Origin of the sequence: Pedobacter sp., from assembly GCF_037719805.1 — a bacterium.
Classification (GTDB): domain Bacteria; phylum Bacteroidota; class Bacteroidia; order Sphingobacteriales; family Sphingobacteriaceae; genus Pedobacter.
The window spans coordinates 519043-634385 of sequence record NZ_JBBJLZ010000005.1 but is presented as its reverse complement, the minus strand read 5'-3'; the positions used below and the strand labels follow the sequence as shown (position 1 = coordinate 634385).

General features: G+C 41.9%; 98 protein-coding genes and 1 riboswitch (2 of these 99 only partly in view). Of the genes, 52 read left to right on the top strand and 46 right to left on the bottom strand.

Annotated features, from left to right (window positions below; all coding sequences use genetic code 11):
- The 6 genes from WKF66_RS19190 to WKF66_RS19165 all read left to right on the top strand — a co-directional run.
- A protein-coding gene (locus WKF66_RS19190) for a nucleotide sugar dehydrogenase (RefSeq protein ID WP_489676107.1) crosses the window boundary here: on the top strand, positions 1 to 165 show its end. It extends 1233 nt beyond the left edge of the window; only the last 165 of its 1398 coding nucleotides appear in the window; the start codon falls outside the window, past its left edge; its stop codon occupies positions 163 to 165.
- 2 nt (positions 166 to 167) lie between these two features.
- A complete protein-coding gene (gene rfbB / locus WKF66_RS19185) occupies positions 168 to 1223 on the top strand; it encodes a dTDP-glucose 4,6-dehydratase (RefSeq protein WP_489676106.1) in 1056 nt (351 codons plus the stop codon).
- A 327-nt stretch (positions 1224 to 1550) separates the two neighbouring features.
- Positions 1551 to 2087, top strand: coding sequence for a dTDP-4-dehydrorhamnose 3,5-epimerase (rfbC, locus tag WKF66_RS19180; protein WP_489676105.1), 537 nt, complete (start codon positions 1551 to 1553; stop codon positions 2085 to 2087).
- Positions 2088 to 2221: 134 nt separating this feature from the next.
- Complete coding sequence (gene rfbD, locus WKF66_RS19175; protein WP_489676104.1) at positions 2222 to 3073, top strand: dTDP-4-dehydrorhamnose reductase; 852 nt, start codon at positions 2222 to 2224, stop codon at positions 3071 to 3073.
- 156 nt (positions 3074 to 3229) lie between these two features.
- Entirely contained in the window at positions 3230 to 4090 is an 861-nt protein-coding gene (gene rfbA / locus WKF66_RS19170; protein ID WP_489676103.1) for a glucose-1-phosphate thymidylyltransferase RfbA, read from the top strand.
- Between the two features lie 440 nt (positions 4091 to 4530).
- On the top strand, positions 4531 to 5001 hold the full coding sequence (locus WKF66_RS19165) for an FKBP-type peptidyl-prolyl cis-trans isomerase (protein ID WP_489676102.1): 471 nt from the start codon (positions 4531 to 4533) through the stop codon (positions 4999 to 5001).
- 22 nt (positions 5002 to 5023) lie between these two features.
- On the opposite strand, the gene WKF66_RS19160 is transcribed toward WKF66_RS19165, so the two are convergent.
- The 7 genes from WKF66_RS19160 to WKF66_RS19130 all read right to left on the bottom strand — a co-directional run bounded on the left by WKF66_RS19160 (position 5024) and on the right by WKF66_RS19130 (position 13607).
- On the bottom strand, positions 5024 to 5989 hold the full coding sequence (locus WKF66_RS19160) for a nucleoside-diphosphate sugar epimerase/dehydratase (protein ID WP_489676101.1): 966 nt from the start codon (positions 5987 to 5989) through the stop codon (positions 5024 to 5026).
- A gap of 10 nt (positions 5990 to 5999) precedes the next feature.
- The gene (locus WKF66_RS19155) at positions 6000 to 6968 is read right to left on the bottom strand and encodes a GDP-L-fucose synthase family protein (RefSeq protein WP_489676100.1); all 969 of its coding nucleotides are present in this window, start codon (positions 6966 to 6968) and stop codon (positions 6000 to 6002) included.
- A 5-nt stretch (positions 6969 to 6973) separates the two neighbouring features.
- Positions 6974 to 8296, bottom strand: a complete 1323-nt coding sequence (locus tag WKF66_RS19150; RefSeq protein ID WP_489676099.1) for a WcaI family glycosyltransferase — start codon at positions 8294 to 8296, stop codon at positions 6974 to 6976.
- Between the two features lie 20 nt (positions 8297 to 8316).
- The gene (gene rfbF, locus WKF66_RS19145; RefSeq protein WP_489676098.1) at positions 8317 to 9153 is read right to left on the bottom strand and encodes a glucose-1-phosphate cytidylyltransferase; all 837 of its coding nucleotides are present in this window, start codon (positions 9151 to 9153) and stop codon (positions 8317 to 8319) included.
- Entirely contained in the window at positions 9150 to 10388 is a 1239-nt protein-coding gene (locus WKF66_RS19140; RefSeq protein WP_489676097.1) for a glycosyltransferase, read from the bottom strand. Before WKF66_RS19140 ends, rfbF begins: the two co-directional genes overlap by 4 nt.
- A gap of 114 nt (positions 10389 to 10502) precedes the next feature.
- Entirely contained in the window at positions 10503 to 12860 is a 2358-nt protein-coding gene (locus WKF66_RS19135) for a GumC family protein (protein WP_489676096.1), read from the bottom strand.
- A 12-nt stretch (positions 12861 to 12872) separates the two neighbouring features.
- Positions 12873 to 13607, bottom strand: coding sequence for a polysaccharide biosynthesis/export family protein (locus WKF66_RS19130; protein WP_489676095.1), 735 nt, complete (start codon positions 13605 to 13607; stop codon positions 12873 to 12875).
- A 406-nt stretch (positions 13608 to 14013) separates the two neighbouring features.
- Between WKF66_RS19130 and WKF66_RS19125 the strand changes: the two genes are divergently transcribed.
- On the top strand, positions 14014 to 14559 hold the full coding sequence (locus WKF66_RS19125; protein WP_489676094.1) for a UpxY family transcription antiterminator: 546 nt from the start codon (positions 14014 to 14016) through the stop codon (positions 14557 to 14559).
- A 42-nt stretch (positions 14560 to 14601) separates the two neighbouring features.
- The gene (locus WKF66_RS19120) at positions 14602 to 14994 is read left to right on the top strand and encodes a helix-turn-helix domain-containing protein (protein WP_489676093.1); all 393 of its coding nucleotides are present in this window, start codon (positions 14602 to 14604) and stop codon (positions 14992 to 14994) included.
- Here WKF66_RS19120 and WKF66_RS19115 read toward each other — a convergent pair.
- Positions 14978 to 15253, bottom strand: a complete 276-nt coding sequence (locus WKF66_RS19115; protein ID WP_489676092.1) for a hypothetical protein — start codon at positions 15251 to 15253, stop codon at positions 14978 to 14980. The genes WKF66_RS19120 and WKF66_RS19115 overlap by 17 nt on opposite strands.
- A gap of 322 nt (positions 15254 to 15575) precedes the next feature.
- Between WKF66_RS19115 and WKF66_RS19110 the strand changes: the two genes are divergently transcribed.
- A complete protein-coding gene (locus tag WKF66_RS19110; RefSeq protein ID WP_489676091.1) occupies positions 15576 to 15923 on the top strand; it encodes a helix-turn-helix domain-containing protein in 348 nt (115 codons plus the stop codon).
- 44 nt (positions 15924 to 15967) lie between these two features.
- Here the strand turns inward: WKF66_RS19110 and WKF66_RS19105 are convergent, their stop codons facing one another.
- Entirely contained in the window at positions 15968 to 16429 is a 462-nt protein-coding gene (locus WKF66_RS19105; RefSeq protein ID WP_489676090.1) for a hypothetical protein, read from the bottom strand.
- 138 nt (positions 16430 to 16567) lie between these two features.
- Between WKF66_RS19105 and WKF66_RS19100 the strand changes: the two genes are divergently transcribed.
- A complete protein-coding gene (locus WKF66_RS19100) occupies positions 16568 to 17782 on the top strand; it encodes a hypothetical protein (RefSeq protein WP_489676089.1) in 1215 nt (404 codons plus the stop codon).
- Entirely contained in the window at positions 17779 to 18660 is an 882-nt protein-coding gene (locus WKF66_RS19095) for an EamA family transporter (protein ID WP_489676088.1), read from the top strand. The genes WKF66_RS19100 and WKF66_RS19095 overlap by 4 nt, the downstream gene beginning before the upstream one ends.
- Positions 18661 to 18662: 2 nt before the next feature.
- Here WKF66_RS19095 and WKF66_RS19090 read toward each other — a convergent pair whose 3' ends face one another.
- The 6 genes from WKF66_RS19090 to gmd form a co-directional block, all read right to left on the bottom strand.
- Positions 18663 to 19727 carry an OmpA family protein gene (locus WKF66_RS19090; RefSeq protein WP_489676087.1) on the bottom strand — a complete coding sequence of 355 codons (1065 nt, stop codon included), beginning with the start codon at positions 19725 to 19727 and terminating at the stop codon, positions 18663 to 18665.
- Between the two features lie 185 nt (positions 19728 to 19912).
- Entirely contained in the window at positions 19913 to 20977 is a 1065-nt protein-coding gene (locus WKF66_RS19085; RefSeq protein ID WP_489676086.1) for a hypothetical protein, read from the bottom strand.
- Between the two features lie 82 nt (positions 20978 to 21059).
- Complete coding sequence (locus WKF66_RS19080; RefSeq protein ID WP_489676159.1) at positions 21060 to 21485, bottom strand: BLUF domain-containing protein; 426 nt, start codon at positions 21483 to 21485, stop codon at positions 21060 to 21062.
- Positions 21486 to 21503: 18 nt separating this feature from the next.
- Positions 21504 to 22583, bottom strand: coding sequence for a mannose-1-phosphate guanylyltransferase (locus WKF66_RS19075; protein ID WP_489676085.1), 1080 nt, complete (start codon positions 22581 to 22583; stop codon positions 21504 to 21506).
- A 303-nt stretch (positions 22584 to 22886) separates the two neighbouring features.
- Complete coding sequence (gene fcl / locus WKF66_RS19070; protein ID WP_489676084.1) at positions 22887 to 23819, bottom strand: GDP-L-fucose synthase; 933 nt, start codon at positions 23817 to 23819, stop codon at positions 22887 to 22889.
- 3 nt (positions 23820 to 23822) lie between these two features.
- Entirely contained in the window at positions 23823 to 24935 is a 1113-nt protein-coding gene (gmd, locus tag WKF66_RS19065; protein ID WP_489676083.1) for a GDP-mannose 4,6-dehydratase, read from the bottom strand.
- A 227-nt stretch (positions 24936 to 25162) separates the two neighbouring features.
- Here gmd and WKF66_RS19060 point away from each other — a divergent pair, with 227 nt between their 5' ends.
- Complete coding sequence (locus WKF66_RS19060) at positions 25163 to 26554, top strand: undecaprenyl-phosphate glucose phosphotransferase (RefSeq protein WP_489676082.1); 1392 nt, start codon at positions 25163 to 25165, stop codon at positions 26552 to 26554.
- Here the strand turns inward: WKF66_RS19060 and WKF66_RS19055 are convergent, their stop codons facing one another.
- Complete coding sequence (locus WKF66_RS19055; RefSeq protein WP_489676081.1) at positions 26555 to 27253, bottom strand: ATP-binding protein; 699 nt, start codon at positions 27251 to 27253, stop codon at positions 26555 to 26557.
- Between the two features lie 168 nt (positions 27254 to 27421).
- On the opposite strand from WKF66_RS19055, the gene WKF66_RS19050 reads away from it, so the two are divergent.
- The 9 genes from WKF66_RS19050 to WKF66_RS19010 all read left to right on the top strand — a co-directional run bounded on the left by WKF66_RS19050 (position 27422) and on the right by WKF66_RS19010 (position 43828).
- A complete protein-coding gene (locus tag WKF66_RS19050; RefSeq protein ID WP_489676080.1) occupies positions 27422 to 32626 on the top strand; it encodes a PKD domain-containing protein in 5205 nt (1734 codons plus the stop codon).
- Positions 32627 to 32649: 23 nt separating this feature from the next.
- A complete protein-coding gene (locus tag WKF66_RS19045) occupies positions 32650 to 33648 on the top strand; it encodes a PorP/SprF family type IX secretion system membrane protein (protein WP_489676079.1) in 999 nt (332 codons plus the stop codon).
- Positions 33649 to 33721: 73 nt separating this feature from the next.
- Entirely contained in the window at positions 33722 to 34867 is a 1146-nt protein-coding gene (locus WKF66_RS19040; protein ID WP_489676078.1) for a glycoside hydrolase family 130 protein, read from the top strand.
- Positions 34868 to 34957: 90 nt separating this feature from the next.
- Positions 34958 to 35842 (top strand): sugar phosphate isomerase/epimerase family protein, encoded by an 885-nt coding sequence (locus WKF66_RS19035; protein WP_489676077.1) that lies wholly within the window; start codon positions 34958 to 34960, stop codon positions 35840 to 35842.
- Positions 35843 to 35846: 4 nt separating this feature from the next.
- Positions 35847 to 38522 (top strand): PQQ-dependent sugar dehydrogenase, encoded by a 2676-nt coding sequence (locus tag WKF66_RS19030; protein ID WP_489676076.1) that lies wholly within the window; start codon positions 35847 to 35849, stop codon positions 38520 to 38522.
- Positions 38523 to 38631: 109 nt separating this feature from the next.
- Positions 38632 to 40023 carry an undecaprenyl-phosphate glucose phosphotransferase gene (locus WKF66_RS19025; protein ID WP_489676075.1) on the top strand — a complete coding sequence of 464 codons (1392 nt, stop codon included), beginning with the start codon at positions 38632 to 38634 and terminating at the stop codon, positions 40021 to 40023.
- A 325-nt stretch (positions 40024 to 40348) separates the two neighbouring features.
- Entirely contained in the window at positions 40349 to 41050 is a 702-nt protein-coding gene (locus tag WKF66_RS19020; RefSeq protein ID WP_489676074.1) for a hypothetical protein, read from the top strand.
- 18 nt (positions 41051 to 41068) lie between these two features.
- Positions 41069 to 42697 (top strand): hypothetical protein, encoded by a 1629-nt coding sequence (locus tag WKF66_RS19015; RefSeq protein WP_489676073.1) that lies wholly within the window; start codon positions 41069 to 41071, stop codon positions 42695 to 42697.
- A gap of 195 nt (positions 42698 to 42892) precedes the next feature.
- Positions 42893 to 43828: a glycoside hydrolase family 26 protein gene (locus tag WKF66_RS19010; protein ID WP_489676072.1), complete on the top strand. Its 936-nt coding sequence runs from the start codon at positions 42893 to 42895 to the stop codon at positions 43826 to 43828.
- Positions 43829 to 43832: 4 nt separating this feature from the next.
- Here the strand turns inward: WKF66_RS19010 and WKF66_RS19005 are convergent, their stop codons facing one another.
- The gene (locus tag WKF66_RS19005; protein WP_489676071.1) at positions 43833 to 44699 is read right to left on the bottom strand and encodes an AraC family transcriptional regulator; all 867 of its coding nucleotides are present in this window, start codon (positions 44697 to 44699) and stop codon (positions 43833 to 43835) included.
- A 220-nt stretch (positions 44700 to 44919) separates the two neighbouring features.
- Here WKF66_RS19005 and WKF66_RS19000 point away from each other — a divergent pair, with 220 nt between their 5' ends.
- Entirely contained in the window at positions 44920 to 45831 is a 912-nt protein-coding gene (locus WKF66_RS19000; protein ID WP_489676070.1) for a nucleotidyltransferase family protein, read from the top strand.
- Between the two features lie 48 nt (positions 45832 to 45879).
- On the opposite strand, the gene dxs is transcribed toward WKF66_RS19000, so the two are convergent.
- The gene (gene dxs, locus WKF66_RS18995) at positions 45880 to 47808 is read right to left on the bottom strand and encodes a 1-deoxy-D-xylulose-5-phosphate synthase (protein ID WP_489676069.1); all 1929 of its coding nucleotides are present in this window, start codon (positions 47806 to 47808) and stop codon (positions 45880 to 45882) included.
- Positions 47809 to 47902: 94 nt separating this feature from the next.
- Between dxs and glyA the strand changes: the two genes are divergently transcribed.
- Together glyA and WKF66_RS18985 are read left to right on the top strand one after the other, a co-directional pair.
- Positions 47903 to 49174, top strand: coding sequence for a serine hydroxymethyltransferase (gene glyA / locus WKF66_RS18990; protein ID WP_489676068.1), 1272 nt, complete (start codon positions 47903 to 47905; stop codon positions 49172 to 49174).
- Between the two features lie 24 nt (positions 49175 to 49198).
- Entirely contained in the window at positions 49199 to 51964 is a 2766-nt protein-coding gene (locus tag WKF66_RS18985) for a PAS domain S-box protein (RefSeq protein WP_489676067.1), read from the top strand.
- Between the two features lie 255 nt (positions 51965 to 52219).
- Here WKF66_RS18985 and WKF66_RS18980 read toward each other — a convergent pair whose 3' ends face one another.
- The 6 genes from WKF66_RS18980 to WKF66_RS18955 form a co-directional block, all read right to left on the bottom strand.
- Positions 52220 to 53587, bottom strand: a complete 1368-nt coding sequence (locus tag WKF66_RS18980; RefSeq protein WP_489676066.1) for a hypothetical protein — start codon at positions 53585 to 53587, stop codon at positions 52220 to 52222.
- A 17-nt stretch (positions 53588 to 53604) separates the two neighbouring features.
- Positions 53605 to 54303, bottom strand: coding sequence for a ComF family protein (locus WKF66_RS18975; protein WP_489676065.1), 699 nt, complete (start codon positions 54301 to 54303; stop codon positions 53605 to 53607).
- A 32-nt stretch (positions 54304 to 54335) separates the two neighbouring features.
- Positions 54336 to 55385: a dual-specificity RNA methyltransferase RlmN gene (gene rlmN / locus WKF66_RS18970; RefSeq protein WP_489676064.1), complete on the bottom strand. Its 1050-nt coding sequence runs from the start codon at positions 55383 to 55385 to the stop codon at positions 54336 to 54338.
- Positions 55386 to 55412: 27 nt separating this feature from the next.
- Positions 55413 to 56516 carry a 23S rRNA pseudouridine(2604) synthase RluF gene (rluF, locus tag WKF66_RS18965; protein ID WP_489676063.1) on the bottom strand — a complete coding sequence of 368 codons (1104 nt, stop codon included), beginning with the start codon at positions 56514 to 56516 and terminating at the stop codon, positions 55413 to 55415.
- Between the two features lie 81 nt (positions 56517 to 56597).
- Positions 56598 to 57095, bottom strand: a complete 498-nt coding sequence (locus tag WKF66_RS18960) for a DinB family protein (protein ID WP_489676062.1) — start codon at positions 57093 to 57095, stop codon at positions 56598 to 56600.
- A 248-nt stretch (positions 57096 to 57343) separates the two neighbouring features.
- Positions 57344 to 58033 carry a helix-turn-helix transcriptional regulator gene (locus WKF66_RS18955; RefSeq protein WP_489676061.1) on the bottom strand — a complete coding sequence of 230 codons (690 nt, stop codon included), beginning with the start codon at positions 58031 to 58033 and terminating at the stop codon, positions 57344 to 57346.
- 129 nt (positions 58034 to 58162) lie between these two features.
- Between WKF66_RS18955 and WKF66_RS18950 the strand changes: the two genes are divergently transcribed.
- From WKF66_RS18950 to WKF66_RS18855, 20 genes are all read left to right on the top strand, one after another.
- Positions 58163 to 59341 carry an amidohydrolase family protein gene (locus tag WKF66_RS18950; RefSeq protein ID WP_489676060.1) on the top strand — a complete coding sequence of 393 codons (1179 nt, stop codon included), beginning with the start codon at positions 58163 to 58165 and terminating at the stop codon, positions 59339 to 59341.
- A 1-nt stretch (position 59342) separates the two neighbouring features.
- Entirely contained in the window at positions 59343 to 60287 is a 945-nt protein-coding gene (locus WKF66_RS18945) for an NAD(P)H-dependent flavin oxidoreductase (protein WP_489676059.1), read from the top strand.
- A 15-nt stretch (positions 60288 to 60302) separates the two neighbouring features.
- Positions 60303 to 60584: an acylphosphatase gene (locus WKF66_RS18940; protein WP_489676058.1), complete on the top strand. Its 282-nt coding sequence runs from the start codon at positions 60303 to 60305 to the stop codon at positions 60582 to 60584.
- 2 nt (positions 60585 to 60586) lie between these two features.
- A complete protein-coding gene (locus WKF66_RS18935) occupies positions 60587 to 62086 on the top strand; it encodes a lipopolysaccharide biosynthesis protein (protein WP_489676057.1) in 1500 nt (499 codons plus the stop codon).
- Positions 62087 to 62101: 15 nt separating this feature from the next.
- Complete coding sequence (gene dut, locus WKF66_RS18930; protein ID WP_489676056.1) at positions 62102 to 62533, top strand: dUTP diphosphatase; 432 nt, start codon at positions 62102 to 62104, stop codon at positions 62531 to 62533.
- A gap of 32 nt (positions 62534 to 62565) precedes the next feature.
- A complete protein-coding gene (locus WKF66_RS18925; protein ID WP_489676055.1) occupies positions 62566 to 63765 on the top strand; it encodes a tetratricopeptide repeat protein in 1200 nt (399 codons plus the stop codon).
- 16 nt (positions 63766 to 63781) lie between these two features.
- Positions 63782 to 64567, top strand: coding sequence for a lipoprotein insertase outer membrane protein LolB1 (gene lolB1 / locus WKF66_RS18920; RefSeq protein ID WP_489676054.1), 786 nt, complete (start codon positions 63782 to 63784; stop codon positions 64565 to 64567).
- A 19-nt stretch (positions 64568 to 64586) separates the two neighbouring features.
- The gene (locus tag WKF66_RS18915) at positions 64587 to 65846 is read left to right on the top strand and encodes a murein hydrolase activator EnvC family protein (RefSeq protein WP_489676053.1); all 1260 of its coding nucleotides are present in this window, start codon (positions 64587 to 64589) and stop codon (positions 65844 to 65846) included.
- 52 nt (positions 65847 to 65898) lie between these two features.
- On the top strand, positions 65899 to 66285 hold the full coding sequence (locus WKF66_RS18910; RefSeq protein WP_489676052.1) for a Sec-independent protein translocase subunit TatA/TatB: 387 nt from the start codon (positions 65899 to 65901) through the stop codon (positions 66283 to 66285).
- Positions 66286 to 66295: 10 nt separating this feature from the next.
- Entirely contained in the window at positions 66296 to 66505 is a 210-nt protein-coding gene (locus tag WKF66_RS18905) for a Sec-independent protein translocase subunit TatA/TatB (RefSeq protein WP_489676051.1), read from the top strand.
- 33 nt (positions 66506 to 66538) lie between these two features.
- Positions 66539 to 67969, top strand: coding sequence for an Asp-tRNA(Asn)/Glu-tRNA(Gln) amidotransferase subunit GatA (gene gatA / locus WKF66_RS18900; protein WP_489676050.1), 1431 nt, complete (start codon positions 66539 to 66541; stop codon positions 67967 to 67969).
- A 6-nt stretch (positions 67970 to 67975) separates the two neighbouring features.
- Positions 67976 to 69193 (top strand): lytic transglycosylase domain-containing protein, encoded by a 1218-nt coding sequence (locus tag WKF66_RS18895; RefSeq protein WP_489676049.1) that lies wholly within the window; start codon positions 67976 to 67978, stop codon positions 69191 to 69193.
- 113 nt (positions 69194 to 69306) lie between these two features.
- Complete coding sequence (locus WKF66_RS18890) at positions 69307 to 71622, top strand: NADP-dependent malic enzyme (RefSeq protein WP_489676048.1); 2316 nt, start codon at positions 69307 to 69309, stop codon at positions 71620 to 71622.
- A 6-nt stretch (positions 71623 to 71628) separates the two neighbouring features.
- Positions 71629 to 72213: a Holliday junction branch migration protein RuvA gene (gene ruvA / locus WKF66_RS18885; protein ID WP_489676047.1), complete on the top strand. Its 585-nt coding sequence runs from the start codon at positions 71629 to 71631 to the stop codon at positions 72211 to 72213.
- Positions 72214 to 72224: 11 nt separating this feature from the next.
- Entirely contained in the window at positions 72225 to 79415 is a 7191-nt protein-coding gene (sov, locus tag WKF66_RS18880) for a T9SS outer membrane translocon Sov/SprA (protein ID WP_489676046.1), read from the top strand.
- Between the two features lie 52 nt (positions 79416 to 79467).
- On the top strand, positions 79468 to 79848 hold the full coding sequence (gcvH, locus tag WKF66_RS18875; RefSeq protein ID WP_489676045.1) for a glycine cleavage system protein GcvH: 381 nt from the start codon (positions 79468 to 79470) through the stop codon (positions 79846 to 79848).
- A 4-nt stretch (positions 79849 to 79852) separates the two neighbouring features.
- Entirely contained in the window at positions 79853 to 80257 is a 405-nt protein-coding gene (locus WKF66_RS18870) for a VanZ family protein (protein WP_489676044.1), read from the top strand.
- Between the two features lie 186 nt (positions 80258 to 80443).
- Positions 80444 to 80659 (top strand): FeoA family protein, encoded by a 216-nt coding sequence (locus WKF66_RS18865; protein ID WP_489676043.1) that lies wholly within the window; start codon positions 80444 to 80446, stop codon positions 80657 to 80659.
- 3 nt (positions 80660 to 80662) lie between these two features.
- Complete coding sequence (gene feoB / locus WKF66_RS18860; protein WP_489676042.1) at positions 80663 to 82777, top strand: ferrous iron transport protein B; 2115 nt, start codon at positions 80663 to 80665, stop codon at positions 82775 to 82777.
- A 17-nt stretch (positions 82778 to 82794) separates the two neighbouring features.
- Complete coding sequence (locus WKF66_RS18855; protein WP_489676041.1) at positions 82795 to 83409, top strand: SprT-like domain-containing protein; 615 nt, start codon at positions 82795 to 82797, stop codon at positions 83407 to 83409.
- Here WKF66_RS18855 and WKF66_RS18850 read toward each other — a convergent pair.
- The 12 genes from WKF66_RS18850 to pdxA form a co-directional block, all read right to left on the bottom strand.
- Positions 83358 to 84164 (bottom strand): hypothetical protein, encoded by an 807-nt coding sequence (locus tag WKF66_RS18850; RefSeq protein WP_489676040.1) that lies wholly within the window; start codon positions 84162 to 84164, stop codon positions 83358 to 83360. The genes WKF66_RS18855 and WKF66_RS18850 overlap by 52 nt on opposite strands.
- A 103-nt stretch (positions 84165 to 84267) precedes the next feature.
- Positions 84268 to 85659 (bottom strand): LutB/LldF family L-lactate oxidation iron-sulfur protein, encoded by a 1392-nt coding sequence (locus WKF66_RS18845; protein ID WP_489676039.1) that lies wholly within the window; start codon positions 85657 to 85659, stop codon positions 84268 to 84270.
- Positions 85660 to 85780: 121 nt separating this feature from the next.
- A complete protein-coding gene (locus WKF66_RS18840) occupies positions 85781 to 87382 on the bottom strand; it encodes a M28 family peptidase (protein WP_489676038.1) in 1602 nt (533 codons plus the stop codon).
- Positions 87383 to 87397: 15 nt separating this feature from the next.
- Positions 87398 to 87841: a ribose 5-phosphate isomerase B gene (gene rpiB / locus WKF66_RS18835; RefSeq protein WP_489676037.1), complete on the bottom strand. Its 444-nt coding sequence runs from the start codon at positions 87839 to 87841 to the stop codon at positions 87398 to 87400.
- Positions 87842 to 87904: 63 nt separating this feature from the next.
- Positions 87905 to 88774, bottom strand: coding sequence for a twin-arginine translocase subunit TatC (tatC, locus tag WKF66_RS18830; RefSeq protein WP_489676036.1), 870 nt, complete (start codon positions 88772 to 88774; stop codon positions 87905 to 87907).
- Between the two features lie 80 nt (positions 88775 to 88854).
- On the bottom strand, positions 88855 to 90195 hold the full coding sequence (gene accC / locus WKF66_RS18825; protein WP_489676035.1) for an acetyl-CoA carboxylase biotin carboxylase subunit: 1341 nt from the start codon (positions 90193 to 90195) through the stop codon (positions 88855 to 88857).
- 167 nt (positions 90196 to 90362) lie between these two features.
- A complete protein-coding gene (gene accB, locus WKF66_RS18820; RefSeq protein WP_489676034.1) occupies positions 90363 to 90845 on the bottom strand; it encodes an acetyl-CoA carboxylase biotin carboxyl carrier protein in 483 nt (160 codons plus the stop codon).
- A 71-nt stretch (positions 90846 to 90916) separates the two neighbouring features.
- The gene (locus WKF66_RS18815) at positions 90917 to 91906 is read right to left on the bottom strand and encodes a beta-ketoacyl-ACP synthase III (RefSeq protein WP_489676033.1); all 990 of its coding nucleotides are present in this window, start codon (positions 91904 to 91906) and stop codon (positions 90917 to 90919) included.
- A gap of 6 nt (positions 91907 to 91912) precedes the next feature.
- Positions 91913 to 92854: a phosphate acyltransferase PlsX gene (gene plsX, locus WKF66_RS18810; RefSeq protein WP_489676032.1), complete on the bottom strand. Its 942-nt coding sequence runs from the start codon at positions 92852 to 92854 to the stop codon at positions 91913 to 91915.
- A gap of 95 nt (positions 92855 to 92949) precedes the next feature.
- Positions 92950 to 93141 carry a 50S ribosomal protein L32 gene (rpmF, locus tag WKF66_RS18805; protein WP_489676031.1) on the bottom strand — a complete coding sequence of 64 codons (192 nt, stop codon included), beginning with the start codon at positions 93139 to 93141 and terminating at the stop codon, positions 92950 to 92952.
- Between the two features lie 18 nt (positions 93142 to 93159).
- Complete coding sequence (locus tag WKF66_RS18800; protein WP_489676030.1) at positions 93160 to 93696, bottom strand: YceD family protein; 537 nt, start codon at positions 93694 to 93696, stop codon at positions 93160 to 93162.
- A 66-nt stretch (positions 93697 to 93762) separates the two neighbouring features.
- Complete coding sequence (pdxA, locus tag WKF66_RS18795) at positions 93763 to 94842, bottom strand: 4-hydroxythreonine-4-phosphate dehydrogenase PdxA (RefSeq protein ID WP_489676029.1); 1080 nt, start codon at positions 94840 to 94842, stop codon at positions 93763 to 93765.
- A gap of 99 nt (positions 94843 to 94941) precedes the next feature.
- Between pdxA and rsmA the strand changes: the two genes are divergently transcribed.
- The 4 genes from rsmA to WKF66_RS18775 all read left to right on the top strand — a co-directional run bounded on the left by rsmA (position 94942) and on the right by WKF66_RS18775 (position 97712).
- Entirely contained in the window at positions 94942 to 95727 is a 786-nt protein-coding gene (gene rsmA, locus WKF66_RS18790; protein ID WP_489676028.1) for a 16S rRNA (adenine(1518)-N(6)/adenine(1519)-N(6))-dimethyltransferase RsmA, read from the top strand.
- Between the two features lie 6 nt (positions 95728 to 95733).
- Positions 95734 to 96660: a 2-hydroxyacid dehydrogenase gene (locus WKF66_RS18785; RefSeq protein ID WP_489676027.1), complete on the top strand. Its 927-nt coding sequence runs from the start codon at positions 95734 to 95736 to the stop codon at positions 96658 to 96660.
- A 174-nt stretch (positions 96661 to 96834) separates the two neighbouring features.
- The gene (gene greA, locus WKF66_RS18780) at positions 96835 to 97308 is read left to right on the top strand and encodes a transcription elongation factor GreA (RefSeq protein WP_489676026.1); all 474 of its coding nucleotides are present in this window, start codon (positions 96835 to 96837) and stop codon (positions 97306 to 97308) included.
- Positions 97309 to 97319: 11 nt separating this feature from the next.
- Positions 97320 to 97712: an HIT family protein gene (locus WKF66_RS18775; protein ID WP_489676025.1), complete on the top strand. Its 393-nt coding sequence runs from the start codon at positions 97320 to 97322 to the stop codon at positions 97710 to 97712.
- Positions 97713 to 97724: 12 nt separating this feature from the next.
- Here the strand turns inward: WKF66_RS18775 and WKF66_RS18770 are convergent, their stop codons facing one another.
- From WKF66_RS18770 to rsgA, 3 genes are read right to left on the bottom strand one after another with little or no spacing between them, the layout of a single operon-like run.
- A complete protein-coding gene (locus WKF66_RS18770) occupies positions 97725 to 98051 on the bottom strand; it encodes a nucleotide pyrophosphohydrolase (protein WP_489676024.1) in 327 nt (108 codons plus the stop codon).
- Positions 98052 to 98056: 5 nt separating this feature from the next.
- Positions 98057 to 98509: a D-aminoacyl-tRNA deacylase gene (gene dtd / locus WKF66_RS18765; RefSeq protein ID WP_489676023.1), complete on the bottom strand. Its 453-nt coding sequence runs from the start codon at positions 98507 to 98509 to the stop codon at positions 98057 to 98059.
- A gap of 16 nt (positions 98510 to 98525) precedes the next feature.
- Complete coding sequence (rsgA, locus tag WKF66_RS18760; RefSeq protein WP_489676022.1) at positions 98526 to 99446, bottom strand: ribosome small subunit-dependent GTPase A; 921 nt, start codon at positions 99444 to 99446, stop codon at positions 98526 to 98528.
- A 263-nt stretch (positions 99447 to 99709) separates the two neighbouring features.
- Here rsgA and thrA point away from each other — a divergent pair, with 263 nt between their 5' ends.
- From thrA to thrC, 3 genes are read left to right on the top strand one after another with little or no spacing between them, the layout of a single operon-like run.
- Positions 99710 to 102157 (top strand): bifunctional aspartate kinase/homoserine dehydrogenase I, encoded by a 2448-nt coding sequence (thrA, locus tag WKF66_RS18755; RefSeq protein ID WP_489676021.1) that lies wholly within the window; start codon positions 99710 to 99712, stop codon positions 102155 to 102157.
- Position 102158: 1 nt separating this feature from the next.
- Positions 102159 to 103094 (top strand): homoserine kinase, encoded by a 936-nt coding sequence (locus WKF66_RS18750; RefSeq protein ID WP_489676020.1) that lies wholly within the window; start codon positions 102159 to 102161, stop codon positions 103092 to 103094.
- 14 nt (positions 103095 to 103108) lie between these two features.
- Positions 103109 to 104413 carry a threonine synthase gene (thrC, locus tag WKF66_RS18745; RefSeq protein WP_489676019.1) on the top strand — a complete coding sequence of 435 codons (1305 nt, stop codon included), beginning with the start codon at positions 103109 to 103111 and terminating at the stop codon, positions 104411 to 104413.
- Here thrC and WKF66_RS18740 read toward each other — a convergent pair.
- The 6 genes from WKF66_RS18740 to murQ all read right to left on the bottom strand — a co-directional run bounded on the left by WKF66_RS18740 (position 104388) and on the right by murQ (position 112140).
- The gene (locus WKF66_RS18740) at positions 104388 to 104837 is read right to left on the bottom strand and encodes an META domain-containing protein (RefSeq protein WP_489676018.1); all 450 of its coding nucleotides are present in this window, start codon (positions 104835 to 104837) and stop codon (positions 104388 to 104390) included. The genes thrC and WKF66_RS18740 overlap by 26 nt on opposite strands.
- Positions 104838 to 104888: 51 nt before the next feature.
- On the bottom strand, positions 104889 to 105845 hold the full coding sequence (locus WKF66_RS18735; protein WP_489676017.1) for a methylenetetrahydrofolate reductase: 957 nt from the start codon (positions 105843 to 105845) through the stop codon (positions 104889 to 104891).
- Between the two features lie 52 nt (positions 105846 to 105897).
- A complete protein-coding gene (gene metH / locus WKF66_RS18730) occupies positions 105898 to 109557 on the bottom strand; it encodes a methionine synthase (protein ID WP_489676016.1) in 3660 nt (1219 codons plus the stop codon).
- A gap of 140 nt (positions 109558 to 109697) precedes the next feature.
- A riboswitch (SAM riboswitch) is annotated at positions 109698 to 109805 on the bottom strand.
- Between the two features lie 147 nt (positions 109806 to 109952).
- On the bottom strand, positions 109953 to 110705 hold the full coding sequence (locus WKF66_RS18725) for a Bax inhibitor-1/YccA family protein (RefSeq protein ID WP_489676015.1): 753 nt from the start codon (positions 110703 to 110705) through the stop codon (positions 109953 to 109955).
- Between the two features lie 48 nt (positions 110706 to 110753).
- A complete protein-coding gene (locus tag WKF66_RS18720) occupies positions 110754 to 111323 on the bottom strand; it encodes a hypothetical protein (RefSeq protein WP_489676014.1) in 570 nt (189 codons plus the stop codon).
- Between the two features lie 4 nt (positions 111324 to 111327).
- A complete protein-coding gene (gene murQ, locus WKF66_RS18715) occupies positions 111328 to 112140 on the bottom strand; it encodes an N-acetylmuramic acid 6-phosphate etherase (protein WP_489676013.1) in 813 nt (270 codons plus the stop codon).
- A 241-nt stretch (positions 112141 to 112381) separates the two neighbouring features.
- Between murQ and WKF66_RS18710 the strand changes: the two genes are divergently transcribed.
- The gene (locus WKF66_RS18710) at positions 112382 to 113956 is read left to right on the top strand and encodes a S41 family peptidase (RefSeq protein ID WP_489676012.1); all 1575 of its coding nucleotides are present in this window, start codon (positions 112382 to 112384) and stop codon (positions 113954 to 113956) included.
- 350 nt (positions 113957 to 114306) lie between these two features.
- Here the strand turns inward: WKF66_RS18710 and der are convergent, their stop codons facing one another.
- A protein-coding gene (gene der / locus WKF66_RS18705; protein WP_489676011.1) for a ribosome biogenesis GTPase Der crosses the window boundary here: on the bottom strand, positions 114307 to 115343 show its 3' portion. The gene runs 265 nt beyond the window's last position; only the last 1037 of its 1302 coding nucleotides appear in the window; its start codon lies beyond the right edge, outside the window; it ends in the stop codon at positions 114307 to 114309.

Below are 115343 nucleotides of genomic sequence, written 5' to 3'. Positions count from 1 at the left end.
GCCATCGCAATTTTAACAGAGTGGGATGAGTTCAAAGGATATGATTGGCAGAGAATTTATGACAGTATGTTGAAGCCAGCCAAAATATTTGATGGACGTAATATTTTAGATGCCGATAAATTAAGAGCAATTGGATTTAAAGTGACTTCAATAGGCGTAAGGTAATTATGAAGAAAAAGGTTCTAATTACTGGTGGCGCCGGATTCATTGGTTCGCATGTAGTTCGCAGGTTTGTTACTAATTATCCTGATTACGATATTGTAAACTTAGACAAGCTTACCTATGCTGGTAACTTGGCAAATCTTACAGATATTGAAAATCAGCCTAATTACTCATTTGTTAAAGCTGACATCACTGATGCAGAGGAAATCAATCAACTTTTTAAAAAGGAGAACTTTGATGCAGTCGTTCATCTAGCTGCAGAGTCTCATGTAGACCGTTCCATTACTGACCCTACCGCATTTGTAATGACGAATGTAATTGGAACTGTAAACCTGCTTAATGCTGTCCGTGAGTATTGGAAAGGTGACTATGATAAAAAGCGTTTCTATCATGTGTCAACTGACGAAGTATACGGTGCTTTAGGCGAAACAGGTATGTTTACGGAATCAACAGCTTATGATCCACACAGTCCTTACTCTGCATCAAAAGCAAGCTCTGATCACTTTGTTCGTGCTTATCATGATACTTATGGTATCGATATCGTAATCTCTAATTGTTCGAACAATTATGGCTCACATCATTTTCCTGAGAAGTTGATTCCTCTTGCAATTAATAATATAAAAAATAATAAGCCCGTACCTGTTTATGGTAAAGGCGAGAATGTGCGTGACTGGTTATGGGTAGAAGACCACGCCCGCGCTATTGATGTTATATTTCATCAGGCTAAAGCCGGTGAAACCTACAACATCGGTGGTCATAATGAGTGGAAAAACATTGATTTGATCATGTTGCTTTGTGGTATCATGGACGAAAAACTGGCTCGTGAAGCTGGATCTTCCACAAAGCTGATTACCTATGTTACCGATCGTGCTGGTCATGATTTGCGCTATGCCATTGACTCCACCAAACTTCAGGAGAAGTTAGACTGGGTGCCAAGCTTACAGTTTGAAGAAGGTTTAGCTAAAACGGTTGATTGGTATTTAACTAACGAAGAATGGTTAAATAATGTAACTTCTGGAAACTATCAATCTTATTACGAGAATCAATACGCAGAAAGATAATTTTTGAAGACGACCATTCCTAAAAGGATTGGTCGTCTTCTACTATAATGGCTTTCTTGGCTTCGAAGTACAACCAGATCCAGAATGCAGTGTAAAAGGCGGCGAAAGTAAAAAGAAGGATTTCCATGTTTAGAGATGATTTGGTTAGTGATAATTCCGAGGATTCTAATGTAGAATTAATATTTAATTAAAACCAATAGTTGTTTAAAAAAATATTAGAATTTTATCTTTGCCAGGTTTAGGAATTTTATCCTTTAGAATTGAAGATCCAAACGGTCTTATACGCTTGGAAAATGAATAATTAAATTAAAAATACCTGCTAGGTTAATGAAAGTAACAGAAACTAAATTGAAAGGATGTTTTATAATTGAACCCACTGTCTTCAAAGATAGTAGAGGCTACTTCTTTGAAACATTCAATCAACCAAAATTTGAAGAGTTAACCGGTCAGTCCGGCCACTTTGTTCAAGACAATCAAAGTGCATCTACTTACGGCGTAATAAGAGGGTTACACTTTCAAAAAGGGGAATATGCTCAGGCGAAGCTGGTAAGAGTCATTGACGGTGCAGTGCTTGATGTAGCAGTAGACATCCGTGAAGGTTCTGAAACTTATGGTCAGTGGGTATCCCTGGAGCTTACAGCTGAAAATAACTTGCAGTTCTACATCCCACGAGGCTTTGCACATGGTTTCTCTGTTATTTCTGAGACAGCTGTGTTTGCTTACAAATGCGACAATAACTATAATAAGGCTTCTGAAGGTGGGATCGTTTATAATGATCCAAAGCTAGGAATTGATTGGGGAATACCAGCTGACAGGATGAGTTTGAGTGAAAAGGATGTGGCGCTACCGCAGTTGGAGGTTTAGACTAGGTTTGAGGTACCGGCCTGCGCCGGCATGACGGGGTGGGCTTCGCATGACGGGATTGACATCCGTCATCCTGAATTTATTTCAGGACCTCGCTACATAAATGAGAACATAACAATTACATAGATAAAGATTTGAAAACACTTGTACTTGGTGCATCGGGACAGTTAGGGCAGTGCCTGAAAGCTGTTGCCGCTAAAAGAAATATTGACTTCTTGGAGTTTCCTGACGAAAATGAGGGAAACATCCTTGATGTTCCTGGTTTGAAGAGTCTCTTTGAGAGGGTTGAACCGAAATACGTAATTAACTGTGCTGCTTACACTGCAGTAGATAAGGCAGAAGATGAGGTTGATTTGTGTAGAGCGGTTAACAAAACTGGTGCTTTAAACATCGCTTTGCTGTGTAAGGAGTTCAACGTTGTGTTAGTCCATGTATCTACCGACTTTGTTTTCGAAGGAGACATTGTTGAATTGCTAAATGAAGATGATCTTGCTGAGCCAATCAGTATATATGGTTTGACTAAACTTGAAGGTGAGGAAGACATCGTTGCCAACTTAACAGCACATTACATTTTACGTACCAGCTGGTTGTACTCCGAGTTTGCGAATAATTTCGTGAAAACAATGTTGAGGCTGGGGGCGGAGCGGGATGAGCTGGGTATAATCGCAGATCAGATTGGTACGCCCACTTATGCCATTGATTTAGCGGGAGCAATTCTTGATATTATTGACTCTGGTAAAACGGAGTACGGAATATATCACTATAGCAACGAGGGTGCTATATCCTGGTATGATTTCGCAAAAGCAATATTTGAAATTAGTGGAACCGAGGTTCAGGTCAATGCGATTCCAACATCGGCCTATCCAACGAAAGCGATAAGGCCTAAGTTTTCTGTAATGGATAAAAGCAAAATTAAAGGGGTGTTTGGAATAGAAGTTCCCTATTGGAGAGATAGTTTAGTAAAGTGTATAAAGGCGTTAAGCTAATACTGCCGTCATCATGATGACGGGTAACTTTTTTTACTATCGTCTTGCCGGCGGAGGCCGGTACCTCGGACTGGGCGGCATCGCTCTTTCGAGGTCCTGAAATAAATTCAGGATGACGGGTTAGAATAATGATGACAGATTAAAATATTTAAAAATATGAAAGGAATAATCTTAGCTGGTGGTAGTGGAACACGTTTGCACCCACTTACTTTGGTAATGAGTAAACAAATGATGCCGGTTTATGATAAGCCGATGATCTACTATCCACTATCTACTCTGATGCTTGCTGGTATCAATGAGATATTGATTATCTCTACTCCTCATGACTTGCCAAACTTTGAAAAGTTGTTAGGTGATGGTAGTAAGTTGGGTTGTAAGTTTTCTTATGCAGTACAAGCGGAGCCAAACGGACTAGCTCAGGCCTTCGTAATTGGTGCTGATTTCATCGGTGATGATAAGGTAGCTCTGGTTTTAGGAGACAATATCTTCCATGGTGACGGTATGTCCAAGCTGCTACAGGAAAGTTCTGATCCAGAAGGTGGCGTTGTATTCGCTTACCAGGTTTCTGATCCTGAACGCTATGGTGTGGTCGAATTTGATGAGCACAAGAATGCGATCTCTATCGAAGAAAAACCTATTGAGCCGAAATCTGACTACGCGGTTCCTGGATTGTATTTCTATGATAATACTGTAGTTGAGATCGCTAAAAATATTAAGGCATCTCCACGTGGAGAATACGAAATTACAGATGTAAATAAAGTTTACCTGGAACAAGGCAAACTGAAGGTGGGTGTGTTAAGCCGTGGAACTGCCTGGTTAGATACAGGTACGTTTAACTCCTTGATGCAAGCCGGACAATTTGTTCAGGTAATTGAAGAGCGTCAGGGCTTGAAAATCGGCTCAATTGAGGAAGTAGCTTACCGTATGGGTTTCATTGACGCAGAAGGTCTAAGAGCTGTGGCTACGCCTCTTATTAAGAGCGGGTATGGTCAATACCTTTTGAAGCTGATAAAATAATACACTTCCTCCTTAATTTAATTCAGGATCTCGCTCTAGTAGGGCCGGGGTCCTGAAATAAATTACCAATGACAGTTTACCCTATCCCCGTCCTTGCGGCGTAGGCCGCAACCTCGAACTGGGTGGCATCGCTATGCCGAGGTCCTGATACCGGCCTTCGCCGGCATGACGAATTCAGGAAGGACGGGCGTATAACCTGTCATTGCAGCTTCAATGGGTTTGCCAAATACTAAAATCTCAGGAGAACGTTTTGATTATAGGAGAATATTTTGATGATAGGGCTAAGGTTTTGCCAGGAATGTTTAATTTTTAGGACGCTTTTGAAGACAAAATTTATACCGAACTGACAAAAGCCTTAAAAATAGAGCTATAAGTTGTGTGATATAGCTTTTAGTTGTATTCCATTAAGCTATATTTGGTCATATAAAAATCACCATACCATGACCAAACAAACTACTCTTTACGCAATTGCCTTAGTGCTAATGTTTTCAACTGCTTGTAAAAAGTTTGAACAGGATGCGCCGTTACCAGATGAGGACGCAATGATCAGAAGTTATTTAAGTAGTAATAGTATAGACGCTACTAAAGATCAATCTGGAGTCTATTACCAGATTATAGAAGCAGGAGGGGGAGATCCGGTTGTATATACTTCAACGGTAACAGTGAACTATAAAGGATCGTTATTGAACGGTCAGCAGTTTGATAACGTAGCTAACAGGGAGATTTTGTTTATAAACGCAATGCAGGGATGGCAAGTTGGGATAAACAAGATTAGACCAGGAGGCCGCGTGAAGCTTTATGTACCTTCATCGCTTGGGTATGGTAAATATGTACCAAAACCAGAAGTACCAGCCAATTCAATTTTGATCTTTGATCTTGAATTGGTAAGCCAGAAGAAGGCTGTTAAATAGACTTCATAGCCCCGTATTGATGCTATTGCCTTGAATATGGGGTTACCGTATTGCCACCTTTGTAGGCGGTCTTTTTATTTTCCAACTTAGTCACAGTGGACAATGCCGGGAACAGCCATATAAATATCAGTAGAATAAGCAATGCACCGAACACGATATCAAATACTCGTTTCTTTAAGCCGTAGACCGGTTTTTCCAAGGCTGCATTTGATAAGGTAATCACCGGAAATTGATTGCCAATATAACTCATCGTATAGGGAGCCATTAAGGTATTACTGAGATCTGGTATGAACTTTAGACGTATGCAATTCCGGTCAGCTTCTTGAATAAGAGTGGTAACTTCTGAAATCCTGCTCATTGCCACAGCCACATAAATATCTGTTACGCCGAACTTCAAAGCCTCAGAGAAAATTTGGTTTAAATCAGTTGACAGCAAGCCGTCTTTATTTAAGTGCATACTTTCATCGTTGCCCAAAAATCCATAGAAGTCTAAGTTTCGCTGGTGCAAGAGATAGGAGGAGAATTTTACAGCTGTATCGTTTGAACCTAAAATCGCAACCTTTTTGGAGGCCTTATCTTTATCTAGGAAGATATGATGCAATTCGCTACCCAATAGGCGGCTCGTAAGAAATACGAAGGTAAAAGCAGCGTAAAATATTAAGATGAGCGTTATTGAAAAGTGGTTGACTCGCGAGAAAACGAGATAAATACAAAACATAACCGCATGAAGTAGTATACTTTTAAGCGTGAGGATGTAAAGCTGCTTCGATTTTTCAGCTCCGTTAACCGTATACAGTCTAACCATGGCTGAACTCAATAGCCAGATCAGGTTGCAAATGATTAAATAGTTCTTCCCTACTTCAGCAGGGAGACCGCCCATAAAACCAGTTAGATGGTAAAAGGTGATCAGATATAGCGTGAGTATGATCACATCAGTGACTGGTAAGATGTAGCCAATGATATAAACGTAACGTGTTTGAATTGCCATTTTGGTATTTTTAAGCGGTTTGCCAGTGGTTTATATTTTTCAGAAAATCTTGGTAAGATAGCTTGATGCCTTCGCTGATATGTGTTTTGTGTTTCCAGCCAATAGTATTTATCTTGCTTACGTCCAGTAGTTTTCTAGGTGTTCCGTCTGGTTTGGACGTGTCATATACGATATTTCCCTTAAAGCCGACTTCGGCTGCGATCAATTTTGCAAGATTACTTATGCTCAGGTCATGACCGGTGCCAATATTCAGTACGCCTTGCTCATTGTAGTTCTTCATAAGGAACACACAGGCTTCTGCAAGATCGTCTACATAAAGAAATTCACGTTGCGGGCTACCGGTTCCCCAGATAACCACGTTTTCTTCCCGGTTTACCAGAGCCTCATGAAATTTACGGATCATCGCAGGCAGAACATGGCTTTTCTCCAGGTCATAGTTATCATTAGGCCCATACAGGTTTGTAGGCATCACATTTATAAAGTTGCAGCCGTATTGGTTCCGGTAGGCTTCACACATTTTTATGCCCGCAATTTTAGCAATTGCATACGGTTCATTAGTGTACTCAAGCGAGCCTGTTAGTAGATATTCTTCTTTAATTGGCTGAGGCGCCTGCTTCGGGTAAATGCAGGAGGAAGCTAGGAAAAGCAATTTTCTAACCTTGTGAACTCTTGCGCACTCAATGACATTGATTTGGATCGTCAGGTTTTGAAAGATAAATTCGCCCCTGTATTTGTTGTTGGCCATGATGCCGCCAACTTTTGCAGCTGCCACAAACACATATTCCGGCTTCTCTTTCCGAAAGAATTCTTTCACAGCCTGCGGATCGCAAAGGTCAAGCTCTTTCGAGGAACGTAAAATCAAATTAGTGTATCCTAGCTTTTTAAGTTCCCTTGTAATTGCGGAACCGACCATTCCATTGTGACCCGCCACGTAAATACGGACGTTCAAGTCTTCCATTAAGTTTAGGTAGCGGTTCATAAGGTTTAGCTTGCCAAGGATGTTTGTTTCTGATGTTTAACAACCCCTTTAATATCTACCACTTTTATGGGATCTTCCTTAGAACTAAAGTCGCCAAGGTCAGCCATGAATTGTTTAAGGATGTTCGCTCTGCTTAGGTGTGTGAGCGCATAAGCTCTCGCATTTGTGGTCTCTGTACTGAAGTCTTCCTTACAGCAGCGGACAATTGCTTGCTTTAACAATTCTTCATTTTCACAGTCGATCACTACTGCCATTTTATGTTCGCTAATAGCGGTGTGAAGCGTTGTACCTTGTTGGGCAGTTACCAAGGCAAGACCGCCGGCTGACCAAATCGTGGTCAGCTTCGAGGGCATCATCAGGTCGCATGCACTTTTCTTTTGCAAGACCAAGTGCACATCGATCATATTTAAAAAGACATTAAAGGTTTCCAATGGCTGCAGATCCATAAAGTGCATATTAACAAGACCCTGCTCTGCCGCCATCTCCATTAGTCTCTGTCGGTAAGGACCGTTTCCGCAAATCACATACTTAATGTGTGCTTCGTTTTCGGTCTGTTTGGCAATCCGAATCAGGCTTTCCAATCCCTGCTTTTCACCAATGCTGCCTGAATAGCATACCACCTTATCATTAGGACTGAAGCCCCAGGTCTGTTTTAGGTGATCACGGTCTGGTAGCGGACTGAACAACTCCGTATCTACCCAGTTAGGGAAAAGAATGATATCCCTGTATATCTTGGCCTTTACTTTTTGAACCATTCCCACTGAGATGGTACTTAAATGGTCAGTATGATTTAAAATAAAGCGCTCCAGCTTGAACAGGAACCCGAAAATGTGTTTCGATTTGATAATCTCGAAATCTCGGGCTGCCTCAATTTGCATGTCATGAATATGATATACCAGTTCTCCTCCTTTGAAGAAACGATAGAAGAGGCCCAGAAAACCAATATGGAAAGGAGGAGCCATACAAATTATATAATCATGGCGTTTTTTGAACAAAAGCATGAAGATCACCAGGAAAGACGAAAGGAAAAAACTTGCATCGTGAAGGATCCGCCTAGCTCCGCTTGGGTTCGCAGGGACATAGATAGGGCACCTGAACACGTCAACGTTCCCACCTTTTGATCGCTCACGTTTATAAAACTTTCCACTATAGGGCTGCTGAACACTCCAGGTCGGGTAGTATGGAAATGTGGTTACTACCGTACACTCATTTCCGTTATCTGCCATCCAGTTGATCATCTCACCTGAGTACTTACCGATGCCAGTAAGCTCTGGTGAGAAATTGATCCCCACAAGTAAGATACGTTTTTTTGTTGTTTTGCTTTCCATGGTTAATAAGATATATTTGGTTAGTTTTTTAAAGCTTTTAAGTTGGCTGAAGGAGATAAGTTCTGATACTGATTTTTAATTACATGCTCGTGCCATGGCGCAGTGCCACTTTGCCAAAGCTTTTCAAGCACATTTTTGTCATTTAGTGTATCCATAGGCTTCCAGAAGCCCGTATGACGATAGGCAGAAAGTTGGCCCTCACCGGAAAGACCTTCAAGAGTTTCTTTTTCCCAAACATTTTCTTCGTCTTCGATGTAATCCAAGATCTCCGGCTCTAAAACGAAATAACCACCATTGGTCCATAGCAATTCTGAGCCGTTAAGTTTTTCTCGCATAGAATTGACTTTCGTTTCTTGCTCCTTTAGGTGGAACATACCTGAACGTCCGGTATGCTGAACAGCAATCAATGTAGCCATAAGGCCGGCTGAACGGTGGAAGCTAATCAAATCACGGATATTAACATCGCTTAAGGCATTCCCATAGGTCATGCAAAACGTTTGATCTCCTATATGATTTTTTATTTTTTTCAACTGGCCTCCGGTTGTACTATCTTGGCTTGTGTTTACCAAGGTCACATTCCATGGTTCTGTGAGGTTACTGTGCAGTTCCATAGTGTTGTCCCTTAGCCTAAAGGTGACGTCAGAATTATTGAGGTGATAATTTGCAAAGTACTCCCGGATCACATTACTCTTGTAGCCGCAGCAAATAATAAAATCGTTAATGCCGTAGCAGGAATAGGATTTCATGATGTGCCACAGCATAGGTTTTTCACCTATCTTGACCATAATTTTCGGAATAAGGGCACCGTCTTCACTGAAGGTGGTACCGGAGCCTTTGGCTATTATCACTGCTTTCATAGATTGTTGAGCGCATCAAGAATTTTAACTGACGTAGATTTCATAGAGAAATTGTGTTTATAAGCGTAAAGCGCATTTCTACCTATGGCTTGCTTTTGTTTATAGGATGCACGGATCCAGAAGTCAAGTAATTTTTCGGTTCCAGATAAAGTATCTGCAGACACATAGCATCCCCCAACTTCATTGATCTCCCGCCAGATATTTACCTGGTCTGAGATCAGTACCGGTTTTCCACAGGCTAAGGCCTCTACGACTGCAATACCGAAGTTTTCCTGGTGGCTGGGAAGGATGAAGGCATCACAGCCATAAAATGCACCCCATTTTGCCTCTCCGGCTAGCATGCCAGGAAATATGATCATTTGATGTAACTCTCTGTTGGCCTGTACAATTGCCTGCATTTGTTTGCCAAATGGAGTGTCCAGGCCAGGGCCGGCGATGACTAGTTTAGGGAGCAAACCTGCAAGAGGGATGTTCTCCACATTTTCTTCTGTTCGTTTAAGCACATTTAAATAGGCATTAATGAGTAGATCAACTCCCTTTTTCTCATCAATTCTGCTTATAAAAAGCAGGTAAGGTGCGTTATTTACCCCCGGACAGGCATTGTTAAATGCATCTTTCATGCTATCCAGAAATAATGGGGGAGGTTCTACTACCATTCCGACTACAGCTGCATTTCGAGGGTGATAAGGTTTAAACCCAGTGGTTGCTAAGGATAACTCCTCCTGACTAGTAAACAACAAAGCATCACTTTCGTTAACAAGACGCGATTCGATTAATTTCCAATAGACCTGGTTGCGGATTGCTTTCAATTTGCGCCCTGAAGCACGCTGAAAATAGGGGTCAAGCATACCATGTGGCATTACAAACAGCTTAGGTAAGCTGATTGCTGAAGATCCGGAAGCTAATGACGTAAGCGCCTGCCTTACCGCATAACCCGGGTATTGCCATAGACCGTGCATAATAACAACATCGAAATAGCTGAGGTTGGCTAGCAACCAATTACTAAGTCGGCTGTTGTAACGCCAGGGTCCAAGGCCATCGTTAAGGGCATGTATAACAATTTCTGAATCAACAAAGTGCGGAGCGTCATGACGGTCTAAACATACAATTTCGTTGTGAACACCAAAAGCGGCGATGCTGGTGATGATTGATTTTATAGCCTGGGAAACTCCTCCATATTTGGGATTCATTGATGAAACTACATGCAGGACTTTCATCGGTAAGTATTTTTTCATATTTCTGTATGCGGCAATTCTTGGAAGGTGATTTCGATATAAATACTTTCGATTTGATTAAGGGCGTTGTTCATGTCGAAACGGGTAGCATTTTTAAGGAAGTTTTAAGGTAATCTAAAACCTTTTGAAGAAGTTTTGCACACGGGTCTTCGCATCTGGAGTAGCCGGTCCTGAGTAATAGCTATAGTCATAGTTGTAACCATAACCGTATCGGTCATTTTCAAGTCCGTTAAAAATTAGTCTTAGATTTGGAAGGGCATTTTCATCTTCTAATTGCTTTATAAATTCTAATTCTTCTTTGCCTGTGTATCCCTGTCTAATCAGATACATAGTCATGTCACTCAAAGGAGCTAGGATCATTGCGTCTGTAACCAGTCGTAGCGGCGGGGAGTCAATAAGAATGTTGTCGTACTCGTCACGCAACGCCTCTATTAAATCAGCCATTCGCTGACTTTCTAGAAGCTCCGAGGGATTGTCAACTGCTCCGCCGGCGCGCATTGCAAAAAGATTGGGATGTTGGGAGGTCTGTTGAATCACTTGCTCCTTAGCAACTGTACCATTAAGCAGGTCTCCAAGTCCTGGTCCTGTGGTATCCAAATTAAATATTTGAGTGAGCTTCGGTTTTCTCAAGTCAAGTTCTAGTATGATGGTTTTTCTTCCTGACAAGGCAAGTGAAACGGCGATGTTACTGGAGACAAAACTCTTGCCTTCGCCAGAGATGCTTGAAGTGAAAAGAATAACTTTACCCCTTTCTTTATTATAAGTTATTTGGGATAAATTGGTACGTAAAGCCCTGAACTGTTCACCAATCGGAGAGGAGTTTCTAGAGTTGGCAATTACTATTGGTAACTGCCCTTGCTTATTTACGATCTCGCTAATGACCTGTACTCTAGTCGCTTTTTCAATCTCTTTGGTCGTTAAAACCTTATTTCTAAATGTTTCTCTTGCGAAGATAAACCCTGCTGGCAAGATTAGCCCAGCTATAATAGCAAAGCTGTAGATCATTGACTTTTTAGAAGGAAGCGGTCGAGAAAAAGCGGATTCCACAGTATGTACATCGGTTAGCGTCGAAGCATAGCTCATTGCCACTTCTTCCCTTTTTTGTAATAAAAAAAGATACAAGGTTTCTTTTGTGCCTTGCTGTCTTTTGATGCTGACATACTGTCTTTCCTGACCAGGAATGCTTCTGATCGATCCCTCAAGTTTATTGTTGACCCTGCTCAGCTGGCGGCGGGAGCTTAGTAAAGTTGATTTTATACTCTGAATGTTATTCTTTAGCGCCTGTTTGGTGCTTTTGATCTGTTCATCCAATGTGTTAAATATCGGGTTTCCTTGAGGAGTTATCGCTAACAACCTATCTTTTTGAAGCTGAAGTTTACTCAACTGACTAACCAAACTTACTAGTCCGGGATCAGTCATGCCAATGGTGGCAGGTACACTTTCGGAATTCTTTGAGTTCGCGTATTTTTCAATCTCACCGATGGCATTGATTTGCATGTCAATCTCCCCTAGACGCGTATCGTTCTCCTGTACATTTGACAGATAGTAAGAAGACTTTGAGGAGATATCAGTTAAGCCAATGCTACTTTTATATCCTTCAACATTTTTTTCTGCAGTGGTCAGTTCGCCGCTTAACAAAGCAAGACGTTGGTCGATAAAACGCAATGTGCTTTCTGTTTCCTTATTCTTTTCATTGATATTGAACTTCTTATAATCCTCTATCATTCGATTTAGTACCAGTTCACCGCGTTGAGGCACTTCATCTACTAGCCTAAGATCGATAATTGGTGCAGATTTATTGACTGCCGTACTAATTGCCGACTGATATCTAGTGATGACATCCTCCGGATTACTTAGGCGAAGCTTTAGTTCCTTGCCTATCCATTGTTTCTGGTTTGGTTGAAGGTCTAACTTCCAGCTACCAACGGCGGTATTAACTGTAGTGCCAAAATTTGCAGTGAAATTTCTACCCTCTCCTTCCCTGAAAGAGAAACGTTGAGGACTCAGAATAGTGACGGCATATTCTGTATAATGTCTGGAACTTGCAGGTTTTAAAAGTTTGAACTTTACTGGTGATGCATTGAACAGATCAACTTCTTTGAAGCGGCCGGGTTCAATATAGGACACCCAAAGATCTAGGTCATTCACGAGCTTGCCGATCATTGGTCTCGAGCGAAGAATTTCGATCTCACTTTCAATTAATTTCGGCTGTGAAGAGATGTTAAGTTGCTGTAGTGCAGCATCTTTTTCTGATGCCTGGCTTTTTTCATCTTTAATCGTGATTTTCGCAGTTACCTGATTTACAGTTTTTAAAGATTGACTGTAAAAATAGGCAACTCCCAGCGTAAGGCCAAGGCAGATCAAAAACACAGGCCAATGGTATAAATACCGCGCTATGATAGATCGGACGTTTTTTTCCTCCGCTTCCTCCGTAGGAGAATAGGGCAAATACATAGGTTTTTCAGATTTCATAGGGTTGAAATATTAAAGTAAAGTTGTAATTAGGACAACAATCACAGAGAGACTGGAGAGCACGAGACTGAAAGTACGGGTACCCCCGTCTAATCCGGCGTATTTTATTTTATCAGGCTGGACGTATATCATATCGTGATGCTTCAGGTAGAAATATGGTGAATTGAACAACTTAACCGAAGTAAGGTCTAGAGGTATAAATTCTCTTTGACCATTGGTTTCTCTTACCAATAAGATATTTTTACTCTGTGCGGTAATGTTAAGGTCACCCGCCATACTAAGCGCCTCAGTAACGGTTATGCGATCGCTTGTTACATTGTATACGTTAGGGCTTGCAACATCGCCCATCACTGATATTTTAAAGTTGTTCATATGAACAATTACCTCCGGGTTTTTAAGAAATGGTTTCAACTGACCTTGAATTTGCTCCTCAGCCGCTGCTGTAGTTTGGCCGCCAACTTTAACTTTACCCAGGAGTGGGAGCTTAATATTGCCATCTATGTCAACTGAGTAGCCGACTACTCTACCAAGAGAGTCATTGTAAGCCAGTGGATTAAGACTGGTTACGCTAATACTTAAAATATCTGATGGCTGAATGGTTATCGGCTGATAGTTGGTAATAGGTTCCGGTTTCCCATTAGAGTACTTAAGGTCTTGAAAATACTGGATCTTCTTGTAAGAGGTGCAGGATGTTAAGGTTAATACAAATAGGAGTACACATAACATTAAGCAATTGATGAATTTCATAGGTTTTTTTGTTTGAATGATAGAGCTTCGCCACTCCACTTACAGGTGGCTTATATAAAAATAAATGAGTTCAATTATCTATCTGAGACTAACTGTGATAGCTAATTATTCTGTAAAAGTAGGGGCGGAATTTTAAATGAAAGAACGTTTAAATCGTATGGGAAGTAGAACGTATAGTGGTGAGAATTCCTTGGGAAAGTGTGCAATTGTGTGAAAAACTGGGCATAAAAGTGCTTTAAAGGCACTTCTATCTGTGTGCACAGTCTTCATTTTTCGTATTCACAAAGGTGTTAGCTCTGTTATTAGCTAAACTTTACAAAATTTCACAAAGTGTTATACAACCATTTTAAACGTAACTATCGAACAATCAATTATTTCTACTTTCGTATCATAATTAAAGGCATCTATGAATAACATCTCTTTAACAAACCAAACTTCGTCTAAAAAATGGCGGGTTATCTATACCAGATCGAACTGGGAAAAGAAAGCAGATGAACTATTGAAACGTTCAGGATTCAATAGCTTTTGTCCGGTTGTGAAAACAAAGAAACAATGGGCCGATCGTAAGAAGATAGTGGAAGTGCCGTTGTTCAGTTCTTATCTATTTGTACAAGTCGACGGTGTCGAAGAGCAAAGGATCCTACAGATTGACGGAGTTATCGGTTATGTCCGCGACTTTGGAAGAGTAGCTGAAGTTTCGCCAGCTGAGATACTATTGATTAGAAATTCAGTTAGTCTTTACGAAGATATTGAATGTGTCAATATGAAGGGATTGAATAAAGGTGATAACGTTTGTTTTAACGATGGTGTATTGTTCAACCTTAAGGGAGAAGTTGTTGAGGTTAGGGGCAAACAGGTTGTGTTTGTAATGAAAGGATTAGACTGTGGTTTAATTGCGAAAGTAAAGGTGACGCCGAAGTCACTTAGTTTAACAGAAAGCGTATTTAATTAATTTTTAACTCTCTCCGATATCGGGGAATTATAAAGTGTTCATATGGAACTTCATCACGGTCAAACGATCGAAAGAATAATTAGAAGAAATGGTTTTAGTATTACGGAATTGGCGCGTCTAACAAACGTCAACCGTAGATCTGTGTACAACTGGTTTAACCAACGACACTTGAAACCTGAAATCATTTACAGGATAGGTGCGGTCATCAATCATGATCTATCTACAGTTTTTCCCAGTCTGTACCAGTACGATGAATTTATACAACAAGACTTCACGCCTAACCAGGAAGAGGCAGTTGCTCAGGAACCTTCCATTGAAGGTAATATCTGGAAAGATAAATATATTGAACTGCTGGAACGTCACAACCAACTGTTGTTGGCTCACTTCGAACGTAATGCTCCTACCAATGCCGATACGGTTAGCCCGCAGGGCTAACCAGTACTTTAAGAAGAAAGCCAAGTTCTCTCAAAAACTTTAACTGTGGACGAAGTTCCGCAACTTTAGTATTGTCTTTCGCAGAATCAATCAGTTGATCTGAGATAATTTGAGTCATAACGAGCATACTATCCCCGTCAGTGTCCATAAAGCGCTCACATTCTTTCCTAAAACTTTCATACTCCTTTAAATTAACTACGTAAGGTATTCCGTCAAGATTCAATACGGGTAGAAGAGTATCGACTGTTTCAATCATCATTTAGTTTATTTTATTTGTAAGTACCTACCTCACAGGGACAAATCTACATATCTGGACTTAGAAAAACAAGTTGTTTATCTTATTTCTGTTACATTCTAAACTTCCCTTAGGGTAGCCTCCCTGCGCTTGCTACCCTCATCACCTATTTTCTGGTTTCAAAATTGCAACTATTACTGTATTAGGGCTCTATAATACCAACGCGGAGCTTTAATGCCATTCTAATGTAGAGATTTTACCCGACATTTCTACATATTGTGAAAAAAGGGTGTGTTAATAATTAATATGACATAATTAATTTCATTGAACCACTGAATTTTAAGCTATGAATAATAAACATCACGGCCAATTAATAGAAAAGATTGTTAGACGTAACGGCCACTCGATCACTGACATTGCAAGGTTAACTCATGTTAACAGGCGCTCCGTATACAACTGGTTTAACCAGGCAAGGCTTAAACCACGTACGATCAGTTGTATAGGCGAAGCTATACAGTTCGATTTTACAGCGATGTTTCCTGAATTCAAGGAGGAAATGAGTAATAAGAAGCCGAAGCAAATTGAGCATGCCGCTGACCGTATTATGGACAGTGAAAGCTACCATTGGAAAGACAAGTATATAGAATTGCTGGAAAGACATGCAAAACTTCTTACTCAGGTAAGCGATAGGTAAATGATAGGTATTGGGCGGGTCAGTAAATCTGACCGCCCACTAGTTTAGTACAGATTACTTCCCCCATTCAGGGAAGATACAGAAGCAGTGTACTCTGGGAAACGATCTTCCAGATGCTGAAGCATGATCACGAACATCCCGTCAGCCAGTTCAGGAGGCGTGTTCAGTTCATAGCAATACTTAGCCTTAAGCTTCTCCGGATTACGAACGTCAACACGTGATTTTGCATCGGAGATGGTATTGCCCGCTCCATACGCAATGGCATAAAGCTCAGCTAACGTAAAGTTGTAAGCAATTAGTCTTTTCCAGTTTCCAAAAGTAGAAGGGGTGAGCTTGCTGACCGAAGGGTAACCCGCTTTGTAAGGAGCGAAGCCATACCTGCATTTTGTTGTTAATTCCGGACCACATTTAGGCTTTTTCTTTTGAGCAGTTACGTTGGAGGTAGGTGATAGTAGTACAAACAGGCCGAAGGCTCCCATAGCCATCAAGGTTTTTAGATTAGTCATTACAATTAAATAAGTGGTTTAATTTGTTGGTTTAAAAATTCTGGTTATGGGATGACCGTAATTAATGGATTCGAAAATACTTAGCTTAACTGGAATTATATTGTACAATTTTGTACATTTAGCACCTAGCCAATATTAATGCACTCAAATGCGATCTCCTATCTGGAAGAGCTTTCCTTTCTTGAACACCAACTTCAGCTTAAATTTGGAAAGCGCATCATTACTTACAACGATTGTCACACACTTTCTCAGGATGTTTTTAAGAAAACTGGTAGCCTGATTAGTAGTCAGACCTTTCGACGCTTCTTCAAATTGATCAAATCCACGGGTTGCATTTCACGCTCCACAGCCGACATACTCAGTATTTATTGCGGATACTCAAATTTTGGTCAGCTTGTAAATCAACAGCTGGACTTAACTCAGCCAAGCACCGGTTATCAGGAAGCCGAAATCTATAAGGCCTTTTTTGAAGTGGAGGTTCCGGCAATTGCCAAAGGAGAGTTCAACGCAGTTTATTCAAATGCCATTAGTGGAATTCTTAAACGTGTGTTTAGCGATAAGTATTTGTATGACATGTTGATCCCCATGATTTCCGAAAACCCTACAGCGCATAACTATTTCTTTGAGCATTTCCCATATATCAGCGGGTTGGGGAAAGGATTTGGGCAAGGATATACGCTGTACTTAAAGTATAAGAAGGATCCGGAAGCGCAGGTATTTGGCAATGCGATGTTATTTCTATCTGCTTTACTTCAACGCGACTATCCAACCGCAAAGATGTATCACAATGTGATCTGTACAATAGACCTGGCTTTAATTAAGCATCCATTTGTAATTGCCCGTTATCTTGGAACTAAAATTCTAAATCAACATATCAACGGCGAGGCAGATGCTAAACAACAGTGTATTGAATTGGTGATCGCCAGACTTAAGGCTGCAGAAAGCGTCAACCAGCATGGCTTTCATTCTTTCGACATTGAATTCGAGCTGGCAATAGCAGAGTACCTGAGTTTAGCTGGATGCTTTGATCTGGTTATTGACATTCTTCTTCCGGTTTATGAGAAGAAACATTTAATCACCGATGGGATGGATAAAGGCTTTTGGCTGATGCCAATGAAAATTATGCTGATTCGGGCATTTGCTTATACAAACAGGTTTACAGAAGCGAACGAACTTATCCCATTGGTTGGAGAAATAAATTGGCTGGTTGAAGACTATTTCAATATTCAGTTATTGGATGCAAAGATAAGGATGGTGACCGATGCTACAGAGCAAGCGGCCATTGGTAGCGACCTCACTAGACCTCTGTTTAAAACAGGATTTAGCTATTTCGAACCTATAGCAGGAGAATGAAGTATATAGTCGTGTTGATCTACGTTTTCAGTTTTGGTGTAGCAGACTGTCTCTGGGTAAATGTGAATAAGAAAAATCATGAACTGGTTTCTATGTTAGGAAGAAGTCTGGTTACAACTTCGCTTTTCGTTGGCCTTTTGTTGTTCTTATATGGCTTTGGACTTGGAGACGCCAGTACTTTTACGATCAGTGATTTTAGTTTAGCGGTCGGCCTGAGCATTGTTTGTTATGGCGGACAATACTTTTATGTGAAGTCGCTCAAACACTGTCCTGTTTCCGTTTCTATTACATTGGTAAGTATTTTTACCTTCCTGATTTCCGTGATGGTTTCTATAGTCGTTTATCATGAGGTTCCGCAAATTAATGCGATTGCCTTGATGCTGCTGACTTTAGCAGGTGTAGCATTGATAGTTGAGAAGTCTAACTGGAGGGCCTTTCGAACTTTTAAGATAGGAATGCTTTATATTTTGCTGGCTTCGATTTGCTGGGGTTTGGGTTACAGTTTCCTGAAGTTTCCGATAGGCGCATTTGGGGTGGTTAATTTTTCACTGTTGCTGGAAAGCACCATTTTGTTCATGAATTTCTTGTTGTTTGTTGTAGCCGGGTTGAAGATTCAATTCATCGGCGCTGCTTTCCAGCACAGCGGAAAGTATTTGATCGCTTTGGGAACTTTGATCTTTCTAGGAACAGTATTTAACTCTTTGTCTTACCGCTATTTTGGCGTAGCAACACTTAACATTGTAGGAAAAGTAGGGATAGTTGTACCAATAGCATACGCGCTGCTGTTTTTAAATGAATCAATTAGTAAGAAACAAGGGCTGGGTATTTTTCTAGTGCTATCGGGCGCAGCGGCAGTTTCTTATTACTCCAATTTCTAATGTTACTTTTTGACAAGTTCTACCCTTCTGTTTTTGGCCATGTTGGCTTCACTATCATTCGCTACTAGAGGGCGCTCAGCACCGTAGCCTGCGGCTGTAAGCCTGCCTGCGGTAACACCTCTGCTGGTTAATGATTTTAAAATGGTGCTTGCACGTTCGGTTGATAGTTTTTTATTGGCAACAGCTGAACCTGCATTATCCGTATGACCTTCGATTGCGATCTTTAGATCGGCATTGTTCTGCATTAATGTTAGGATTTCATCTACTACTTTCTGCCCCTCCGGTTTCAAATTTGACTTGTCCGTATCGAAGTTAATGTTTAGTATGGCTTTACCATTGGCATCAATATCTTTTTTCATTTGTGCTGCTGTGGGTGCTTTGATTGTCTGCTCGAATGCTGCTAACTCTACAACTGCAATTTCACCACTAGCCGAATTTGAAAAGATCTGAAACATAATCCTGGCGTTTGCGTGATTCAGCGCATAAAATCTGACTGGCTCATTGTAAGGATCGCCGACAATGTGATTATAGATGGCCATATCGTCATCCTTGTTAAGGAATTCCTTTTGCGCATTATTGATTTGAAGCTTGCCTAATAATTTCGCACCGATACTGCTGAGGTATTTATCTACACTGCTGTCAAATTTATACTGGTTCCAATCAGCGTCTTCTACCCTCATTCTAAACTTCAATTTAGCCACTTTCCCTTCGGCATTATAAAATGAGCTTCCGTTGTAAATAATAAGCTTATTGAAGTCTTTAATTTCAGAGTAGCCTGTTTTGGATTCATTCCATCCCCCCTTATCCGAAATGAAATACCCTTCAGGCGCAGTAATATATGGGAATTCACCAACTTGAGAAGATGATTGTGGAACTGCATTCCAATCAAATTCTTTAAATTCTTCTTTTGAAGTAGTTGTAGCCTGTTCTTCTGTAGGTGGAGCAACTGTTACCAATGAATCTGAGTCGCTAGCCTCTTTTTTATCAGAAGAAGATCCGCAGCCGGTAATTGCTGCTGTCAACGTTATTGCAATTAACAGTTTTTGAAAAGGAGTATTCGTCATCATTGAGAAATTATGTTTCTTAAAGTAACAAAATCTAAACGATTAGCGCAAGGGGCTAAATTAGTAACAATCATTGCGGCGTATGCCGTTACCAATTATACTTCCGTCACTGGGCGGAGGACGCTACCAATTTTACTTCCGTCATTGCGGCGTAGGCCGCAACCCCTGGACTAGTCATAAAAATCTTTCTACACCGAGGTACCGGCTTTCGCCGGCATGACGGGGGAGGCCGTTTTTGGCTTAAACGTCCTGCTCGAAGACACCAAAAAGCCTGTAGTCAAAATTATTGCAATCGCGAAGCCACACGCTGCGGATGTCTGGTATTTGCCTGTAGTGCTTAATGCGAACAGAAATACATTACTCAAAACCAGGTAAACGATTGTGTTCTCTCCAATCAAGTTTAAATACCTGGATAAGAAGTTATCTTTAATCGTTTTAGACACCAACAAGTAAACGTAAATAAAGAAGAAGGAGCCCACTATCCAAAATGGACTGGGCGGAAATCTTGATGGCATTTCATGAAACAAAATTCTGTAAGCCGCCAATAGAAACAGCCCCACCATGGTAATTCCAAGCATTATCCAGGAGAACCTAATGCCGCTTTTTTTGAACCAGAGGCCCATTAGGAAGAAAATAAGGTAATGTAGAATCGGAAAATAGCTGCTGCGTGGCGACCCAAGTAACAGTCCAATATAATAATCTGCAAAGACCTTTTTTCCACCGATTTCGATAGTCGGGTAGTAATTGCCGTAGTGGATAGAAGAGAGTAACAGTAATATGATACAAGTGATTATAACGTTCGTGCCTGTCAAAGTTAGCTTTGTGAGTACCGGTCGTAGACCAAAATATAAGCCTGTCATAATGAAAAATGCAAGCAGGAATTCCGAGTAGGGAGAAGGATTGATCAACAGTGCAATTGATAACATCCGATAAACTGTAGCATCATGATCTATTAAAACGGCCCAGGATGCTGCACTGATAAAGTAGGCAAATAAGGTAGTTTTCATCTTGCTTACTGCAAACATAATTGAAACCTCTTTAGTACTGTAAGCTGCCTGGTAGATGTAACCAAATGAAAACATAAAGCCTGAGAACGTAATCAGATTTATATACACAGAGAAGTATTTTCCCAAGCCACCCACATTGGTTAAAAGCTGTATAGCATGTGCAAAGATCATCCCGATGACCAGGAAGGCTTTAAAGTAGTTTTGGCTGAGGTCTCTATCTTTATTTTTTTGAGCAATAGCGTCCATGTACCAGATGAATATTTGTGTGAAGGCAGTTTAGCAATTATAGGCGTTTGTGCAGACAACAATAAAAAGGCTTAAGTGTTGCTTAAGTTGTAATGTAGAAGTGTTTCATGAAGTCAAGCAGCATATTATTGTGTACGCTGCCGTCATCAGCCAATGCTTCAGGATCCATTTCAAAGTATGCCTGCATTTCATGGTTTGTGTTCAGATTAATTCTTTCTAAGCCCATTTCCCAGGATGCAAAGTGCCGGTTCGTAATAGCTCCTTGCTTGATTACAGTAACGTACATGTGACGTTGATCTTGTCGGATGCGGTTGAAAATACCTAGAACCTCCTCTTCAGGTCCTTCCAGCACCTGAATAAAACGGCACAAATTCATTCCTTTAAGCTCACCCTCTACGTAGGCTAAACAGCCGGTTAGATGATGCGGCTTATTCCAGTTTGTCGATTCTAATAAAATTTCATCAAGTTGTTCGGGAGACATAGCTTCTGAAGCTATGCTCATATACATTAAGAGGTATAACATTGACTAAATAAAGCTATCACCAAACTTTTTGCTCATTTGTTTCACCACTTCTTTGATCTCTTGTTCGTCGCTTTTCGGATAGATCAACAAGGCATTGCCTTCATCCACAACAATAAAATTATCAAGTCCACGGATCACGGCCAACTTGTCTTTGCTGATATGAACAATGCTGTTGGTGGTGCCGGTTATATTGATCTGCTCTGCAGCAATAACGTTGTTGTTTTCATCTTTTGGCGCTGCTTCATACAATGATGCCCAGGTTCCAAGATCAGACCATCCAAATTCCGCCGGAATGGTATAGACGTTATCTGCCTGTTCCATAATTGCATAATCAATTGAAATGTTCGGGGAGTTTGGGTAGTGTTCGTCAATAAAAGCTCTTTCTTCCAGTGTGTTATAAACGCTTTCGTTTTTGGAGAATAACGTATAAATTTCTTCAGAATGTGTTTGTAATGCTTTAATGATGGAGCCAACTTTCCAGATGAAGATCCCTGCATTCCACACATAATTGCCTTCTGCTAAAAACTCTTTAGCTTTTTCTAGTGAAGGCTTTTCTTTAAACTGAGCTACTTTATGAACACCTGCTTCTTCTGCACTTTCGTATTGAATGTAGCCATATCCGGTATCGGGTCGGGTAGGAGCGATACCTAAGGTCACCAATGCTTCATATTTTTCTGTATAAGCAAGTGCCTGGTTAATTTTTGTCAGGAATACATCTTCGTATAAGATGAAGTGATCTGAAGGCGCAACAACGATATTAGCTTCAGGATTCAATCCTTTTAATTTAAATGAAGCGTATGCGATACAAGGTGCGGTGTTGTTTCTGCTAGGCTCACAGATTAACTGTGCATTGCTGATGCCATCCAGCTGGTTAAGGATGATGTCTTCGTATTGGCTATTGGTTACGATAAAGATGTTCTCTGCCGGGCATAACTTTAAGAATCTTTCGTAGGTAAGTTGAAGCAATGATTTGCCGATGCCTAGAATGTCGAGAAATTGTTTTGGGAAATGATTGCGGCTTTTTGGCCAGAAGCGGCTGCCAACGCCGCCTGCCATTATGAGTACATAGTTATTGTTATTCATCCAATTGGGTATAAAGTAATTGTTTAAACACAAACATATTAATTTAGCTTGTAAAACCTAGAAAATGTTTGTGTTAATCATTGGTAAGGGTTTAGTGCGCGTGTCATTGAGCGGTGGGGGGAGCAAGGACCGCTGCGCCCGTCCGTCATTGCGGCGTAGGCCGCAACCTCGGCCTGCAAAGTTTAACGTTCTCTTCCGAGGTACTGAAACAAGTTCAGGATGACGGCGGAGTGGATAGGGTGGCATTGCCATGCCGAGGTCCTGAAATAAATTCAGGATGACGGGTGCGATCAAGACTGGAGGTTAACCCCAGTCCTGGTCTTTTACATCTGCTACTACCTTTGCAATGCCTTCTTCAAGGGAAACCTTCGCTTTCCATCCTTGTGCGGTCAGTTTGCTTACGTCCATTAGCTTTCTTGGCGTTCCATCTGGTTTGCTGGTATCAGTCAGGATTTCACCTTCATAACCTACGGTTTTTGCAACCATTTGTGCGAGTTCCAGAATAGAAACATCAGTTCCTACACCTACGTTAACCAGTCCTGCTTCATCATAAGTTTCCATCAAATAGAAACAAGCATCAGCAAGGTCGTCAACATAAAGGAACTCCCTCTTTGGTGTTCCGGTTCCCCAAATGGTTACATTTGACGCACCTTTTTTCTTTGCTGTAATGACCTTCCTGATCAAAGCAGGGAGCACATGCGAATTATTTAAATCGTAGTTGTCGTTCGGACCATACAGGTTTGTAGGCATCACTGAAATAAAGTTGCATCCAAACTGAGCACGGTAAGCATCACAAAGTTTGATTCCCGCGATTTTAGCAATCGCATAAGGCTCATTTGTAGGCTCCAGTTCACCAGTTAACAGGTAATCTTCTTTCAGTGGCTGGGGAGCCAGCTTTGGGTAAATGCAAGATGAACCCAGGAACATCAGCTTTGTAACCTCGTTCTGATAGGCAGAATGGATAACATTGTTCTGAATCATCAGGTTTTCATAAAGGAAATCTCCTCTATAGATGTTATTCGCTAAAATACCACCGACCTTCGCAGCCGCCAGAAATACATAATCTGGTTTTTCTGTCTGAAAGAACTCTGCAACTGCTGCTTGATTGCGCAGGTCGACTTCTTTAGAGGAACGGGTAATGATATTTGTATAACCTTCGTTTTTTAGTTTTCTTACGATAGCAGAGCCAACCATTCCGTTGTGCCCTGCTACGTATATCTTTGCTTTCTTATCCATTAATTATTCAAACTGGTTCTTCACGGCGTAACCCGCAGCCTTTAACATCTTTTCCTTCTTGAAGTATTCTACGTCCGAATTCATCATATCATTTACTAAACCGGCTAAGTCATATTTAGGTTTCCAGTTTAGTTTTTCTTTACATTTTGTTGGATCACCGATCAAAAGTTCTACTTCTGTTGGACGGAAGTACTTTTTATCTACAGCTACAACTTCTTTGCCAATTTCTACCTGGAATTCTGGATTGCTGCAAGAAACAACCTTAGCCCTTTCTTCAGCACCTTCTCCGTAAAACTCTAATGCGATACCTACTTCTAAGAACGCCATTTTGATGAAATCACGAACGGTAGTAGTTACACCTGTTGCGATAACAAAATCTTCAGGTTTGTCTTGTTGAAGGATCAACCACATCGCCTCTACATAATCTTTCGCATGTCCCCAGTCTCTTCTTGCATCCAGGTTACCCAAATACAATTTTTCCTGTAATCCTAAAGCGATCTTTGCTGTTCCCCTGGTGATCTTTCTTGTCACGAATGTTTCTCCACGTAATGGACTTTCATGATTGAAAAGGATACCATTACAAGCGAACATGCCATAAGCTTCACGGTAGTTTACCGTGATCCAGTAGGCATACATTTTAGCTACTGCATAAGGTGAGCGAGGGTAGAAAGGGGTGGTTTCTGATTGTGGAACTGCTTGTACCAAACCATAAAGTTCAGAAGTGGAAGCCTGATAGACTTTTGTTTTTTCAATTAAACCTAAAATACGAATTGCTTCTAAAATTCTTAATGTTCCGATACCATCTGCGTTAGCGGTATATTCAGGAGTTTCAAAACTTACCTGCACATGGCTCATCGCACCAAGGTTGTAAATCTCATCTGGTTGAACCAGTTGAATAATTCTGATCAGGTTGGTAGAGTCACTTAAATCGCCATAATGCAAAACGAATTTTACATTACTTTCATGAGGATCCTGATAAAGATGGTCGATTCTATCTGTGTTAAATAAAGAGCTACGGCGCTTAATGCCGTGCACCTCGTAACCTTTTTTTAATAGTAAATCTGCAAGATAGGCTCCGTCTTGACCAGTAATACCTGTAATAAGCGCTTTTTTCATCAATAGATATATTTAAATGTACGGCTGCAAAGATATTTATTTCTACTTAGAAAACCACTTTACACAGTAATACGCTTTTAGTGACAATATTTACTCACTTTATCTCATAAAAGCTTAAATCTGCCAAGAAAACTGCCTAAGTAGCTGCATCGGCCTGACATCACTTATACAATATTTTTTTTTGGAAATATTCCTTAATAGATTAATACTATATTTGACATAGACATATGCAAACGCGCTATTTATACCTACTGAAATACATACTTCCTATAACGGATCTCCTGATGTTGAACCTGGTTTACTGGGCCTCCTATCACATGACTGGTTATATGGGAAAGTGGGTATCTTATCCCATGTTCCAGCAATATGCCGTTGTTTGTAATTTGCTCTGGTTGTTTAATGCCTTGTTCTTCGGACTCTATTCAGAGTTTAGCGCCCGAAAGCTCGAACGTATCTACAGGGGCACCTGGCGAAGCATTCTCGCGCATTTTATATTGTTTTCTCTTTACCTTCTATATGAGCGTGATGCGGACTTCTCCCGAACCTTCATCCTGATCTTCTATTTTATCCTGACTTTTGCCTTCGCCATTAACCGGTTCTTAGGTACTGTCCTGCAATTTTTAGTTTTAAATAAACTAAATGCCAGTACAAAAGTGGCCGTGATGGGTATGAATCCTACCGGACGGAAGTTAGCAGAGTATTTTAAAAAGCAAAGAAACATCAGCTTTTATGGCTTTATCGGAAATAACGATAACGGTTATAATTACCAGACCGGTTTACTTTCTGAAGTTGCAGTTGCGGAAATGGAAGCAGCGGCTACTTACGGCGTCAAGGAAATGTATGTTTCTGTACCACCTGAACGGATGGGCAAAATTCACATCCTGGTTCGTGAAGCGGATAAGTACTGTTTACGTATAAAATTGGTTCCTGATATTGCCGGTTCCCTGGCTGTACCTTATACCATCGACTATCTGGGTAAAGAATTCCCCGTAATTAAATTACGTCACGAGCCGCTTGAAATCATCGCTAATCGCTTTAAGAAGCGCGCATTCGATGTGATTTTTAGTCTGCTGGTAATTGTCTTTCTCTTAAGCTGGCTGTTTCCGATCATTGCCTTGATCATTAAATTCCAAAGTAAAGGTCCGGTTCTGTTCAAACAGCAACGTAGCGGTCGTAATGATGAGCCTTTTTGGTGTTATAAGTTCAGAAGTATGCGCATCAACGGTGCCAGTGATAAGGTCCAGGCTACAAAAGGAGACAGTCGCATCTTTCCGTTCGGCCAATTTATGCGTAAGACCAGTATTGATGAGCTGCCTCAGTTTTTTAATGTGCTGTTTGGTGAAATGAGTGTTGTTGGTCCGAGGCCACATATGCTTAGCCATACAGAAGAGTATAAAGCGCTGATCAATCAGTTTATGGTGCGACACTTTACAAAGCCTGGCATTACCGGTTGGGCACAGGTTAATGGCTTCCGTGGCGAAACCAAGGAGGAAGGCGCTATGGAAGGACGTGTTCGTTTGGACATCTGGTATCTCGAAAACTGGAGCGGCAACCTGGATGTGAAGATCGTGTTCATGACAGTGATCAACGTGATGCGCGGCGAGCGCAATGCGTATTAATTAAATTCCTATGCTTTTCCAGCCTAATACGTTATATTTTGTTCTTTGCTGATTGTCTTCGCCGCCATAAATAAGTGTTTTTCGAACCTTGGATTCAGCCGCCAGCAATTCAAACTTATCCAATTGCTTGAAAAGTGATGCGCTAATCGTTTGTGTGGCTTTTATCTCGAAAATGTCAAATCCTGCCGCTGTGTTTGTTATCAGGTCCACCTCATTCTGATTGCTATCCTGCCAAAAATAATAGTTGTTGTGTAGGTACTTGTGGTGGTTCTGCTTTATGTATTCGGCAATGATCATGTTTTCAAAAATATGCCCCTTTAGTCGGTTGGCCTCCATCTCTTCTACGCTTCTGATGCCAAGCAAGTAGTTAAGCAATCCTGTGTCGTAAAAATAAATCTTCGGCCTTTTAACCAATCGTTTATTGAAATTTTCATGATAAGGCTGGAGCTGAAATATCAGGTAGCTGGTCTCGAGAATACTTAGCCAGGACTTTGCTGTGGGCTGTGAAATGTCACTTTCGTTGGCCAGAGCATTCAGATTTAGCAACTGTCCCGCCCTGCCAGCACATCCGCTTAAAAATTTACGAAACTGATTTAAATCTCTTACGTTAAGCAAGGAGGTCACATCTTTCTCTACATAGGTCTGGATATAGTTTGTATAGAATATAAAGGGATCAATTGCTCTATTTTGAAATTGCATAGATTCTATTTTGAATTACATAGATTCTATTTTGAAATTGCATAGGTTCTATTTTGAAGTTGCATGGTTTTTATCACTTTTTACTGAGCAAAATACAACTATTAGGAATACTGTTTTTCCCTTATTGGGGATTAAATTCCCTATTTTAGACCTTATATCTGTCTCACTATGACAAAACGTCTACCTCTATTAACATTACTGTTATTATTTTTTGCTATGCCACTAACTTATGGTCAGGGCTTGAGTATAACAGCTGTTGATCCAGGACCCTATACTCCCGGCTCCTCCATCGCCGCAATATTTTCTATTCCCGCCGCTACTAACACGCGTCCGGATAATCAATTTCGACTTTTCCTGTCAGATGCATCTGGGAATTTTACGGCTACGCAACCTATAGGAACATTCACCGGTTTATACAGCACTTTCGTCAATGGAACTATTCCCGCAGGAACGCCTGCCGGCACTGGATATAAACTAAGGATTGTCGCAACTAACCCAACAGTAACGAGTACTGAATCTGCTGCATTTGAAATCAAAGCCGGTGCTGCCGTTGTTGCTAAACTTTACAATAAAAACCTAATAAGTCCTTCAGCTCCCGAGCTTTTTGGCTTTTGCTCTGGCAGGGCAAACTTCAATTTCAACCTTGAAAACCAATCTACAGCAGGAGCTATAGTTTCCGCAACAGTTAAAAATGAACTTACCGGAGCAACTACAGTCTTGAATTATAACGTACCTGCAAAAACTTTCCAGGCTCAGCAAGCGCATTATACAGTCATTGCTAAAGCGGTAAATGGAGGTACAGTTGGGACTAAAGCTTATATGATTGTCAATAACCGCCCGCTGACCGCCTTCGGTACCTCAGGTAAAACAGACGTTTGCCTGGGCGATGAAGCGCTTTCTTTTAATGTTATAGTCAACGGAAATGAAGGCATTGGCACCAATTATCCGGGTACCATGTATAAAGTAGATTGGGGCGACAATACCGACTACCTATATACGCTGAAAGATATTATAGCTGATAATAACGAAGTTAGACATAGTTATACAAGAGATGCCTGCGGAAACAGGATCAGTCTTGGAAGTTCAACGATATATAATGCATTCGGAATCAGCATCTCCGCTCAGAATCTATACTGCGGTGAAGTAGGCACGCCAATCTCCACTTATGCAAGGGTAAGTTTAAGGCCAACCAACAGGTTTAATGTTCCAAAAATACTTTGCAGCAATACGCCCTCAAATTTCGTGAACAGCTCCACGCTAGGTACCAATCCGGATTCAGATGGTCCAGAATGCCAGCCGAACAAAGCAACTTACACCTGGTATGTTGACGGTGAAGTAGTGCCAGATGCTATCGATAAGCCACTTTCCTATAATCTGAATTACCAGTTTACCCCTGGTACCCACACGGTCACACTGGAATCTACCAGCAGCGCCGCTTGTCCGCCAGCCCCTGTTACCACTACCGTCTGTATCCAGGCACCTGCGAAACCTTCATTCACGGTACAAGGTGTGAGTACTCCCCTTACCATTTGCAACACGACCACAGTCACTCCTGTAAATACTTCGGTAGTTGATGAGAATGCCAGTTGCGGAATCAATACTTATACCTGGTCTATCTTACCTGCCACTTATAGCTTGCTAGCCGGCTCAGGCTTAAACTCTGCAACACCTCCTCAGATCAGGTTTAATGCAGCGGGTGTCTATAAAATTAAGCTGACCATTAACGCAGAGAAGTGCGGTGCAGCCTCGACTCCTGAACAGACGGTAATGGTTACTACTCAGCCTATGGCGGTCTTATCAGCTGATGTGGTACTTTGCAGTTACGGAACCTACGATTTCAATGGTACTAATGGAATCACGAAGACTTCCCTTACAGGTACGCCTGATGCTGTTATGGTCGCAGATACCTATACCTGGGAAGTTACTGGAGGAGCTTTCGATTTCTTGAATGGCACCAACCTGCACAGCAAATTCCCCAGGATTCAATTTAAAGAGTTTAAAGTTTACACGATCATAGTAACCCATAAGAATAGTTGCGGTACTGTTACGGATTCGCAGGTTATGGACTTCCGGACCGCCCCGGTTGTGGAAGCTGGCACCTATGCAAACATATGTTATGACGCCAACGTGCAATTGGCGGCCTCCTCTGTAGGCGGCTATACACCACGATGGGAGGGAGGTGGTGGGAGATTTATCCCCGACCGCAAGACTGCCAACGCCGTATATGAGCCTACACTTGCCGAGCGCAATTCGGGTCATGTGGATCTGAGATGGCAGATTACGACTACACTTGCTCCTCCCTGCAATGAGGTTTTTGATGTTGCTTCGATAAATATAAGCCCTCGAAACCTAATGACCAGCCCAGCTACCCGTGTAGTTTGTTCGGGAGATGCGGTTAGTTATACAAACATAAGTAGCATAGCGGGAAGTACCTTCAGCTGGACGGCGACACAATCTGGCGGCATTAACGGGGTTAACGCCACAGGATCCGGAGTTACTATTAACGATGTGTTGGTTAATACCAATCCTATCGCCAATGGTACCGTAACCTATCGCATTACGCCATCATCAGCCGGATGTATTGGAGAGCCTTTTGACCTGGTCGTTACTTTAACACCTAAGCCGGTGATTACCGCGAACGCCGCGAAGCTTTCCATCTGTTCCGGTGAATCTACAGCTATTACTATAAGTTCAAACCTGCCTGCTTCTTACAACGTTAAATATGTGTATACCGCGACTGCATCTGTCGGCTCAATCTCTGGTTACAGTTCCAATCCAGGTACGCCAGCAACCCTTTCCGAAATTAACGATGTACTAGAAAACAGTGGCCCGATAGCCGGGACGGTTACTTATAGCATCACTCCAATTTCTGCGACCGGTTGTCCGGGTAATGCAGCAACCTTGGTGATCACTGTAAATCCACTTGGTACCATTGCTAGTGCGGGAGCTGATGAGGCGATTTGCAGCAACATTGCCTATCCGCTGGAAGCGAACATTCCTGAAGGTACATCCACAGGAAAATGGACTTTGGTTAGCGGACCGGCAGTCGTTTTTACGGACGACACTAAATACAATACTACTGTTTCCGGCTTGGAAGGCGGTCAGAATTATACTTTCCGTTGGACGATAAGTACGCCTGCAGGATGTGCAACGTTTGATGATGTAATTATCACTAACCTACCACAGCTTGGGGACATTAATATAGCTGCTTCAACGGCTCCGGTTTGCATGGGTCAGGAAGTCACCATTACCGGAGAAACGCCCACAGGTGGCGATGGCAAGTATTCTTATACCTGGGAAAGCAGCCTGGATGATGGCAAGACCTGGACGCTGATGCCCGGGGAGATTGGTAAGAACTTGGTCGTAAACGTGAACGCGACTACCCTTTATCATAGGATTACAAGGGGTGGAATTTGTGTGCTGGTCAGTAACCCTGTTAAAATTGTGGTGCTCGATCCTTTGGGAAACAACATCATCAATAGCAATCAAAGTATTTGTCTGGAAGCGACTGTCGAAACATTAGCAGGTAGCACACCGACAGGTGGTGATGGTGTTTATCAGTACCGCTGGCAAATGAGTTTAGATGGAAAATCCTGGTCGGACCTGGCAGGTGCTGTTGCTGAAACGTACACACCACCTCCCTTAACGGTTACCACGTTATACCGTCGTGTAGTCACAACTAGTGTTTGCACCGGTTACGCTGAACTTTTGAGCAATGAGATCACTATTACTGTGAAACCTTTTGCTAAAGCAGAATATGTATTCCAGCTGGCGAGAGCTTGTGCACCGTTTGCTATAGATGCCTTCAATATTAAAGCAGTTTCATACCCGGATAGAAATGGCACTTATACCTGGTACGTTCAATCCGGTACCGATGCAGAGGTAATGCTTGGAACGGGAATCAATTTCCCCGGATATATTATCGGTACTGACAATACCACTGTTCGGATCAGATTGGTAGTGACCAGCAGCCTCGGTTGTACTTTGGATGAAACTGTACATACCTTCAGCACCGCTTCAAATGTAAGGGCAGCATTTACACAAGATAAGACTACTGGCTGCGGACCTGTAGCGGTGAGTTTCCAAAATACTTCCAATATCCGCGATGGCGTCACCTTTAAATGGAATTTCGGAAATGGACAAACCTCTGATGCCGCTGACCCTGGTCTGGTTAACTTTCTGCAGGATCCAAGAGGTGGAGAGAAGATCTATAACGTCAGCCTGGATGCAACGAACGAATGTGGGGTGAGTGTGACTTATAAATCCACTGTAACGGTGCGGACCACGCCTGTTTCTATTTTTTCACCTGGGAGTACGGTTGGCTGTTCTCCCTTACCGGTCACTTTTGTCAATACTTCCCCTGCTTCGGCAACGAACATTTATACTTATGACTTCGGAGATGGCAGCGCTCCTCAATCTTTCAATGATAAGCAGGATGTGATACACACTTATAGTGCGGTTGGCGTTACCAAATCTTTTACGGTAAGGATGACGGTGAAAAATGAGTGTGGAACGCATACGAGCGAACATATCATCAGTATTGCGCCTAATAATATATTTGCTGAGCTTGTTGTAGCTGCTAAAGACAAGCAAGGCTGTGCTCCGCTGGTTGTGCCATTTGAAAATAACAGCGCCGAAGCGATATCCTACGTTTATGATTGGGGAGATGGCAGCTCTCAAACTTCCACAACGGCGCCGGAACAGGTATCACATACCTTTACAAAACCGGGAACCTATGTAGTGAAGTTGACTGCAATGAACAATTGTGCAAGTGTTACTACGACCGAAACCATTACGGTGTTTGAGCAACCCACTACTCAATTTACAGTAGATCAGCCGAAGGCTTATCCTGGCTTAACCTTAAAATATACCAATCAGACCCTTGGTGCCATCAGGTACTTATGGGACTTTGCAGATGGGACGACGTCAACAGAAGAGAATCCCGTCCATGCGTTTAGTACACTGGGAATTTTCAAAGTGAAATTGACGGCATTCAATGTAGGCGGTTGTTCGACTAGCTATGTGATTGATCAAATCATTGAGGGAGAACCCGGTTCATTGTTTGTCCCTAATGCATTCATCCCGGGAAGCGATAATCTGGAATTCAGGGAGTTCAAAGCGAAAGGAACTGGCATTCAAAGCTGGAGGATGAGCGTTTTCGACAAATGGGGTGCGGTACTTTGGGAGACGACAATGTTAGATGATGGTAAACCTGTAGAAGGTTGGGATGGTACTTATCGCGGTCAGCGAATGCCGCAAGGGGTATATGTTTGGAAAATTGACCTCCAGCTAAGGAATGGAACAGAGTGGAAGGGCATTAGCCTGAAGTCTGGGGCGCCAAAGCGGACGGGAACTATAAATTTGATTAGGTGATGGTGAAAGCGCGGTGTTTAATTTTGTTATTAAGTTTTTTGTGGATAAGCGGGAAAGCTCAGGATCATGTTTACTCCCAGTTTTACAATGCCCCCTTGTATCTTAACCCCGCGTTGACGGGCCAGTTCGAGGGCGACATTCGAATGAACATGATCTATCGAAATCAATGGTCGGGCTTAGGCGGTGATTTCTCCTATTTGAGTGCTTCTGTGGATTTGAACATTCCGCATTTCGGCGGAGGTGTTGGTCTGCAGTTTACGCGCAGCAGTGAAGGCATTTCTTATTTAAGAAAGAACAATATTGCAGGGACGTATTCTTACAGCGTAGGTGACGATGATTTCGTGACTTCTTTCGGGATACATGCTGGATTTACTAACAGGCAGATTGATTTAGACAAGTTGGTGTTTTCGGATCAGATTGATGCAAGCACTGGGTTTATACCTGGAAGCAGCACTTCTGCGCAGCTACCTGATATATCTAATCGCTTCTACTTTGATGCGGGAACGGGTATCAACATGGTATTCCGGAACTTTATGGCAGGGGCTTCTGTTTATCATATTAATAAGCCTGATGAAAGTTTTACAGAGGTACAGGCTAAATTGCCTATGCGATTTGTTGGCTATGCGAGTATGAAAATTGCGTTACTTTCACAGTACAGCTACTACGAAGATGATGGCATGTACATGATCCCGTCTGTAGTGTATCAGCAACAGGGTGCCTCGCAGGCAGTTAGTCTGGGAGCCCAGTTTAAGTACAGAAGCGTAAATATGGGGTTGTGGTATCGAACCAGTGCTCAGAATATTCCCAATGCTTTGGTCGTGTCGTTCATCTTTGATATTTTCAATAATAACAAGAACGGAGAAAAGCTCAGGTTGGGTATCAGTCATGACGCCACCACTTCAAAGATCAACTATACCAATACAAGCGGGAGCACAGAGGCGAGTGTTGGCTATGAGAAGTATTTTCCGGGTAGCTCAGGATACAACAAATTCAATGGCTTGAGGTGTTATGATTTTTATTAAGCCTTCTTTTTGCATTTTGAGTTACATATTGCTATGTTTATAGTGTATTTAGTACACTATTGAACCAAATGTAATGATTTACCCAAAACTGTTTATCTATATAATCACGGCGGCTGCAGCGTCTGCATTAAGTTTTCAGGAGGCTCCAAAGCCCATTGATAAACTGCCAGTTTGGGCCTTGGGACCATTTGTTCGTCCTGCGAATGTAAATCCGGTCATCTCACCGGTGTCGACCACAAGTTTCTATGATCCAATGCAAAAGAAAAGCCTGGGTTGGGAGAGTAATGATACGTTTAATCCGGCAGCAACTGTAAAAGACGGAAAAATCTATGTGTTGTATCGTGCAGAAGACAAATCCGGCGTAGCCATTGGCCATCGTACCTCCCGTATTGGATTAGCGGAAAGTACAAATGGTACGGTAATGAAAAGGCGTAAAATTCCTGTATTGTACCCGGGTGATGATGATCAACAGGAATTCGAGTGGACTGGTGGCTGTGAAGATCCTCGCGTGGCCGTTACTGAAGACGGCACCTACTTAGTTCTATATACACAATGGAATAAGAAAACGCCGAGACTAGGTTCTGCAACATCGAAAGATCTGATTACCTGGAAGAAACATGGCCCTATATTTCAGGATGCTTACACTGGTAAATTTCATAACATCGCCTCCAAATCTGCATCCGTACTAACGGTTTTGAAAAATGGTAAATTGGTCATCACCAAGCACAAAGGCAAATACTGGCTGTACTGGGGAGAGAGACATGTTTACGCCGCAACATCGGATAATTTGGTGGATTGGGCTCCAGTTGTTAATGCGGATAGCAGTTTGAAAGAGCTCGCTTCACCTAGAAAGGGTTTTTTCGATAGTGACCTCACAGAGTGTGGTCCGCCGGCTGTGTTAACTTCTAAAGGAATTGTACTGCTTTACAACGGCAAGAACCTTGCATCAACTGGCAGAGATTTAAATTACACGGCCAACTCTTACTGCGCAGGACAAATGCTTTTCAGCGCTGAAGATCCTGCGAAATACATTACGAGGCTGGACAAACCGTTTATGGTGCCGACTGAAAGCTTTGAGAAAAGTGGGCAGTATCCAGCTGGAACAGTTTTTATTGAAGGGCTCGTTTATTTCAAGAAGAAATACATGCTTTATTATGGGTGCGCAGACTCAAGAGTCGCTGTTGCGTTTTATGATCCTTTAAAAAGGACAACGAAATAAAATAGCTGGAAAAACGTGTATATTCAATATCTTACCTCCCTCAATCAGCTATGTTAGGTCTAATCAAAAATTAAAAATTAACACAACATTATGAAATCCGTTAAATTAAGAACTATTACTAAATTAAGCGTTGTACTGCTGGTTGCGCTGGGATTTGCTGCTTGTAAAAGCATGAATTCAGGTACTAAAAGCAGTTCGGCAAAACATCCTGAAACTAAGCTGGGATGGAAATTAGGCTCACAGGCCTACACTTTTAACCGCTTTACATTTTTTGATGCCATTAGAAAAATAGACAGCTGTGATCTGCGTTATGTAGAAGCTTTCCCTGGTCAGACGATTGGTGGTGGAATAGCTGGCAAAATGGGACCTGATATGGATGCAGCAACCAGGAAAGCTGTTTTAGATAAACTGAAAACGATGAATGTGAAGATGGTTGCTTTCGGTGTAACCGGAGCAGGGTCTGAAGCAGACTGGGTCAAGTTATTTGAATTCGCAAAAGAAATGGGGATTGAAACCATCACTTCAGAGCCGGAGGAGAAGTTCATTCCTTTCATTTCTACCTTATGTGATAAATACCAGATCAACCTTGCTTTACACAATCACCCAAATCCATCGCATTACTGGAGCCCTGAAGTTGTCTTAAATGCAATTAAAGGACAGAGTAAACGTATTGGCGCATGTGCTGATATTGGTCACTGGGTACGTTCAGGTTTGGATCCTATTGCCTGTTTGAAATCATTAGATGGCCATGTATTGCATTCGCACATGAAGGATTTACATGAAAAAGGAAAAGGTGGTCATGATGTACATTGGGGAGAAGGTGTTTCTGATATTCCTGGTGTCATTGCTGAACTGAAAAGACAAAACTTTAAAGGAGCGATCTCCGCAGAATACGAGTACAATTGGGACAATAACAAAGGCGATGTAGCTGCCAGCGTTGTGAACTTCAGAAGTATCATTGAAAAACAAAATTAAGAATATGAGCAAGTGGAATTCTTTGAAACTATGGCCTGCTGCCTGCATGCTTTTGGTTTCAGGAAGTGCAGCGGTTGCGCAGACGACTGCAAAGCCTGATGAAAACAGGTTTACAAAAGTCGTTTTGCAGCAGAAATTAGAGGAGCCGATCCAGTTCCAGATTTTAGCGGGAGGTAAGGTCTTATATGCAGAGCGCAAGGGTAAGATGAAGGTATATGATCCTGCAACCAGCAAGCTGGAAGTCATTGCAGAATTCTCTGTGAGCAGGGAATATGTAAGCAAGACCGGTCAGCGTGATGAAGGTGAGGATGGTTTGCAGGGGATGATCCTTGATCCGGATTTTGCTAAGAATCATTTCATGTATGTATACTATTCTCCGAAGGATGTGTCGGTGAACAGGTTATCCCGTTTCGTTTGGAACGGTGGAAAGCTGGACATGAAGACGGAAAAAAAAGTGATGGATGTCGTTGTTCAGCGTGAAGAGTGCTGCCACGTAGGTGGCGGAATGTTGTTTGATAAGGATAAGAACCTGTTGTTAAGCACGGGTGACAATACCTTTTCGCGGTCCTCTGACGGCTTTACACCGATTGATGAGCGTCCGGGAGAAGGTCCAAGAGATGCACAAAAGTCTTCTGGTAATACCAACGATTTAAGGGGTAAGATCTTAAGGATCCACCCTGAAGCGGATGGTAGTTATACAATTCCTGAAGGAAACCTGTTTCCTAAAGGCACGCCTAAGACCAGACCGGAGATATATACGATGGGTAATAGGAATCCATGGAGACTTACCATCGACAGCAAAACCAACTGGTTGTTCTGGGGTGAAGTTGGTCCGGATGGTTCCAACTCTTCTGAGCTTCGCGGTCCGCGTTCATATGACGAATTCAACATTGCTAAAAGGGCAGGTAATTATGGCTGGCCATACTTTAACGGTAAGGAAGCGTACCGCTATTATAATTTTGCGACTAAAGAGTCGGGTGCATGGTGGGACCCTTTAAAGCCGGTTAACAATTCACCTAATAATACCGGATTAAATACTTTGCCGCCTACTGTAGATCCTTTTATCTGGTATCCATATGCGGTTAGTGAGGAGTTTCCTGAACTAGGCAGCGGTGGTAGAAGTGCTGTTGGCGGACCGATCTTCCATCAAAGCGATTTCCAAGGAGTTAAAGGAGCGTTTCCAACCTACTATGAGGGCAAATGGCTGATCACAGACTGGGTACGTGGCTGGATTATGTCAGTAACCTTTGACCAGGACGGTAAATATGTTTCCATGGAGCGTTTTCTTCCAAACCTGACCTTGCACGGCGCAATTGATATGAAGTTCGGACCAGACGGTAGTTTATATGTGCTGGAATATGGTAATGGTTATTTTAAGGATCTGCCAGAGGCGGAGTTGATTAAGATCGAGTACAATGGCGGAAATCGCAAGCCCTCTGTTCAGGTATCGGCGAATAAGGTTGCGGGTGCGTTACCGATGACTGTTCAACTTTCTTCAAAAGGTACTAATGATGCGGACGGGGATGTATTGAAGTATGATTGGAAGATCACTAAAGCTGGTGTTTTGAAACAAAGCAGCAACAAAGTGAGTCCGCTGATTACTTTGGCCGCTGCGGGTGTATATAAAGCTACGCTTACGGTGACCGACCCGTCGGGAGCTAAGAACAGTAAATCTGTGGAAATTATTGCAGGTAATGCGGTACCGGAAGTGAAGTTTGCTTTTACAAAGGGCAACTCTAGTTTTTATTTCCCTGGAAGTACTATCGCCTATGCGGTGAGTGTTGCGGATAAGGAAGATGGCAGCCTGGCGAATAAAAAGATACTGCCTGCTGCGGTTTCTGTGTCGATCAATTACTTATCTGAAGGTTATGATATGACGGTTGTAGCTCAAAAGCAGAATAGCTTTGATGCTTCTGCACAATATGAGGTTGCAAAAGGAATGATAAAGAAAAGTGATTGTAATGCTTGTCACATGCTGGAAGGCAAATCTTTAGGTCCATCGTTTACTGCGGTAGCTGCAAAATATAAAGGCAATGCTAAGGCTCAGGACTGGCTGGTTAAGAAGATCGCCAATGGTGGATCAGGCGTATGGGGCGATGCGATGATGCCTGCGCATACAAGTATGCCGGCTGCTGAGCTGAACACCATTGTTAAGTACATCTTAAGCTTGAGCGATAAAAAGCAAGTTCAAAAAAGTTTACCGGTGAACGGAACCTACACGACAAACGTACAACCGGGATCCCCAAACAAAGGAAGCTTTATCTTCAGAGCGGCTTATCAGGATAAGGGCTCCGGTCTTGTCCCACGCCAAACCGGAGAACAGGTGTTGGTATTGCGTAACCCGACGGTGTTGGTCAACAATACGGACCGGAACAGTGGGATTGAATTTAATGGAGACAGGACAATCGCTACTGCTAAGACAGACGGCTCTTATTTGATGCTGAATAACATTGATCTTACTGGTATCAAGAAGATACAGTTGTCTTCTGATAAAGGCGAAAAGGGAACCGCAGAAGTTCGACTGGGTTCTGTTGACGGACAAGTCATTGGAAAGGCAACCGTTGGCGATAATGCGGATGGTGTTGCTGACTTAACCGCAACAACTGGTCGGAAGGACGTGTATATCGTGTTCCGGAAGCCCGGTATTAAAGTCAGGGACCTGACTGTATTAAACAATTAGAATTTCAAAGGGTGCTCAAAAGGCACCCTTTTTGCTAAATCATGGTGCTGGCTTTTTCGTTTGAGTTTAAAAAGCTACATTTGGTCACGTTCTAATAACAAGATTTGCCATGCAAACCCGATACTTATACCTGCTCAGATATATCCTTCCGGTTACAGATGTGCTGATGCTCAATTTCATTTACTTTCTCTCCTATTACGTTACAAATTATCTCGGAAAGTTCGTCTCTTATGAATTGTTACAGCACTATGTGGTGGTTTGTAACCTGATTTGGCTTTTTAATGCGCTACTTTTTGGACTTTACACAGAATATGGTGCCAGAAAAGTAGAAAGAATTTACCGGGGAACACTGCGAAGCATTTTTGTTCATTTTATTCTCTTCTCGTTATATCTTCTTTTTCTACGTGACAACGAGTTCTCCCGTACATTTCTTGTCGTGTTTTACGGCTTATTGAGTGTGTCCTTCGTTTTGAACAGATTTATAGGAACAGTTGTACAATTCCTTCTGGTTAACAAATTCCATGTTACCAAGAAGATTGCCGTAATGGGCAACAATTCAACGGGCAGGCGAATAGCGGAGTATCTTAAAACACAGCCGAACGTTGATTTTTATGGCTTTATAGCTGACCATCCTGGTGTATATAGTCTAGATAACACGATAGAAACAGATCTTGCGGTTGCTGAGATGGAGTTGGCTGTTCAAAATGGCGTAGAAGATATGTATGTTTCCGTAGCACCGGAAAAGATGTCCTCTATTCATGAACTGGTACATGAGGCTGACAAGTATCTTTTAAGATTAAAATTTATCCCTGATATCGCCGGCACTTTGGCGGCGCCATATACCATCAATTATATGGGAGGAGAATTCCCTATTATTACTTTGAGAAATGAGCCTCTGGAGATAATGGGAAACCGCTTTAAGAAGCGGGCGTTCGATATTGCATTCAGTGTACTTGTTATTGTCTTTATATTAAGTTGGTTGTATCCAATCATTGCGATTCTGATTAAACTGCAAAGTAAGGGGCCAGTGCTCTTTAAACAACAGCGAAGTGGTAGAAATGATGAGCCCTTTTGGTGCTACAAATTCCGGAGCATGCGTTTAAACAATGCAAGTAATAACAAGCAGGCGACTAAGGACGATGATCGAATCACACCGATTGGCCGATTCCTTCGAAAAACCAGCATGGATGAGCTTCCTCAATTCTTTAATGTGTTATGGGGCAGCATGAGTGTTGTTGGTCCGCGACCACACATGTTGAGTCATACGGAAGAGTATAAGGCAATCATAAGTCAGTTTATGGTGCGTCACTTTATGAAGCCTGGTATTACCGGCTGGGCTCAGGTCAATGGTTTTCGCGGCGAGACCAAGGAGGATGGCGCTATGGAGAAGCGCGTAGAGCACGATATCTACTACCTGGAGAACTGGACAGGCATGCTTGATGTCAAGATTATCTTTATGACGATCATCAATGTTTTCCGCGGAGAAGATAACGCCTATTAATTATTAGCAGCTCCGTTCTGGAGATTCGGCGAAACTTTAGTAGTGATTGGAATAATTATTGCTAATGATTGCGGCAGACGCTTAGCGTTTGAAAACTTGCTATATCCCTATTTTTTAATTCCATGTTAAATTTCTTTAAAACCAAGTTATTGCGCAACACAACGGCTGTTAACCTAATATGTTGTTCAAGCTTATTAAATTATTGATATTTCTTTAGGATAATATTCCTATAATGTTTAGCTTAGCGCTCAAATTCAGCCAGTTAGATTAAATCGAATTCTAATGAGTTGTATTAATTATAAATAACCTCTCTAATCCATCATTTATGAAAAAAACAACTACAATTTTAAGTCTTTGTCTCCTTTTAGCATTCTTTACACAGGTAAAAGGACAAAGCGCTGCTACAACTTACGGTACTATCCCTAGCAAAGTTACTTTAAGCGCAACTATCGCTACTCAAGGCGTTGGTTTAGATGTAAAATTTTCGCCTACTCCTCAATTTGGCGTTCGCGTTGGGGCAAGTATACTACCAATAAGCGGCGGAGGTGTATATAAAGTACGCTCTGAACCTACTGATGTTGACTTTGATGTAAACTTCGCAAATGCTCACTTGATGTTTGACTGGCATCCCTTTCTTAAAGAATCTGGACTTTCCCGTAAAGTAGTTGTAACTGCAGGTGCTGGTTACTTCTGGGAAGCGAAAGGTGATGTGGTAGTTAGCTACCGTGGCACTTACAAGTATGGTGATATTTTAATTCCGAGCACAGATCTTGGTCAGCTATACGGATCAGTGGAATGGAAAAAAGTTGCTCCTTATCTTGGATTTGGTTTTGAGAATGCATTCCCGGCAAAGAAGTTTAATGTTGGATTTGCTTTGGGTGCTTATTACCTGGGTGAGCCTGATGCTACTTTAACTGGAACCAATTACTTATCACAAAACACAAGCAATTCACAACAACTACAGAAAAACATGTCTTACTACCGTTTCATGCCGGTATTACAGGTTAATCTGAATTTTGGACTTTAATCTACTTAACAAATTTTTATGAAAAACTTTACTAAATTATCAAGCTTCCTGTTGGTTGTGGCATTCCTTTTAAACGGTTGCCGTAACCCTGCGTATGAAGTGAACGTGTTGTTCGATGCGCAAGTGATTACTTACAAAGCTGGCTTACAGCTTACTGACGCCAATGGCGCTGCGCTACCTGGTAACATTGACGTAACTGTAACTGGTGCTGATGCAGGTAGTATCTATGACTTTTCTGGAACTAAAAAGATCTACGCACCAAACGGAGTAGTTACTTTGGGTGTTCATCCAAAAGAAATTCCAACTGCTTCAAAAACACTTACATTTAACGTGATTGTGAAGATCCCTGGATACGAAGAGAAAAACATCCCAATGACCATTGCGGTTGGCCAGTTCACTCAGGATATCAAAGGAATTACAATGGTTAAAACTACTGTTCCTACGCCTTATACTTCGGTAGTGGTGAAAGACTTTCCTTTAGGTGCTGGTGGAGCAACAACGACTACAAGCACGTTTTCTACACCTTCAACAACTGCTGTTCCTCAAACAACTGCAATTAGCATTCCAGCAGGTACAACTTTTAAAGATGCCAGTGGTAATGTTTTGACTGGTGGTGCGCTTACTGCTCAGGCAATCAATTTTGACGCAAGTGATCCTGCTCTGGTTTCGTTATTCCCAGGTGGTGACTTAAGTGCTCCAAATGTGGTCGATAAAGATGGAACAGTTGGTGAGGCTTTCTTCTCACCTGCAGGTTTTACTGACATTACCATGTATGTTGGCGGTGTTGAAGTTAAACAATTCAGTACTCCAATTAACGTATCTATTCAAGTAGATCCTACTTTCAAATTAGACGGATCTGCTACAGCGATTAAAGCTGGTGATATGCTATCGGTATATAGTTATCAGGTATCAACTGGTCAGTTCAAATATGAAACTGATGTTGCTGTAGTTGTTGACGGAAGTGGCAAATTGGCCGTTCCTTTTACAACTAATCACTTGACTAAGTTTATTGTGGGTCAGGTTTTCTCTAAAAGAAAGTGTAAAGCTCCTCAAATTACTTTCATTGCACCTTGGTTGGGAACAAACAGTACTGTAGTAAGTATTGAAGTTCTCACTTTAGATGGATCGAGACGCGTGGCTATCAACGAATCTCAGCAAATATTCAATGGCACAATCATATCACTTGATAAACTTCCTCCTTTTGCAGTGAGCTATATTATTAAGCAAGGAACTACTGTTATTGCTGCCGGTAATATGACTGATCCATGTGCAGGTGCGGCATTATCGGTAACGCTTCCGAGCCCAGCTACACCTGTTGATTTGGTAACGCTGTTATTAAACGTGAAATGTCCTCAGGCCCAGATCACTGTTCCAAACTTTGATCTTTATTACAAAGCTGTTGGTGCTCCGGATTCTCAGTATGTTTTACTAGGAACTGTAGTTAAAGGATCCATTAAAACTACTTTATTGAAAGTTGGAACCAGCTATGACTTCAGAGCTTATTGGGGAAATACAGTTAAAACCGTTGGTAACAGACCTATCACAACAGCTGATATGTCCATTACTGTTGGTGAAAATGATTTCTTAGGTACTAAGAGCCCACAATACAACAAGTCTCTATTGATCGAAGCTTGTAAAGGCATCTAATTTTTAGCTTAATATATACCAAGTCCCGTTGAGTTCGCTCAGCGGGACTTTTTGATTTGTGGCTTCCTTCCAAGTTCTGTAAGAAAAACAATAAATTGCACAAGCTGATTTTTTAAGTTCTCAGCTTTATCTCCTATGACCAAATGTAAGCTGCCTTCTCAATCCAGGCATTGTACTGTTCTCCTAATAACTTTGATGCTGGCTTTTACAGCGAGCAGTCAGCCGAAGATTTCTCCTTTAAAAGTGCTTTCCCGAATTTCTGGTAAGCAAAGCCTGTTTGGAATTCACAACAGAGAGCCTAACCGGAAGCCTGCTGCCTGGACCGAGGAAGTTTTTAAACAAACCGGGAAGTATCCCGCGTTATGGAGTGGTGACTTTCTTTTCCAGCAGGATAACATCGCCAACAGGCAAAGCATGATTGATGAGGCTATAAGGCAAGCTGGTAAAGGTGCGATCATCAACATCATGTGGCATGCTTGCAATCCTACATTGGTCCAGCCTTGTGGCTGGGATAAGAACGGAGTGCTTAGTAAGTTGACTGATGCGCAATGGGCGGAGCTGATAAAAGACGGTACAGTCATAAACAGCCGCTGGAAGGGAATGATGGACGAGGTTGCTGCTTATCTTCAACAACTAAAAGATAGAAAGATAATGGTGCTATTTCGACCACTTCATGAGATGAATCAACCTGTTTTCTGGTGGGGTGGTAGACCTGGTGCTTTAGGTACGCGGAAACTGTACCAGCTTACTCATGATTATTTTGTAAAAAAGCGTGGGTTAACGAACCTCATCTGGGTTTGGGACATTCAAGATTTTCCGACGCTGGCAGAAGATGCCATAGCTTATAATCCAGGAAATAAGTACTGGGACGTCGCCGCCCTGGATATCTACGACGATAAAACAGGTTTCAGTAGGGAGAAATATGATGTCATGGTCAAGGCAGGAGCCGGAAAGCCCATTGCGATAGGGGAGTGTCAAAAGCTTCCATCTTCAGAATTGTTAAAGGCCCAACCTAAATGGACGTTTTTCATGGGCTGGTCGGAGCTAACTTTTAAATTCAATACCAGAGAAGAGATTACCACGCTAATCAAGGCAGATAATGTAATTAGCCTTGACGAAATGACTAGATAGTCACCTAAACAAACAGTCTTTTCTCCTTGTAATTTTCCCTGAATTCTTTAGGTGTACAGCCGTTCTTGCTTTTAAAAGTACGGTTGAAATTTGCTAGATTGTTGAAGCCGCATTTAGAGGCGATGTCTGAAATAGGTTCCTGCGTATCTATCAGCATTCTGGTAACATGGCGCAGTCTGATCTCATTAAGGCTATCAATGAACGTGTAGCCGGTGCGAGTCTTAATAAAACGGCTGAATGATGCATCGGGCATGCCAGCAAGCTTGGCTACTTCATTGAGTGAAACTTCCACGCTGTAATGGGCATTCATGTAATCAATTACTTTCTCAATTCGTCTGCTATAACTATTAGAATCCTCTTTAACCATAGGGTTTGATAAGATTTTGTAGCCGGAGGAGATCGAAAGGTCATGCAGAATAGACAAGAATTCCAGAAGAGCCGCAAAGCCATCTTGATCACTCAGCTTCAATAGTCTTGGTGAGATCCGCTCAATCGTCTCCTTGGGGAAAAGTATGCCCTTTTTTGACTGCTCAAGTAGATTTCCTATGGACAAAAGCTGGTTGCGTTTCAAGAGCTTCTCCTCGAACAGGTCCTTATGAAATTGCAGGGTAACTTCTCTGATGTCAGTGCTTTTGCATTTGTGGTTAGACCAGCCATGGGCCAGGTTTGATCCCAGAAGGACCAGTTCCAGGTTCTCTATGTCGCCCGTATGGTCGCCGATCGTTCGTTTTGCTCCGCCACCATTTATGATCAGATTAAGCTCCAGACTTTCATGATGATGAAGCGGGACTTCTACTTTTTTGCTTACCCTTGGAAATATAGTAAAGCAGTCGTGTTCGGTAAGTGGAGTGATTTCACGTATCAGGTTCATTGTTCAAAAAAGCTTATTGACCATTTCAATGGTGCCAACAGCACATTGTAAATACTTGCTATTGCTTTAGAAGCTGCAATCTAAGGAAAATAAGAGAGCTTCCTCTTCTTGAAGCTTGTTGTTAAAAAACAAGAGAACGTTCCTGTTGTTTATCTTTTAAGTGCTATCATATGTCCACAAAACCACATATATTTAGCGTGTTAACCTAAATCTCATAAAAATGGCAGGAATAAAGCCCTCATTAGTAATTTTAGCAGCCGGTATGGCTAGTCGTTATGGTGGAAACAAACAAACGGAATCGTTTGGCCCATCCGGAGAGACTATAATGGAATATTCAATTTATGATGCCATTAAAGCTGGTTTCGGTAAAGTGATTTTCATCATCAGAGAAGAATTCGCAGAATCTTTCAAAGCAGCCATTGAGCCTAAGCTCCAAGGTAAAATTACGTTGGACTACGTTTACCAGAGTCTTGATAAGTTTAGTGGAGGCAGAGAAATTCCTGCTGACAGAGCTAAACCCTTCGGTACCCAACATGCGCTTTTGTGTACAAAAGAAGCTTTAGACGGACCATTTGCAGTGATCAACGCTGATGATTTTTATGGTTATGAAGCATTTCAATTAGCTTATGACTTTTTATCCAATAACGCGGAAGACGGGAAATATGCCAGCCTTGGCTATGAGCTCAGGAATACTTTAAGCGACAATGGTTCTGTCACCAGAGGCGAAATCAGTGTGAACGCAGAAGGTAACATCACCGGAATTATTGAGCGTAAAGAGATCTTTAAACAAGATGGTAAAGCGATCACCAAGCAAGGCGAAGAAGAGAAAGAATTGCCACTTGACACGAAAGTGAGTATGAACTTTTTCTGTTTCACCCCTGCGTTTGTGAACTGGAGTGAAGCTGAATATTACAAGTTCCTCGATACCAATTTAAATACAGATCTAAAAGCAGAGTTTCTTATTCCTGAGGTAGTTGATACGTTGATCAACTCTGGTACTGGAGTTGTGAAGATGATTCCAACTAAAGCAAAATGGTTTGGGGTAACTTTTAAAGAAGATGCTCCAGTAGTTAAAGATGCATTACAAAAACTTACGCACGAAGGTACTTATCCGGGCAATCTTTGGGCATAAACAGAATATTGATTGCGCAGGGATAGTCGAAAGATTATCCCTGTTTTTTTATGATGCCAAAATCTTCGTTGTTCTGCTAACCGCTGTTTTGCGTACAGTATTGATAATTGCATTCGTGTCATAGTTGCACAAGGCCCAAAGTTCTGCCTGCTCACCATGTTCTATAAAATCGTCAGGGATACCCAATCTGATCACTTGAACCTTGTAGTTATGGTCTGCCATAAACTCTAATACAGCGCTCCCCATTCCGCCCTGCAGGCAACCATCTTCTACCGTGACAACAGTTTTATAGCGTTTGCATACATCGTGCAATAAAGCTTCATCTAATGGCTTAACAAAGCGTAAGTCGTAATGTGCTGGGTGAATGCCCTCACTGTTCAGTTCCTTGCAGGCTTGAACAGCAAAATTACCTACATTACCAATGGTTAAAATAGCTACGTCTTCTCCATCACAGATCTTGCGTCCTTTTCCAACTTCAATTGTTTTGAAAGAACGTTTCCAATCGGTCATCATCCCGTGGCCTCTTGGGTAGCGAATAACAAAGGGGCCCATGTTGTCTTGCTGTGCAGTGTACATTAGATTGCGCAGCTCTTCTTCATTCATAGGCGCAGAGACGATCATGTTAGGTATGCAACGCATATAGGCAAGATCATAGGCACCGTGGTGCGTTGCACCGTCAGCGCCGGCCAATCCAGCACGATCCAGACAAAAGACTACATTCAAGTTTTGAATGGCAACATCATGGATCACCTGATCATAAGCCCTTTGCATAAAGCTGGAGTAGATGTTACAGAAAGGCACAAGCCCCTGTGTTGCTAGTCCTGCAGAAAATGTAACTGCATGTTGTTCAGCTATTCCTACGTCAAATGAACGTGAAGGCATGGCTTTCATCATGATGTTCATAGAAGAGCCTGAAGGCATAGCAGGAGTAATCCCTACAATCTTCTGATTCTCTTCGGCAAGCTCAACCAAGGTATGTCCAAATACATCCTGGTATCTTGGAGGCTTAGGCTTGTCGCTTAGCGATTTCTTAATTTCTCCGGTAATTTTATCGAACAAACCTGGCGCATGCCATTTCGTTTGATCTTTTTCTGCCAGTGCAAATCCTTTTCCTTTTACAGTTACGCAATGCAAGAGTTTAGGTCCAGGTATATCCTTCAATTCTTTAATGATTTGGGCCAGTCTGACCACATCGTGTCCATCAACCGGGCCGAAATATCTAAAGTTTAAGGCTTCAAAAAGGTTGCTTTGTTTTAGTAAAGTACCCTTTATGCTTTTTTCAATCTTCTTAACGAATTTATGTGCATTCGGACCAAGTTCTGAAAGTTTAATCAGTACGCTTGAAATGTCGTCCCTAAAACGGTTGTATGATTTAGAGATCGTAATGCTGGTCAAATACTCCTTCAAAGCACCAACATTTGGGTCGATCGACATACAGTTGTCATTCAAGATCACCAGAAGGTTGGAGTCCTCAATGCCCGAGTGATTTAGTCCTTCGAAAGCAAGTCCGGCTGTCATCGCTCCATCACCGATCACAGCCACATGCTGACGGTCTACTTCTCCTTTGATATGAGAGGCAACTGCCATTCCTAGTGCCGCAGATATGGAAGTGGAAGAGTGGCCAACACCAAAAGTGTCGTATTCACTTTCACTGATTTTTGGGAAACCACTAATACCGTTAAGGATTCTGTTGGTATGAAAAACCGACTTGCGGCCGGTAAGTATTTTGTGTCCATAAGCCTGATGGCCAACGTCCCAAACTAACCTGTCGTACGGTGTATTTAAGGCATAATGCAACGCTACCGTTAGCTCAACTACCCCAAGGCTGGCCCCGAAATGACCTCCATTTACACTTACCACATCAATGATATACTGGCGCAATTCCTGGCTTATCTGCTCCAGGTCTTCTTCTTTGTACTGCTTAAGATCAGCAGGGAAATTGATGTTAGGTAAAAATGGACCGGTAAGTTCTTCCATGTAGGCTTTTTGTCGAGTAGAACCACAAAGTAAGCTATTTTGTTATTAAATTAAGAAGGAAAATCATTAATTTTACAAAAATATACTTCACTAAATGACTAGAGATACTTTAATTTTTGATTTGATTGACAGGGAATTGGACCGTCAGGAAAACGGTCTGGAACTCATCGCTTCAGAAAACTTTGTAAGTAAGCAGGTAATGGAAGCTGCGGGTTCTTGCTTGACCAATAAATATGCTGAAGGGCTTCCAGGTAAAAGATATTATGGCGGTTGTCAGATAGTCGATGAAGTAGAAACTATCGCAATTGAACGTGCAAAAAAGTTATTTAATGCGGCCTGGGTAAATGTGCAGCCACACTCTGGCGCGCAGGCAAATGCAGCAGTGATGCTAGCTGTTATCCAGCCTGGTGATAAGATCCTGGGCTTTGACCTTTCTCATGGCGGTCACCTAACGCATGGTTCACCCGTTAACTTTTCTGGAAAATTATATCATCCGTTATTCTACGGAGTTAAAAAAGAAGATGGCCTCATCGACTACGCGAAATTAGAGGAGCTTGCGCTTGCGGAAAAACCTAAACTAATCATTTGTGGTGCCTCTGCTTATTCCAGAGAATGGGATTACGCCTTTATCAGAAGTGTTGCTGATAAGATCGGCGCACTAGTATTAGCAGATATTTCACATCCTGCTGGTATGATTGCCCGCGGTTTGTTAGCTGATCCGCTTCCACATTGTCATATTGTAACTACAACAACACATAAAACACTAAGAGGTCCCCGTGGTGGTATGATCATGATGGGTCAGGACTTTGAGAACCCATTCGGACTAAAGACCCCAAAAGGGGAAGTTAGAATGATGTCATCTGTATTGGATATGGCTGTCTTCCCGGGAACACAGGGTGGTCCTTTAGAGCACATCATTGCAGCAAAAGCGATCGCTTTTGGCGAAGCTTTAAGTGATGAATACCTGACCTATATCACTCAGGTTAAGGCCAATGCACAGGCAATGGCCAAAGCTTTTATGGCTAAGGGTTATGGAATCATCTCTGGAGGAACAGATAACCATTTGATGCTGATAGACTTACGTAATAAAAATATAACTGGCAAAGTCGCTGAACAAGCGCTGGAAAAAGCCGATATTACTGTCAACAAAAACATGGTTCCTTTTGATGATAAGAGCCCATTTGTTACATCAGGTATTCGTGTAGGTACCGCTGCGATTACAACCAGAGGTTTCAAAGAAGCACAAATGCAAGAGATTGTAGATCTGATTGACCAGGTGATTACAAATCCTGAAGATGAGGGTAACTTAAAGCAAGTTAAGGAACAGGTCATTGCATTGGTTAGCAAATTTCCATTATACAAGTAGGCATAAGCGCCCATAAAGCAGTTAATGTTATCTAAAAGCAGGAATAATTCATCAGCCAACGAAGAAGATCGCGTTGAAGCACTACGTCAGTATGATATATTAGATACTCCTGAAGAAGCCGCATTTAATAATATCGCTAAGCTGGCTGCCTTGGTTTGTAATGTGCCCAACGCAATGATCTCTATGGTTGATGAAGACCGGCTCTTTATCAAATCCATTGTCGGTGGGGTTAGTCATACGCATCCACGAGATGTTTCTTTCAGCCACTTTACCATCCAGTCCGACGAGATAATGGAGGTGAAAGATGCCCTGCTTGACGAGCGGTTCGCAAACTATTCAAGCGTTTTGGCTGCGCCTTTTGTGCGTTTTTATGCCGGTGCACCGCTTATTGATGAGCATGGTTTCAAGCTGGGTGTCATCGGAGTTTATGATAGTAAGCCGGGATCTTTAACCGCTGAGCAGAAAGAAGGGCTGAAAATACTTGGCAGAGAAATTATAACTCACCTTACGCTTCGTAAAAAAAGTATTGACCTTGCAGCAAAAACTACTCGTTTTGAAGATTTGCTCAACCTCTCTACGGTTTCTCCTGAGATACATTGTATCCTGGATAGCACGGGAAAAATCCTTTTTGTTAATGATGCCGTGACAACTATCCTCGAGTACTCGGCAGAGGAGGCTACAGGTTTAAGTATGTGGAGTTTTTGCTACGGCGAAGATCAATCCAGATTGCTCTCTGTAATTGAAAAGGGCCTCAGGAATAATCTTAAAGAGTTTACGGTTGACTTCAGAATTGTTAGCAAAACTGGTGTGATCAGGTGGCTGAGCTGGAATATGGTCGCCAAGAATTGTCGCTGGTATACCTATGGCCGCGACATTACAGAAAGTAAAAGGGTGGAAAGTGAGTTGATGAAACTGTCTTTTGTCGCTAGTAAGGTAGACAACGCAGTGGTGATCAGTGATGCGAATAACCACGTCACCTGGGTAAATGCTGCTTTTGAAAAAATTACTGGTTATACGGTCGACGACCTTAAAGGGAAACGCCTCGGTGACTTAATTATTGGTCCCCAAACAGACCTCGACGTTCTTGCAAAAGCAAGGGAAAGGATCCGTCTGCACCAGTCATTTACTGTCGACCTACTTTCCTACCGTAAAGACAAAACTCCAATCTGGTTATCTATCTACAATACAGTGGTGTTGAACGATGAAGGGGAGGTTGATATGGAGGTAGAAATCATCATCGATATCACGAAGAAGAAGAGGGCCGAAGAGGAGGTGCAACTGCTATCCCTCGTGGCAAGTAAAACGGATACCGGCGTTAACATGTCCGATCGGGAAGGTAACACAACCTGGGTAAATCAGAGTTTGGAGAAGCTGATCGGCTATACGCTTGCTGAAATTCAAGGGAAAAGACTTGGAGATATTATCGCGAATGAAGAAAGTCAGTTGGACTTGATTGCAGAATCAAGGAACAAGGCTCAAAACAATGAATCTTATAGTATTGAGGTTAAGGCCTATACCAAAGGTGGCAAGTCAATTTGGCTATCTGTAGCCAATACGCCTGTTGTCGACGAGAAGGGGCAGGTGATCAGGCAGATCGATTTAATCACCGACATCACTCAGCGCAAGCAAGTGGAGCGGGAATTGGTAGAATCAAAGGAGAAGGCTCTGCAATTGAGCGAAGCCAAGGAAATGTTCCTATCTGTGATGAGTCATGAGATCAGAACGCCCCTGAACGCGGTGATCGGAATGACCCATCTGTTGCTGGATAACGACCCCAAGGTATCTCAGATTGATGACCTGAACATTTTGAAATTCTCTGCAGAGAATCTTTTGAACATCATAAACGACATTCTTGATTTCACGAAAATAGAAACTGGTCACCTGCTGCTGGAATCTGTGCCTATGGACATTAAATCCCTGGCTACAGACATCATTAGCTCCATGCAGGTGACGGCTTCCAAGAGGGGCAACCAACTGAAGCTTCATAGCCGCGGCGTTCCCGAATTAATCTTGGGAGACAAAACCAGACTATATCAGATACTGATGAACCTTTTGGGTAATGCCCTCAAGTTTACCAGTCAGGGTGACGTCAGTCTACATATCGAACTGGCTCAGGAGAATGATGCTACTGCGCAAATACTTTTTAAAGTAAGCGATACTGGGATAGGAATTCCCGAAGACAAACTTTCCTACATCTTTGAAACCTTTACACAAGCGAAGACCGACATTGCCCGGAAATACGGAGGCACCGGCTTGGGTCTGGCGATTACCAAGAAGCTTCTGAAGCTTTATAAATCAGACATTACGGTTGAGAGTGTAGAAGGAAAAGGAACTACTTTCTCTTTCATTATTGCATTTGACAAGTTGTCTGCAGATTTCAATGCGGTACAGGCTGGTCGGTCGACTTCTTCGTTTGCAGGTAAGTCCATACTGGTGGTAGACGACAATGAGATCAATATCCTCATTGCAAACAGGATCTTAAGTAAGATGGGCTTTGTACTGGAGTTTGCAAGCAGTGGCCATGAGGCAATTGAAAAGGTGATGAAAACGCAATTTGACCTGATCTTTATGGATGTCAAGATGCCCGGGATCGACGGCTATGAAACTACCAGCATCATCAGAGAGTTGGATGGCGACTATTTCAAAAAGGTTCCTATTATTGCCTTAACGGCCTCGACACTTCAAGACGATCATGAGAAATTTGAAGCCTCGGGGATGAACGGACATGTGCTAAAACCCTTTAAGCCTGATGAAATTAAAGAGGTAATCTATCAGCAACTCTCGAAATAACCGTGATTTTAGTGCAATAAAAAAGGGCCAATAAATCATTTGCATGAAATTATCGACCCCTAAATTAACGCTCTCGGAATCAAAGGAACGAAATTAATCTCAATATTCAAACAATTAAAAGTTTTTTATCTGTAAAAGCAAAGGGCCGATACCTCAATGAAGAAATATCGACCCTTACCATCTAAATTAACGCTCTCATCAATATAAACGACATTACTTCACATATGTTGCAGGAGATATTTCTTTTTCGATCTATTACTCGTAACAACCTGGTGTTGAAGGTAATGTTCTGTAGACATTTAGCATATCGTTCTTCAGATAGGAGGTAAAGAAGGGGTCTGAACTTAAATTTGCCCCCTTTTTTATAGCAGGGCTTCCCGGCTGTAGTCGGAAATTACCAGTAATGGGATCTACAAACTTAGGATCAGTACCGAGGAAATTCAGATTACTATAGGTCTGTAAGCTTGTTTTGATAAGATTATGGGTAATATTGGTGGTCACTAACGCCGATGTTTTCTTTTCTATTTGAAGTTCCTCCGGCAGAACTCCCCAAATAATATTGTTCACCAGTTCAATAGTAAGATCTGAGTAGGACAGATGGGAATAGTCACTGAAATATATCGCTGGAGTTCGTCTGGAAAACTCGTTGTTGTAGCCCGCGAACGTGTTATGCTTCAAGTTATATTGACCCCCACCAACGCCATATATTAGAAACTGCCCGCTGTTGTAAAACAGGTTGTTGAAACCGCTCAAACTAGTTCCATAGCCAACAAAGCTTGCTACAGTCATGTTTTTGATCACGCTGTTCACCAGTAATAGTTTTGTGCTTCCATCGGATGCTAATGAATCTGCGGTAACACCGATCACGGCGTTCTTGATGGTAGCGTGTTCGATTTTATTGTTCACGCTACTCGCAAAGAACCGGATTCCCAACCATTGTCCCGCCTCGTTTTCATAGTAGTTCTCCAGGCGGTCGCTGGAGAACGTAGCCGGATCGTACTCAGTCCCATTAACGCGAAGCGTACCTTTTACGTTCATTACTGAACCCCCGTGAAAGTAGACTTTTGTGCCTCCTGAGATGTTTAAAGTTGTGCCCGCAGCTACAGTGACTGATTTGTTTACAATGTAAGGTAGGCTGCCTTCCCAAGTCGTATTTGAGGTGATCGTTTCTTCATTGATAAATATCGCGTTCTGCCCATAAGCGATCAGAGCGATTGATTGGGCGTTGCCATTGGTATTGAACATTACCGAATCTTCCACTATAAAAGGCTGGTTTACATTGCTTGGATTGATAGTCGCCTTTACATAAATACTTATAGAATCTTTCCCGCCAATCTCAATATTACTCTTTTCGTTAGCAGGAACCCCGTTAATGATCAGACTGAAAAAGGAATTTTTACCGCCACCTAATCTGATATTGCTGATGTTAACCGCTTTTTGATGCGCATTAAAAACTTTAATGCGCCTGTTCACAGAGCCTATTGCCGTAAAGACGGTGTCGAATAAAACGGTGTCGCTGGAAAAAGACAGTCTGACATCTCTGGATGTTGTGATTTCATCATTCTTGCGGCAGGCCGAAAATGCTAAAATGCAAACCGCTAGAAACGAAACCATTAATCTCATAAACAAACTTAGAGTACTTAGTCGGCAAAAGCAACTGCCGCAATGCTTAAATTTCCGATTCCTGCATTCCACAATTCAATGCCGCAAGCTTCGATTGTTGCGCCGGTAGTGATCACATCGTCGACCAGTAAAATATGCTTCCCTGTCAGCTCATGAGCTGCAATAACTGTAAATACCTTGCTCATATTTTCATTTCTTGAAAGCCTGCCTTTATGCGTTTGAGTAGCCGTTTCTTTCACCTTCACTAATGCGTTCTGGTTAACGGGACAGCCCAATACCTGAGCAATGCCTTCAGCGATGCATAAGGTTTGGTTGTAGCCTCTCTGGCGGAGTTTTCTCTTATGCATAGGCACCGGGATGATCAGGTCGATTTCCTTGTACTGCTCAGATAACAGCAGTTTGTCAGCGATCATTATTCCGAGAAGCTGACCTAATTCTTTCTTTCCTTTATATTTCAACTGATGAAGCATACTTTGTACACTGGAGCCTTTTTTGAAATGTAGCAGCGACATTGCGGCGTCAAACTGAATTCTTGCCCAAAACTGCTTGGCCACCCGGTTCTCCGGATTCAAATGATCATCTGTATAAGGGATTTCAAACAGGCAGGAAGTGCAGATACTGGATTCTCCGTAGTAAATCGGCCTTAAACAGCCGCCACAAAGATTGGGGTATAGTAAACCAACAAAGTCTTGAAACAGGCGATTCAACGGATGCATCCGTCAAGCTCTACTTAAAAATAATAGGAGTGTTAGTTTTGCTCCTTCACAGCGAGCTGACCACAAGCGGCATCAATGTCTTTGCCTCGACTTCTCCGGATGTTTGTATTCACACCCTGTCCTTTCAAATAGGCAGAGAAGGCATCGATTTTATCGCCTTCTGCATTGATGAAGTCAGCAAACTGGATGGGATTATACTCGATCAGGTTAACCTTGCAAGGGATGTGCTTGCAAAATTTAGCAAGATCTATTGCATCTTCGATCTCATCGTTGAAATTGTTAAATACAATGTATTCGTAGGTAACCGGATTCTTAGTTTTAGAGTAGTAGTATTTCAATGCTTCCTCCAGAGATTTTAAAGAATTTGCCTCGTTAATCGGCATGATCTCGTTTCTCTTCTTATCGTTGGCAGCATGTAAAGAAAGTGCGAGGTTAAACTTAGCGCCATCATCACCCAACTTCTTGATCATTTTAGCAATCCCTGCAGTTGATACCGTAATTCTTTTGTAAGACATGTTTAAGCCATCCGGTGCGGTGATCCGCTCGATGGACTTCATCACATTGGCATAGTTCAACAGCGGTTCACCCATTCCCATGTACACAATATTGGTGAGGGGCACTTTGTAATTAAGCTTTGCCTGCTGATCGATCAATACCACCTGATCATAGATTTCATCTGCATTAAGATTCCTCTTGCGATCCATATAGCCCGTTGCACAGAACTTACAAGTAAGACTACAACCTACCTGAGAGCTCACACAAGCCGTCATACGGTCTTCCAAAGGGATTAAAACACCCTCTACAATGTTGCCGTCATATAAGCGAAAAGCATTCTTAATCGTATGGTCGTTGCTGAATTGAGATTTGTTGACTTCCACAACATTGATGGCATATTGCTCATCTAGTTTAGCTCTTAAGTCTTTTGATAAATTACTCATTTCTTCAAATGAGCGGGCAGATTTTTCCCAGAGCCATTGGTACACTTGTTTAGCCCGGTAAGAAGGTTCCTTCATCCCAACGAAGTGTTGTTGCAGCTGCGGTAAATCTAGCGCACGTATATCAATTTTCTTTGTAGCAAGCATTTAAACGCAAAGATACCAAAAAAAGTTCTAACGTTTAGGACTTCTTGTTTTTGCTCCCGGTGCACCAGATCTTCCATTGCCGGGTTTAACCGGTCTTTTACTAGGGCCGCCCGTCTTGTTCCAATCTGAGGTTCCCGTTGCTGATTTTGAGCTACCCGATGATGCGGATCTTGCACCGGCAGCAGGTTTAGGACCAGCTTTACCTTTTCCACCAACTGGTCTGTCTGCTCTGCTTACAGATGCTGATGACCTTCCCGAAGATGCACCTCTACTAGATCCAGCAGCGCTTTTAAAGCCGGGAGTCCTGCTTGAAGCCCGTTTAGGCGTAATGTTTTCCATCAGATCCTCTTCAAACTTAGAGGGCTTCACTTTCTTAACCACTCTTTTAGGAGCTGCAGATGCACCCTCTAATGAGCTGGACTTAGCCACCATGTTATAAATATCGGTTTGCTCTTCAGGAGTAAGCTCTCTCCATTCGCCAACAGGAATCCCTTTCACACTTACGTTCATAATCCGGACACGTTCCAGCTTGGTCACCTCAAAGCCGAAATGCTCACACATCCTTCTTATTTGTCGGTTTAAGCCCTGAATTAATGTGATTTTGAAGCTGAAATTGCCTTCTTTAACCACTTTGCATTTCTTAGTCATCACACCAAGCACAGGAACACCTTTAGCCATACCGGCAACAAAAGCATCTGTGAGTGGCTTGCTAACAGTCACCACGTACTCTTTTTCATGGTTATTTCCCGCACGGAGTATCTTGTTAACCAAATCGCCATTATTAGTCAGAAAGATCAGTCCCTGAGAATCTTTATCTAAACGACCGATGGGAAATACTCTTTCGCTATGGTTGACATGGTCTACTATGTTGCTTTTTACACCCGCTTCAGTAGTACTGGTGATCCCAACTGGTTTATTGTAAGCAATAAGTACAGTGTTTTCTGCAGCTTGTGGTTCGATAGTCTGACCATTCACTGTCACTATATCCCCGAAAATTACTTTGTCGCCAACTTTTGCCTTCTTCCCATTAATGTATACGTTCCCCTGCTCTATGTATCTGTCTGCCGCTCTTCGCGAACACAGACCGCTCTCACTAATGTATTTATTTAATCGGATGTCAGACTCAGCCATGGTATGGGGTATAATTGAAATATTTTACAAAGAAACCAATTATACCCCAATAAATTATCAAAATGTTTTAAGGGGATGTAGTTAGAAGGTCGGCTCGTCGGCACTTGGTCCATAACTTCCCGGTATCGGAATATTTAGCAACCTGAGATATACTCCTAATTGTGCCCTGTGATGAATCGTTTGGCTAATGCTCATTCGGATGACTTCTGCCTTGGACCTTGTACTGTAGATCTGGTCTGCATTTCTCATCGTCCAGGGCTCATTAAGTACAATCTCGTTTTTATCGACAAGTACAGTTCGGGCATCTCTTAGGTTGTTTTCAAAATACACAAGTAGTTCCTCAACTTTGAAGATTTCTGTGGGCTGATAGCTATTGTCTGCAAAATCCAGTTCGTCCGTATCAATTGCCATTGCTATCCATGATGGTAGTTCCGCTACATGTGTGGCTAGTCTCTTAAGCGTCATGCTCTTTGGATGTGGCTGCCAGTCGAATTTTTCAACGGGTACGCGTTCCAACATTTTACGGGTAGTAAGCGCTTCTTCTTCTGCTTCAGTTAAAAAGATCTGGATTCTGTTCATATTTTTTAAATTATAGCACAAAGAAAATGGTAGCGACTGACAACCCTATGGCAGCGTGATTTATTATTTCCAGATATTCTTCATGAGCATGACTTGGGATGGGTTCGAGAACTGGTTTGGGTGACGCCGCCGTGATTATAACATGATTACACGGTGAGGCCGCCTTTTCTCTAGCAAAAGGCGGCCTCACCGTGGCTTCACTGTGGCCTCATGGCGGCCTCACTTAAAGCAGAACCCGAGCCAAAGTACTAATAGTTCACTGGTAAGAACTTCATGTAATCACTAAGTTTCATATGGTCGGCCTTTCGAAAGGGCGTCTCTAAGCATCTGATCGTTTCTATTCTGGAAACACGGAAATCCCGGTATTCAAAGCGCAGGTGGCACCACGCGATCAGGTGCCAGTTGAATGCATAAAATATCAATCCGATAGGTTCAACTTCACGCTTACTATTCTCTGCGCTCTGTGCGATATAGATGATTTCTATAATGCTTTGAGACGATATAGACGTTTGTAAAATTGACAGATGCTCAAACTCATTCTTCATCGAATCGTGAAGTTGCACCTTAATGTTATCATTTAATAGCTCCAATACCTCTTTTTGAGATGTCTTCAATACCGATTTTACTTTGTTTAAAGCAGTTGTATAATGCTTTTGGATGGACTTATCCGTAAAACCTGAGACAACCCGCTCCATGATCAGCAAGGCGTTTGCTTCTTCGGTATTGAAAGAAACCGGTGGTAAAAAATAGCCTTGTACAATAAAATAGCCTTTCGGCTGCTCAAAACTTATAGGGATCCCTTGCTCTGATAAAGCTTTAATATCCCGGTACACTGTCCTGGTGCTAATCTCAAATTGTTCAGATATTTTTTCTGCAGTAATATACTTCCTGGTTTGCAGTAAGACTAAGATTCCAAAAAGGCGGTCGATGCGGTTCATTATAGAAAAAAATGTCTTTGAGAAATTACGCTCAGGTTTCAGTGTTGCTTTACAAATGTATTTATTTACACGGGAATAGGTCACTCAACAAACGTTGTTTTTTTTGGATGAAATACCTTTTCTTTGTATATGGTTTCATACATATCCGCCACCTTAGTTTATACTATCATTGGTCCGCCAATAGAAAATGGTGTTCTTGGTCTGGATGCTGATGGGACAATTATCGAGATCTTAACCGCCGTTGAAGCCAGCTTAAGGCCTGATATCGACATCAAGTATTACGAGGGGGCTATCGTTCCAGGTTTTATAAATACACATTGCCATCTTGAGCTATCAAACCTGAAAGGCCTGATTACAAAGCATAAGGGGCTGCCTGCTTTTGTGCAGGAAGTTATAAAACTTAGGGTCGCAGATGAATACGCGCTAGACAGCGCTATGTTGCGGGCAGACAGGGAAATGTTTGACTGCGGAGTAGTGGCTGTCGCGGATATTTCGAACCAGATTGCCTCGCAAACCACAAAGCTGGATAGTCTGATTTACTACCATACATTTGTGGAAACGATTGGATTTAACCCGGAAACGGCTAGTGCTATTATGGAACGGGCAGTGTCCTTACAGAATGATTTTAAACCTTTACCAGCTACATTGACCCCACATGCGCCTTACTCGGTTTCGGCTCCACTGTTTAACGCCTTGAAAGAAACTGCAGAAGAGGAGGATGCCATCGTTAGTATACACAATCAAGAATCCTTGGATGAGAATGCGTTCTTTATAGAAAAGAAAGGTGGGTTTTTGGACCTATATGCTATGCTTGGCTTAGATATAGAATTCTTCAAGCCATCGGGTAAGACTTCCATTCAAACCTACCTGCCCTTACTTTCGAACGCGCAACGTACACTTTTAGTGCACAGCACATATACTTCTAAAGCGGATGTTACATTTGCTAAGGGCATACACAAGCAGCTTTACTGGTGCCTATGCCCTAAGGCGAATCTCTATATTGAAAACAAGTTGCCTGACGTCTCTATGTTAATGGAAGCTGGAGCCAAGATTACCCTGGGCACAGACAGCCTGGCAAGTAACGATACCTTGAGTGTCTTTGAAGAAATGTTGACACTTCAGAAGAACTTTGAGATTGATGCGGCTGAACTGTTGAAGTGGGGAACATGGAATGGTGCTGAATATATGGGCATTCAAGATCGTTTCGGGAGCCTGGAAGTTGGTAAAAGACCTGGGATCAATCTATTAAGTTATAAAGAAAAAGATGGAAAGATTAGCTTAGTGGATTTCATCAGAAGATTGTTTTAAAATGAATGACATCACCAGACTTTTCGGCATTCAATATCCCATTATTCAAGCTGGCATGGTTTGGTGTAGCGGCTGGAAGTTAGCAGCTGCGGTTTCTAATGCCGGAGGGTTGGGCATTATTGGCGCAGGATCAATGTCGCCGGATATTTTGCGGCACCATATTCAGAAGTGTAAGGCGGCGACATCATTGCCCTTCGCTGTAAATCTTCCTTTACTTTATTCGAAGGTCGAAGAAGTTATTGGCATCATTGAGGAGGAAAAAGTCGGCATTGTTTTTACCTCTGCAGGCAATCCGGCGCTATGGACGAGCAGACTCAAATCTCAGGGGATTGTCGTTGTTCACGTAGTAGCGAATACTAAGTTCGCACTTAAGGCTGCGGAAAGTGGTGTAGACGCCATAGTAGCAGAAGGATTTGAAGCCGGCGGCCACAATGGAAGGGAGGAAACCACCACCATGTGTCTGATACCAATGATCAGGGATGTAGTGAATATCCCAGTTATTGCAGCGGGTGGAATTGGCGGTGGAAGAGCCATGCTAGCAGCAATGGCATTGGGCGCTGATGCGGTACAAATTGGCTCTGCTTTCGCGGTTGCGGAAGAATCGTCTGCACATCGGTATTTCAAAGAAAGCATTTTAACAGCAGCAGAAGGCGATACCAAGCTGAGGTTGAAAAAACTGGTTCCGGTAAGGTTATTAAAGAATAACTTTTCTGATGCTGTTGCGCAGGCTGAAGCGAATGGATCTTCGACTGAAGAGTTAATGAAACTTTTGGGAAGGTCAAGAGCAAAATTAGGTATGTTTGAAGGAGATCTCGAAGAAGGAGAATTAGAAATTGGACAGGTTTCAGCAATGCTGACCGCAATCAAGCCTGCCGCTCAGATCTTAAATGCGATTTGGGAGGAGTTTTTGATGGAAAAAGATCGTTTAGGACGTATGACCTGGTAAGCAGGAAATAATTATATGATGAACAAAAAGCATTTTAACATAAAAATAACCGGTAAGGTACAAGGAGTAACATTTAGGGAGACGACCAAATATGTTGCTGATCAGTCAGGCATAAAGGGTTTAGTTAGAAATGAAAAAGATGGGTCAGTTTACATCGAAGCTGAGGGCGAAGATTGGATCCTGGATTCTTTTTTAGAATGGTGCAATGAAGGGCCAGATCGGGCGAAAATAGAAAGTTGTACAGCAGAGGAAGGCGCACTCAGGAACTTTCAGGATTTTGTAGTTATGAAAAAGTAAGGATGTCTGTATTAAAAAAATTCGTTGGTCAGACAGCTATATATGGAATAAGCACAGTTCTTTCCCGCTTGCTTGGTTTTATTTTAACGCCATTCTATACGAATGCCTATACCAAGGTGACTTATGGTGTACTCACTAAGATGTTCGCTTATGCTTCCCTAATTAATGCTGTTTTGGCTTTCGGTATGGAGAGCACGTTCTTTAGGTATTTGAACAAGCACGAGGATAAAAAGCAGGAAGTGTACAACAACTCATTTATTTCCATTGCTTTTGTAGCTACGCTATTTCTATTAACGGGTTTTGTTTTTACAGATGCCATAGCCAAATATCTGGCCGCCGACCCGGCGCAATTTGCAGATTACCGTTTATACGTGCGGTACTTTCTTGGTATCCTATATGTTGATGCCATATGTGTAATTCCTTTTGCTAAGCTTAGAGCAGAGGAAAAAACCTTCAAGTACAGCCTCCTTAAATTTTTAAATATAGGCACCTTTGTTGCACTAAACTTAACCTTTATATTGCTTATACCTGCCATTCTTAAGCATGACTGGCCCTTGGCTGGATGGTTCGAAAGCTGGTATAAAGTAAAATGGGTAGGGTATGTATTCGTGTCCAATTTGGCAGCCAGCACATTAACTTTAATCTTGCTGCTTCCAGAGTTTTCCCAGGTTCAATTAAAGTTTGACAAAGTATTATTTGCCAAAATGTTTTCTTATTCCTGGCCGGTACTGGTGGCTAATCTTTCCTTTATTGTGAATGAGAACCTTGATAAGATTGCTTTAAGTGAGTTACTTCCTAAATCCATTGCAGATGGAGAAGTTGGTATTTATGGAGCGGTGTGTAAAATTGCAGTGTTTATGAGTATTTTTATAACTGCCTTCAGAATAGGTGCTGAACCGTTCTTTTTTAGTTATGCAAAAAATGCAAATGCGAAGAAAACCTATGCTACCATTCTCTACTATTTTGTCATTGCGCTCGCGTTACTGTTTGTAGCACTGGTAGCTAATATCGAGATCCTAAAATGGTTTATCAGCAGGGATAAAACGCATGTGGCAGAATATTGGGCTGGCTTGCCAGCGGTACCTTATCTTTTATTCGGATATGTTTGCCTTGGAATTTATATGAACCTATCGATATGGTATCGGTTGTCTGATCAAACCAGATATGGGCTTTACATCTCTCTTGCTGGTGCGCTGATTACTATTTCACTCAATTTTTTATTGATCCCAAGATATAGTTACATGGGATCTGCATGGGTATCGATGCTAGCTTATTTTGTGATGATGGTTATTTCTTATGTGCTTGGTCAGAAACATTATCCGATCCCCTATGACTTGAAGCGAATTGTTATTTATCTGATCGTTTCTGTCGTGTTGGTCATCCTTTCTTTTTGGGTATTCCAAAGGAATATTTATATTGGGAATGCCTTGTTAATTGCTTTTATAGCTGGCGTCTTCTTCTTTGAAAAGAATCAGCTGAGGGCATTGTTGTTAAAAAAATAGTGTTGAGTTTAAGTTATGAATGTTAAAATAATAAATAAGTCTACGCATGCTTTGCCGCAGTATGAGACTGCTCATGCAGCAGGAATGGATATGCGTGCTTTTCTGGAAACTGAGATTACAATTAAACCTTTGCAACGTGTTTTAGTTCCAACTGGTTTACACATAGAGTTGCCTGTTGGTTTTGAAGCTCAGATTCGCCCCAGAAGTGGTTTGGCTTATAAGCATGGGATTAGTATTGTTAACTCTCCGGGGACGATTGATGCGGATTACCGGGGGGAAATTAAGGTCTTGCTGGTCAATTTATCTGACGTAGATTTTATAGTGAACGACGGAGACCGGATTGCGCAGATGGTGATTGCTAAGCATGAGACCATTGGTTGGGAAGAAGTCGATAGTTTAAGTGATACCGCACGTGGAGCCGGAGGATACGGTCACACGGGTAAGTAAGCGTTTAGCAGCATGGTATTTGTTTGATAGAAATGATGAAAAGGGGTTTGTTACTATTTTTAGGATGTTGCTTTGCTGTGCCTGCGTTTGCTCAAGTTAATGTGCTGCTCCAAACTAAGCTGAACGCAAGGCTGGATACTGCGATTGTAAAATCCCTTTTCTTTGCAGGCATACAAGATAAGCTGAGTGAGAATTATGTAAAGGCTGCGGAGAGTTTCAATAAGATTTTAGTCATCGACCCGAATAATGCTGCCGTTTACTTTGAGTTGGCGACAGTGAACTACCGTCAGAACAAAATGCAGGAGGCGGAGCTCGCAATCAAGCGGGCCACGGAATTAGAAAGCAACAATGTTTGGTACTGGAAGTTTTTGGTGGAAATGTATAAGCGTAAGGGCGATATGAATGCACTGATCACGGTGTTCAATGAACTGATCCGACTGGATCCTGGTAATGATTCGTATTTCTATGACAGGTCCAATGCCTGGTTGCTTGCTGATAAACCGGAAGAAGCGGCTAAAGGATATGATGAACTGGAGAAGAAGTTCGGGTCTTCGGAAGAACTTACGGCAGCGAGGCAGCGGATGACTGGCAAAACAAATGGCGAAGGTAAGCGATTGTCTAAAGGTGATGCCCTGGACGAATTAAAGAAAGCAAAAGCATTAGAGCCGGACAATTTTGAGGTAGATCTGGCACTCGCTGATGCTTATAAGTCACAGAAAAATAGTGTGGAGGCTAATGCTGCTTTGCAAAAAGCTTTTGCAAATCCGGCGATGCCTGCTGAAGAGAAAATTAAGATCATTATGATGCTGTTTACGGGGACTAAGAACGTTCAACGCATGAATGATGCGAGAGGCCTGGCGGAGATTGCGGTTAAGACCCATCCAGATGTAGCTGCGGTAAAAGGAGTTTACGCAGAGGTTTTATATCAGCAGGGAGATTTGCAAGGTGCTTTAAAAGAATTTCAGGGAGTACTGCAGCTCACTGAGCAATTGTATAAAGTATGGGAGCAAACTTTAAATATTCAGATTAAGCTCAATGCATTTAAAGATGCGATCCAGACGGCGGATCAAGCTTTGGCATTGTATCCGAACCAGGGCATTCTATATTATTACCGGGCACTTGCTTACAAGGGCAACGGACAACGAGCAGAGGCCTTGGTGCAAATTAAGGCGGCTTTGCAATTAGATACAGAAAACGCCGTTTATAAGGAACTATACGAGGGATTGAAATAGTAAGAATTTTATGAGGATGATGGGTAAGAGTAAGTGGATAGTAGTGTTGGCTGTTATGGGTTTAAGCGCCTGTAAGTCAAAGAAGGCGGTAGTTGCTCCTGCAGGGACTCCTGCTCCAGTGGTGGAAGTGACCAGCAACAAAGCTGAGAATATAAAGCTTTTGAAAGCGAAAGATATTACGTTCAATACGCTGGCGATAAAAGCCAAAGCGAACCTGGACTTCGCAGGGAATAAGAACGGCGTTACGATGAACATCAGAATGGAGCGCGATAAGCAGATTTGGGTGAGTATCACAGCCGTTATTGGTATTGAGGTAGCAAGGGCCGTGATTACGCCAGATAGCATTAAGGTAAGAAACAATTTGCAAAGCACTTATTTGAAGAAGCCTTTTAATTATGCGTACAAGTACACCAGCAAGAACGTGAATTTCAAGATGCTGCAGGCTATTTTCGCTGGTAACACGATACCTAGTTTTACTACTGAGCTTTCAGATATCAGACAGCAGAACGGAGCATGGACCATTAGTGGGGAAGAAGGAACGTTGGCTTTTAGGGTATTGTTTAATGAGATCATGAAGGTTAGTGAAAATAACCTGAATGATTTAAAGAGTGGCCAGGCTTTAAAGGTGGCTTATGGGGCTTACCAACAGGCAAATGATGGTTTGTTCCCTTCCAGCTTAACTATTAATTCAATGGCAGGAACAAAAAGGGTTAATTTGCAGCTGGACTATACTAAAGTAGACCGGAATATTCCCCTGGATTTTCCTTTTAGTGTACCTAAGAACTATGAACTTGTAAACTGATTATATACTTTTACAATTGATGAAGCTATCTAAATTACTGTTACTTCTTTTTATCATCTTCTTTGCCACTGGTGCAATGGCACAAAGCAGCGCAGAGTTGAAAAGGAAAAAAGAAGCATTACAACGTGAGATTGATCTGTTGCAGAAGAATGCCAATATCGCTGCAAGCAGTAAAAAGCTTACCCTAGGTCAAATCAATTCTCTTAATGCCAAGATCCGGTTGATGCAGAGTAAGATCGGCGTGATTAACTCGGAGATGAAGAATCTTGACAATCAGATTCACGAGAACACGAACACGGTGCATACGTTGAAAGAGCAACTGGAACAGCTGCGAAAAGAATACGCAAGCATGATCAGGTTTGCCCAGCGCAACAGGAATGCCTATGATAAGATGATGTTTATTTTTGCAGCCAGTGATTTCAATCAGGCATACAAGCGCATCACTTATCTGCAACAATTTAGCAACTATAGAAGGAAGCAGTCTGACTACATTACAGGCAAAGAGAAGGATCTAAGTTATAAGATCGTGATTTTGGACAAGAATTTAAGACAGAAAAGCAGCTTGTTACAGGAGCAAGAGAACGAAAGAACTAAGCTTGGCAGAAGTAAAACTGAACAGGCGAAAGTTTTGAATAGGTTTAGCAGGGAAGAGCGTCAGTATAAGAAAGACATTGCTGCCAGAAGAAAGGTGCAGGTTCAATTAGATCGGAGTATTCGCTCTGCAATTGCACGGGAAATTGAGATTGAGCGTAAGAAGGCGGAAGCTGAGGAGCGCCTGGCAGCTGCAAATGCAAATGCAACGCCCGGAAGCAAGCCTGTTGCGGCAGCAAAATCAAGAACCAACGCTGGTTATTTGAATGCTACACCAGAGGCCGCTAAGTTATCCAATGCATTTGAAAGCAATCGTGGATCGCTGCCATGGCCAGTTGCTGCGGGCTCTATTACGGAACGGTTTGGTAACCATATGGAGGGCCAGGCTTCGTACACTAACGATGGTGTCAACATTGAAACCGCTGAAGGTGCTACCGTTCGTGCGGTATTTAATGGTAAAGTTACTACGATAAGAAACCAGTTCGGTAAATATTTCGTATTGATTAAACATGGGGAGTACTTTACAGTATACCAGAACTTAAAATCGGTGAGTGTTTCTCAAGGTGACGAGGTGACCACCAAACAGAATATAGGAACGGTCGCAGATAATGAGGGGACACCTCAGTTGCAGTTTCAGGTGAGACGGGGAATGAACGCGCAGAATCCTGAAGGCTGGATTGCCAAGTAAAATAGTTAGTATTTAATAGTTATATTTGCAGTAGTAATTTAAAGAACAAGCGATGTATAGTGGAACATTAGTTGAATTCCTGAACATGGGCGGAGGTGAGATCATGCTCATCTTGGTAGCGGTACTCTTGTTATTCGGGGGTAAAAAGCTGCCGGAACTTGCAAGAGGACTGGGTAAAGGAATACGGGATTTTAAGGATGCCTCTGAGGGTGTAAAAAGAGAAATTCACAGGAATATAAACTCGTCTGGCATCGTTGATGAAGTGGATTCTATCATGAATGATAACAATACCTCCAGCAGATACCATCCGACTGAGCCAACAATAAGTGAGACCGCTGCACCTGCAAAGGGAGGCATCAGTTTCGAAAAAAGCGAAGCAATTGCTCAGAATGCTCCAACAGAGAACAGTAGAATTGAAACTGATAAAACTAACCTTTAACTAAAATATCATGTTAAACACAACAATATTAGCCATGTTAGGTGGCATGGAAATCGCGGTTATTCTTGTAATTGTGCTTTTGCTTTTCGGTGGTAGAAAAATCCCTGAATTGATGAAAGGCCTTGGTAAAGGCATCAAAGAATTTAAAGATGGTAAAGATGGTATCGATGAAAATGACCCATTAGAACGCAAGCGTACTGATGCAAACAAACCGCTGTAGGTTTTCATGATTACATTTTAAACTATTGTATCCTTGAATTTGAAGAAGTATAACTCCCTTAGAGAGATACAAACGCTTATCGGGCAGAAAACTCTTACGCTGCCTGACTTATTAGACTACTATTTTAAGCAAATAGAAGAACATGAACACCTCAATGCTTTCAATGAGGTGTTTTTTCTTTCTGCGACGGAGCAGGCAAAGGAAGTCCAGGTTAAGATCGATAATGGTACGGCTGGTAAGCTGGCAGGTATGGTCATTGGCTTAAAAGACAATATTTGTTATAAGGATCATCAGGTCACTGCTTCCTCCAAAATGCTGGAGGGTTTTATATCTCCTTACTCAGCGACAGTTACCGAGAGACTTATAAAGGAAGATGCCGTTATTATCGGGCGACTTAATTGTGACGAGTTTGCAATGGGCGGATCTAATGAGACTTCATACTATGGTCCGGTAAAGAATGCCGCTGATCAAACTAAAGTTTCCGGGGGTTCATCAGGAGGTTCTGCAGTAGCAGTGCAGGCTGATTTATGTCTTTCTGCTTTAGGAACCGATACTGGGGGCTCTGTAAGGCAACCGGCTGCTTTTTGCGGCTGTATAGGATTAAAGCCTACTTATGGAAGAATTTCCAGATATGGGGTTATTGCTTATGCCTCTTCCTTTGATCAGGTGGGAACCATCACTTCTTCGGTAAGTGATGCAGCTTTACTGATGGAAGTATTGGCCGGAGCTGACGAGTACGACAGTACGGTATCCAGGAGGACTGTTCCCCAGTATTCTGCTGGCTTAAAAGAGACTTCGAAGAAAAGGATAGCTGTGTTGAAGGAGACGCTGGAAAGCGATGCATTAGATCCGGAAGTTAAGTCGTCGGTCTTAGAAGCCATTGAGTCTTTTAAAAAAGATGGACATAGTGTAGATTTCGTTTCTTTTGATTTGCTGGACTATCTGGTGCCTGCGTATTATGTACTTACTACAGCTGAAGCTTCCTCCAATTTGTCACGTTATGACGGCGTGCATTACGGTCACCGTAATACAGACGCTACCAATCTGAATGAATTGTATAAGAAGTCACGTGCTGAGGGTTTTGGTGAGGAAGTTAAGAAAAGGATTCTCTTGGGCACCTTTGTGTTAAGCGCAGGGTATTACGACGCTTACTATGCCAAAGCGCAGCAGGTGAGGCGTCTCATCAGAGAAAGAATTGAAGCGATGCTGTCTGACTATGATGTAATCATTACGCCAGTTGCACCTACGCCGGCTTTTACGATCGGAGAGAATATGTCTGATCCGCTAGTGATGTATCTCGCGGACATTTATACGGTGTTGGCCTCTCTAACAGGAATCCCAGCGATAGCTATACCTCTAGGCAATAATGATAACGGTTTGCCGTTAAGTATGCAATTGATGGCCAAGCACTTCGGTGAGGAAGAACTTTTTTCACTGTCCTATGCCTTTTTAAAAGAATTTTAAATGCCTATGAAAATAAAAGTACATTTCTTATCGTATTGCATTTTAGCTTTCAGTGCCTTTCCTGTAGCTGCACAACAATTCCCATTAGTGATTACTGATACCACCGCACTGCCTCTGATTTCTGAAGTTCCGCAGTTTGTTAATTATAACTTCAGTTATAAAACGAGGCTGGACTCGATTCAGAAGACAGTACCTCTCGCTTATAACGAGTTTGTACAAAAGTACATTGACGTTTATAGCGTTAGAAAAGACATGATGGGCAAGATGCTCGGCCTATCGGAATACTATTTTCCAATCTTTGAAAAGGCCCTGCAGAGCTATAATATTCCAAATGAAATCAAATACCTTCCAATTATAGAGTCTTCCATGAACCCCCATGCGGTTTCACGTGTTGGTGCTACTGGCTTGTGGCAATTTATGTTTGGCACTGCAAAAGGATATGGATTGCATATTGATAATTATGTTGATGAGCGTAAAGATCCTATTCAAGCCAGCTATGCCGCGGCTGCATACTTTAGGGATGCATATGAAGAACTTGGCGACTGGGTATTGGCTATTGCCGCGTATAACTGCGGAATGGGTAGTGTAAAGCGGGCTATGGCAAAGGCTGATTCAAGAGATTTTTGGGAGATCAGACGTTTTCTGCCGACAGAAACAAGAAACTATGTTCCAGCTTTTATAGCTGCGATTTATGTAATGAGTTGCCCTGATAAACATCAGATCACTTCACAAAGATCTGCTTTTCTTAAAAACACAGATACCATTCAGGTCAACCGCGTAATTTCTCTTGCAACGGTTGCCATTGCGATGAACTTAGACGAGAATGAATTATTTGGGCTAAATCCCTCCTATAAAAAGAAGATCGTTAACGGTTCCGTAGCGCTTCCTAAAAGGATCATTCTGCCTAAAGTCAGCCTTGCAGATTTTGCTTCGTTATACGATGTGCTGAATAAAGAAGGTCAGGCCCCTGAAATGGAAGTCGTCCTGGCTGCTAATGATAGTTTCAAGACTTCAAAAGCTAAAGCCAAGGCCAAAAGCCTGTTTTTTTACCATAAAGTTTCATCTGGGCAGAGCCTTGGTGTAATCGCTAACAAGTATCATGTAGAGGTTCAGGATCTTAAGGTTTGGAATAAGCTAAAAGGCTCAGGTATTGTGCCTGGTCAAAAACTGAAGGTCTATAATTCGTCTGACGAAAAGGGTGCTTCGAGGCCATTACGTGGCTAATCATCTTGGTCAGTATCGAGTTCTGTAGTTTATAATGCTGTAGCCAGGTTCTCTTTTTTTATTTTAAGCGTCGATAAAAGAATTGTAACTTTGGCCTTACAATTGACCACTTTATGAGTAAAATTAACAGAAAGCAAGACGCGTTAGACTACCACTCTCAAGGCCGCCCGGGAAAGATTCAGGTTATCCCAACGAAACCAACGAACTCGCAGAGAGATCTTGCTCTAGCCTATTCACCAGGTGTAGCTGAACCTTGTTTAAGGATAGCTGAAAACAAAGAAGATGTTTATAAATATACTGCAAAAGGCAATCTTGTAGCTGTTATTAGTAACGGAAGTGCAGTATTGGGCCTTGGAGACATAGGTCCTGAAGCAGGGAAGCCTGTGATGGAAGGTAAAGGTCTGTTGTTTAAGATATTTGCTGATATTGATGTGTTTGATTTGGAATTGGACACAAAGAATGTAGATGACTTTGTTAAGATCGTTAAGGCGTTAGAGCCGACTTTCGGCGGAGTGAATTTGGAAGATATCAAGGCGCCGGAATGTTTTGAGATTGAGCGTCGCTTAAAGGAAGAGATGAACATTCCAGTGATGCACGATGACCAGCATGGAACGGCTATTATTTCTGCAGCAGCTTTGTTAAATGCCTGTGAATTACAAAAGAAGAAACTTGATAAGATTAAGATAGTAGTGAATGGCGCAGGTGCGGCGGCAATCTCGTGTACGAGGTTGTACGTTTTCTTAGGTGCTAAAAAAGAAAATATTGTGATGTGCGACAGATCAGGAGTGATCAGAGCTACACGTCCGAACCTGGACGACATCAAAGCTGAGTTTGCTACTTCAAGAGAACTGAATACCTTGGAAGAGGCGATGGTAGACTCAGACGTATTTATTGGGTTGTCATCAGCAGATTGTGTTACTCAGGATATGTTGAAGTCTATGGCTAAGAATCCTATCGTATTTGCTATGGCGAATCCTAATCCGGAGATCGCATACGAGTTGGCAATCAGTGCCCGTAAAGATATCATTATGGCTACCGGTCGTTCTGATTATCCAAACCAGGTGAACAACGTTCTTGGTTTTCCTTATATTTTCAGGGGAGCATTAGATGTAAGAGCGACAGCAATCAACGAAGAGATGAAAGTTGCCGCTGTAAAGGCTATTGCTGAATTGGCTAAAAAATCTGTTCCTGAAGCTGTGAACATGGCTTACAATGAGAAGAACATTAAGTTTGGCAGGGAATATATTATTCCAAAGCCAATGGATATTCGTTTAATGACAAATGTATCTACTGCTGTCGCGAAGGCAGCAATTGATTCAGGTGTTGCGCGGAAGATCATTACTGATTGGGACGCTTATGAAGAAGAATTAAAAGGAAGATTAGGTGGTGATGATGCGATTATGCGCGCGATTACCAACAAGGCTAAATCAGATCCTAAATGTGTAGTTTTTGCCGAGGCAGACAATTACAAGATACTAAAAGCTGCTCAGATCGTTAAAGACGAGAATATCGCGATTCCTATCTTATTGGGCAATAAAGCAGTAATCAAACGCATCATTGAAGATAACGCTCTTGAACTTGATGGTGTAGAAATCATTGATCCTTTTGAAGAGTTAGAACGGACAAGCAGATATGCCAAGTCGCTATTCAAGAAAAGGCAACGAAGAGGCATCACTTCATTGGAGGCGACAAAATTATTGCGTGATAGAAACTACTTTGGTGCTTCAATGGTAGAATTTGGTGAAGCAGACGCAATGATCTCCGGTTTGACTAAAGATTATGCGACCACCATTAAACCGGCGCTACAAGTTATAGGAACCGAAGAAGGCGTAAATCGTGTGGCAGGTATGTACATGATGATGACTAAGAAAGGTCCTGTATTCTTTGGAGACACCACTGTGAATGTGGATCCAACAGCGGAGGAATTGGTAGATCTGACTTTATTGCTGGAGCGTGCGGTAAGTAAATTCAACATCAATCCCCGTATAGCGTTGCTTTCCTATTCTAATTTTGGCTCTAACGTGGGCATTATTCCTGAAAAGGTAAGAAAAGCGGTAAAGATCCTTCATGAGAAGCATCCTGATATTGTGGTTGATGGAGAAATGCAAGGAAACTTTGCGATTAACGCGGATCTATTAAAGGATAATTTTCCGTTTAGTCGTCTGGTTGGTGCTCCAGCAAATACATTAATTTTCCCTAATTTAGAATCGGGAAATATCGCTTATAAGCTTTTACAAGAGCTGGGAGAAGCTGAAGCTGTAGGACCTATTTTATTGGGCTTGAAAAAACCTGTTCACATTGTGCAGTTGGGAAGTTCTGTCAGAGAGATTGTAAATATGGTAACCATTGCGGTGCTGGACGTACAGGGCAAGGAACAGGAAGCGCTTTTAAAAGGGAGCGGACCATTAAAGAAAATAGTTAAGAAATAAACAAAAATGTACGAATATATTGATGGTAAGCTAACGTTCAAATGCCCTGCTTACATCGTTGTTGAAGCTGGTGGAGTGGGCTATCACCTTAACATATCATTAAATACGTACAGTATACTTGCCGATGCTGAAAGGTGTAAGATCTACACCTGGCTGCATGTTAAAGAAGATGGACATACCTTATATGGGTTTGCAGATGAAGGAGAGAGGAGGCTTTTCCTTCATCTGATCTCCGTATCAGGGATTGGAGCAAATACCGCCAGAATGATGTTGTCTTCTATCACACCTAATGAGATACAAACAGCCATTGTTAATGCCGATTTGACCCTCATACAACGCATAAAAGGTATTGGCGCTAAGTCTGCACAAAGGCTTGTACTGGAATTACAAGATAAGTTGAAGAAAGAAGGATCTGGATCACTGATGTCAGCTCCACTGAATAATACGGTCAAGGAAGAGGCACTATCTGCTTTAATGATGCTTGGCTTTGCTAAGCCAGCTTCCGAGAAAGCGCTTGATAACGCTGTCAAAACTGGTGGTACGGAATTGTCTGTTGAGCAAATGATAAAATTAGCCTTGAAGAACTTATAAACTGATAGACTTTGAAGAAACTTCTAACGCTTATTCTTCTCTTAATCGTCTGCTTCCAGGTACAAAATGCTTTTTCACAAGTTACAGCTCCGGGTAAGACCACTGATACAACCACCAATAACTTCAGTTTAAGAGAAAAACAGCGTTTAGGGATCAAGCCTTTAACAAATTCGTTTAGTCCGCTACCATCCAATGTTACGCGAGAAATTGAGTTTGATGCGGTCAACAAGAGATATGTGATTCGTCAGCTGGTTGGCGGCAGACAAATTGCGTTTCCGCAGTACCTCAGTATTGAGGAGTATCAACGATTGGTTAATAGTGAAATCAAAAGGGAGAACTGGCGAACACTTTCTAATCAGGAAGTAGAGGAGGTTAGAAGAACCGGGATCATACCAAGTTTAAGGGTTAACAGTAAAGCATTCGAGCGTCTTTTTGGTGGAACAACTATTGACATTCAGCCCAGGGGAGAAGCAGAGCTTACCTTTCTAGGACGAGTTAACAAGAATGAGAACCCGCTGTTTAATGAGCGTCAGCGTGTTCAGGGTAACTTTGACTTCAATCAAAGAATCCAGATGGACGTTATTGGTAACATTGGTACCAAGCTTAAGATCAATATGAACTATAATACCGAGGCTCAATTCGATTTTGAGAACCAGGTAAAGCTTGATTATACCGGGGGTGAAGATGACATCATTAAAAAGATAGAAGCTGGTAACGTTAGTCTGCCTTTAAATACTACCCTGATCACTGGAACACAAGCTTTGTTTGGGATTAAAACCCAGCTTCAGTTTGGAAAGCTTAATGTGAATACTGTTTTTACGCAACAGAAGTCGCAGTCGCGGGAGATTCAAATAAATAATGGTGCACAGCAAAACGAGTTCCGAATAGGTGCTGATAATTATGAGGCCAATAAGCATTATTTTTTGGCTCAATACTTCAGGAATAACTACAACCGGGCTTTATCAAACCCTCCTACGATTACATCAGGCATCATAATTACTAAAATAGAAGTTTGGATCACCAACAAAGCAGGTAATACACAAGACTCGAGGGATGTCTTAGGGTTTATCGATTTAGGAGAGAATAATCCATACAACACCGCACAACTTAGTGGGGCTGGTTATTCGGGCTTACCCTCCGGCTTCACCAGCCCGTTGTTTCCGCGAGCGTCCAACAACCTATTAGAGAGAATACCCGCTGGAGCAAGGCAGACAAATTCTAACGACGTCATTTCTTTTTTTCAAGCGAGCGGTGGTACAGACAACTTTGCGAAACTTACCTACGCAAGGAAGCTCTCTGACCGGGAGTATACATTCCATCCCAAGCTCGGATACATCTCATTAAACAATGCCTTAAATACTGATGAAGTATTGACGGTTGCCTATCGCTACACCTACAATGGGGTCGAATATCAAGTAGGGGAGTTCTCCACGGATATCCCCTTTGACCAGGCCGCTCCAAGAGTGCTTTTTACTAAGCTATTAAAGAACGAGACGACTAAGACCAATCTTCCTACCTGGGATCTAATGATGAAAAACATCTATAACATTGGAGGTTATCAAATTAGTCCGCAGAACTTTAAACTGGATATTTTTAGGATAGACGAAAGTTCTGGCATCGATCGGCCAGTGATCACCGAAGGAGCTAAACTGGATCAGTTTAACAAGCCTTTGAAGGATAAGCTTTGGTTACAAGTCGTGGGCCTGGATCGCTTAAATCAACAGGACGAACTCAAACCCGATGGAATCTTTGATTTTGAGACGGATAACGATCCCTTCAGTGCGAATAACAACAGGAACGGGGCGGCCTCATTTTCAAATAATGGCGGACAAACTAATACCAGCAATTCGACTGCTGTGGTGTTAACCAATACAAAAAACGGATACATTACTATTGATCCTGCCACGGGTAGGGTAATATTTCCCTTACTTGAGCCTTTCGGAGCTGATCTGGCTTCACAGTTTCTCCCCTCGGAGCAGCCATTTATAGATAAATATACTTATCCTGCGCTCTACGATTCCACAAAGGTAATTGCACAACAGTTATTTACCAGACAAAACAGATATGTGATCAAAGGTAATTACCAGTCTGATATTTCATCCGAGTTTAGTTTGAACTCGATTAATGTACCTGAGGGTTCTGTGAAGGTGTTTTCAGGAACAATACCGTTACAGGAAGGTGTAGATTATACCGTCGATTATCAGGGCGGTCGGGTTAGAATATTAAATTCAGGTCTGTTGATTTCTGGTCAGCCGATCCGGATATCTACAGAAAGCAATGAACTTTTTGGGTTACAACAGCGGTCGCTTTTCGGAACACGCCTGGACTACAAGGTTAATAATAAACTTAATCTGGGAGGAACTTTCATGAGTCTTTCAGAGAAGCCTCTGACCCCGAAAGTCAACCTGGGCGAAGAACCAATCTCTAACACCATTTGGGGGATGGATTTGAACTACAGCTCCGCGTCGAGGTTCTTAACCAAGTGGGTAGACAAGTTGCCTTTTCTATCGACCAAAGCTCCGTCTACGATCACCTTTTCTAGCGAGTTTGCGAAGTTGGTGCCTGGTCACCCTAAAGCGCTTGATATTGGTGGCTCGACAGGTGGTGTGAGTTATCTGGACGATTTCGAAGCATCGCGTTCTATTATTGATTTAAAAAGTGCAATCGCCTGGCAACTTTCTGGAACACCTCAAATGTTTCCGGAGTCTCAACTCATTAACGATCTGGCCTACGGTTATAACAGAGCACAAATTGCATTCTATAACATCGATCCTACATTTTACAATAGATCTGCAAGCAACCTGCCTGCAAGTTTGAGGGGGAATAGAAGCGAGTTGTCGAACCATTATGTAAGAGAGATCATTGAACAAGAGGTCTTCCCTTTTAAAGAAACGAGCACCGGACAAGCGGTTACTTTGCCAACTTTGGATCTTGCCTTTTATCCTACACTAAGAGGACCATATAACTTTACGCCCAATGGCTTTAGTCAGAATGGTATGCTCGCGAACCCACGATCGAGATGGGGTGGATTGTTCAGGAGGATGGAGACGAACGACTTTGAAGCGAATAACATTGAGTTTATCGAACTATGGGTAATGGACCCATATATTTACAAGCCAAATTCTGCAGGTGGGGACCTGTATTTTAATTTAGGAAACATTTCTGAAGATATATTAAGAGACGGTCGTAAATCCCTTGAAAACGGGTTGCCGGCAAACGGAGATCCTACGAAATTTGATGAAACGACCTGGGGCCGGGTGCCAAAGTTGCAACCGGTGGTTCAGGCTTTTGATAATGATCCTGCCGCCAGAAGAGTACAAGATGTAGGTCTGGACGGTTTATCGAACGCAGATGAGAAAACTAAGTTTGCGGCTTTGATCAATCAGATTAAGTCTCAGCTCAATCCTGATGCGGCTGCAGCACTGGAAAATGACCCGTCTTCTGACGACTACTCTTACTACCGAAGCACTGCATTGGATCGGTCAAACTCCGGTATTTTAAAGAGATACCAGCGGTATAACGGTCCGGAAGGTAATTCTAAAACGCCACAGCAATCGCAGGAAGATTTTGGTGTTGAGAATTCGGCCTCTACTTCCTTGCCTGACGGAGAAGACATCAACAGGGACAACAACATGACTCAAAGTGATGAGTATTATCAGTACAAAGTTTCTATGCGGCCTGCAGATCTGATGATCGGTCAAAATTTTGTGACGGACAAAATCACCTCGCAAGTCAAATTGGCTAATGGAACGACTCAGCCAGTAACCTGGTATCAACTGAGAATACCTTTGGCGCAGTACCAGCAAAAAGTAGGTAATATTCAGGATTTTAAATCGATCCGCTTTATCAGAATGTTCATGACTAATTTTGCTGATACTTCTATTCTTCGATTTGGAAAGATACAGCTGGTAAGGGGGGAATGGCGACAATATAATGTTAACAATGACCCTGCTCAAGTGATTGTTGACCAATCTTTATTGCCTGTTGGGACTGACAATTCAAGCATAGAAATTGCCACAGTGAATATTGAAGAGAACGGCAGACGTACACCTATACCCTATGTAGTGCCTCCAGGCATTGAGAGGGAGCGGGATTTCAGCAATTATCGCGGAGACACGAGACAGAACGAGCAGTCGCTATCAGTCAACATTCGTTCCCTTAGAGATGGTTATGGAAGGGCTGCTTTCAAGACAGCGGTAAATGACTTTAGATCCTATAAACGGCTGGAGATGTACATCCACCTGGAGGCGTTGGGCAATACACCTATTAACGATAATGATGTAAGCGCATTTTTCCGGATTGGTACTGATAACCAGGATAATTACTACGAGTACACCTTGCCTTTGAAAGTTACTAATCCTGGCACCAGTGACCCCTATGCAATCTGGCCTGATCAGAATAAGATGGATATTAAACTGGAGCTGTTTCAAAATGCCAAACTCGCCCGTAACAAAGCGATGCTTAACGGACAGCCCTGGCCAGTCAATATCCCCTTCAATTACGTTGAGAATGGTAATTCTGTTGTTATAAAAGGTCAGCCCGATATGAGTAAGGTGCGGGTTTATATGCTGGGGATAAAAAATCCCTTGAGAAACGCTGCCAGCCCTGGTCGTGATGATGGTGCTGATAAAAATGCACAGGTATGGTTTAATGAACTCAGACTTACTGAATTTGACGAACGTGGAGGCTGGGCAGCTACTGCGAGGATGAATGCGCAATTGGCAGACTTTGCTGATGTGAATGTCTCGGCCAGTAAGTCTACAATTGGATTTGGATCCCTGGAGAAGCGTGTTAGTGAGAGAAATCGTGCTGATAATGTTTTCTTTGATGCTTCGTCGAGCATGGAGCTGGGCAAGTTTCTTCCTAAGAAGTCTGGCATCAGGGTCCCGATGTTTGTCAGCTATTCCAGTCAGATCAGCACGCCACAGTACGATCCGCGCACGCCAGATATCGAGCTGAAGAATGCACTTAATGCAGCTAACCAGGCAGAAAAGAAAGAGATCTTAAACTATGCACAGGACTATACAACGAGAAACAGCATCAGTTTTACCAACGTAAGAAAAGAAAGGATAAATACGGAGAAGCCGGCCAGGGTTTGGGATATAGAGAATTTGAATGCAAGCTATGCTTACACGAAGTTTGCCCATCGGGATTTTATTAATCAAAATAACATTCAACAGACCTACAGGGCTTCCCTAGCGTATAATTACGCCGGACAAAGTAAAAACTACCAGCCTTTAAATAAGATCATCAAATCAAACAAGTTAGCGTTATTAAAGGATTTCAATTTCAGTTTATTGCCTAGTGCTATAAACTTCAGGGTAGATCTTGACCGTTACTACTCAGAGAACAGCCTTCGCAATAATGATCCAAACAATTATATACCAATCAATACTACTTACAATAAGAACTTTCTGGTAACCAGGGTTTACGGTATTTCCTGGAATTTGAGTCGCTCTATGACCCTGGATTTTGACGCCACTAACTACTCAATTATTGATGAGCCAGAAGGAAGAATCGAGGGGATGAAAAGAGATACGCTATGGCAGAACCTTAAACGCCTGGGCAGGAATACAGACTATTCTCATAATATTAACCTGACTTATAATCTACCTTTTAATAAGATCCCAGGTTTCGATTGGATGAACGTGACTACGCGGTATGGCACAAACTTTAACTGGCAAACCGAACCATTGTCTACTTTGAAAGATCCTTTGATCAATTTGGGCAATACGATTCAGAATTCCAGAGTGATCCAGGTGAATCCAAGTCTGAACCTGACTGGGCTGTATAACAAATTCGGCTTGGTTAGAAAGGCAGCAGGCGCTGCTGCGGAAAAGCAAACTGGAACAGGGTTTTTGGTTGGTCTGCTAACGAGCGTTAAAAACATTGCCGGGGCCTACACAGAAACAAAAGGGATCTTCTTACCTGGGTATTTACCTCAGACAAGTTACCTTGGTCTGGATGACGTGGCTGGTGCTCCCGGACTGGGATTTGTTTTGGGGAGTCAGCGTGACATTAGAAGTCTAGCACTAAACAACGGCTGGATTACGAATGACACTTTGCAATCTCAGTTGTATATTAATACACTGCGCGAAGATCTAAGCTTAACCAGTTTGCTCGAGCCGATAAGAGATTTGAGCATTACGCTGACCGCAAACAAGAACCGGACATTGAACTATTCCACCAACTTTAGATATGATAGTTTCTCGCGTGATTTTGAAAATTTAAGTCCATATACCACCGGAGACTATAGCGTATCGTTTATCAGTCTACGCACTTCATTCTCTGATCACAATGGAACTACATTGTCGAATGTTTATAGTCAGTTCATGGCGAACAGACAGATTATCTCAAGACGGCTAGGAGCTGGAAATCCGAATTCAAGGGGGCTTGTTGATGGTTTCGCAGACGGGTATGATAAAAATGCGCAGGATGTGTTGGTTTCCGCATTTCTGGCTGCATACACGAGCAAAGATGCGGGTACTTCCAGCCTGAGCACATTACCGAGAATCCCATTGCCCAACTGGAGGTTAAATTATAGAGGCCTTACAAGGATTCCATTCTTATCGGCAAGATTTAGTTCGATAGATATCAGACATTCCTATCGTTCGGTATATAGTGTAAATGGTTTCAACTCGTTGATCAGGTATCAGGAGACGAACGGGGCATCCAGTGTAAGGGATCCGAGTAACAATTTCCTCCCCAACTATCAGTATAGCCAGGTCACTATTGCAGAACAGTTCTCTCCTCTGATTGGAATAGATACCCGATTAAAGAGCAACCTGACGGCTAATTTCGAAGTGGGAAGATCAAGACTCCTGGGCCTGAGCCTCGCGAACAGCCAGTTGGCGCAGCTCTCTGAGAACAATATGGTATTTGGAGTGGGCTATCGGACCACAAAGTTCAGATTCCCATTTGGCTGGTTTAGTCAGCTGAAGATGGACAACAACATGGACTTTAAGCTGGACGTAGCTGTAAGGGACAACAAAACTGTTATTTACCGGGCCGATATCACGGAAGCGGAAGTATCATCTGGCGCGAAGAACATTACTTTAAGGCCAAGTGTGGATTACATATTAAATCAACGCTTCAATGTCAGGCTGTTTTACGACTCCAACGTTACCAAACCGTATACTTCGCAAACTTTTAACACTTCATTTAGTAATTTCGGATTCAGTTTAAGGATTACGCTGAATTAGGATTGCTAGAAAGCTTCAGATTAATTACCTTTGGCTAAACAAAAGCTAAGAAATGAATTTTCCATCAGAACTAAAATATACTAAGGACCACGAGTGGGTAAAGGTTGAAGGCAATGAAGCCGTTATCGGTATTACGGATTTTGCTCAGCGGGAGTTAGGAGATATTGTTTATATTGACATTAATACAGTTGGTGAAGAGATATCAAAGGATGATGTTTTTGGTACTGTTGAAGCCGTTAAAACTGTTTCTGACCTTTTTATGCCGGTAACTGCAACGGTTTTATCTGTGAATGACGCGTTAAACAATGCACCTGAACTTGTGAATTCTGATCCATATGGAGAAGGCTGGATGGTTAAGGTTTCTATCACAGATCTTTCTTCTGTTGATGATCTTTTAGACGCTGATGCTTATAAAGCACTTGTTGGCGCTTAATTAGATGAAATTAATTAGAAGACTAAAGTATCAAGGTTGGGCCATTGCCTGGTCTGTTGTTATTTTGATATTTTGTTGTATGAAAATGCCTGCTTCTTCCGGACCAGGCTTTTTTTTTGAGGGCTTCGATAAGCTTGTACATTTAGGTTTTTTCTTTGTGCTGACCGTACTCCTGTTCTTTGGGAGAATCTTAGACAAAGGGAGGTACGACTTCAGGTTTATGAGCGTTTTCAATATTGTATTGATAACGGCTACAATAGGTGTTGGAATTGAAGTGATCCAATGGAAATTCTTTCCTTATCGATCCGCAGAAGCTTGGGATTTCGTATGTGATATGCTGGGTGTAATGATGGCAGTGTGTAGCTATGTTTTATTGCATAAATCTGATTATCATGAAAAGAAAGCTTAGTTTGATATTGGTTCTGCTATCTGTGACCGCTATGAGTGGCTGCGGCATCTTTAACTCCGGTTGCAAGTGCCCAAAGGTATTCTACGAGGCCTATTCTACAAAGAAATAACACCTTCCTCCGTTGTCCCTATTTGGATTTATTATAAATTAAGGGTAAATTGCGCGCTAACTAACACGCGGGTATAAATGAAACTTTCTCAATTAAATCCTGGAGAATCGGGAACCATTGTAGCTTTTACAGATTTAGAAATGTCTGTTAAATTGATGGAAATGGGCTGCCTTCCAGGAGAAGTTGTAGAAGTAGAACGGTTTGCTCCTTTAGGAGATCCTATTGCAATTCGTGTTGCAGGCTATCAACTTTGCTTGCGTAAAAGTGAGGCTTCAATTATCATAATTCAATAACAATTGGCAAGAGATATCAAGATTGCACTTGTTGGTAATCCAAACACAGGTAAATCTACCCTTTTTAACCTTTTAACCGGCTTAAATCAAAAAATCGGTAATTTCCCTGGTATTACCGTTGATAAGAAAGTTGGTTACTGTAAGCTTGCAAATGATACTCAAGCGGAAATCATTGACCTTCCAGGTACGTATAGCTTGTACCCTAAAAGCAAGGATGAGAGCATTGTTTTTCAAGTTTTAGCTGATCCTACTGACCCTAGTCATCCTGATCTGATTGTTCTGGTAGTAGATGCGACTAATCTTCGCCGGAACCTGCTGTTATATACGCAGGTCGCCGATCTTGGGATTCCTTTGGTACTGGCCATGAACATGACCGACATGGCTAAGAACGAAGGTATCGACATAGATATTGACAAACTAGCGTTAAGACTCGGTGTACAAGTAGTTTCCATATCAGCAAGAAAGAATTTTGGTGTTAGGGAACTTAAGGAAGCCCTAAATAATACAGGTAAGATTGCCACTCAGACTGAAGGTGCGGACATGCACGTTTTGGCATCAGAGGCGATTGATCAGGCAAAAGAGGAGTTAGGCTTAACCAACAACTATTTTGCCTTACAGATTCTTCACCAACATGAACACCTTAACCTGTACACAGAAGCGCAGCATCTTGCTTTTGAACGAATAAAAAAGGACTGCGAATTCGAATCTTCGAAGCAACAGGCAGCAGAGACCATTTCAAGGTATCGGTATTTGAGCACTGTTTTAACTGGAGTCGTCACTGATACGGGAGCGAAGAAGAAGTTTGCGTTTAGTGATAAGCTGGATTCTGTTTTAACCAACAAGTTCTGGGGCTTTATCATCTTTATTGGGATATTGTTTTTCATATTTAACTCCATCTTTTCATGGTCTTCGTACCCAATGGATATGATTGAGTACGCTTTTGTCTGGCTTGCAGAAACCGGGCATCGATATTTGCCGGAGGGTTTACTAACGGATTTGCTGTTGGATGGCATTGTTGCCGGCTTAGGTGGAATCTTCATATTTATCCCTCAGATCGCAATTTTGTTTGCCTTTATATCGGTTTTGGAAGATACAGGTTATATGGCCCGGGTGACCTTTATGATGGATAAAGTGATGAGGAAATTTGGGCTGAGTGGTAAGTCTGTCGTGCCCATGATTGGTAGTCTGGCATGTGCCGTTCCATCAATCATGAGCGCTAGAAATATTGAAAGCTGGAAGGATAGAATCATCACCATTATGGTTGCACCGCTGGTGAGTTGCTCCGCACGTTTACCTGTTTATACGCTTTTAATCTCCCTTGTCGTGCCTGAAAGAATGATCTGGGGCTTTATCAATCTGCAGGGACTGACACTAATGGGGATGTACCTCATCAGTATTGTGGCGGCTGTTGTTGTCGCATTTGTAATGAAGTTTTTAATCAAGGCCAGGGAGCGTTCGTATTTTATTATGGAGTTGCCGGTTTATCGTATGCCACGCTGGACTAATGTACTGTATACTGTTTATGAGAAGGCCAGAACGTTTGTATTTGAGGCTGGTAAGGTGATTATAGCTATTTCTATAATTCTTTGGGTGTTGGCAACCTTTGGCCCCCCCAAGAGATTTGACGCTATAGATAAGAAGTATGCTGCCATTGAGGCCCGGAAGGATAGTCTTCAAATTCAAACTCTTGAAAGAGATAAGTCGGCCGAGAAGCTTGAAAACTCTTATGCCGGGATATTGGGACACGTTATTGAACCGGCCATCAGGCCTTTAGGTTTCGACTGGAAGATAGGGATTGCCTTAATAACTTCGTTTGCAGCGAGGGAGGCCTTTGTAGGTACAATGGCGACCATCTACAGCGTAGACAATGATGGGGAAGTGGCCACCATTCGTAATAAGATGAGGGGAGCTGTTAATCCTGATACCGGATTACCGGTCTTTACCGTTGCTACCGCGTTCTCGCTAATGTTGTTTTATGCTTTTGCGATGCAATGTATGAGTACAGTGGCCGTTGTATACCGCGAAACGAAGTCCTGGAAATGGCCGATGATACAGCTGTGCTACATGACCGTGATGGCTTACATCGCTAGTCTGATTGCTTACCAACTCTTAAAGTAAATCGTTAACTTGTGTTAGTGGAAAAGGCAAATCTTTTAAGTCAGTATATGCCTGTAGAGGCGGCTCCAATCATTGCACGCTGGATAGACTATTTTCAGTGTGAATTCAAGATCTCGAAATCAAGGGCAACCAAATTAGGTGATTACAGGCATCCATTTAGAGGTGTGGGCCATAAAATTTCTGTGAATAACAATTTAAACAGCTATGCTTTTCTGGTCACGACTGTTCACGAATTTGCGCATCTATTGACCTGGAATGACCATAAAAATAAGGTTAAGCCACACGGCGATGAATGGAAAAAGAACTTTAAAAAGATGATGGTTCCCTTTATTGAGAAGCAGATTTTCCCTGAAGATATTCAGCATGCGATAGTAAGCTATCTGACTAATCCATCAGCTGCAAGCTGCACTGACCTAAAGTTATCCCGTGCGTTAAAGAAGTATGACGCGGCTGTAGATTCTTCCAGGCTGGAGGAATTGCCAATCAATTCAACGTTTGTGATCAAAGATGGCCGCAAATTTACTAAAGGCGAGCGGCTAAGAAAACGTTATCGATGCGTGAGTCTGGATAATGGAAATACTTATCTGTTTAATCCATTGGCTGAGGTAACTTTGACTGGCACAGGAATATAAAGCGCTTCGTTGTTGCGCAAATCCCATTTGAAGCTAAGTTTAGTGTCTTTAAATACAGAAGGGTCCGTTTCTACACTGTCAATGAAAGGATCGCGTTCCACTACTTTCACATTAGCTGTATATCCTGCCGGGAGTTTACTTTTTAATATCAGATAGCTTCCAGCTTCCGACGCTATATATTGATCAAACACCATTTCGAAGTTATTAGTGCCAGCAAGAGCATCATTTAAAACTATCAGAGAATCAGAATAATTGGTTGAGGGCAATTGCGTATCCCGGTACTCCTGAAAGGGTAGTTTGGCTAGTTCTTTCTGGCTTGTGGCGAACCTAAAGTCTTCTTTAAAAGGAACATTGTTACGTATAAAGATCCTCCTGTTTCGAACGGCATCATTAGAGCTTTTGCTTCGTGAGGCCACTTGTCTGATCATGACTAAACTATCATTTTTAAAGTAATACTTCTCTGTGGAGGTACTTATGCCTTCATTGTGGCTTTGCTTAATGATGATCATTGGTTTGCCGTTGATACTGTATTTCTCTACATGAAAGGCGTTCTCTCCAGAGTTATAGATCAAGCTAACGTCTTTATCCAGAACAGCCAGGCCACTTTCTATGGAATCAGCATATAGCACAATCTCCTGCGGAGTCATTGTAGCTGGAGATTGCAGACTTAGAAGATCTGCTTGTGGATGCTTTGGGCCTTGCTGACAACTCGAAATTGCTAAGGAAAGAAGAAAAACTAGACTCAGATTTCTCATATAGTGGTTTTGAAACCGATCATGTTCTATTATCGTGCCAAGGGGCCTTAAAAATCTGCTTCTAAAGGGAACTCATCGTTCTCTTGTTTTTGAGCCGGAGCTGTTACTCCCTCGGAGTGCCTTTTTTACGTTCTTCCCAAAGTTTAGAGAATGACTTTGGAGCAATTACTGGCATCGAACGGTACTTGCCCCAGATCTTAGCAAAAAGACTCTTTAGGAAGAAGTTTTTAATCTTACCGCCAAGCATATCCATTCGTGATCGTTTGAGCATACCTATCTTCCAAATTTTCCAGCCAATCTCTTCAACTTTAGTGTTGTCGTGATTTGCTGCGGCATCTCTTCTGTTCAACAAAAGCATTTTGTGGATGTCAATTTTAACCGGACAAACTTCTGAGCACTTTCCGCACAGGCTGGAAGCATAGCTCAAGTGTTTAAACTCGTTCATCCCTTTTAAATGAGGGGTGATGATTGATCCAATAGGACCACTATAAGTAGTATTATAAGTATGTCCACCTATGTTTTTGTACACCGGACAAGCATTAAGACAAGCGCCACATCGTATGCAATAAAGTCCTTGTCGCTGATCTTTTTGTGCAAGAAGATTAGTGCGGCCGTTATCTAGCAATATGACGTACATCTCTTCAGGACCATCGGTTTCTAATCCACGTTTAGGGCCACTTAGCAATGTGTTATATACTGTCAGGTTCTGTCCTGTACCATGACTTGCGAGTAAAGGCCAAAACAGGTCAAGGTCTGCCATTGATGGAATGATTTTTTCGATCCCAACTATCGCAATGTGTATCTTTGGAAAAGTAGTACACAGCCTTGCATTTCCTTCATTTTCTGTCAAGGCAACGCTGCCGGTATCGGCAATCAGGAAATTACCACCACTGATTCCAATGTCAGCATTCAGGTATTTATCTCTTAAAAGCTCACGGGCTTTTTGGGTGAGTTGTTGAGGTGTATAATCTAAGGGAGTGCCGAACTTTTCGTGAAACAGCTTGGCGATCTCTTCCTTACTCAGGTGCATTGCTGGCGTCACAATATGGTAAGGTGGTTGTCCAAGCAACTGAACAATGTATTCTCCAAGATCGCTTTCCAGAGACTCAATATTGTTTTGCTCTAAGAAATCGTTGAGGTGAATCTCTTCGGTAGTCATCGACTTTGACTTGATTACTGTTTTGCCACCTGCTTTGGTGATGATATTCAGAATTTCTTTTTGAGCTTCCTCAGCGTCATTAGCCCAGATAACTTTGCCACCTCTTTTCTGAAAGTTTGCTTCGAATTCCGGAAGAAATTTATCTAAATTCTCCATCACTCTCCACTTAATCACATGGGCTTTTTTCTTAGAATTTTCCAGATTCTCAAACTTCGATAATCCACGTTCTACAGCTGTATCGTACTTGCCAATATTGTGGTTTATCGTTTTACGATGTCCTAAATCGAATGCTTTCTCATCTGCCTTTACCAAAAATTCTTCCGCAATCTTAGTCATCTTCAAACTTAGAGAAATTTGCGCTTATATTCAATAAGGGCGAAGCTTTTAGAAATTTGTGATTTTGGTTAAACAAAAAAACCTGCCTTGAGCGGGCAGGTTCAAATATTTGTAAGGGTATTTACTTCTTAGGAGTACCGTCTTCGTTTTTATCAACCGCTGGGCGCTTAAGTCCATTTGCTAGTTCCCATGCAGTAAAATATACCAACTGCGCGCGTTTCGCTAGCATTGGAAAATCAATTTTACCAATCTCATCGCCTGGCATATGGTATTCCGGGTGAACACCATTGAAATAAAAGATAACCGGGATGCCGTGCTTAGCGAAGTTGTAATGGTCTGATCGGTAGTAGAAACGATTTGGATCAGTTCTGTTGTTATAACGCTCATCAAGGTTGATATTTACATAATCTTTATTTGCCTTTTTACCAATCTTGTCTAAGTCAGAGCTCAACATGTCAGAGCCGATGATGTAGACAAAATTGTTATCACTTGCATGGTCTTTATCGCCACGGCCAATCATGTCGATATTTAGATCTGTAATGGTATTTTCAAGTGGGAACACAGGATGCTCAGAATACCATTCAGAACCTAACAGGCCTTTTTCTTCACCAACTACAGTCATGAACAATATACTTCTCTTAGGTCCGTTTCCAGCTTTCTTAGCCTTTGCAAATGCTTCAGCCAGCATAAGAACGCCAGTCGTTCCTGAGCCATCATCATCAGCACCGTTGTTTACTTTATCTTCGCCACTTTCAGTCAGGCCAATATGGTCATAGTGGCCCGTTACTACGAGTACTTCTTTTTTCAAATTAGCATCCGACCCTTCCAGGAAACCCAGCACGTTTTCTGCTCTTACCGGTTTTTCCAGTTTCTGTGCACTAGCGCTTATACTGATTTTTATTTCCTGAGATGCCGGTTTCCCGCTATCCGCAATTTTCTTCTTAATACCCTCAATACTAGTGCCTGCTGCTGCAAGGATCTTTCCTGCAACTGCAGACCCGATGTTAATGGTAACCATACCCTGAGGAGCCTTCATCTTATCGATGTTTTCCTGAGTTTTCATCATCAACGGCGATGCTTGCAGGTATGCTTTAAGCCTTGAGGGCATAGTGTCAATCGTCAAGTCAGCTACTATGACTGCGAGTGCCTTGTTCTCTGACAAATACTTTAGTTTTCCATTCAATGCTATTGCTTCCGCACGTGGGGTTACCGGAGTTCCAGCCGGTGTGTTGGTAGGTTGACCAGACTTAAATAGCATAACAACTTTACCCGCCACATTTTGGCCTTCAAAATCATTGTACCCTTCTTTGTTAAGACCGTATCCAACAAAAAGAACAGAGTTTGCATTAAAGGCAAAGCCATCTTTTGCTACCGCCTGACTTGGAATGTAAAAATCTTTAATTGCCTCAGCAGCCTGTCCATCTACAGTCAATACTTGCTGAAAGTCAAGGGTTACCATATCAATCTTCTGGAAGTAGTCGCCGTCTACTGGTCCCTTCAATCCTAAAGACTTGAAATGATTTTTGATGTAGTCTGCAGCCATCCAGGCACCTTTCTTTCCTGTCTCACGGCCTTCATAGGCATCTGACGCGAGAATTGAAAGATGTTTGTAAGCATTTTCTTTGGTGATGGTCTTGCTGTACTTAATGGCATTTTTATTTTGAGCAGCAGCGGTGCAGCTTAAAAAGGCCGCCAGGCCAACGTATAGGATGTGTTTTTTCATGGAAATAGGTATAATTTAACAGGCGATCTTATCTACTCTGTTATAGTGTCTGCCACCCTCAAAGTCTGTTGTTAAAAAAGTAGTTGCCATTTGCCTGGCAAGTTCTTCTGAAACAAACCTTGCGGGTACGCATAAGATGTTCGCATTATTGTGTTTTCTAGCAAGATTGGCTAATTCATCCAACCAGCAAATGGCTGCCCGGATATGCTGATGCTTATTTGCGGTAATAGCCACACCGTTTGCGCTCCCGCATACCAGAATACCAAAGTTATATTCTTCAGATTCTACTGCCGAAGCAACAGGATGTGCAAAGTCAGGGTAATCTACCGAGTCTAATGAATGTGTTCCGAAATCCTTAACCTCGTATGTTGTTCCTAAAAATGATTTAAGGAGTTCTTTATACTCAAATCCTGCATGATCTGCACCGATGGCAATTTTAATCTTTATCTCAACAGACATAATTCAAAAATATGTAGAAATATTATAAACTTGTGTAAAGCTTTAGTTAGCTAAATAGCGAATTTACGAGGCCAGCTCTTTTAGTCTCTTTCGCTCAATGTTAGCTGAAATATAAATACTCATCTCATACAGCAAGAACAGTGGAAGTGCAACAATCATCATTGTGAAAGGATCTGCTGTAGGCGTAACTACTGCAGCAACAATTAAAATAATCACTGCAGAATATCTTCTGCTTGCACGCATAAAGGCAGGTGTCATGACTCCCACTTTGGACAGTATGTAAATAATGACTGGCAACTGAAAAATAAGTCCTGATCCTAAGGTCAAGGTCATTATAGACGACAGATAAGAATCGATTGTAAATGTGTTCTCAATCTCTGGACTTACCTGAAAGTTGATGAGGAAATTAACTGATAATGGACAGATAATGTAATACCCGAACAAAATCCCAGTGAAAAATAGAAGGGATGCAAAAGCTACAAAGCCACTGGCCGATTTACGCTCATTATCATGCAATGCAGGTTTAATAAACAACCAGACCTCGAACAAGAGGTAAGGTATGCCTAATATTAGTCCTGTCATTACGCAAGCATTAAGCTGTAGTGTAAATTGCCCGGACATCTCAGTATTAATGATCTTGGCATCGAGTGTTCTAATACAGAAATCTTCACCTATCGAAGGGAACCTTTCATATAGCCTGCACATCATCCTGTAGGTCCAGAAACTTGGGTTTTTAGGACCCATGATGATGGTATTGAATATGAAATCTGAATAGTAAAAAGCCCCTACAGTAAATACCAGCACAACAGCTAACGCCCGCAGCAAATGTTTTCTTAATACGTCTATGTGATCGAAGAACGACATTTCTGCTTCCAGTGTTCTGCCTTTCTCTTTGATTGCACCTATAAGGTCCTTCGTTTTATTGTCACTCATGCGGGTTATTTGGAAGCAAAAATACCATTCTATTTAATTTAGAATGGTATTTACGTTTTAAATCTTATAAAAAGTTTTTATTACTCAGAAAATTCAAAAGTTTCCATGAATTTAGTGGTGAAATTGCCTGCCCTGAAGTTAGGATCTTTCATCAGTTTCAAGTGAAAAGGTATGGTGGTTTTTATTCCTTCAATTACAAATTCACTCAATGCGCGCTCCATGGTACTTATGGCTTCTTCACGTGTCTGAGCCACGCAAATCAATTTTGCTATCATGGAATCATAGTTTGAAGGGATCTGATAACCGGCATAAACGTGCGTATCAACCCGAACACCATGACCACCCGGAGAGTGGAAGTTGGTGATTTTACCCGGACAAGGTCTAAAGTTATTAAAAGGATCTTCTGCGTTTATTCTACATTCTATGGCATGCATATGAGGTAAATAATTTTTACCAGAAATGGGTACTCCAGAAGCTACTTTTATTTGTTCTTTAATCAAGTCATAGTTAATTACCTCTTCGGTAACCGGGTGTTCTACCTGGATCCTCGTGTTCATCTCCATGAAGTAGAAATTGCGGTGTTTATCAACCAAAAACTCAATCGTTCCCGCACCTTCGTATTGAACCGCGATAGCACCTTTAATTGCCGCTTCACCCATTTTCTCTCTTAACTCTGGAGTCATGAAAGGAGATGGAGCTTCTTCAACTAATTTCTGATGACGGCGTTGAATAGAGCAGTCTCTCTCTGATAAATGGCAGGCTTTTCCATATTGATCACCGATAATCTGAATCTCAATGTGTCTGGGATCCTCAATGTATTTCTCTAGATACAGACCGTCGTTACCAAACGCAGCACTAGACTCTTGTCGGCAACTGTCCCAGGCATTTTCAAAATCTTCATCTTTCCAAACCACACGCATACCACGACCACCGCCACCGGCAGTTGCTTTTAATATAACGGGATAACCCATACCATTAGCTAGTCTAATGCCTTCTTTAAAACTTTCAAGTAAGCCTTCAGAACCGGGAATAGTTGGTACTCCTGCTATCTTCATGGTTTCTTTGGCAGATGCCTTATCACCCATTGAGTTGATCTGTTCAGGTGTAGCACCAATAAATTTAATACCATAATCACGGCACACTGAAGAAAATTTTGCATTCTCAGACAAAAAGCCGTAACCTGGATGTATAGCGTCTGCGTTTGTTAACTCAGCTGCAGAGATAATATTTGGGATGCTTAAGTAAGAGTCCTTACTTGGCGGTGGACCGATACAAACGGCCTCATCAGCAAAACGTACATGCAAGCTTTCTCTGTCTGCTGTTGAATAAACGGCTACAGTTTTGATGCCCATTTCTTTACAGGTACGAATAATACGTAAGGCAATTTCGCCCCTGTTGGCAATTAATATTTTCTTAAACATATGATTTTCCTTTTCACTCGTATTTTCTACACACTGCATCTTCGAGAGTCCTTCGAACCGGCCTTGGCCGGGATGAAGACCTCCTTTTTCTCTCCAGATATCCTGAAATAATTCAGGAAGACGGATAGTGGTAGCATGAATGTCACTGCATTAAAAGAGGTAAATATTTACATTGGTTCTACTAAAAATAATGGCTGATCGTATTCTACAGGTGATGCATTATCAACAAGTACTTTTACAACCCTACCCGCAACTTCACTTTCAATCTCATTGAATAGTTTCATTGCCTCAATGATACACGCTACTTTACCAACAGAAACTTCATCTCCTACATTTAAGAACGATGGTTTATCAGGGCTTGAAGAACGGTAGAACGTACCGATCATTGGAGATTTTATAGTGATATATTTTGAAGCGTCTTCTGCGGCAGTGGCTTCAGCGCTTTTAGATTCAGTAACCGATACAGGTAGTGGAGCTGCTGCTGCAAGAACTGGAGTGACAGGGGCAGAAGCTGGAACAGAAGCCTGAACTATTGTAGGCGCTTGATTCGTTTTAATAGTGATTTTGAAGTTTTCTTGCTCAATGGCCACTTCGTTTACTCCCGAACGAGAAACAAATTTAATAAGTTCCTGAATTTGTTTAATATCCATTTTATGGTGTTATTTATGAAAACTATGTGTTTTTAGTATTAACTAAGTTATGATTATTTATTATATAATATTTAATATGCCCATTTTAAGTATACTGATCCCCAGGTAAAACCGCCGCCAAAAGCCGCTAAAATGATATTATCTCCCTTTTTCAGTTTGCTTTCCCATTCCCATAGGCACAATGGAATTGTTCCATTTGTTGTATTGCCGTAACGCTCAATATTTATCATCACCTTTTCATTCCCAAGACCCATTCTTGAAGCCGTGGCATCGATGATGCGTTTATTAGCTTGATGAGGCACCAGCCAGGTCACGTCCTCAGATGTCAGGTGGTTTCTTTCCATGATTTCTGCAGCTACGTTTGCCATATTTGTTACCGCAAATTTAAATACAGTCTGGCCCTCCTGGTAAACGAAGTGTTCGTTATTGTCAATGGTTTCATGTGATGCTGGACGCACAGAGCCACCCGCTTTTTGATGAAGATACTGCCTGCCCGAACCATCACTTTTTAATATCGAATCTATTACGCCATTGCCTTCATCATTGGGCTCTAATAAGACGGCACCGCATCCATCGCCGAAAATAATGCAGGTGGTGCGGTCTTTATAATCGATAATAGACGACATTTTATCTCCGCCTACAACTAAAATCTTTTTGTGTTTGCCAGACTCAATAAATTGAGAGGCTGTTGATATGCCGTAGATAAAGCCGGAGCACGCTGCCTGTAAGTCAAATCCCCAGGCATTCTTTGCTCCAATCTTATCCGCAAGGATGTTCGCTGTTGCAGGGAAGGGTAGATCTGGAGTGGTCGTGCAAAATATGATCAATTCAATCTCTTCTGCTCGAATGCCACGCTTTTCAAGAAGCCCATTAACCGCATGAACGGCCATGTCAGAGGTTCCAAGGCCTTCTCCTTTCAATATTCTTCGCTCTTTGATTCCGGTTCTGGAGGTGATCCATTCGTCAGTAGTATCTACGATAGACTCCAGTTCTTTATTAGTTAGAATGTAGTCAGGTACGTAGCCATTAACAGCCGTAATCGCAGCGTGAATTTTACTCATTTCTTATCAGTTATTAAAAGCCGCCTGTATCTTTCCTACTAGGCCAGTAATGATCATATCACGGGACTGAAGAATCATATTCTTTACAGCTGTGGGGCTTGAGATTCCATGACCTACTATTACCGGTGCATTTACACCAAGTACCGGACTACCCCCATAATTTTCGTAATTAAAGCGATCAAAGAACTCATCTTGCAGGCCTCTTTTTTTAGTGAGAATATAGAATGATTCAGCCAGCTTAAGCATCACATTTCCTGTAAATCCATCGCAAACAATAACATCTGCTTTTTCGTTAAACAGGTCTCTTCCTTCCACATTGCCCACGAAATTAAAAAGCTTTGTATCTTTCATCAAAGGGAACGTGGCAAGACTTAACATATTACCTTTCTCGTCTTCTTCTCCAATATTGATCAAGGCAACCTTCGGGTTTGTGATGCCCATTACGTTTTCAGCATACAGGCTACCTACTATACCAAATTGAAGTAGTACATCAGGTTTGCAATCAGCATTTGCGCCAACGTCTACCATTAGTCCAACACCACCGCTAAGTTTAGGTAAAAAAGTGCAGAGGCAGGGGCGAATGATGCCTGAAATGGCTTTAACGCTAAACAATGCACCAACAAGCATAGCACCAGAGTTTCCGGCACTAGCAAATGAGTCTAGCTTACCTTCTTTTAAGAGTTGATAGCCAACAGAAATACTTGAGTTAGGCTTTTGAACAATAGCCTTAGTGGCATGCTCGTCCATACCAATAACTTCTTCGGTATGTACATATTCAAAGTGATCCGGATTAAATCCGCTTTCGACGAGCAAAGGCTTAATTTGTGCCGTATCGCCAATAAGCACAAGGTGCTCGTCAGCAGACAACAGTGGATGGGCCGCTATTGCTCCTAAAACATTTGCTTTAGGAGCATAGTCTCCACCCATTATATCGAGACCTATTTTCATAGTAAAAATCAGTTTGTGTATGAGGCAATAAGTGCCGTTATTTTGGTCCCTAAGGTAAAGCTTAGCAGACTGAAAACACAAACTATTTTTAGAAATTAAGCTATCGCGGAGTTTTCAATAACCAATTTACCGTTGTAGTATAAACTACCATCAACGTTGTATGCGCGGTGAGGAGTGTGTATTGCACCTGTTGTTTGACAAGTAGCTAAAGAAGGAGTTTCTGCTTTATAGTGAGTTCTTCTTTTATCTCTTCTACTTTTAGAAATCTTGCGTTTTGGATGTGCCATTGCTGATTTATTTAATTATTATTTTAATTTCTTTAATGCTGACCAACGTGGGTCCTCATCTTGTGTTTCTTCGTCTTCATTGTGTGATCCGACCGCTAAGCTTTCCAGTTTCGCAATCATCTCCTGGTCGCATTTCTGGCCATCGCCATTCTGCTCGCAGATTTTAATATAAGGCACCCCTACAGTGATGAACTCATAAATCAAGTCAGCTACATTCAGCTCACTTTCTTTTTTATTAAGCATGATGATCTCTAAATCATCACTCTGTAAGTCATCTTCAGCAAACTTAACAATCTGCCTTTCACGGATACTTATTGGTGAGTTAAATTCTGCCAAACATTTATCGCAATCTAAAACTATTGTCCCATTTATCTGGAACAGTAGGATTAGCATCGTCTCCTGCTTGTCTACTTCAACTTCTGCTTTTAAACTTCCCTTTTTTACTAAAGAGTACTCATATGCATCAAAAAAGGTGTTATCAATCTCAAAATCAAACTGATGTTTGCCAATTTTTAAGCCAGAAAAGGGGATTGAAAATTGTTTTAATTGTTTCACTGGTAACAAAATTTTAGCCCGCAAATGTAAGAATTAATTTCATTTGTTGCAAATAGTTTCTGTTATCTAATTTGCATCGTCTTTTAAGTCAAACGCTGTTTCAACAAGTTTGCCTCCACTGCGCAATTGATTCTTCAATAGTTCTTCCTGCTCTCTCCTGTGTTTCACAATATGTATTGCAGAAAATATTGCTTCTATAAATGAAGATGGATCTGCTTCATTCTTACCAGCGATATCATACGCAGTTCCATGATCAGGAGAGGTGCGAACGAACTTTAGCCCAGCCGTATAATTCACTCCTGTACTAAAAGCAAGTGTCTTGAATGGTATCAAGCCTTGGTCATGATACATCGCCAGCACCGCATCAAACTGTTTAAAGCTTCCTTTGCCAAAGAAACCGTCTGCCGGATAGGGTCCAAAACATATAATGCCTTTATCAAAAGCTTCCTGTATTGCAGGTATGATCACTAGTTCTTCCTCCGAGCCCAATAGCCCGTTATCGCCCGCATGTGGGTTCAATCCCAAAACTGCAATCTTAGGTTTCTCGATCCAGAAATCTTTCTTCAAGCTTTCGTTCATCAACACCAACTTCTTTACGATCTTTTCCTTTGTAATGCTCTGCGCAACACTCGTCAGTGGAATGTGGCCTGTTACCACTCCAACGCGGATATCCTCACTTAACAAAAACATCAGAACATCCTTACTTCCGCTACGCTCCTGAAGATATTCAGTATGGCCTGGAAAGTTGAAGGTGTCAGATTGTATATTGTGTTTGTTAATTGGTGCAGTTACCAAAGCATCAATCGCTCCACTAACAAGGTCATCAGTAGCTTTCTCTAAAGAGATCAGCGCATATTTACCCCCAGTTTCATTGGAAACGCCAAGGTCTATTTTCACATCTTCCTCCCAACAATTGATCATGTTAACCTTTTTGGGGTTAGCATTTTCCGCACTGCTGATCACATTGAAAGCAAAATCACTCATGCCCATCGCCTTCCTATGAAAAGAGGCAACTTTGGAATGCCCATAAACTATCGGGGTACAATAATCAAGAATTTGCAACTCAGCTAACGACTTAATGATCACTTCTAATCCGATGCCGTTTACATCGCCAATGCTGATTCCGATTTTAATTTTATCACTCATGTCCATTAGAAATATGGCGCAAATTACAGAATTTCAATCTATAGTTAGGTCGATACTGGTAAAACTTTAGTTATTTTGCAGCTTTTAACACATCTGGATATGAGTTTGGTAAAGGCGAAGAAACATCTTGGGCAACATTTTTTAACTGATAAAAAGATTGCCGCAAAAATCGTCAACGGCCTTGTTCATACGGATCAGTATACCCAGGTTCTAGAGGTCGGACCAGGGATGGGCATTTTGTCAGACATCTTACTGGAACGAACAGACCTTGAAACATACCTTATTGATATCGATGTTGAATCCTATCACTTCCTGCAGAGTAAATACCCCGAACTGGGCTCGCGATTGATCAACGGAGATTTTTTGAAGCTTAATCTTTCTGAGATCTTTCCAGGTAAATACGCGATAATTGGTAATTTTCCCTATAACATATCCTCTCAAATTCTTTTTAAAATATTGGAAAACAGAGATCGTGTCGTAGAAATGGTAGGGATGTTTCAAAAGGAGGTTGCAGAACGATGCGCTTCTAAAGAAGGAACAAAAGATTACGGAATCTTAAGTGTACTCATCCAGGCTTACTACAACATTGAATATCTTTTTTCTGTAAAGCCAGGGACCTTTAATCCGCCACCTAAAGTAAATTCTGGGGTGATCAGGCTAAGTAGAAATGATGTAGAAACGCTGCCCTGCGACGAGAAATTATTCTGGAGAACCGTTAAAGCAGGGTTTAATCAAAGGCGGAAAACGTTGCGTAACGCCCTTTCTGGTGTAGTTTCAAAAGAGAAGATGGATGATCATATATACTTTGACAAGCGTGCGGAGCAGCTCAGTGTGGCGGATTTCATTACGCTAACTCAGCACCTTGAGGCGCTGATGCAAAACTAACCAACCATGATAAAAAAGATTTTAATCGTTGATGACCTTCATCCTGTATTTAAGGAACAAGCAGAACTTTTAGGCTTTGAAGTGGATGATAGACCTCTGATCACCAGAGAGGAAACGCTTGAAGTAGTAAAAAACTATGTCGGTATTGCGGTTCGTACGAAGTTTAGAATCGATAAAACACTTTTTGATGCAGCACCAAATCTAAAATTTGTTGCAAGAGCGGGTGCTGGTTTAGATAACATAGAGGAGTCGATAGCTAAAGAAAGAAATATACAACTGCTCAATGCCCCTGAAGGAAACATGGATGCTGTTGGCGAACATGCTACGGGTTTGCTGCTCTCCCTAATGAATAATTTTCGCAACGCCGATCGGCAAATTAGAAACGGTCAGTGGGATAGGGAAGGCAACCGGGGTTACGAGCTGAAAGGCAAAACGGTCGGGATCATTGGTTATGGTTTTATGGGTCAGTCATTCGCAAAGAAATTGAAAGGTTTCGAAGTCAACGTGATCGCATACGATAAATATAAAACAGGTTTTTCTAATGAGTTTGCAAAAGAAGTTAGCATGGAAGAAATTGTTAGGCAAAGCGATGTCCTAAGCTTACACATTCCTTTAACTCCAGAAACCAGACAAATGGTAGATGAAGAGTACCTGTTCCATTTTCGGAAGCCAATTTTCTTTATCAACACCGCTCGCGGAGAAATCGTCAACACAAAAGTTATTTTAAACGCTTTGCAACAAGGAAAAATCCTTGGAGCAGGATTAGATGTCCTGGAAACTGAAAAGTTTCCTTTGCTTGCAGAACAAGACTGGTACTCAGATCTTATTAAATCTAATAATGTGATTCTCACGCCTCATGTCGCAGGCTGGACCTTTGACTCCTACCGAAAGATATCTGAGGTTCTTGCGGCTAAGTTAGCTGCATTATACTAAGAAATTGCAGGTGGGAAGGGGGACAAGTGCAGGCCAGTCCACAATTTTTTGCTTTAATTTGCTTTTGTGATAAAGCCCTATTATCTTCGTTACAATTGAAACAAGACTATGTAGGTGAATTGGCCGATGTAGTCTTGTTTGTTTTTATAGTAATTACTAATAACAAAAATAGCTATGACAGAGGTAACATATTATACCCAAGATGGTTTAGATAGACTAAGAGCAGAGATCCATCAAATGAAGGGTACTGGCAGGCAGCAAATATCTAAAGCGATAGCAGAAGCCAGAGATAAAGGTGATCTTTCTGAGAACGCCGAGTATGATGCAGCGAAAGAAGCTCAAGGTCTACATGAAGCTAAAATATCCAAATTAGAGAATACGCTTTCAACGGCCAGGTTAATAGACGAATCAAAATTAGATGCTTCGAAAGTGCTCGCACTATCGATTGTAAAGATCAAAAATATTAAGAACGGCGCAACCATGTCTTATCAGTTGGTAGCAGAGTCAGAAGCCGATCTTAAAACAGGTAAGATCTCGGTTAAATCGCCCATAGCGCAAGGTTTACTAGGTAAATCGGTAGGTGATAAAACGGAGATACAAGTGCCTGCAGGTAAAATAGAATTCGAAATTTTAGAGATCACCAGATAATCTTAATCAATATGTCTACCATTTTTTCAAAGATCGTTAACGGAGAAATTTCTGCTCATGTTGTAGCAGAAACAACTGAATTTCTTGCCTTCCTGGATGTTAATCCTCTGGTGATGGGGCATGTATTGGTGATTCCTAAGAAAGAAATAGATTATATCTTCGACATGGACGAAGAGAGTTATTTTGGGCTTACCCTATTCGCAAAGATTGTTGCAAAGGGGCTTAAAGATTCTTTTCCTTGTAAAAAGGTTGGCATCGCCGTGATCGGTCTGGAGGTCCCCCATGTACATATTCACCTGATTCCTATGAATAACGTGAATGATATGAATTTCAGCAGACCAAAGCTTTCTCCAACTTCAGAGGAACTTGCAGACGCTGCTTCAAAAATAAAGGCAGCGCTTTAGGCTGCTCAGCACTTATTTTAGTTTAGGATTGTTTTTGTGTCGATCTGCATCCCGGATGTTTTTCTTTTCCAGATTTTTCTCCAAAGCACTGGTCAGGTCTATGCCTGTCTGATTGGCCAGGCAGATCAATACAAATAAGACATCCGCCATTTCATCACCAAGATCTACGGCTTCATCGCTTTTCTTAAATGACTGCTCGCCGTACGTTCTGGACATGATCCTGGCTACTTCACCAACTTCTTCCATCAAAATTGCTGTGTTTGTTAGCTCGTTAAAATAACGAACACCTGTAGTATTGATCCATTGGTCTACAGTTTCCTGAGCTTCTTTAATAGTCATGATGATTATTCTTTATTTTTTGTATCAATGATGATAGTGACAGGTCCATCGTTTAACAATGACACCTTCATATCAGCACCGAAGATCCCAGTCTGTACCTTCTTTCCCAACAGAGAAGACAGTCGTTCAATCATTGATTCGTACAGTGGTATCGCCTGCTCCGGCCTTGCGGCTCTGGTAAAACCGGGCCTGTTGCCTTTCTTTGTAGCAGCATACAGGGTAAATTGGCTGATCAATAAAATCTCACCATCTATATCTGCTAGTGCTTTGTTCATCAGGTCATTCTCATCAGAAAAAATGCGGATGCCATGTATTTTGCCTGCAAGCCATTCCAGATCTTCTAAATTATCTGCGTCTTCAATACCGAGAAGTACCAGTAAACCCAGGCCGATAATTCCGGTAACTTCGCCTTCAACAACGCAACTTGCTTGTGTAACTCTTTGTATAACTGCGCGCATCTATATCCTTTAATAATTACGCCCTTGTTTCGTTACCATGGAAAATGCTCAGATAGCTTTCATAGCGGCTAATGTCAATATCTCCATCTTCCACAGCTTTTATAACCGCACAACCTGGCTCATTAACATGCCTGCAGTTGTTAAACCTGCATTCGTTCATCAATGCACGCATTTCTCTAAAATAATGCCCTAGTTCTTCAGGTCTGATGTCAAACACTCCAAGCTCACGAATGCCTGGCGTATCTATCAGATAACCTCCAAAAGGAAGGGTATGCATCTCCGCAAAGGTTGTGGTATGCTGTCCTTTATCAGTGGCCTCAGAAACGTCGCCTGTTTTGATGCTCCTACCGGGAAGTAAAGCGTTTATCAAGCTAGACTTACCAACGCCGGAGTGCCCTGAAAACAAGGTAGTTTTATCTTTCAAAAGCGATTCAATCAACGGGATGTTCGTTCCTTCTATTGCAGAAACCGAATAGCAGGGGTAGGCCAGTTGCTCATAGATGGCTTTATATTCATCTAAAATAGTGAGTCCTTCTTTATGGAAAAGATCCAATTTATTGAAAATCAGAACGGCGGGAATGCTATAGGCTTCAGCAGTCGCTAAAAAACGGTCAATAAAACCTAAGGAAGTTCTTGGTGAAGCCAGGGTAACAACTAGAAAAGCCTGATCCATATTGGCCGCAATGATCTGCGCCTGCTTAGACAAATTGATTGACTTCCTGATAATGTAATTTTTCCTTTCATGAAGTTTGAAGATCACTCCGTTTTCAGAATTGGGCTCCATTTCAAATTCTACCAAGTCGCCAACCGCAATCGGATTTGTAGTCTGGATGCCCTGAATCCTGAACTTCCCTTTAATCCTGCAATCATAATTGTTGCCATCTGTACCCTGTACATTATACCAGCTTCCGGTCGATTTAATAACTAATCCTTGCATATAATAGGTAAAGGTAAGAATTCAGCCACTGAATTAAATATTTAAATAATCATTTGCTTATTAGAGAAATATAACTTTACTTTACGTCACAACACAGTTAGTGTAATAAATACAATGTATAACAACAGCTCAATTATTACCATTATTAGCACCACCGGGATTACTTGGAGGAAGGCAAACTAATGGGGTAACTGAATAAGATAAATAACCATAAGAAACGCCTTCCTCTAAACAGGGAAGGCGTTTTTTTATAACTCAATATTATGAACATATTAAAATTTGGAGGTACATCAGTTGGTTCACCAGAAAGCATAAGCGCTTTGATCAGCCTGTTAAAACCAAATGCTCAATCAGAAAATCCAGTAGTCGTATTGTCTGCAATGAGTGGTGTCACCAATGCGCTTCTAGAAATGGCCGAAAACGCTAGAAACCTGCAAGAATACAGCGCCGCTCTTAAGGAAGTAGAAGAAAAACACTTCAAAGTTATCCGGACGTTGCTGCCGGCAAATGCACAAAACCCTGTGCTAACCAAGCTTAAGATTTTTTTTAACGAACTGGAAGATATTCTTCAATCGGTCCATAATCTTCGAGAATTAAGTCCTCAAACTAAAGACCTGATTTTGAGTTACGGCGAGCGTTGCTCTACCGCAATGATAAGTCATATCGCGAAGCAACAGTTCCCGGAATCACTATATGTAGATGGGTCAGAGCTGATAAAAACAGATAACAACTTTGGACAAGCGAAGGTTAACACCAATCTCTCAGAGATGCTGATTCAGGACTTCTATACTACTAACGCTGGTAAATTGTTATTCGTAACTGGCTTTATTTCCAGCAATGATGAAGGACGCGTCACAACTTTAGGTCGTGGCGGAAGCGATTATACTGCTGCCATTTGGGGTGCTGCTTTAAATGCAGAGGAGATACAAATATGGACAGACGTTGACGGCATGCTTACTGCGGATCCAAGAATTGTTAATAAGGCATTTTCACTTCCAGAACTTAGTTATACCGAGGCTATGGAGTTGTCATATTTCGGTGCAAAAGTCATCTATCCGCCAACAATGATCCCGGCCTTTTTGAAAAGGATCCCGATAGTGATCAAAAACACATTCAATATCGACTTTCCAGGTACGTATATCAAACATGGCGTCAGCCCGTCGAGCCTGCCAATAAAAGGGATCTCTTCCATTGATGAGATCAGCGTTTTAAACCTGTCGGGAAGTGGTATGGTAGGTAAAGCTGGATTCAGTGGCCGCTTATTCTCCCTTCTTTCCAGAGAGCAGATCAATGTCGTATTGATTACACAATCGTCTTCAGAGCATAGCATTACCTTCGCAGTTAAGCCCGCAGATTCCCTGAAAGCGCTTAGCCTGATCAATAAAGAGTTTGAACTGGAACTGCAAGCTAAAAAGCTGGAGTATCCTGAAGTAGAGAACGGACTTTCCGTGCTGGCGATTGTAGGTGAGAATATGAAACGGACGCCCGGCATGGCTGGCAAGCTGTTCAACGCTTTAGGACGTAATGGAGTCAATGTGCGTGCTATTGCGCAGGGATCTTCCGAGTATAACATCTCCGTAATTATATCCAAAGCAGACCTGTCGAAAGCCGTCAATGCAGTTCATGATGCCTTCTATGCTGATCTCAAAAAAACCTTGCATGTCTTTTGCCTGGGAACAGGAAACATCGGTAAAACGTTGTTCAAGCAGCTGGAAAACCAAATGCCTTTCCTTGCCGATAATAACGATCTGCAGGTAAAAGTTATGGGTATCAGTAACACGAGAAAGATGCTCCTTAAGCCAGGTGGAATCGATCTTAATAATTGGGAGCAAGAGCTAAATGAGCAGGATACAGTAGCTAGTTTACCGGAATTTATTAAAAAAATGCGGGCGATGAACTTGCCCAATTGTGTATTCGTGGACAATACCGCAAGTCAGAATCCAGTCGATTTCTACCTGGATATCCTGCAGTCGAGCATTTCAGTCGTTACCTGCAATAAGATCGGTAATTCTGCGGAGTATGAACAATACGCAGCCTTTAAACAAGCTGCCAGAACATATGGCGTTGACTTCTTCTATGAAACAAACGTTGGAGCCGGACTCCCAATTATACGTACACTTAGAGATTTGATGCTGAGTGGTGACAAGATTTCAAGAATCGAGGCCATCTTGTCGGGAACTATATCTTATATCTTCAATAATTATAAGGAAGGGGTGCTTTTTCACGAGATCGTAAAAGAAGCACAAGATAAAGGATACACGGAGCCGGATCCAAGGGACGACTTAAACGGGAAAGATTTTATGCGCAAAATGCTGATACTTGCCCGTGATGCAGGCTATCCACTCGAAGAAAAAGACATTGAACTGCAAAATATGTTGCCGCCTTCCTGCATGTCTGCTGATACTGTTGCAGACTTTTATAAAGAACTTGAGAACAATACAGATTACTTCGAGAACTTAAAGAATACCGCAGCGGCAGACAATAAAGTATTGCGCTACATAGGTAAAATGGAAGATGGCAAAGTATCCATCACACTTCAGATGGTAGACGAGAACCATCCGTTCTTTACGCTTTCCGGAAGTGATAATATTATTTCATTCACAACAAACAGATATAAAGACAGACCGTTAGTGGTAAAAGGGCCAGGTGCAGGAGCGGAAGTGACTGCGGCAGGTGTGTTTGCCGACATCATTAACGTAGGAAAAAGATAATATGAAAGACTCAATTAAAGTTTTTGCTCCTGCAACCGTTGCTAATGTGGTGTGTGGATATGATGTTTTAGGTTTTGCTGTTAATGCCCCAGGGGATGAAGTGGTGATGCGCATTACAGATGGCAAAGGCATCAATATCTCGAAAATCACTGGCGATGAGGGGAAACTCCCTTTAAACCCTGAAAAGAATACCGTTAGTGCAAGCGTTCAACATTATCTTAACCATATTGGTAGACCTGATTTTGGGCTTGACATTGAGCTTCACAAGAAGATGCCGATTGGGAGTGGATTAGGTTCCAGCTCTGCAAGTACTGTTGCTGGTTTGTTCGCTGTTAACTCCTTGTTCGATAACCTCCTAACGAACAAAGAACTCGTTCCTTTTGCAATGAAAGGCGAGGAGCTTGCCTGCGGGTATGGACATGCCGATAATGTAGCCCCCGCGTTAATGGGAGGATTCGTTTTAATCCGAAGCTATGAGCCTCTCGATATTATCAGTCTTCCCTTTCCAGAAGATATGCATGCTGCAATTGTTTATCCAGAGGTGGATGTACCTACAAAAGACGCCCGACAAATGATCCGTTCAAAGGTGTTACTTAAAGATGCGGTTACCCAATGGGGAAATGTAGCAGGTTTGGTAAGTGGGCTATTCATGAAAGATTATGACCTGATTGGACGTAGTATGACGGACGTGCTGGTTGAACCTACTCGCGCCATTCTTATTCCTGATTTTTATGTATTGAGACAACTGGCACTTAGCGCAGGAGCGGTTGGATTCGGTATTTCCGGTTCCGGCCCCTCCGTATTTGCATTAACAAAAGATGCAGAGACAGCTAACAGAATAACAGAAAAACTACAGCATCATCTGAAAGGTTTAGCAATTAATAGCCTCTCCTTTGTTTCTGAAGTAAACAAAAAAGGACCCGTAATATTGGATTAATAAGACCATACACCATGAAATTATACAGCACCAACAACCATGATCTTGAGGTAGACTTTGCTACGGCAGTTTTCCATAGCATGCCCCAGGACAAAGGTTTATACATGCCTTCTTATATCCCCCAGTTGGATACCGAGTTTATTGCTAATATCGATAAGTTCAGCCTCTCCCAAATCGCGTTTAAAGTTGCTTCTGTACTGTTGAAAGAATCAATCCCGGCAGAAGACTTACAAAGTATTATAGATGATGCCATAAATTTTGATGCCCCCGTAGTGGAATTAGATGAGCAAACCTATGTTTTAGAATTGTTTCACGGACCATCCTTGGCTTTTAAAGACTTTGGAGCGCGTTTCATGAGTAGGGTCATGGCTTATTTCTTAAAGGAAAATGAGAAGATGCTCGACGTGCTCGTTGCTACCTCCGGTGATACCGGCGGTGCTGTGGCATTAGGATTCCTTGGCGTCCCGAATACACGCGTTACGATCTTATATCCAAAAGGAAAAGTGAGTGAGATACAAGAGCTGCAATTGTGTAGTAATGGAGAAAATATTAATGCCATAGAGATTGATGGAACGTTCGATGATTGTCAGGCCCTGGTTAAGCAGGCATTTGCAGACGTAGATCTAAATGAAAGGCTTAGGTTAACTTCTGCTAACTCTATCAATATATCCAGATTAATCCCTCAGACCTTCTATTATTTTCATGCGTATGCACAGCTAAAAAGACAAGGTAAAGACCGGGTGATCTTCGCCGTCCCATCGGGGAACTTTGGTAACATTGCGGCGGGTTTGCTTGCTTATAAGATGGGTTTGCCTGTTGAGCAATTCATTGCGGCAACAAACATAAATGATACCGTTCCAAGATTTCTGGAAACAGGGTTTTATGAAACCAGGCCTTCTATACAAACCCATGCCAATGCTATGGATGTAGGTGCCCCAAGCAATTGGGTTCGGATTATGGACCTTTTTGAAAATGATGCTACAGCGCTTAAGCGGTTGGTTACCAGTTATCGCTTCACAGACGAAGAGACTTTGAAAGGGATGACTGAGCTCTATGAAAAATACAGCTATATCGCTTGCCCGCATACTGCGATAGCCTATTTGGCCTTGAAACAATATGGAGCTGATCAGGAATATGGTAAGGCAGGAGTATTTCTATCGACGGCTCATTCTTGCAAATTCCCTGATGTTTTTCCGCCTGAGTTGAAAGCGCAGATAGTTAACCCGGATCAAGTAGCGGCCCTATATTCCAGAGAAAAGAAAGCTACAAAGATGGCTGTCAGTTACGAAGACTTTAAGGCATTTCTGCATTCTTTTTAATGAAACGCATAATAACGATATCACCCATCATAAAATAAAGGGTGGTATCGTTGCTAACAGAATAAGTATTTACTTTCTGTAGAACCTGTATAAAAGTTGCTTCCCCTTCACCTGGGCATGCCATCTTAGTCATAGTAAGCGGCTCATTGAAACTGATGGTACTGTCATCTGCAACCAGCGTCCCAGAAAAGGAATTACAACTGGTATTGCCACTGAATTTCTTTTCCCGGGTGTTGAATTCAATAATAGGTTTTTTAGCAGGGTATAACCCATTAAGTGCGATCCTCGGACCTGAGATGTGATTCATTTCCCAAACGCCTGTTAATTGTGATAATCCCTCGCTACCTATAGTGCCTGACTTCATCGTTGTACAAGCAGCTACTGAGGCGGTAATTAGGGCTGTAAGAATTAATATTCGTTTCATAGCTCAACTATTCTGGGGAAGTGTAAGATACAAAGAGTATTCCAAAAAATGCTAGAATACCCCTTGGACTATCTTTTTTGTAGGCTCAGGATTACCCATAGTATAGAAATGTAATACTGGGGCACCCATCGCTTTTAGTTCTTTACATTGATGGATCATCCAGTCAATACCAACGGCTTTCACGTCTTTTTCATTGCTGCAAGCCTGTACCGCTTCACTCAATGCCAGGGGAATATCCAGGTGGAACACTTTTGGCAAACTTACCAGTTGTTTACTGTTAGTAATTGGCTTAAGCCCTGGAATAATGGGAACATTAATTCCATTAGCGCGACATTTTTCTACAAATTCCCTGTATTTGGTGTTGTCAAAAAACATCTGGGTAACAATGAATTCAGCACCCATATCTACCTTCATTTTTAAGTATCTGAAGTCTGTATCTAAATTCGGGGACTCAAAGTGTTTTTCGGGATACCCAGCTACGCCGATGCAGAAATCTGTTCTTTCTGAGGTGCCCATATCGTCATGCAGGTATCTGCCTTTGTTCATGTCCACTACCTGACCCAATAAGTCAGACGCAAAGGCATGTCCATCTGGCGTAGGAATAAAAGCGCTGTCACTTTTTCTGGCGTCGCCTCTTAAAACCAATACATTGTCAATACCGAGGAACTGCATATCAATCAATGCATTCTCTGTTTCATCCTTGGTAAAGCCGCCGCAAATAAGGTGTGGAACCGCATCTACCTTATATTTATTCATGATAGCGGCGCAGGTAGCCACCGTACTTGGACGCTTACGGTAAGCTACTTTCTCCAACAAACCATTGGCATGTTGCTTATAGATATAATCTTCCCGCAGGTAAGTAACATCAAGAAATGGAGGGTTGAACTCCATCAATGGATCTATCGCATCAAAAATCCCCTTGATGCTTTGTCCTTTGATTGGTGGAAGTAATTCAAAAGAGAATAGTGTTTTACCGTTTGCGTTATTTATATGATCAATGATCTTCATTGCTGGCGTGTTATAAAGCTTATTTAAATCTGGTTATCGGCGATGTTGGTGTTTAGTAAGCAAGATTTGGACTTAACCATCTTTCTACCTCGTCAATTGATAGGTCCTTTCTCAGGGCGTAATCTTCAATCTGGTCCTTGGTTATTTTGCCCAGACCAAAGTACCTTGACTCAGGATGCGAGAAATAAAATCCACTTACCGCTGCGGTAGGATGCATTGCATAGCTTTCTGTAAGGTGCAATCTGATCTTTTGTTCCGCATCCAGCAAGTTGAATAAGGTGCCTTTTTCAGTGTGCTCCGGACAAGCTGGATATCCTGGTGCTGGTCGTATACCTGCGTACTCTTCCTTAATTAAATCTTCATTGCTTAAATGCTCGTCTTTTGCATAGCCCCAGTATTCTGTACGCACCAACTCGTGCATTCTTTCTGCAAATGCTTCTGCAAGTCTATCTGCAAGCGCTTTTGCCATGATGCTGTTGTAATCGTCATAATTCGCCTCGAATTCTGCGACCAGCTCATCACATCCTATGCCAGTGGTTAAAGCAAAGCCGCCAAAATAGTCAGGCACTCCGCTCGCTTTATCAGCGATGAAATCAGACAGGGCGTAGTATGGATTACCATCTGTTTTTTCTGCCTGCTGACGTAAAGTATGGATCACTACCTCTTTACCCTCCACATCCAATACAATGTCATCACCAACTGCTTGCGCCGGCCAAAAGCCTATCACTGCCTTAGCCGTCAATAATTTTTCGTCAACGATGCGATTTAACAATTGCTTAGCATCTTCAAAAAGCTTGCGCGCTTCATCACCTACCACTTTGTCCTCTAAAATGCGAGGGTAGCTTCCACGAAGTTCCCAGGTTTGAAAGAACGGTGTCCAGTCTATATAAGGGACCAGTTCATCCAATGGATAATTTTCGAATACCTTTGTGCCGGTAAAAGTAGGAGCAGGCACAACGAGGTTTGTATCTATCTTGAAGCGGTTTTCTCTTGCTTCCTGAATCGTTTTATATCGTTTGTCGGACCGTTTGTTCAAATGCGCTTCACGCGCCTTATCATATTCGGCTCTGATACCTGAGATGTAGTCGTCACGGGTTTCTTTATTCATAAGCGTACTACAAACCGTTACACTTCTTGAAGCGTCCAGCACATGTATAGCCGGACCAGAATAGTTCGGTGCAACCTTTACAGCCGCATGGATCCTTGATGTTGTGGCGCCGCCAATGATCAGGGGAATAGTAAAGCCTTCACGTTCCATTTCCTTGGCGAAATGCACCATCTCATCTAAGGAAGGAGTGATCAGGCCACTTAGGCCGATAATATCAGCTTTGACCTCTTTAGCTTTCTTAATGATATCCTGTGCAGGTACCATTACACCCATATCTATGATTTCGAAGTTGTTACAAGCCAGTACAACGCCTACAATGTTCTTTCCGATATCGTGAACATCTCCTTTTACAGTAGCCATTAATACTCTTCCTGCGGATGAATTCTGATCCTGATCTGGATTATCCAGCTTTTCCTGTTCAATGAAAGGGAGCAGGTATGCTACCGCCTTTTTCATTACCCGCGCAGATTTTACAACCTGCGGAAGGAACATTTTCCCGGCACCAAACAGATCACCTACGATGTTCATGCCATCCATCAGTGGACCTTCAATTACATGAATCGGTCTTGGGTATTGCTGTCTGGCTTCTTCCACATCAGCATCAAGATATTCAATGATTCCTTTAACCAGCGCATGAGACAGTCTGGATTCTACCGGTTCTTTACGCCATTCTTCATTTCTAACTATCTCTTTACCTTTCGACTTAATCGTGTCGGCAAACTCAACCAGCCTTTCGGTGGCATCATCCCTGCGGTTAAGTAAAACATCTTCCACCAGTACTAATAGTTCAGGTGGGATCTCCTGATAAACTTCGAGCATACCGGCATTTACAATTCCCATGTCTAGACCTGCCTTGATGGCATGGTATAAAAATGCGGAATGCATGGCTTCTCGTACCGTATTGTTCCCTCTAAAGGAGAAGGAGATGTTGGATACTCCTCCACTTACTTTTGCATGGGGTAAATTTTCTTTGATCCAGCGCGTAGAATTAATAAAATCTACAGCATAGTTGTTATGCTCTTCAAGTCCTGTTGCAACTGTTAAAATGTTAGGATCAAAAATAATGTCCTGTGCAGGAAAGCCAACTTCGTTAACCAATATATCGTAAGATCTTTTACAGATCTCTTTTCTTCTTTCAAAACTATCTGCTTGTCCGCGTTCATCAAAAGCCATTACCACTACGGCTGCTCCGTAGGTCATGATCTTAGCGGCGCTTTCTATAAACTTCTCTTCACCTTCTTTAAGGGAGATGGAGTTCACAATCCCTTTGCCTTGTAAACATTTCAAACCCGCTTCGATGACCGTCCATTTAGAGGAATCGACCATAATGGGTAATTTAGAAATATCGGGTTCGGAGGCGATCAGGTTCAGAAACTTCGTCATTGCGGCTTCTGAATCGATCATGCCTTCATCCATATTCACGTCGATCACCTGGGCACCGCCTTCAACTTGCTGCCTTGCTACAGTTAACGCCGCTTCAAAATCACCACTTAAGATCAACTTTGAGAACTTAGGTGAACCTGTGATGTTGGTACGCTCGCCAATATTAACGAAGATACTTTCAGGCGTTAGTGCTACTGGCTCCAATCCACTTAAACGTAGGAAACTTGGGATCTCAGGGATCTTTCTAGGTTCCACACCTTTGGCTTTCTCGGCAATACAACCAATATGATCCGGCGTGGTACCACAGCATCCACCAACAATATTAACAAAGCCATGCTGAATAAAATCTTCTACCAGATGGGCTGTTTCATGAGGCATTTCGTCATAAGCGCCAAACTCGTTGGGAAGACCAGCATTGGGGTATGCAGAGACATAACATCCTGCTTTTGCAGAAAGCTCCTCAATGTGAGGCCTCATGTCTTTTGCACCTAAAGCACAGTTAAAACCGATGCTTAATGGTTTTGCGTGGATGACTGAATTTAGAAAGGCTTCTACAGTTTGCCCGGATAATGTCCTTCCGGAAGCATCGGTAATGGTGCCAGAAATCATGATCTCTATTTTGCGACCAATAACCTCTTCATATTTTTTTATTGCATAAATCGCTGCTTTAGCGTTTAGCGTATCGAAAATTGTTTCAATCAGAAGAACATCAGATCCACCGTCGATCAAGCCTCTGATCTGCTCATAATAGGCGTCAACAAGTCCGTCAAACGTCAACGCTCTAAAGCCTGGATCGTTTACATCGGGTGAAATTGATAATGTTCTATTAGTCGGACCAACAGCCCCGGCAACAAAGCACTTGCGGTCCGGGTTGATTGCCATGAATTCATTCACCGCTTCTTTCGCAATCTTTGCACCTTCGAAACTCATTTCGTAGTCGAGCTCTTCCATCTGGTAATCTGCCAGGGAAATTCGCTGCGTGCTAAACGTGTTGGTCTCGATAATATCTGTGCCGGCCTTTAAATATTCGGTATGAATAGCTTTAATAATATCGGGCCTGGTAATATTAAGCAAGTCATTATTTCCTTTCACATCACATGGATGATCTTTGAACCGCTCGCCTCTGAAATCTTCTTCTGTTAGAATATAACGTTGGATCATCGTGCCCATGGCACCATCTATGATCAGGATACGTTTTTCTAATTCTTCTCTAATGTCCATTTAAATAGTACTATATGAGCAGACAGTAAGCTAAAATTGATAGAGGCGGGTAGCCTAAACAAGTGCCGAACTTATTGCTTGCAAAGCTTTAGGGAAAGTTATGGAGTCCAGCTATTTACAGGAGCTGTATGCTTTTAACTAACTTATCTTTCAGGGCGAAACTGCCGCCCCAGTAGAATTTAGCACCTTGTAAGCACAGGTTGCTAAGACTTCGTTGGGTCTAATCCCTCCGTCTTTCTCTATAAGCATTGCAAAAATGCAATAAAGAAAAGTTAATTCCAAAAAATCAGTAATTATCATTAAAAGTTCTGCATAGCAGGCAATACATGCCTGGCTTTATGGTGCATAAAAAAGCCCGCGGATGAACGCAGGCTTTAGCTATAAATTCATCTGTATTATCTCCTGCCGCCAAATATTCTAAGCAAGAATAAGAAGATGTTTAAGAAGTCAAGGTACAATGATAAAGCACCCATGATCGCCAATTTCTTCGTATCGGCATCTTCGATCTGCGCCCCACCTTCCTCGATTCCTTCACCAATTCTTTTCAGTTTTTGAACATCATATGCGGTTAAAGCTGTAAAAATAGCAATACCAATAAAAGCCATAATTAAACTGAAGTTTTCACTTTGGATAAACATGTTCGCTATACTAGCGATAAATAAACCAGCCACTCCAACCATCAAAATAGGTCCGAACTTAGTTAAATCTACATTCGTAGTATAACCAAGGAATGCCATTATTCCAAAAATCCCTGCAGCTCCAGCAAAACAGCTGATTACTGAACCCGAAGTATAAGCCAATAGAATAAAGCTTAAACTAAGTCCCGTTAATACGGAATAGGCAGTAAATGTTACCAATAAGGCTCCATAAGATAACCTGCTTAAACCTGCGCTCATCAATAGTACTAAGCCTATTGGCGCAAACATAGCAACATACCCCAGTACTGTTGGTTTTAGTGTTTCAGGATTTCTTAGAATCGAAAACAATTCCTCATTACTCGCCATAACATAAGCGGAGATTGTAGAAAGGCCTAACGCGATAAACATCCATAAAAAGACGTTTGCAAAGAATTTTTTGGCAACTACTCCTGTTTGGTCCTTAACATAAGCAGTCTTGTGTGCCCACTCGTAATTATTGTCGTTATTCATTGTCTTAAAATTTAAGTTAAAGATACTGATACTTCTCTCTTACAAATCTTATGCCCCTAGTCTTTTTGTCAGGATTTCTTCAACTTTCTTATACAGTTGAAGTGGTTTTAATGTTCTCCATGCCAAATCGTCAAGCTGGCCGCCAAAATTGATGTAATAGTCAATATTGCTGTTTCTAAACTCATTGATCACGTGTTCCTGAAAATTTATTCCGGTGATCCAGCCATCATCCACGTCTTGAAACCACTCCTCGTAGTAGCTGTCCTCCGATGCGTGGAAGTTTAACACATTCTCTCCAATCAGAATGAACTTGTTGATTCCTTCATCAATCATCAATTCGATGATTTCCCGCTTTAAAAGCATAATATCGTTATTAATGGCATCATTCCATTCGCCGATGAACTCTATGATGGCGTAATTCTCGATGTAATCCGTATACAAAACTTTGATGTACATCGTAGTGGATCCGAAATCGTCCCATTGGGGATGGATCAGGAAATTGTATAACTGCTTATCAAAGTAAAATTCCGAATACTGTGTCTCGAAGAACGGTGATCGTTCATCTTCTGCCGCAATGTAATCATCGCGCCAGAGGTAAAAAGGTTCAATCTCATGCATAAAACTACATCGGTTTTTGACTCGCTTCAACAGCCTTGCGAACACTTCCAAAACGGAGTAAAAGTTCCTGAGCATGTTGATGGTCAATCTTCAATTCTTCCATAACCATTTGTGCACCCCGGTCTACTAATTTGTGATTGGTTAACTGCATATCAACCATTTTATTTCCCTTAACCTTGCCTAATTTAATCATCACAGCAGTGCTAAGCATATTTAAAGCAAGCTTTTGTGCAGTCCCTGATTTCATACGGGTTGAGCCGGTTAGAAATTCTGGTCCGACAACAATCTCAATAGGGAAATCGCTTGCTTCTGCAATTGGCCCACCTGCATTACATACAATGCATCCAGTTAGGACGCCATGTTTACGGGCGGTATTCAAGCCCCCAACCACATACGGGGTCGTTCCGGAAGCAGCAAGGCCAACCAGGCAGTCTTTTTCATTAATCTGGTATTCCTGAAGGTCAAGCCAAGCCTGATTTGCATTGTCTTCTGCGTTTTCGACTGCTTTCCTAATTGCAGTATCTCCTCCGGCAATAATACCGACCACCATATCGAAGGGCACTCCAAATGTTGGAGGGCATTCTGACGCATCAACAACGCCAAGGCGGCCACTGGTACCTGCGCCAATGTAAAACAACCTACCACCGTTTGCCATTCGCTCCGTTACTGCTGCGGCAAGCTTCTCTATCTGAGGAATTGCTTTCTCAACAGCCAGCGGCACGGTTTTATCCTCATCATTGATTCCTTTAAGGACTTCCATTATAGACATTTTGTCGATGTCATTGTATTTAGATTCCTGTTCGGTTACTCTTATCATTATGCTTATTCCTAATTGTATTTGTGTAACGGCTGGTGTATAATCTGTGTATGCTTTGCTCCGCTTAAGAAGCTTTACAGCCCAATAGTTTTATAAAACTCGTGTTTTTCTTTTTAAACCGAAAATAATAGTCGGAATCAATTGAAATGATGTTGTAAAATTACTTAAACAAATGAAAATGGTGCGGGTTAAATATAGTAATGACCTGCAATTTCATTAGCTTTGTATGTGTCATCGCACCATGAAGAAGAGTACCAATTCCAACCTTATTATCGCCTTAACCTACGCTGTCACTTTGATCGGTGGAATGTTTATGGGTTATAAGTTTTTGAAGGATCAGGGCTATTCTTTCAGCCGAACCACCCATCTTGCGGATAATAATTCAGATAAAGTAGATGAAATCATTCACATTATTAACAGGAAATATGTGGATGAGATCGATGCCGATTCCCTTAATCATTTGCCGATAGATAGTTTGCTTCACAAACTTGATCCGCACAGTGCTTACCTGCCTCCGCAAGAGGCGTTCGATTTGGCCGAAACACTTGGAGGGAACTTTGCTGGGGTGGGAGTAGAATATTATATTTTAAAAGATACCTTACTTGTTACAAATGTAATTAAAGACAGCCCTGCTTACATAGCTGGGCTGAAACAGGGTGACAAAATCTTGAAAATTGATACATTTTTTGTTAGCGGAAAGTCCTTACCAAGAGCGCAGATGATGGGTAAGATCAAGGGCCCTAAAGGTACATCTGTGACACTTACCATTTTGCACCCAGGAAGTCTGCAGCCCTCAGCGCTTACTATGAAGCGCGATCGCGTTAAGGTGAGTACAATTGATGCATCTTATCTTCTAAATGCGGATATTGGCTTTATACGGATTAGTAAGTTCGGTGCAGATACCGACAAAGATTTTATAGATGCGATCAAGGGCTTAAAATCTCGCGGGATGAAGAAGCTTGTTCTTGATCTTCGGGATAACGGTGGAGGATATCTTACTGCTGCTACCGGATTGGCCAATCAAATTTTAGAGGAGAATAAGTTAATTGTTTATACGGAAGGTAAGCACGAACCACGTACAGATTATATTGCTACAGGTGGCGGTGAGTTCCAGGATGGAAAACTTGTGGTGCTAATTAATGAAAACTCTGCGTCGGCAAGTGAGATCCTGGCTGGGGCGGTACAGGATCTGAACAGGGGAATTATTATCGGTCGCCGCTCTTTTGGTAAAGGGCTCGTGCAGGAGCAGTTTCCCTTTGGTGATGGCTCGGCGTTGAATTTGACGATTGCCCGTTATTACACGCCTTCCGGTCGAAGCATTCAGAAATCTTACAAAAAAGGGTATACCGCCTACCAGAATGAGATTGGCGAACGGTACGTCGATGGCGAGCTAACCGCAGGTCGAAAGCTTTCAAAAGATACGGTGAAGCGGGTTTTGACAGAGGGAGGCATCCAGCCCGACATATATGTTAAAATGGATACTGTCGGTTTCAACAAGTTGTATGCAAGTCTAGGTGCAAAAAAAGTGTTACTTGACTTTGTTTACGATGTGCTTGCCAACAGATATACGCCTTCTTTTATTGAACAGAATCTGAACGTATTCAATATAAACGAAACAGACTACAAGGACTTGTTAAAGTACATTCAGGCAAGAAATATTCCAATTGACATGAAGCAGATGATGGAGGCCAAGCCACTGATCGTGAATGATTTAAAAGTCTTGCTTTGTAAATATCACTTGGGTGCCGCTGGCTATTACAAGGCGCTAAACCTGAGCGACGCTGCCGTTAAGCAAGCGATCACTAGTTTGCAGTAAAGGTACTGCTTACCTGGTTCTCAGGTATTTTAAATGACAAATTTCAGCTTTTTTCAAACTTATTTATTTCAGTATAGGACAATCGTCATTCGGCTAAGGTTGATACCGCCTTGGTACCGCGTTGGTACCGGGTTGGTACCGCCTTGATACCGCTCAAGCAGAATCAAGGGGGTATCAATGCCCTGTCAACAGCGGCGTAACAAATACCGTATGACGAACAAATGCCAGCCATTTATGCTTTCATCGTCCCAATGAAAACCAAGATTGGGCATATAGCCAGCCATTGCCGATCCTTGTGTTTGTCAAAACACAAAGATCCCGCTAAAAAAGAAGTAATTGAAAAAGAAGCCCTACTTCTGTCTGAAGTATATTTGAATCGGCACTCCTGTGAAGTCGAAATGTTCCCTTATTTTATTCTCCACAAATCGCTTATAAGGCTCTTTGATGTATTGTGGAAGGTTACAGAAGAACGCAAACATCGGTGAAGTTGCATTGATTTGCGTGATGTATTTGATTTTAATGAACTTTCCTTTCAAAGCTGGTGGTGGATACTTCTCAATGATTGGTAACATCACATCGTTCAATTTCGAGGTAGGAACTTTTTTGGCTCTATTTTTAAAGACCTCTAAGGCAGTTTCAATGGCTTGAAAAATACGTTGCTTGTTTATCACAGATGTAAAAACAATAGGTACATCAGTGAAAGGTTGAAGCTTGGTGCGGATCTGATCCTCAAAGATCTTCGTCGTCTTGCTATCTTTCTCCACCAAATCCCATTTATTTACCAGGATAACAATCCCTTTTTTGTTTTTCTCCGCAAGGTGAAATATGTTGACGTCCTGCGACTCTAAGCCTTCCATGGCGTCTACCATTAGAATTACTACGTCGGCCTCTTCTAAGGCCTTTATGGTTCGCATAACGGAGTAGAATTCGATATTCTCTTTTACCTTGGTTTTCTTTCTAAGACCAGCAGTGTCAATGAACATAAATTCATGACCGAACTGATTATAGTGGATGTGTATGGAATCTCTGGTTGTACCTGCGATAGGGGTAACAATGTTTCTCTCTTTTCCGATAAGGGCATTAATCAATGAAGATTTGCCAACGTTAGGGCGGCCAACGATCGTGATCTTAGGCAATGCATTCTCCTCTTCGGGAATATCTTGAAAATGAGTGATCACTTCGTCGAGTAAATCTCCTGTTCCTGATCCCGTCATGGAAGATATCGGATAGATTTCACCTAAACCAAAGCCATAAAATATGGAAGCTGCGTTTTGCAGTTGCGTATTGTCGACTTTATTGACGACAGTGAATACAGGTTTTTTACTTCTTCTTAGTAATTGAGCAATCTCGTCATCAAGGTCTGTGATTCCTGTGGTTACATCTACCA

Bases quoted from the DNA above. Each gene is read 5' to 3' on its own strand.
- WKF66_RS19035 (WP_489676077.1), top strand. From the start codon at position 34,958: ATGAAATCCGTTAAATTAAGAACTATTACTAAATTAAGCGTTGTACTG.
- WKF66_RS19150 (WP_489676099.1), bottom strand. From the start codon at position 8,296: ATGGAAAGCAAAACAACAAAAAAACGTATCTTACTTGTGGGGATCAAT.
- WKF66_RS19055 (WP_489676081.1), bottom strand. From the start codon at position 27,253: ATGCAATTTCAAAATAGAGCAATTGATCCCTTTATATTCTATACAAAC.
- WKF66_RS19125 (WP_489676094.1), top strand. From the start codon at position 14,014: ATGAATAACATCTCTTTAACAAACCAAACTTCGTCTAAAAAATGGCGG.
- WKF66_RS18710 (WP_489676012.1), top strand. From the start codon at position 112,382: ATGAAGAAGAGTACCAATTCCAACCTTATTATCGCCTTAACCTACGCT.
- WKF66_RS19110 (WP_489676091.1), top strand. From the start codon at position 15,576: ATGAATAATAAACATCACGGCCAATTAATAGAAAAGATTGTTAGACGT.
- WKF66_RS19050 (WP_489676080.1), top strand. From the start codon at position 27,422: ATGACAAAACGTCTACCTCTATTAACATTACTGTTATTATTTTTTGCT.
- WKF66_RS19090 (WP_489676087.1), bottom strand. From the start codon at position 19,727: ATGATGACGAATACTCCTTTTCAAAAACTGTTAATTGCAATAACGTTG.
- glyA (WP_489676068.1), top strand. From the start codon at position 47,903: ATGACTAGAGATACTTTAATTTTTGATTTGATTGACAGGGAATTGGAC.
- WKF66_RS18845 (WP_489676039.1), bottom strand. From the start codon at position 85,659: ATGACTAAGATTGCGGAAGAATTTTTGGTAAAGGCAGATGAGAAAGCA.
- WKF66_RS18935 (WP_489676057.1), top strand. From the start codon at position 60,587: ATGTCTGTATTAAAAAAATTCGTTGGTCAGACAGCTATATATGGAATA.
- dut (WP_489676056.1), top strand. From the start codon at position 62,102: ATGAATGTTAAAATAATAAATAAGTCTACGCATGCTTTGCCGCAGTAT.
- rfbA (WP_489676103.1), top strand. From the start codon at position 3,230: ATGAAAGGAATAATCTTAGCTGGTGGTAGTGGAACACGTTTGCACCCA.
- WKF66_RS19040 (WP_489676078.1), top strand. From the start codon at position 33,722: ATGATTTACCCAAAACTGTTTATCTATATAATCACGGCGGCTGCAGCG.
- WKF66_RS18775 (WP_489676025.1), top strand. From the start codon at position 97,320: ATGTCTACCATTTTTTCAAAGATCGTTAACGGAGAAATTTCTGCTCAT.
- ruvA (WP_489676047.1), top strand. From the start codon at position 71,629: ATGTACGAATATATTGATGGTAAGCTAACGTTCAAATGCCCTGCTTAC.
- WKF66_RS18850 (WP_489676040.1), bottom strand. From the start codon at position 84,164: ATGAGAAATCTGAGTCTAGTTTTTCTTCTTTCCTTAGCAATTTCGAGT.
- WKF66_RS18955 (WP_489676061.1), bottom strand. From the start codon at position 58,033: ATGAACCGCATCGACCGCCTTTTTGGAATCTTAGTCTTACTGCAAACC.
- rsgA (WP_489676022.1), bottom strand. From the start codon at position 99,446: ATGCAAGGATTAGTTATTAAATCGACCGGAAGCTGGTATAATGTACAG.
- gcvH (WP_489676045.1), top strand. From the start codon at position 79,468: ATGAATTTTCCATCAGAACTAAAATATACTAAGGACCACGAGTGGGTA.
- tatC (WP_489676036.1), bottom strand. From the start codon at position 88,774: ATGAGTGACAATAAAACGAAGGACCTTATAGGTGCAATCAAAGAGAAA.
- WKF66_RS19085 (WP_489676086.1), bottom strand. From the start codon at position 20,977: ATGGACGCTATTGCTCAAAAAAATAAAGATAGAGACCTCAGCCAAAAC.
- dtd (WP_489676023.1), bottom strand. From the start codon at position 98,509: ATGCGCGCAGTTATACAAAGAGTTACACAAGCAAGTTGCGTTGTTGAA.
- rpiB (WP_489676037.1), bottom strand. From the start codon at position 87,841: ATGTCTGTTGAGATAAAGATTAAAATTGCCATCGGTGCAGATCATGCA.
- WKF66_RS18925 (WP_489676055.1), top strand. From the start codon at position 62,566: ATGATGAAAAGGGGTTTGTTACTATTTTTAGGATGTTGCTTTGCTGTG.
- WKF66_RS18945 (WP_489676059.1), top strand. From the start codon at position 59,343: ATGAATGACATCACCAGACTTTTCGGCATTCAATATCCCATTATTCAA.
- WKF66_RS19095 (WP_489676088.1), top strand. From the start codon at position 17,779: ATGAAGTATATAGTCGTGTTGATCTACGTTTTCAGTTTTGGTGTAGCA.
- WKF66_RS19030 (WP_489676076.1), top strand. From the start codon at position 35,847: ATGAGCAAGTGGAATTCTTTGAAACTATGGCCTGCTGCCTGCATGCTT.
- WKF66_RS18985 (WP_489676067.1), top strand. From the start codon at position 49,199: ATGTTATCTAAAAGCAGGAATAATTCATCAGCCAACGAAGAAGATCGC.
- WKF66_RS19100 (WP_489676089.1), top strand. From the start codon at position 16,568: ATGCACTCAAATGCGATCTCCTATCTGGAAGAGCTTTCCTTTCTTGAA.
- WKF66_RS18785 (WP_489676027.1), top strand. From the start codon at position 95,734: ATGATAAAAAAGATTTTAATCGTTGATGACCTTCATCCTGTATTTAAG.
- WKF66_RS19005 (WP_489676071.1), bottom strand. From the start codon at position 44,699: ATGAACCTGATACGTGAAATCACTCCACTTACCGAACACGACTGCTTT.
- WKF66_RS18840 (WP_489676038.1), bottom strand. From the start codon at position 87,382: ATGAAAAAACACATCCTATACGTTGGCCTGGCGGCCTTTTTAAGCTGC.
- WKF66_RS18980 (WP_489676066.1), bottom strand. From the start codon at position 53,587: ATGAGATTAATGGTTTCGTTTCTAGCGGTTTGCATTTTAGCATTTTCG.
- WKF66_RS18750 (WP_489676020.1), top strand. From the start codon at position 102,159: ATGAAAGACTCAATTAAAGTTTTTGCTCCTGCAACCGTTGCTAATGTG.
- WKF66_RS19160 (WP_489676101.1), bottom strand. From the start codon at position 5,989: ATGGCAATTCAAACACGTTACGTTTATATCATTGGCTACATCTTACCA.
- WKF66_RS18895 (WP_489676049.1), top strand. From the start codon at position 67,976: ATGAAAATAAAAGTACATTTCTTATCGTATTGCATTTTAGCTTTCAGT.
- WKF66_RS18910 (WP_489676052.1), top strand. From the start codon at position 65,899: ATGTATAGTGGAACATTAGTTGAATTCCTGAACATGGGCGGAGGTGAG.
- rfbB (WP_489676106.1), top strand. From the start codon at position 168: ATGAAGAAAAAGGTTCTAATTACTGGTGGCGCCGGATTCATTGGTTCG.
- fcl (WP_489676084.1), bottom strand. From the start codon at position 23,819: ATGGATAAGAAAGCAAAGATATACGTAGCAGGGCACAACGGAATGGTT.
- rfbC (WP_489676105.1), top strand. From the start codon at position 1,551: ATGAAAGTAACAGAAACTAAATTGAAAGGATGTTTTATAATTGAACCC.
- thrC (WP_489676019.1), top strand. From the start codon at position 103,109: ATGAAATTATACAGCACCAACAACCATGATCTTGAGGTAGACTTTGCT.
- WKF66_RS19165 (WP_489676102.1), top strand. From the start codon at position 4,531: ATGACCAAACAAACTACTCTTTACGCAATTGCCTTAGTGCTAATGTTT.
- pdxA (WP_489676029.1), bottom strand. From the start codon at position 94,842: ATGAGTGATAAAATTAAAATCGGAATCAGCATTGGCGATGTAAACGGC.
- WKF66_RS18870 (WP_489676044.1), top strand. From the start codon at position 79,853: ATGAAATTAATTAGAAGACTAAAGTATCAAGGTTGGGCCATTGCCTGG.
- WKF66_RS18960 (WP_489676062.1), bottom strand. From the start codon at position 57,095: ATGAACAGAATCCAGATCTTTTTAACTGAAGCAGAAGAAGAAGCGCTT.
- thrA (WP_489676021.1), top strand. From the start codon at position 99,710: ATGAACATATTAAAATTTGGAGGTACATCAGTTGGTTCACCAGAAAGC.
- WKF66_RS18940 (WP_489676058.1), top strand. From the start codon at position 60,303: ATGATGAACAAAAAGCATTTTAACATAAAAATAACCGGTAAGGTACAA.
- WKF66_RS18720 (WP_489676014.1), bottom strand. From the start codon at position 111,323: ATGCATGAGATTGAACCTTTTTACCTCTGGCGCGATGATTACATTGCG.
- WKF66_RS18905 (WP_489676051.1), top strand. From the start codon at position 66,296: ATGTTAAACACAACAATATTAGCCATGTTAGGTGGCATGGAAATCGCG.
- WKF66_RS18740 (WP_489676018.1), bottom strand. From the start codon at position 104,837: ATGAAACGAATATTAATTCTTACAGCCCTAATTACCGCCTCAGTAGCT.
- plsX (WP_489676032.1), bottom strand. From the start codon at position 92,854: ATGAAAATAGGTCTCGATATAATGGGTGGAGACTATGCTCCTAAAGCA.
- WKF66_RS19015 (WP_489676073.1), top strand. From the start codon at position 41,069: ATGAAAAACTTTACTAAATTATCAAGCTTCCTGTTGGTTGTGGCATTC.
- WKF66_RS18770 (WP_489676024.1), bottom strand. From the start codon at position 98,051: ATGACTATTAAAGAAGCTCAGGAAACTGTAGACCAATGGATCAATACT.
- WKF66_RS18950 (WP_489676060.1), top strand. From the start codon at position 58,163: ATGGTTTCATACATATCCGCCACCTTAGTTTATACTATCATTGGTCCG.
- WKF66_RS19140 (WP_489676097.1), bottom strand. From the start codon at position 10,388: ATGAAAAAATACTTACCGATGAAAGTCCTGCATGTAGTTTCATCAATG.
- WKF66_RS18865 (WP_489676043.1), top strand. From the start codon at position 80,444: ATGAAACTTTCTCAATTAAATCCTGGAGAATCGGGAACCATTGTAGCT.
- WKF66_RS18975 (WP_489676065.1), bottom strand. From the start codon at position 54,303: ATGCATCCGTTGAATCGCCTGTTTCAAGACTTTGTTGGTTTACTATAC.
- WKF66_RS19135 (WP_489676096.1), bottom strand. From the start codon at position 12,860: ATGAAATCTGAAAAACCTATGTATTTGCCCTATTCTCCTACGGAGGAA.
- WKF66_RS18815 (WP_489676033.1), bottom strand. From the start codon at position 91,906: ATGAGTAAAATTCACGCTGCGATTACGGCTGTTAATGGCTACGTACCT.
- lolB1 (WP_489676054.1), top strand. From the start codon at position 63,782: ATGATGGGTAAGAGTAAGTGGATAGTAGTGTTGGCTGTTATGGGTTTA.
- WKF66_RS19105 (WP_489676090.1), bottom strand. From the start codon at position 16,429: ATGACTAATCTAAAAACCTTGATGGCTATGGGAGCCTTCGGCCTGTTT.
- WKF66_RS18915 (WP_489676053.1), top strand. From the start codon at position 64,587: ATGAAGCTATCTAAATTACTGTTACTTCTTTTTATCATCTTCTTTGCC.
- WKF66_RS18725 (WP_489676015.1), bottom strand. From the start codon at position 110,705: ATGAATAACGACAATAATTACGAGTGGGCACACAAGACTGCTTATGTT.
- WKF66_RS18890 (WP_489676048.1), top strand. From the start codon at position 69,307: ATGAGTAAAATTAACAGAAAGCAAGACGCGTTAGACTACCACTCTCAA.
- metH (WP_489676016.1), bottom strand. From the start codon at position 109,557: ATGGACATTAGAGAAGAATTAGAAAAACGTATCCTGATCATAGATGGT.
- rpmF (WP_489676031.1), bottom strand. From the start codon at position 93,141: ATGGCACATCCAAAACGCAAGATTTCTAAAAGTAGAAGAGATAAAAGA.
- rluF (WP_489676063.1), bottom strand. From the start codon at position 56,516: ATGGCTGAGTCTGACATCCGATTAAATAAATACATTAGTGAGAGCGGT.
- WKF66_RS18735 (WP_489676017.1), bottom strand. From the start codon at position 105,845: ATGAAGATCATTGATCATATAAATAACGCAAACGGTAAAACACTATTC.
- murQ (WP_489676013.1), bottom strand. From the start codon at position 112,140: ATGATAAGAGTAACCGAACAGGAATCTAAATACAATGACATCGACAAA.
- rlmN (WP_489676064.1), bottom strand. From the start codon at position 55,385: ATGCTTGCTACAAAGAAAATTGATATACGTGCGCTAGATTTACCGCAG.
- greA (WP_489676026.1), top strand. From the start codon at position 96,835: ATGACAGAGGTAACATATTATACCCAAGATGGTTTAGATAGACTAAGA.
- rfbF (WP_489676098.1), bottom strand. From the start codon at position 9,153: ATGAAAGCAGTGATAATAGCCAAAGGCTCCGGTACCACCTTCAGTGAA.
- WKF66_RS19080 (WP_489676159.1), bottom strand. From the start codon at position 21,485: ATGTATATGAGCATAGCTTCAGAAGCTATGTCTCCCGAACAACTTGAT.
- WKF66_RS19075 (WP_489676085.1), bottom strand. From the start codon at position 22,583: ATGAATAACAATAACTATGTACTCATAATGGCAGGCGGCGTTGGCAGC.
- WKF66_RS19155 (WP_489676100.1), bottom strand. From the start codon at position 6,968: ATGAACCGCTACCTAAACTTAATGGAAGACTTGAACGTCCGTATTTAC.
- accB (WP_489676034.1), bottom strand. From the start codon at position 90,845: ATGGATATTAAACAAATTCAGGAACTTATTAAATTTGTTTCTCGTTCG.
- dxs (WP_489676069.1), bottom strand. From the start codon at position 47,808: ATGGAAGAACTTACCGGTCCATTTTTACCTAACATCAATTTCCCTGCT.
- WKF66_RS19120 (WP_489676093.1), top strand. From the start codon at position 14,602: ATGGAACTTCATCACGGTCAAACGATCGAAAGAATAATTAGAAGAAAT.
- WKF66_RS19115 (WP_489676092.1), bottom strand. From the start codon at position 15,253: ATGATGATTGAAACAGTCGATACTCTTCTACCCGTATTGAATCTTGAC.
- WKF66_RS19000 (WP_489676070.1), top strand. From the start codon at position 44,920: ATGGCAGGAATAAAGCCCTCATTAGTAATTTTAGCAGCCGGTATGGCT.
- WKF66_RS19130 (WP_489676095.1), bottom strand. From the start codon at position 13,607: ATGAAATTCATCAATTGCTTAATGTTATGTGTACTCCTATTTGTATTA.
- WKF66_RS19010 (WP_489676072.1), top strand. From the start codon at position 42,893: ATGCTGGCTTTTACAGCGAGCAGTCAGCCGAAGATTTCTCCTTTAAAA.
- WKF66_RS19060 (WP_489676082.1), top strand. From the start codon at position 25,163: ATGCAAACGCGCTATTTATACCTACTGAAATACATACTTCCTATAACG.
- rsmA (WP_489676028.1), top strand. From the start codon at position 94,942: ATGAGTTTGGTAAAGGCGAAGAAACATCTTGGGCAACATTTTTTAACT.
- WKF66_RS19025 (WP_489676075.1), top strand. From the start codon at position 38,632: ATGCAAACCCGATACTTATACCTGCTCAGATATATCCTTCCGGTTACA.
- WKF66_RS19020 (WP_489676074.1), top strand. From the start codon at position 40,349: ATGAAAAAAACAACTACAATTTTAAGTCTTTGTCTCCTTTTAGCATTC.
- gmd (WP_489676083.1), bottom strand. From the start codon at position 24,935: ATGAAAAAAGCGCTTATTACAGGTATTACTGGTCAAGACGGAGCCTAT.
- accC (WP_489676035.1), bottom strand. From the start codon at position 90,195: ATGTTTAAGAAAATATTAATTGCCAACAGGGGCGAAATTGCCTTACGT.